This window comes from Bosea sp. 685 (genome assembly GCF_031884435.1).
In the GTDB taxonomy this organism is placed as follows: Bacteria; Pseudomonadota; Alphaproteobacteria; order Rhizobiales; family Beijerinckiaceae; genus Allobosea.
Map to the genome: position 1 here is coordinate 5,365,125 of NZ_CP134779.1, position 112,066 is coordinate 5,477,190.

Genomic DNA, 112,066 nt, shown 5'->3' on the forward strand with positions numbered 1-112,066 from the left:
CCTGACGCTCGACATGCTGGCCGAACGCTCGGGCGTCAGCCGCGCGATGATCTCGCGGGTGGAGCGGGGCGAATCGAGCCCGACGGCCGCGCTGCTGGACCGGGTCTGCGCCGGCCTGGGAATTGTTCTCTCGGTCCTGTTTCGCGACGAGGGCCATGCCGGCCCGCTCGCGCGGCGCGCCGATCAGCCGGTCTGGACCGATCCGGCCAGCGGCTATGTCCGGCGCAACGTCTCTCCCGCAGGAACCGGCTCGGGGATCGAGATCGTCGATGTCGAGATGCCGGCGGGCGGGCGCGTCCTGCTCGACGCACCGCGCAGCGCCCATCGGCTCGACCAGCAGGTCTGGGTTCTGGCCGGCGAGATGGTGGTCACGCTTGGTGGTATCGAGCACCGGCTGGCGGCGGGAGATTGCCTGCAGATGCTGCTCGACGGGCCGATCGCCTACCACAATCCCGGCAGCGTGCCCGCCCGCTATGCCGTCGTGCTGACCACCTCCGGCTGAACGCCGCCCAAAGGATGAAGCTGATGCCGGTTGATGCCATCGTGATCGAAACGCTCACCCCGGAGGCCGCCGGCAACGCCATCCCGGCGCTGGCCGAGATCCTGCGCGACAGCGTCGCGAACGGGGCCTCTGTCGGCTTCATGGCGTGGAATACGCCGGAGGATTACCGCAGCTTCTGGACCGGGGTCATCGACGAGGTCGGCGCTGGCCGCACGGTGCTGCTGATCGCAAGGTTGGCCGGGGAGATCGTCGGCACGGCGCAGCTTCAGCTGATCGGCAAGCCCAACCAGCCGCACCGCGCCGAGATCGCCAAGGTGCTGGTGCATTCCTGCGCACGGCGTCAGGGCCTCGGCGAGACGCTGATGCGCGCGGCCGAAGATGCAGCGCGCAATGCCGGGCGCACGCTTCTGGTGCTCGACACCGACGAGGCCGGCGCGGCCCGGCGGCTCTATGGCCGGCTTGGCTGGAGCGAACTCGGCACGATTCCCCGCTTCGCCCTGATGCCGGACGGCCGCCATTGCGGCTCGACGTTTTTCTACAAGACGATAGGCTGAGCCTCTCAGGCTTAGTGGTTGTTAGGGATTCTGGGGCTCAGCCTGGCGGAAATAGGGCTCGACCTCGCCCTTGAGCTTCACCGTCATCGGATTGCCGAAGCGGTCCTTGGCATTGCCGGCGGTAAGGCGCACCCAACCCTCGCTGACGCAATACTCCTCGACATTGGTCTTATCGACGCCCTTGAAGCGCACGCCGATGTCGCGGGCAAGCAGCTCCTCATTGTAGTGGGGGCTGTTGGGGTTCGAGGAGAGACGGTCGGGGAGTGTGTCGGTCATCTGATAAAGCCTTGACGTGCAGATTTCGGGCGGCAGGAAGGCCGCGTTGGCGGCAGAGGTAGCGCGAACCGGCGGCGATGCCAAATCAAGCGGGTCAGCCACCGCCGGCCTGCTCGATAAGCGCCGCCACTGCGCGCTGGCCCCTCTGGCGAGCATGGGCGAGCGGCGACACGCCATCCTCGTCTGCGAGGCCAGGATTGGCGCCGGCATCGAGCACGAGCTTTGCCACCTGCTGATGGCGCGTGCCGCCATCGCCGAGGATCACGATTTCCAGCAGGCAGGTCCAGCCGAGATCATTGACGTGATCGAGGTCGATGCCGCTCGTCAGCAGCAGCTTCACGGCCTCGACATGGCCGCGCTCGCAGGCGGGAATCAGGGCGTTGCCACCATAGCGGTTGCGGATCGTCAGATCGGGCTTGCGCGGCAGCATCGCCGTAATGATCTCGGCACGTCCCAACGCCCCGGCCAGGAGCCAGGGCGTGTCGCGATTGGCGGCCTGCGTATTCGGGCTCGCACCCGCATCAAGCAGGGCGCGGGCGGCCCCGACATGATTGCCCGCCACCGCGAGCAGCAGGGCGCTGCGCCCCTGCGCATCCCGCGCATCGAGCGGAGCGCCTGCCGTCACCAGACGGGACACCTCGTCGGCACGCCCCGCAGCCGCAGCCTCGATCAGCGCAGGTCCTGTGGCAGGGGCAGATCTTGCGGGAGGGGCGGGACTGATCATCAGCGACACACCCAAAAGGGCCCCCAGCCAGGCGGCCGCCCCCTCACCGGCCGCCGTCGAGCAGCCGCCCGACCACCTTGGCGGTGTAATCCACCATCGGCACGATGCGGGCATAGTTCAGCCGTGTCGGGCCGATGATTCCGACGACGCCGACAATGCGCTGCTCGGCGTCGCGGAAGGGCGCTGCCACCATCGAGGAGCCCGACATCGAGAACAGCTTGTTCTCGGAGCCGATGAAGATGCGCACGCCGTCACCGGCCTCGGCCCGGGAGAGCAGATCGATGACATCGGTCTGCGTCTCGAGATCGCCGAAGAGCAGGCGGATGCGCTCAAGATCCTCCTGCGCCTTCAGATCCTCCAGCAGATTGGCCTGGCCGCGCACGATCAGATGGCGATCGCTCGAGGGACCCGACGAGGTCGCGATGCCGCTCTCGACGAGCTTGGCGGTCAGCGCATCGAGCTCGCTTTCCATCTCCGCGCGGTGCTCGGCGATCTCGCGGCGCAGATCGCCTAGCGTCTTGCCCATGATGCGGGCGTTGAGGAAATTCCCAGCCTCCGTCAGCGCCGAGGCCGGCAGGCCCGGCGGCAAGGCGAGCAGCCGGTTCTCGACCGTGCCGTCATCGGCCACCAGCACGACGAGCGCACGAGCGGGATCGAGCCGGACGAATTCGATGTGCTTGAGGCGGGCATTGGCCTTGGTGGTGACGACGACGCCGGCGCCGCGCGAGAGTCCCGAGAGCAGGGCCGAGGCCTCGGTCAGCGTCGCATCCAGCGTGCGGTTGGTGGCGGCGGCCTTCATCTGCGCTTCGATGCGGGTGCGCTCGTCGGAGGTGAGATTGCCGACCTCCATCATCGCATCGACGAAGAAGCGCAGGCCTCTTTCCGTAGGCAGGCGCCCCGCGGAGGTATGCGGCGCATAGATCAACCCGGCCAGTTCGAGATCGGTCATGACGTTGCGCACGGTCGCGGGCGACAGCGTCATCGGCAGCAGGCGGGCGATGTTGCGCGAGCCGACCGGCTCCCCGGTGGTGAGGTAGCCGTCGATGATCTGACGGAAAATCTCGCGCGAGCGCTGATCGGTCTCGATCAGGCCGCCGGGGGATTCAGGGCGCGGCGTATGGGCGCTCATTTCAGTGGAAAAATGGCTGTGACATGAGCTTATTGTCGGCTCGGACCTGCGAGGGATCAAGCGGAAACGGTAAACGAAGAGCGCGGGGAACCCTTCTCCCGAATGGATTTCTCTGCGAAAGGGCCCTGGCGTTGAGGTTTGATTGCTGATTCACTTCGCTCGGGTGCGGCGGGGTGATCGGCATGTCGGATCAGATGTCTTTGGCTGAGGCGTTTTTGGACCCACGCCTGGGTGCGAACGCGAAGCTTGCGAAGATCGATGGGCTGATCGCGTGGGATCGGCTGGCGCCCTTGGCCGGCAAGCTGCGCCAGGCTGAGACGGGCAGGCCGCCTTACGCGCCGCTTGCGATGCTCAAGGCGCTCTATCTGCAGGCGCTTTACGATTTGTCGGATCCCGGCCTGGAGGAGGCGCTGCTGGACCGGCTGTCGTTTCGACGTTTCTGCGGGTTTGCGCTCGATGGCGGCACGCCCGACGAGACGACCTTGTGCCGCTTTCGGCTGGCGGCAGCGCAGGCGGGCGTGCTCGAGGCCTGCTTTGCCGAGATCGGCGCGCAGCTCTCGGCCAAGGGTCTGATCCTGAAGAAGGGCACATTGCTCGACGCCACAATCGTTCAGGCGACGCATGCTGCCCCGTCACGCGAAGCCGGGCTGGGCAAGGGCCACCCCCGTGAACCCGGCGCCGACTGGGGCAAGAAGAACGGCAAGGCCCATTTCGGCTACAAGCTGCATGTCGGCGTCGACGAGGGCTCGGGCCTGATCCGCACGGCGCTCGTGACCTCGGCGCGGATACAGGACGTCGAGATGGCCCCAGGGCTCGTCAGCGGCGACGAGGCCGCCGTCTATGCCGATCGCGGCTATGAGAGCAAGGCCCAGCGCGCCGCCCTGAAGGCCTTGGGCATCAAGGACCGGATCATGCATCGCCGGCACAAGCACATCGCTGTCCTGCCGCGCTGGCTGCAGCGCCGCAACGCCCTGATCGCGCGCCGCCGCGCTCCCGTCGAAGCTGTCTTCAGCGCCATGAAGCGCCTCTATGGCAAAGCCCGGACGCGATGCCACTCGTTCGTCGCCAACACCGCAGACCTGATTGCCTTCGCAACCGTCTACAATCTCCGGCGCGCCACCATCATCGCAGGCGGCTGAACCAGGTCGACTGCGAGCTCTCCAAGCCAACCGCTGAAGACCGCCCGTCACAGGCGAACAATCCGCCGTCAAAATATCAGTCCTCAGCCGCGTTTCGCAGAGGAATCCGAATGGGAGAAGGGCAGGGATGAGGGCCCGCCGCTGATTGCCAGGGCGCAGCGGGGCCGTTGCGTCGTCTGGTTGACCCGCACACCCTCATCCGACCCTCCGAGCCACCTTCTCCGGCCCATCTCGGGCTTGCCCGAGATGGGCAACCAAAGTGTCAAAGTCGGCAACAGCCGATTTTGATGCGGGAGAAGGAAGGGACGTCGCGAAACCCGGCTCCCAACCTTGCCGCCCCCGGCTCAACCGCTTACAAGCCGCCAACTTCGAACAATCAGGATGCTCCCATGCGACCCTCCAAACGCGCGGCCGATGAAATGCGCAAGGTCACGCTCGAACGCGGTGTGGTGCGCTATGCCGAGGGCTCCTGCATGGTGAGCTTCGGCGAGACCCGGGTGCTCTGCGCCGCGACGGTGGAAGAAAAGGGCCCGCCCTGGCTGCGCGGCACCGGCAAGGGCTGGGTCACCGCCGAATATGCGATGCTGCCGCGCGCGACGCATGAGCGCAATCGCCGTGAGGTCACCTCCGGCAAGCCCTCCGGCCGCACACAGGAAATCCAGCGGCTGGTCGGGCGCTCGCTTCGCGCCGTGGTCGACCTGACCGCGATCGGCGAGCGCCAGATCGTGGTCGATTGCGACGTGCTCCAGGCTGATGGCGGCACCCGCACGGCCTCGATCACCGGGGCATGGGTCGCGCTGCATGACGCGCTGAAATGGATGGAGGGTCGCTCCATGCTGAAGGGCTCCAACCCGCTCAAGGACCATGTCGCGGCGATTTCCTGCGGCATCGTCGCCGGCAATCCGGTGCTCGACCTCGACTATATCGAGGATTCCGGCGCGCAGACCGATGCGAATTTCGTCATCACCGGCGGCGGTGGCCTTGTCGAAGTGCAGGGAACGGCCGAAGGCGCGCCGTTCTCGGAGGAGGAGCTCCTGGCCCTGCTCAAGCTCGCCAAGGGCGGCGTGAGCAAGCTTGTCGCGCTGCAGAAGGCGGCGGTGGCCTGACGGGACCCTCGACGCTTATGCTCGGAACCACAACGTCATCCCGGACGCAGCCCTCGGGTCCGATCTTCGATCGGCCCAAGGATAAACTTCGCGGTGATCCGGGATCCACCGTAGAGCCGAATCCGCTGCAAGGGTTGGGCCTCCGATGGATCCCGGGTCGAGCCCGGGATGACGAGGCGTTTTCGAGCCAGCAAAGGCAAGAACAGTGACAGCTCACCGCCTCCTCACCGGCAAGGTCGTGATCGCGACCCATAACCAGGGTAAATTGCGCGAGATGCGCGATTTGCTCGGGCCCTATGGCATCGAACTGGTCTCGGCCGGCGAACTCGGCCTGCCCGAGCCGGACGAGGACGGCTACATGTTCGCAGAGAACGCGGCGATCAAGGCCGTCGCCGCGACCAAGGCGTCGGGCCTGCCGGCGCTCTCCGACGATTCCGGCATTTGCATCGACGCGCTCGACGGCGCGCCCGGACTGTTCTCGGCCAATTGGGCCGGCCCGGGCAAAGACTTCGCCCCGGCGCTCGCCCGCGTGCAGGCCGAACTCGCCAAGCGCGGTGCGACCACGCCCGACAAGCGCCGGGCGCATTTCGTCTCGGCGCTGGTGATCGCCTGGCCCGACGGGCACCAGGAACTGTTCGAAGGCCGCGTTTTCGGCGAGATCGTCGATGCGCCGCGCGGGCTCGGCGGCTTCGGCTATGACCCAATTTTCCGGCCGGACGGCCACGCCAAGACCTTCGGCGAGATGACCACGGGCGAGAAGCACGGCATTCCCGAGGATGGTTCGGCCGGGCTCTCGCATCGCGCGCGCGCCTTCCATGAACTCGCCATCGCCTGCCTGAGGAAGTCCTCATGACCGACGCGGCCGCCCTCAGCGAGCGGCCAGGCGCGATCCTGCATCCCACAGCGGATGCCGGTTTCGCGGTCTATGTGCATTGGCCGTTCTGCCTGGCCAAATGCCCCTATTGCGACTTCAACTCCCATGTCAGGCATGCGCCGCCCGACCAGGCGCGCTATGTCGCGGCTTTCCGGCGCGAAATCGCCCATCGTGCAGAGCTCACGCCCGGCCGCACCGTCTCCTCGATCTTCTTTGGCGGCGGCACGCCGTCGCTGATGGAGGGCCGCACGGTCGGTGCGATCCTCGATGCGATCGGCGAGCATTGGGCCGTCGATCCCCATTGCGAGGTCTCGCTGGAGGCCAACCCGACCAGCGTCGAGGCCGGACGCTTCCAGGATTTCCGCGCAGCCGGCGTCAACCGCGTTTCGCTCGGCGTGCAGGCGCTGAACGACGCCGACCTCAAGGCGCTCGGCCGGATGCATTCGACGCAGGAAGCGTTGGATGCTGTCGCGATCGCGCGCAAATATTTCGAGCGCTACTCCTTCGACCTGATCTATGCCCGTTCGGTCGGGCAGACTCCGGCCTTGTGGCGCGCCGAGCTCGAACTCGCAATCAGCCATGCAGCTGAACATCTCTCGCTCTACCAGCTCACCATCGAGCCCGACACGGCGTTCGAACGGCTGTTCAAGGCCGGCAAGCTCGCAATCCCCGATCATGAGGCGGGAGCAGCGCTCTACGAGACCACGCAGGAGATCACGGCCAAGCACGGCATGCCGGTCTATGAGATCTCGAACCACGCCAAGCCCGGCGCCGAATGCCGGCACAATCTGGTCTATTGGCGCTATGGCGAATATGCCGGCATCGGGCCCGGCGCGCATGGCCGGCTGGTGACGGCGCAGGGCCGCATGGCGCATTCGACCGAAAAGAGCCCGGAAGCCTGGCTGACCCGCGTCGAGGCGGAAGGGCATGCGCTGGTCGAGGACGAGCTGCTGAACGCCGAGGCCCAGGGCGACGAGTACCTGCTGATGGGGCTGAGGCTGGTCGAGGGCATCGACCCGGCCGTGTTCAAGGCCCTGTCCGGGCGGAGCTTGCGCGAACCCCGCGTCACGAGCCTGATCCTGGATGGGCTGCTGACCCGAAAGCCCGGCGGCAAGCTCGCGGCGACGCCCGACGGCGCATTGCTTCTCAATGCGCTGGTGGCTGACTTGGCGGCGTGAATTCGTAAAGCGTCCCTTTACGCAAGTCGCCCGTTCGCACTATAATCCAGGCGATGCGAATTAGGAACGTCAAGCACAAGGGACTGCGGCGCCTCGTCGAGAACGATGATGCCTCGGGACTTCAGTCGCAAGCCGTCGATAAACTCCGCAAGATGATCTCGTTCCTGCAGGACATGGAGCATCAGGACGAATTGCGGTCCGTTCCGACCTGGAAGGCGCATCTGCTAACAGGCGATCGGAAGGGCGTCTGGAGCCTGTTCGTCACGAAGAATTGGCGCATGACCTTCCGGATCGAGCAGACGGACATCGAGATCATCGATCTCGACTATGAGGATTACCATTGATGGATAACGAAATCGCACCTGCGCCAGGCTACCGCCTGAAGAACCCCGGGCATCCCGGCGGCTTCCTGAAGACCGAGATCATCGAACCGGCCGGCTTGTCGGTCACTGCCGCCGCCGCTGTGCTCGGCGTGACGCGTCCAGCGCTATCTGCATTGATCAACGCCCGCGCCGCCTTGTCCCCCGACATGGCGTTGCGGTTCGAAAAAGCCTTCGGCCTCTCGATGGATACATTGATGCGCATGCAAAACAGCTACGACATCGCGCAAGCCCGCAAACGGGCTGACATGATCGACGTCAAGCCGTTCGTGCCTGCGCCGAAGGCGGCCTGACGGCAGGATCGCAGGACTGAATTACTGCGTCCTCGGTCCGAGGTCGCGCGGGGCGGCGTTGACCGTGACGATCTGGCCGTTGCGCAGCTCCAGCACCGCCAGCCCGCGCTCGTTCTGGCCGTCGGGGCGGAAGCGGAAGACGCCGTCGGCGCCCGCAAAGCCCGAGGCATTGGTCAGCACGGCTTCCGAGAAGCGCTGCGAACCCTGCGTACGGGCAAGCGCGGCGGCCAGTGAGACCGCGTCATAGGCCAGGGTCGCGGTGCGGGTCGGGGCGCTGTTGAAGCGCTGCTGGTAGCGCCCGGCGAAGGCGTTGAAGCCGGCCGTGTCGGGCGAGGCGAACCAGCCACCCTGGATCGCCGCAACGCGCGCAACGGCGCCGTCGTTCCAGACGCCAGTGCCAAGCGGCTTGACCTTGGTCGGGTCGAACCCGCCCTGCTGCAAGGCGAGGCCGAGTGCCGGCATGGTGTCGGCCGCAGCCGGCACGAACAGTGCGTCGGCCTGCGGCAGCGACGGAGCGAGCCTGCCGACCGCGGCGCGCATGCTGTTGGCGTCGGCGCTGAAGCGCTCGATCGCGACAGCGCGCGCCCCGCGATTGGCGACGGCCTGCTGGAAGGCCGCCTCGACGACTTTGCCGTAAGCGGTGTCCGGCACCAGCGCGGCGAAGGATTTCTTACCCTGCGCCGAGGCGTAGGCGATGACCCGGTTGACGTCGTTCTCAGGCGGGAAGGACAGCAGGTAGACTCCGCGCGTCGCGACGTTGCTGTCGCTGGAGAAGGCCATGACCGGGCGGTTGGCGGAGCGCGCAACCTGCGCCGCAGCCTGAACGGAGGGCGCGAAGAGCGGTCCGATGATCAGCTCCGCGCCCTCGCGCAGAGCCTCCTGGGTTCCCGCCTGCGCCCCCTCCGGCGTGCCTCGATCATCCTTGACCAGCAATGTCAGGTCGGCACCGGGGAATTCGGCGAGCGCCATCTCGGCCGCGTTGCGCAGCGAATTGCCGACCACGGCGCCCTGCCCTTCCGCCGTCAGCGGCAGGATGAGGCCGACCTTGACCTTGCCATTGCCGATCGTCTGGCCGGAGCTCGCCGGCTGGCCCTGGGCCGCCCCCGGAGAGCCCGTGTCGAAGCCCGGCATGCCCGAGGTGCCGCCGCTGCAGGCGGCGAGCGCAAGCGCGGCGAAGACCGCCAGCGCCGGAGTGCGCAGAGACAAGATCGGAGCGAGGTGCCAGGGGCGCAACACGGGGCGATCTCCAGTCATGAGCCGAACTCTGGACCTAAAACTTATGAACCGGTGCGGCGAGAAGCCGCCCGGTGGTGCAGTCCCCCGACCGTGGGGCTTTCCTGCCAGTCCGCCATGGTATTTTCAAGTTGTTAACTCTGAGTTGCACCTCCCCGATCAGCCATTCCACGGGCTGCGGCCGTGGCGAAAGCCGAGCGCTTGTGGCAGCGTGCAACTCATGTCGACCCAACCCTCCACGCCCCGCTCTCCCAGCTACACCGCCTTCGGGCTCAAGGCCGAGGCCGAGCCGCTCGCGCCCGGGCTGCACATCGTCGCGACGCCGATCGGCAATCTGCGCGACATCTCCTTCCGCGCCCTGGCGACATTGGCGGCGGCCGATGCGGTGCTCGCCGAGGACACCCGGACCTCGAAGACGCTGCTGGCGCATTACGGCATCTCGACGCCGTTATTGCCCTATCACGAGCACAACGCCGCGCTGATGCGCCCAAAGGTGCTGGCGAAGCTGCGCGAGGGCGGCCGGCTCGCCTTGATCTCGGACGCCGGCACGCCGCTGGTCTCCGACCCCGGCTACAAGCTCGTCGCCGATGTCGTGGCCGAAGGCCTACCGGTGACCGGCATCCCCGGCCCCTCCGCCGTCTTGGCGGCGCTGGTGCTGGCGGGGCTGCCGACCGACCGCTTCTTCTTCGAGGGCTTCCTGCCGCCCAAGGCCGCGGCGCGGCGCGGGCGCCTGACCGAGCTCGCCGCGATTCCCGGCACGCTGGTCTTCTTCGAATCGCCGCGCCGTCTCGCCGAGATGCTGGGCGACGCCGCCGCCGTGCTCGGCGCGCGGCCCGCCGCCGTGGCGCGCGAACTGACCAAATATTACGAGAATGTCCGGCGCGGCCCGCTCGCCGAACTCGCCAGCCATTATAACAGCGAGGAGGAGGCGCGCGGCGAGATCGTCGTCATCATCGGCCCGCCCGGGGCCGAGGAGTTGGCGCCGGCCGGTGACGTCATCGATGAGAGGTTGCGCGCCGCGCTGGCCGATGTCTCGCTGAAGGAGGCGGTGGCGCAGGTCGCGGCGCAGACCGGCCAGCCGCGCCGCAAGATCTACGCCCGCGCGCTCGAGCTGACCCGCGAGGAGCCTTGAGGGACGCTGTCCGCAGCTCTCGCCGCAGCGCTCGCGCAAAACGCTCTGGCGCGACCGGCAGACGCTCGGAGTGGCTGGCGATCATCTGGCTCTCCGTGAAGGGCTACCGGCTGCTGGCGCGGCGCTTCGGCGGCAAGGGCGGCGAGATCGACCTCATCGTCAAGCGCGGCCGCACCATCGCCTTCGTCGAGGTCAAGGCGCGCGGCGCGCTGGAGGATGCGCTTTCTGCCATCACGCCGCAGAAGCGCCGGCTCGTCGAGGCGCGAATCCGGCAATGGCTTGCGCGCAATCCCTGGGCGATGGAGCATCATTTGCGGGCCGACGCGGTCTTTCTCGCGCCCCGGCGCTGGCCGCGCCATGTACTGGGCGTGTTCGAGCTTGTCTTGTAACGCAAGGCATCCCACTTGCCGATGCGGTGCGTGCCGGTCGATAAGGGCGCGCTACACAATCGGAGCGCTCTTCCATGACCCTGAACGTCGCCATCCAGATGGACCCGATCGAGCGCGTCCGAATCGCCGGCGATACCGGCTTCGCGCTGATGCTGGAGGCGCAGGCGCGCGGGCATACGCTCTACACCTACACGCCGGATAAACTTTCGCTGCGCGACGGCAAGGTCACGGCCCGGATCAGGCCGGTCACGGTGCGCGATGTCGAGGGCGACCATTTCACGGCCGGAGCCGAGGAGCGCATCGATCTCTCGACGCTCGACGTCGTGCTGCTGCGCCAGGATCCGCCCTTCGACATGGCCTATGTCACGACGACCCATCTGCTCGAGCGCATCCACCCCAAGACGCTGGTGGTCAACAACCCGACCGAGGTGCGCAACGCACCCGAAAAGATCCTGGTCACGCATTTTCCCGAACTGATGCCGCAGACGCTGATCACCCGCGACAAGGCCGAGATCGAGGCGTTCCGCGACGAATTCGGCGAGATCGTGATGAAGCCGCTTTACGGCCATGGCGGCGCGACCGTGTTCAAGACCGGCAAGGACGACCCGAATTTCGGTTCGCTCTACGACCTTTTCGCCGGCATCTTCCGCGAGCCCTGGGTCGTGCAGCGCTTCATGAAGGAGGTCTCGGAGGGCGATAAGCGCATCATCCTGATCGACGGCAAGGCGGCGGGCGCGGTCAACCGGGTGCCGGCGACCGGCGATCTGCGCGCCAATATGGTGCGCGGCGGCGCGGCCAGGCCGACCGATCTGTCGAAGCGCGAACTCGAGATCTGCGAGGCCATCGGCCCGACGCTGCGCGAGCGCGGCCTGCTGCTCGTCGGCATCGACGTGATCGGCGGCAACCTGACCGAGATCAATGTGACGGCGCCGACCGGCGTGCGCGCGATCAAGAAGCTCGGCGGGCCGGATCTGGCGGCGCAGCTGTGGGACGTGATCGAGGCCAAACGGTAAAACCAGCGACCTGCGCGGATGGCATTCAACCGCATCCCTCAGGCTTGCATCAAAGCCTCGGTGAGTTCGGCGAGCGGAGCGGTTTCCGGCCAACTCGGCACATTATCGGGTATCGATATCCAGCGCTGTTTCCGTTTCACCCAGATATGAGCCACGACATCCAGCGCATCGCTCTCGTCGAGCGTGCCCGCCCGTATAATCGCGAGACCCGGCCGGGCACTGTTGGTGTTGTAGATTCGGGTATGGCAGGTTCCGCAGACGCGCTGGCGTGAGACGCGGCCGCTCGGCGAGGTCAGTTCGTAGAGGCCGACGGGTCCAGCCAGGCTCAGCAGATCTTCCGCCACAACGACCTGCTGGCTGAACGCGCTGCCGGTCCATGTCTGGCAGTCACGGCAATGGCAGGCATAGCTGGACGGCAGACGCTCGACGGCGAGGCGATAGCGAACCGCACCGCAGCGGCATCCTCCGTTCAAGCCGCCCGCCATCCGCTTGCTCCTGTCCTCCCGCTGGCCCCAACGCTACCGCGTTGCGCCATTCAGCGGATTCCCCGCATCCCAGCCATAGCGCATCGTCTCGAAGCGCATCGTCAGCGCGTCGACGAGCAGGAGCTTGCCGACCAGCGATTCGCCGAAACCGGTGACGGCGCGCACCACCTCCAGCGCCATCAGCGAGCCCATCACGCCCGCGAGCGCTCCGAGCACGCCGGCCTCGGCACAGGGCGCGACCGTGCCGGGCGGCGGTTCCTGCGGGAAGAGGCAGCGATAGGTCGGGTTGGGCTTGCCGTCAGGGCGGGCCTCATGCGCCCGGATTGTCGTCAGCGAACCGTCGAAACGGCCAAGCGCCGCGGTGACCAGCGGTCGCCGCTCATGGAAGCAGGCGTCCGAGACGGCATAGCGCGTGGCGAAATTGTCCGAGCCTTCGGCGACGATGTCGTAGAAGGCGATCAGCGCGCGGGCATTGTGCGGATCGATGCGAACGACGTGCTCCTCGACCACGACGTTCGGATTGAGCCCGCGGATGAATTCGGCCGCGATGACGGCCTTGTGCTCGCCGATATCGGCGGTGCTGAAAATGGTCTGGCGCTGCAGATTGGAGAGCGAGACGATGTCGTCGTCGACGATGCCGATCTTGCCGATGCCCGCCGCCGCCAGATATTGTAGCAACGGCGCACCCAGCCCGCCCGCACCGATGACCAGGACCCGGGCATTCTTCAGCCGATTCTGGCCCGGCCCGCCGATCTCCGGCAGCACCAGATGGCGGGCATAGCGCTCGATCTCAGCATCGTTCAGGCTCATCCCCTAGGGTTAAGCCGATCCCGCCGCTCCTGCAATCGCCGCGAAGGACGGCCGCAGGATGATGGCGCGGTCTCGGCTTGGCCGCGTCGCCAAGCCATGCCATCGTGAGCCCAGACAGGGCGGAAAAACCGCCCCAACGATCGAACAGGGGAATGATCCATGCGGTTGAAATCTCTCGCGCTCGCGCTTGCCGGCGTCGCCCTTTCGGCCGTGGCCGCGATGGCTCAGCAAGCGATCAAGCCGGCGGTCGTCTATGACAAGGGCGGCAAGTTCGACAAATCCTTCAACGAGGCCGCCTATATCGGCGCGGAGAAGTTCAAGGCCGAGACCGGCGTCGAGTTCCGCGATTTCGAGCCGACCAACGAGGCCCAGATCGAGCAGGCGCTGCGCCGCTTCGCCCGCGACGGCAATTCGCCGATCATCGCAGTCGGTTTCTCGCAGGCGACGGCGCTGCAGAAGGTCGCCGCCGAGTTCCCGGACCTGAAATTCACCATCATCGACATGGTCGTCGAACTGCCGAACGTTCAGTCGGTCGTGTTCAAAGAGCATGAGGGCTCCTATCTCGTCGGGCTCCTCGCCGGTATGGCTTCGAAGACCAACAAGGTCGGCTTCGTCGGCGGCATGGATATTCCGCTGATCCGCAAATTCGCCTGCGGCTATGTCCAGGGCGTCAAGGCGGCCAAGAAGGACGCCGAGATCTTCCAGAACATGACCGGCTCGACGCCCTCGGCCTGGAACGACCCGGTCAAGGGCGGCGAACTCGCCAAGTCGCAGATCGACCGCGGCGCCGACGTGATCTACCACGCGGCGGGCGGCACCGGCATCGGCGTGCTGCGCGCCGCCGCCGACGCCGGCAAGCTCGGCATCGGCGTCGATTCCAACCAGAACGGCCTGCAGCCCGGCAAGGTGCTGACCTCGATGCTGAAGCGTGTCGATGTGGCGGCCTATGCCTCCTTCAAAGCGGCGCGCGACGGCACCTGGAAGCCCGGCATCTCGGTTTTGGGGCTGAAGGAGGACGGCGTCAGCTGGGCGCTCGACGACGCCAACAAGGCGCTGATCACGCCCGAGATGAAGGCTGCGGCCGACAAGGCCAAGGCCGACATCATCAGCGGGGCCGTGAAGGTGCACGACTACATGTCGGATTCGAAGTGCACGATGTGATCTTCGCGACAGCGAAGGTCATCCCGGACGCGACGCGGGAATCGCGGCGCGATCCGGGATCGCGTGCGGACATACATATCCCATGAACATCACCATCCTCGGCTCGGGCGACGCCTTCGGCTCCGGCGGGCGCTTCAACAGCTGCCTGCATGTCGAGGCCGGTGGGGAGCGCATGCTGCTCGATTGCGGCGCCTCGAGCCTGGTCGCGCTGAACAAGGCCGGTATCGAACGCAACGGCATTTCGACGCTGCTGTTCACGCATTTCCATGGCGACCATTTCGGCGGCCTGCCTGCCTTCCTGCTCGACGCGCAATTCGTCTCGCGCCGCAAGGAGCCATTGGTGATCGCGGGGCCGCTCGGCATCGAGCACCGGGCGTTGCATGCGCTCGACGCCGATTTCCCGGGCGCTGCGACCAATGCCTGGCGCTTCCCGATCCGCTATGTCGAGGTCACGCCCGATAGCCCCGCGACGCTCGCCGGGATCGACGTCACCGCCTTCCCGATGCTGCATGACGAGCGCGCCGGACCCTGCCAGGGCTACCGATTGGCCCATGGCGGCAAGGTCTTCGCCTTTTCCGGTGACACGGCCTGGACCGAGGCGCTGGTCCCGCTCGCGTCCGGGGCCGATGTGCTGCTGGTCGAGTGCTACACATGGGACGCTAGGCTCGCCAACCATCTCGACTACGAAACCCTCGCCTCGCACCGGGCAGAGCTCGAGACGGCACGAATCGTGCTGACGCATATGGGCGTCTCGATGCTCGCGCATCGCGAGCCCTTGCCCGAGGAGCGGGCGCATGACGGCATGGTGATCGCGCTGTGACGGAGCCCCCGCCTTCTGCCGTGAAACCGGCTGCCGCCATCGAGCTGATCGGCATCTCGAAGCGCTTCGGCGCGGTCCAGGCCAATAAGGACGTGTCGCTCAAGGTCGCGGCCGGCTCGATCCACGGCATTGTCGGCGAGAACGGGGCCGGCAAATCGACCTTGATGTCGATCCTCTACGGTTTCTACGAGGCCGATTCCGGCGAGATCAGGGCTTCGGGCGCAGCGCGCAAGATCCGCTCCCCGGGCGAGGCCATCGCGGCCGGCATCGGCATGGTCCACCAGCATTTCATGCTGGTCGAGACGCTCTCCGTCGTCGAGAACATCGTGCTCGGAGCCGAGGGCGGCGCCTGGCTGAAAGGCGGGCTCGCCAAGGCGCGGACCGAGCTCGCGCGGCTCTCGCAGGAATATGGCCTCGTCATCGACCCCGACGCCATCGTCGGCGATCTCTCCGTCGGCCTGCAGCAACGCGTCGAGATCCTGAAGGCGCTCTATCGCGGCGCCGATATCCTGATCCTCGACGAACCCACCGCCGTGCTGACGCCGCCGGAGGCCGACCAGCTCTTCTGCCTGCTCAGGGCGCTGAAGCACCAGGGCAAGACCGTAATCCTGATCACGCACAAGCTGCGCGAGATCATGGACGTGACCGACAGGGTCTCGGTGATGCGGCGCGGCGAGATGGTCGCGCATGTTGCAACGGCCGAGACTTCGCCGGCCGCCCTGGCCGAGGCGATGGTCGGCCGGCGCGTGCTGCTGCGGGTCGAGAAAGCGCCGCGTCAGCCTGGCCCGGCCGTGCTAGAGATCGCCGGGCTGTCCTATCTCGACGAGCGCGGCTGCGAGACGCTCAAGGACGCAAGCCTGACGCTGCATGCCGGCGAGATCGTCGGCATCGCCGGTGTCGCCGGCAACGGCCAGAGCGAATTGCTCGAGCTGCTGGCCGGGCTGATCCAGCCCTCGCGTGGCGTGATCCGGTTGAACGGGCAGATCCTCAACGCGACCGAGCGCAACCCCGCCCGCCTGCGCAAGCTCGGACTGATGCATATTCCCGAGGACCGGCAGAAGGCCGGGCTCGTCACCGCCTTCTCGGCCGCCGAGAACGCGATCCTCGGCTATCATGACGAACCCGCTTTCGGACCCGGCCCCTTCCTGTCGCCCGCAGCAATCGAGGCCCATGCGCGCGCGGCCTTTGCGGCCTATGACGTGCGCCCACCCGACCCAGCCTTGAAGACGGCGAAATTCTCCGGCGGCAACCAGCAGAAGATCGTACTCGCCCGCGAGATCGAGCACGCGCCAAAAGTGCTGCTCGTCGGCCAGCCGACGCGCGGCGTCGATATCGGCGCGATCGAGTTCATCCACCGCCGGCTGATCGCGCTGCGCGATGCCGGCGTCGCAATCCTGCTGGTCTCGGTGGAGCTGGAGGAGGTGATGGCGCTGTCCGACCGGATCCTCGCCATGTGCGGTGGGCGGATCACCGGCGAGCGGGCGGCGGAGACAGCCGACGAGCGCGATCTCGGGCTGCTGATGGCCGGCGTGAGCGAGGCAGCATGAGCGCCACCCCCATCGACCTCCCGCGCTGGGCCGACGCAGGCCTGGTTCCGCTCGTATCCGTAGCGGCAGCCCTCGTCGTTGCAGGCCTCGTCGTCATCGGCATCGGCGAGAGCCCGCTGGAGGCGACGACATTGCTGCTGCGCGGCGCGCTGGGCAGCGCCGAGGGCATCAGCTTCACGCTCTACTACACCACGAACTTCATCTTCACCGGGCTTGCCGTCGCGGTCGCCTTCCATGCCGGGCTGTTCAATATCGGCGGCGAGGGACAGGCGACGATCGCCGGTATTTTCGTCGCGCTCGCCTGCCTCTGGCTTGCGCCCCTGCCCGGCATCCTGCTCGTGCCGCTGGCGATCCTCGCGGCGGCGGCGGGCGGCGCGCTCTATGGCTTCATTCCCGGCTGGCTCCAGGCAACGCGCGGCAGCCATGTCGTCATCACCACGATCATGTTCAATTTCATCGCCGCGACGCTCAGCGTCTACCTGCTGGTCGAGGTCATCGGAAAGCCCGGCTCGATGCAAGCCGAGACACCGGAGTTCGCCCGCCACGCGATTCTGACGCCGATGCATGAATTGCTCGCGCCGCTCGGCCTCAAGCTGCCGGCGACGCCGCTGAACAGTGCCTTCCTGCTGGCACTGGCTGCGCTCGTCGCGGTCTGGGCGCTGATCTATCGCTCGCGGCTGGGTTACGCGATCCGCACGGTCGGGGCTAATCCGCGCGCGGCCGCCTATGCCGGCATTTCGCCGGCGCGGATCATCATGGTCGCGATGGCGATCTCGGGTGCGCTCGCCGGCGGCCTTGCCGTCAACGAGGTCATGGGCGTGCAGCACCGACTGCTGCTCGATTTCACCGCCGGCTATGGCTTTGTCGGCATCGCGGTCGCGCTGATGGGGCGCGGCCATCCGGTCGGCGTCGGGCTCGCGGCGCTGCTGTTCGGCGTGCTCTATCAAGGCGGAGCGGAGCTTTCCTTCGACAAGCCGAGCATCACCCGCGACATGGTCGTGGTCATCGGCGGCGTCATCATCCTGTTCGCCGGAGCGCTGGACGGACTGTTCCGGCGGCTGGTGGCAGGCCTGCTGCGGCTGGGGCGTCCGGCATGACAATCATCTCGCAGGGAAACACGCCGTCGTCCCGGACGCAGCGAAGCGGAGATCCGGGACCCATGCCTGAACCTTTCCGGCACGTGTTCCGGCATGGGTCCCGGGTCTCCCTGCGGTCGCCCGGGACGACAGGCGTGTTTCCCAAGCAATACGGCGGTGGCTGACCATGGAATGGGTCCAGACCATCGCCGTCGTGCTCGACTCGGCTGTGCGGCTGTCGGTTCCGCTGCTTTGCGCCGCATTGGCGGGGCTGTGGTCGGAGCGGGCCGGCATCGTCGATATCGGGCTCGAGGGCAAGATGCTGATCGCCGCCTTCGCCTCGGCTGCCGCCGCCTTCGCGACAGGCTCGGCCTGGGCGGGACTTGGCGCCGGCATCCTCGCCTCTGTCATGCTCGCGCTGGTGCATGGTTTCGCCGCGATCACCTGGCGCGGCAACCAGATCGTCTCCGGCGTCGCCATCAACATGCTGGCGGCAGGGCTGACCGTGATCCTCGGCAATGCCTGGTATGGCCAGGGCGGACGCACCCCCTCGCTCGAAGGGCCGGCGCGCTTCCCCGACCTGACGCTGCCGCTCGGCGCCTGGGCGCGCGAACATGTGCCGGTCGTGGGGACCCTCTATGACGAGGTCGTCTCCGGCCATGCCGCGCCGGTTTACCTCGCCTTTGGCTGCCTGCTTCTGACCGCCCTTGTGCTGAAGCGGACGCGGTTCGGCTTGCGGTTGCGGGCCGTCGGCGAAAATCCGGCGGCAGTCGACACCGCCGGCATCTCGGTCGCGGGGCTGCGCTATGGCGCGGTGATCATCTGCGGAGCGCTCTGCGGGTTGGGCGGCACCTATCTCGCCGTCTCGCAATCGGCGGGCTTCCTGCCGCATATGACCGCTGGCAAGGGTTTCATCGCGCTCGCCGCCGTGATCTTCGCCAATTGGCGCCCCTGGCCGGCGCTCGGCGCCTGCCTGCTCTTCGGCCTGCTCGACGCGGTTGCGATCAGGCTGCAAGGCGTCATATTGCCCGGCATCGGCCAGGTGCCGGTGCAGGCGATCCAGGCCCTGCCCTATCTGATGACGGTGATCCTGCTCGCCGGCTTCATCGGCAAATCGACGCCGCCAAAGGCCTCGGGCCTGCCCTATGTCAAGGAACGCTGAGCCGAGATGACCGACGAGCCCGATTTCGACGCCCTTTTCGCGGTGGCCCAACCTGTCCAGGCCCGGGCCTATGCGCCCTATTCGCGCTTCAAGGTCGGCGCGGCGCTCCTGGCCGATGACGGCACGGTCTATTTTGGCTGCAATGTCGAGAACGCGTCCTATCCGGTCGGCGTCTGCGCCGAGGCCGGCGCGATCTCGGCGATGATCGCCGGCGGCGGGCGCGCCATCCGCGCTTTGCTCGTGCTCGGCGACGGAGATGCGCTGGTCACGCCCTGCGGCGGCTGCCGCCAGCGCATCCGCGAATTCGCCGCGCCCGAGGCCCAAATCGCGATCGCCGGCCCAAACGGCGTTCGCGCCCGCTTTTCGCTGGCCGAGCTGTTGCCAGCCTCCTTCGGACCAGACAATTTGCGCTAGTCGAACGAATTTGACATTTGCGCCCGCCCGATATCGGCCGCGAGGCAAATGTCAAATTCATAAGTTCCACTAGAAAATCAAAGAGGTTCTAGTGGTTTTGATGATTCCGACATTTGCTCCGAGCCCGATATAGAATGGGGAGCAAATGTCGGAATCAAACCACTAGTGATTTGCGCAATCGACGAGTGTTCGTCCGCATGAGTGAATCCGAGGGCCGGGGGGCGGACGAATGGCTGTTGATGCAATCTTCGACGAGGCGGCGGGAACGCTGATCGACCGTGGGGTCGATGGTCCCATCGACTGCGCGCTCGTGCTCGGAACCGGGCTCGGCCGCATCGCCGACGACATGACCGACATGGTCACGATCCCGTTCTCGGCGATCCCCGGCTTTCCCCTGGGAGAGGTCTCGGGGCACGCCCGGCAGCTCTGCTACGGCACGCTCTTCGGCAAGAAGGTACTGATCTTCCAGGGCCGGGCGCATTATTACGAGACCGGAGACCCGGCAGCGATGCGCGTGCCGCTCGGCATGCTGAGCGCCTTCGGCTCGCCGCCCCTGATCCTCACCAATGCGGCAGGCTCACTGAAGCCCGATCTCCGGCCCGGCGGGCTCGCACTGATCACCGACCACATCAACCTCAACGGCCCCAATCCGCTGGTCGGGGATGTCGGCGATGGCCGCTTCGTGCCGATGGTCGATGCCTATGATCCGCATCTGCGCATGCGATTGAAGAAGGCCGCCGCGAGCTCCGGCGCCAATCTCGGCGAAGGCGTCTATATGTGGTTCACCGGTCCCAGCTTCGAGACACCCGCCGAGATCAGGATGGCGAAGACGCTCGGTGCCGACCTTGTCGGCATGTCGACCGTGCCCGAGGTGATCCTCGCCCGGCGCTTCGGCATCCGCGTCGCCGCCATCTCGGTCATCACCAATATGGGGGCAGGCCTGCTCGGCGGCGCGCCGCAACATGGCGAGACACGAGACGTCGCGACCGCCGCCTCAACCGGGTTGCGGCGCCTCTTCCGCAGCTTCCTGTCGGAGCTCTGACCCGATGTCCGAGGCATCCGTTGCGGCGCGCGCGCTCGCCCTGCTCGATCTGACGGACCTCACTGAGGATGCCAGCGAAGCCGGCCTGAGCAGCCTGTGCACACGCGCCGTCGCTGCGCCCAGCCCGGTCGCGGCCATATGCATCTGGCCGCGCTTCGTCCGCCAGGCGCGCGCCTTACTGGGCGACGGGCCCGTGCGCATCGCAACCGTGGTGAATTTCCCCGAAGGCGGGACGGCCATCGCGCCGGTCCTGCGCGAGACCGAACAAGCGCTCACTGAGGGCGCCGACGAGATCGATCTCGTCCTGCCCTGGCAGGCCTTCCTCGCCGGCTATCTCGAGAGCCCGCGCGCCATGGTCAGGCTGGTGAAATTGCGCTGCGGCGACAAGCGGCTCAAGGTCATCCTGGAGACCGGGGAATACCCCGATCTCGCCCAGGTCCAGGCCGCCGCCGAGCTCGCCATCGCGGAAGGGGCCGACTTCATCAAGACCTCGACCGGCAAGACGGTGCATTCGGCCAGCATTCCCGCCGCGCGGACGATGCTCCAGGTCATCGGGGCGACCAAGCGCCCCGTGGGGTTGAAACCCTCCGGCGGCATCAGGAGTTTGTCCGATGCGGCGAGCTATCTCGCGCTTGCCGACGCGATCATGGGGCCGGACTGGGCGACGCCGGAAACCTTTCGTTTCGGCGCGAGCGGGTTGCATCAGGTGCTCGTCGACGTGATCGCGGGCGGCGCGGCGGGGCAAGCGAACGGACCCTATTGAGATGAAGCTGACCCAGGAGATCATCGCCGCAAAGCGCGACGGCGCTGAATTGCCGGATGCCGACATCCGGCAATTCGTCGCGGGCATCACCGACGGCTCGGTCAGCGAGGGCCAGGCCGCCGCCTTTGCGATGGCGATCTTCTTCCGCGACATGAACGCGAAGGAGCGCGTCGCGCTGACGCTGGCCATGCGTGATTCCGGCACTGTGCTGAACTGGGACGACCTGCCCGGCCCAGCCCTCGACAAGCATTCGACCGGCGGCGTCGGCGACACTGTGAGCCTGCCATTGGCGGCGGCGGTCGCGGCCTGCGGCGGCTTCGTGCCGATGATCTCGGGGCGCGGGCTCGGCCATACCGGCGGCACGCTCGACAAGCTCGACGCCGTACCGGGCTATGTCACGCAGCCCGACATCGCGCTGTTCCGCAAGGTGGTGCGCGAACAGGGCTGCGCCATCATCGGCCAGACCGCCGACCTCGCCCCCGCCGACAAGCGGCTCTACGCCATTCGCGACGTGACGGCGACGGTCGAGACCATTCCGCTTTTGACCTCCTCGATCCTGTCGAAGAAGCTCGCGGCCGGGCTGCATGGCCTCGCCATGGATGTGAAGTTCGGCTCGGGCGCCTTCCTGACCGATTACGGTCAGGCGCGTGCACTCGCCGACGCGCTGGTTGGCGTCGCCAATGGCGCGGGCCTGCCGACGACGGCCTTGATGACCGACATGGACGAGCCCCTGGCGAGCGCAGCCGGCAACGCGCTCGAAGTGGCTTACGCCCTCGACCATCTGACGGGCAGGCGACGCGAGCCGCGCTTCCATGAGGCGACGGTGGCGCTGGCGGCCGAGATGCTGCTGCTGGGCCGGCTCGCGGGCGATCTCAATGAGGCCCGCGCCAAGATCGAGGCCGCTTTCGTCTCGGGCGCGGCGGCAGAGCGCTTCGCGCAGATGGTCGCGGCGCTGGGCGGGCCGAGCGACCTGCTGGAACGGCCGGAGAAATATCTCGCGCCGGCACCTGTCGTGAAGCCGGTCTTTCCGGTTGCGCCGGGCACGGTCCAGGCCATCGACACGCGCGGCGTCGGCTTCACCATCGTCGCGCTTGGCGGTGGGCGCAGCCGCGCCGAAGACCGCATCGACCACAGCGTCGGCATCGTCGATCTCGCGGGCATCGGCGACAGCGCGGGACCGGAACGTCCTCTCGGCATCGTTCATGCACGTAGCGAAGCCGGCTTCGCTGCGGCCCAGGCCCGCTTGCGGCAGGCCTATCGCATCGGCGAGGGTAAGGCCGGCCACGGCCCGCTCGTCACGGAACGCATCACGGAGAATTCGCACGCATGAGTCTACTTTTGGCGATGACCGGTTGGCATGTCGAGGATTGGCGCGCCCGCTTCCAGGCGCTGCTGCCCGACATCCCCGTGGTGATCCTCGGCGAGCCCTTCGATCGGCGCGCGGTGCATTACGTCGCAAGCTGGAAGCACCCTGAAGGGAGCCTTGCCGGACTGCCCAACCTCGCCGCGATCTTCTCGCTCGGCGCCGGCGTCGATTTCCTCTTCGCCGACCAGCGCCTGCCGGAGGCGCCGATCGCGCGTGTCGTCGACCCCGACCTGACGACGCGGATGAGCGAATACATCGTGCTGCACTGCCTGATGATCCTGCGTCAGCAGCGCCGCTATGACCGCCAGCAGCCCGTCAAGAGCTGGGAGGACGACCGCTATCAGCCGGCGGCGCGCTCGGTGCGCGTCGGCATCATGGGGCTCGGCGAGCTCGGGCTCGATGCGGCGCGCAAGCTCCAGGTCATGGGTTTCGACGTGGCGGGCTGGAGCCGCAGCCCCAAGAGCGTCGAGGGCCTCACCACCTTCGCCGGCGAGGACGGCATGGCCGCGTTCCTGGCGCGTACCGACATCCTCGTCAGCCTGCTGCCGCTGACGCCGGAGACGAAGGGCACGATCAACGCCACCCTGCTCGCCGGTCTCGCAAGGGATGGCCGGCTCGGCGGACCGTTCCTGATCAATGCCGGGCGCGGCGGCTTGCAGGTCGAGGCCGATATCATGGCCGCGTTGGAGGCCGGCACGCTCAAGGGCGCGACGCTCGATGTGTTCGAGACCGAGCCGCTGCCGGCGGACTCCCCGCTCTGGAGCCATCCGGCGGTCACGGTGACGCCGCACAACGCCGCGATGTCCGAGCCCGAGGCGGTGGCAAATCTGATCGCGGCACAGATCCGGCGCCTGGAAGCAGGCCAGCCGCTGGAGTATGTCGTCGATCCGAAGCGGGGATATTGATCCCCGGTCATTCCGGGGCGCTGCGGAGCAGCGAACCCGGAACCCACGACTGGGTGAGCATGATCGGCTGAGGTTATCGGAGGTCGCGTCCAGTCGTGGGTTCCGGGTTCACGCCTGCGGCGCACCCCGGAATGACAAAGGCGGGCCGTCATCGCTCCGTCATCCCGCCGTCGCGGCGCTGAAACGCGACCCCGCCAAGTCCTCTGGGTCATTCCCCCAGCCCGGAGCGTTCCATGCGCCTGTCCCTCGTCGCAGCCTTGCTGCTGTCATCGACCATCCTCGCCGGCGCCCAGGATGCGCAGAAGGAATTCCCCGCCAAGCTCGCCGGCCATGCCCTGCTGCCGGCCAACACGATCATCGCCGCCCCAGCCGATGCGCCGGCCGACCTCAAGGTCTCCGGCAAGTTCGTCACGCCCGGCAAGCGCGTCGAGGCCGTCGGCACGGTGATGGGCACCTCGGGCGGGCGCCCGACCGGCCTGTCGACGCCATTTGCCGGCCAGCCAGTGCAGGGCTTCTCCGGCATCCGCTCGCTGGGCAATGGCGAGTTCCTGGTGCTGACCGATAACGGCTTCGGCGCCAAGGCGAACTCGCCGGACGCGATGCTGTTCTTCCACCGCCTCAAGGCCGATTTCGCCAGCGGCAAGATCGAACGGACCGCGACCACCTTCCTGCACGACCCCGACAAGAAGATCCCCTTCCGCATCGTCCATGAGGGCACGGAGAAGCGCTATCTGACGGGCGCGGATTTCGATCCGGAATCGATCCAGCCGATCGGCGGCAAATTCTGGATCGGCGAGGAGTTCGGCCCCTATCTCATCCGCGTCGACGCTGACGGCAAGGTCGAGGCCGTGTTCGAGACGCTCGTCGACGGCAAGCCCGCCCGCTCGCCCGACCACTACGCCGTGACCACGCCCAACGCGCCCAACCTCCCGGTCGAGTTCAATGTCCGCCGCTCCAAGGGTTTCGAGGGCATGGCGCAGTCGCCCGATGGCCGCTTCCTCTATCCGCTGCTGGAAGGCCCGCTCTGGAACGCCGAGACCAAGGGCAATGAGGAGGTCGACGGCAAGGAGGTGCTGCGCATCCTCGAATTCGACGTGGCTGCCGAGAAATGGACCGGCCGCTCCTGGTTCTTCCCGCTGGAGCAGAAGGGCCTCGCCATCGGCGACTTCAACATGATCGACGGAACGACAGCTCTCATTATCGAAAGAGATAACGGCGAAGGCACCGCCGACAAAGCCTGCGCCGCTGGCCAGAAGGGCCCCGACTGCTTCCACGACGTCGCCAAGTTCAAGCGCATCGTGAAGATCGAAATGACCGACGCCAATGTCGGCAAGCCGGTGCGCAAGGTCGGCTTCATCGACCTCTTGAAGATCGCCGACCCGGACAAGAAGGCCCGCCAAGGCGCCATCGACGGCGTGCTGCCCTTCCCCTTCTTCACCATCGAGAACGTCGATGTGGTCGACCGCGCCAACGGCATCATCGTCGTCGGCAACGACAACAACCTGCCCTTCTCCTCCTCGCGCGATCCGAAGAAGGCCGACGACAACGAACTGGTGCTGCTCTCGGTGAAGGAACTGCTCGACGCGAAGTGAGCCGCGCGCACGCCCTCCAAGTCGCGGACAGGTCAATCCGCGACTTGGAGATCTCCGCTCAAGTCATGGCCGGCCTTTGGCCGGCCATGTGCGTTTGTGAAACCTGCCCTTGAATGGCTGTTTTCACAGGACTATATTAGCGGGCACCAAGCACTCCATGTGCGAGGGCAGTGGTTTGGATGATCGACACTCATGGAGGTGATCATGTTGACCGCGAATACGGACGGCAGACGGCCGCAGGACTTGTGCAACCTCATCCTGGCCGCGTGCCTGTTCATCTCTCCCTGGATTTTCGGCTTCGTGGGCGAGGCTATGCCCACCCGAAACGCCTGGATCGTCGCCGTGGCGCTCGCCCTGGTGGCCTTCGCGGCGCTTTCGGTCTTCGCCGAGTGGGAGGAATGGGTGAACCTGGCGCTCGGCGTCTGGCTGATGGCGGCCCCCTGGATGCTCGGCTTTACCGGCAACTTCAACGCGTTCTGGACCCATATGATCCTGGGCGCCTTGACGGCGGCGGTATCGGCCTGGGCGGTCTGGGATTATCGGCACGAGCCGCACGCCACGGCCTGACCGGGCCGTGACATGACACTATGGCCCGCCGCCGCGAGGCGACGGGCTTTTTCGTGCCCGCGACGATCAGGCCACGCGCTTATCCGCGGAATCGCAGAGATCGACGAGCAGGCAGCGGACGCATTCGGGCCTGAGCGCCTTGCAGGTGTAGCGGCCATGCAGGATCAGCCAGTGATGCGCATGCCTGCCGAACTCCCGCGGCACGGCCTTCTCCAACCCCAGCTCGACCTGCAGCACGTTCTTGCCCGGCGCGATGCGCAAGCGATTGGCGACGCGGAAGACATGGGTGTCGACTGCGTGGGTGATCTCGCCGAAGGCCATGTTGAGCACGACATTGGCCGTCTTGCGGCCGACGCCGGGCAGCGTCTCCAGCGCCTCGCGGTTGGCCGGCACCTCGCTGCCGAATTCGGCGATCAGCTTTTCGCAGAGCGCGATCACGTTCTTCGCCTTGGTGCGGAACAGGCCGATCGTCTTGACCAGCTCGCGCACTTGGCTTTCGCCGAGCGCCAGCATCTTTTCCGGGGTATCGGCGAGCTCGAAGAGCTTGCGCGTCGCCTTGTTGACGCCGGCGTCGGTCGCCTGCGCCGAGAGCACCACGGCGACCAGAAGAGTGAAGGCGTTGACGTGTTCGAGCTCACCTTTGGGCTCGGGCTCGGCGGCGCGGAAACGCTCGAAAATCTCGCGGATGCCCGCCGCGCTGCGGGCGCGCGGCTTCGTGATCCCGGGGGCGGCGGGCGCGCGGCGTTTGGACCTGTTCTCTTGCATCATCGCGGCGTTATAGTTGGGCCATGAAACCCGGCAAGTCCGATTCAGCCGCGACCGGCGACGCCTCGGCCATGGCGGCCGAGCGCCCCGTCTTCGACGCAACGATCACGCCGCATCGCTCGCTGGGGCAAAACGGCTTCCGCATCGTGATGACGCTGGTCTGCCTCTCCAGCGTCGTCTCCTCGATCCCCTTCGTCGTGCTCGGCGCCTGGCCGGTGGCGGGCTTCTTCGGCCTCGATGTCGCGGCCTTGTTCATCGCCTTCCACGTCAATTTCCGGCATGCGCGCGCCTTCGAGCGGGTCATCGTGACGCCGCTCGAAGTCTTGCTGCGCAAGGTCTCGCATCATGGCCGCGAGGCGGTCTGGCGCTTCAACCCGGCCTGGACCAAGCTCGAGCGAGAGAATGACGAGGATTATGGCTTGCTGCGGCTGAGCCTGGTCTCGCGCGGGCAGCGCGTCGCGGTGGCGGGAGCACTCTCGCCGCATGAGCGCGAGGGCTTTGCCGATGCGCTCGGCGCGGCGCTGGCCAGCGCAAGGCGCGGCCCGGATTTCGGAGCGGCCTGACAGGCCCGCGTCAGGCCTGTCAAATGTCAGCTTTTCGGGTGTGACGCTTTCGGGTTGTGAGCCTTGGCCGCCATCGTCATTCCGCTGATTTCGGCTGCGATCATCGTCGGATTGATCACGACTTTGCTCGCCAGGAAACCGGGAGCGCGGATGCCGAACGCCGACGAGGATGCGCCAGGGCAGAGCGGCGATGAGCGGGTGCGCGGTTACGGGCTCGTGCTGCGCGACCAGCTCGACCGGACACCGTTCGGGCCGGAACTGCCGCGCATAGTCTGGCGCAAGCTCATGACATGCCCAACCGGAGAAGGGCTGGTGCGCGAGTTCCACCGCGATTTCTGCGGGCAGGGCCTGATCCGCACTCAAGACGGCGTCAAGCTCTGCGATATCTTCGACGGCGGCCATAATACCGGCGATGCGATCACGTCCTGGCCAAGCGAGGAGGCGTTCGTTGGCTTCTTCGCCGCGCAGTCGGATTACAGTTGCAGCGGCTGGGACGGGGCCTCGGCCGTCTTCGCGACGCAGGACGAATGGTATCGCAACAACCAGCGCCTGACGCGGGAGGGGTTGCAGGTTTTCGTCGCCGAGCTAAAGCCGCGCTGAACGGCTCGCGCCAATTTTTCACGAAAGCAATGCTCTTGATTCCAGGAGCCTGGTCTAGCCCTCCATCGCCCTTGCCGCCTGTTCCACCCTTGCCGCCTGTTCCAAATTCGCCCGCGCGATCGCGCGGTGGAACGGCGCGATTACCGCCAGGTACGTCCGCCCCAGCAGGTTATGGCAATGCACCACCGTCACCACGACTAGCTCCCGGCCGCCCGCTGCGCCCGTGCGCAGCAGGATCGCGGCTCGGAAGTCGAGATGCCGATCGTCCTCGCCCACCACCAACTCCCCCGCGCTCTTCGACAGCAGCGGAAAGAAGCCGATCACCGGCCCCCGCGCCGCCGCGGCGGCACCGATCGCGCGAGACGATTTGACACCGACCGTCGCCATCATCACATCGCGCACCCGCGTCAGCGCGCGAATCCACCCCGCCGGCCGCTCGAACCCAGCGCGCGCCAGCACTTCGAGATCGTCGTTCGCCCCCGCTGGCAGTTGAATCGCGAACGCATCGAGCAGGTCCGCGCCCACATAAAGCGGCGCCAGCACACTGTCGGGCGGTACGGGCACCGCATGGGCTTTGGCTATACCGCCCGCTTTTCCCAAAGTGTTGTCAGCCGCAAGGGGTGAAGGCAAACAAATTGCCCGATCCACCGCGTCTTCCCGTATGGGCGTCCCGGTTGACTCGATACAAGGTACCATCTTGCGCGTCCTTCTGCTATCATTTCCTTAGCAAGAAATCGCCTTGTCCGCTACGGAAAATATAGCATGACGTTCCCCAAACCCGGCCGGCCCGTACGCGGGTCGCAAACCGGGCGCCCAGTTATGGCGCTTCTCGATCTGCTGGGGCGGCGCATGAGTTTGCGCGTTTTGTGGGAGCTTGCTCATGCCGGACAACCTCTCACATTTCGGGAATTGCAAGCGGTCGCGGAAACAAATCCAAGCCTCCTAAACACACGCCTCAAGGAAATGCGGGCCGCTGCCATCGTAGTCCATCACACTGGCGGCTATGGCTTGAGCGAAGAAGGGAAGGCGTTGGTCCGCCTCATCATGCCGCTTGACGAGTGGGCCACTGCGTGGGGGGCAAGACTCGGGGCCGAAAATGATGCGCCGGCGGCGCTACACGCGATACAAGACACTCTGGAAAGGGACCGGCCAAGATCAAAGGAAAGTTAGTGATCGGCTGATTGCCAGCCGGTCTTAACATTGCCGATCCCGCCGCCTCAGCCGTCGGCCAGGTCTGTGTCGCCAGCGATGAGCTGCTGGAAGATCGGCGCCAGAATCGTCACCAGCTCCGCCGGGTCAGCCTCGGCCAGGGCCGAGAGCCCGACCATCTGCCGCATGACCTGAAATCCGGCGACCAGGGAGAGCACCAGGGCCGCGCGCTGAGGCGCCAGCGCGCCGCGAAGGGCCGCCCTCAGCACCTTCTGGTGGCCATTCTCGATCTACTCGCGGCGGATTTCCGCAGCGCGCTGGCTTGAAGCCGAATGCAGCATGATCAGGAAACCCTCGAGCGGGGTATCGCCCGATTTGGTGATGTCGACCAGGATCGAGGCGATGGTCTCGGCAACCTGATGCGAGCGAACCGCATGCGGACGATGCCGTCCGAATGCGGCGTGATCGAGGAACTCTGAACCAGCTCCGTCAGGGCTTGGCGTCCGGGAACTTGGCGTCCGGGAACTTGGCGTCCGGGAACTTGGCGTCCGGGAACTTGGCGTCGAGGAATTTGGCGTCGAGGAACGCCCGCACCAATTTGGTGGTTGCAGCCGGGTTCTCCTCCATGATCCAGTGCCCGGAATCGGGGACGATTGCGCCTTGAACATTGCTCGCCGCGAACTTCATCACCTCGGCCATGGTCAGCCCGAAGGACTTCTCGCCGCCTAGCGCCAACACAGGCATGGTCAGCTTGCCCGCTGCCACGAAAGCCTTGTTGTCGATCGCGTCCTGATCGAAGGCGGCAAACTGCGCGAAGCCCGCATGCATCGCGCCCGGCTTGGCGTAAAGCGCGGCATAGTGCCGGCGCGAGGCTTCGGTGAAGCGGCTCGGCGTGGCGGAGAACTCGTTCCAGAACCGGTCGAGATAGATGCGCTCGCGGCCGGCGACGAGCCGCTCCATATCGGGCCCACCGAAGCGGAAATGCCAGAGCAGCGGGTTCTTGAGGATCTCTTCCCAGGGACCGACTCCCGGCAAGGGCGCGTCGATCAAGACGAACTTCGTCACGCGGTCGCGGTGCAGGGCGGCGAAGGCATAGCCCACCATATTGCCGATGTCGTGCGTGACCAGGTCTGTCTTCTCGATCTTGAGCGCGTCGAGGACACCGGCAACATCGCCGCCCTGTGTCTTCTTGTCGAAACCGCCCTTGGGCTTTGAGGAGAGGCCCATGCCACGCAGGTCGGGAACGATGACGGTGTGGTCGCGGACGAGATCGGCCGCCAAGGGCGCCCACATATCGCCGGTCTCGCCATAGCCGTGCAACAGGACCACCGCCGGACCCTTGCCACCGATGCGGACATGAATGGTCGTGCCGTTGCTCGCGATCTCCTGGATGCGGAAAGCCGCGGGGAAGGGAGCGACCTGCGCCAATGCGGGCGTTGCCAGCAGAACGATGCCGATCGTGGCGGCCAGAATGCGAAACATGTCGGTTCCTTCCAGTGGCTGCGCGAGCAGACGCTCAAAACGGCTCGCCAGAACAATGCCCCTGCCGCATCGACAGGTATAGACGCAGAATTAGCGAAGCCAGCCTTTCGGAATGATGACAAGCGACGCAGTCGCGGCATGGTTCAGCGTCCGGCGTCCCCCATTTGCCCAATTGCCTCTCCGTCTCCCTCCTGTGAGACGCCATGGCCGATTTCGGAGCCGATATCCGCGATGATCGTGCCGCCGATCCAACCCTCCCGGGGCAGAGACCGCAATGCCGCGAGCGCGACATCCTGCGCCGCGAAAGCCAAGTCGTGGCGGCCGCTGCGGAAATAGGCCATGGCCTGAAAGGTGGCGTTGAGGCAGCGATTGACGTCATTGGAACTGTCGGCCTGCGCCAGCATGGCGAGCGCCTCCTCATAGCGCCCCAGCCGCACGAGAGCCGCGCCGCGCGAGCCTTTGAGCGTAGCAAGGTCAGGCCGAAGTGCCATCGCATCGCTCGTCCAGCGATCGAGCTGCCTCTCATGGCGCGAGCCCGGCTGGGCGATCACATTGGTAACGATCGTATCGAGGATCAGGAGCCGTTCGCTGCGGGCCCCGGTGCGCGGCAGCTCGCGGTCCAGCGCCTCGACCGCCTCATCGGTGAGCGGGCGCGGCGCCACAGCCAAAATGGAATCGTGGAGATGGTACGCGATGCGGTCAGACCGGCCGGACGGGCACCATGTCGGCTCCGTCTTATCCTGATATTGCCTGAGCACGCCGAGATAGGTCTCGCGGTACAGCCTGTTCGCGTCACGCTCGGTCCATAGCGTCCGCCACAAGGACAGCATGTCGTTGGGAATGCGCTCGCCATAGAGATGGACGACGTGCGGGACGAGATTCCGCAACAGCATGACGGCTTGATAGATCAGTGCCAGCAGCACAACGGCGCTTGCGATCGGCGAGCCGCGCAAGGCTGCATAGAGCGCGATCAAGGCAAGGAACCACGCCAGATCCATAGCCGGGCCAGCAGCATAGAACGACGCCATCGCCGACCTTCTATAGAACAGCGGCGGAAAAATCCTGACATAGCCACCAAGCGGAACAAGTCCGATGCGGATCTCCGCGCCGCGCAGGCGGGAGCGGAAGATCTCCGGGCCGGTTCCGAGACGAATCTCGGCAATCTGCATCCCCATCAGGCGGCCGATCATGGCGTGGGCGCTCTCATGCAATGCGAGGCTGATCCAGGCGCTGACCGGCAAAGCGACCACGAACAGAAATAGAAGGGGCAACGATCAATATCCTTTCGCAAGACCTGCGATCGCCGGGCCAGACGGAAACCCGGATACGAAGCAATAGCGCGGGACAGGGAGGCTCCTCCACCCCACCTTGCCAGCTTTCGGGTGGAGTCCATCCCCTTGCACGCTTAGTTTCGCATCATGACATTCGATGCGAGGTTGATCCCATGACCGCTCATATCCAGAAGCTCGGTGCGATGACCCCGACACGCTTCACCAACGCCGTGCTGGCGCGCGCCACCGAGGCCATGCCGGCCGAAGCCGATTTCCCCTCGACCGCGCCGGGTTCCGATTACGACACGGTGCGCCGGATCCTGGCCTTCATCACCGAGACATGGCGCGAGCAGCCGACGATCGAGGCGATCGCCGAGGCCGCCGGCGCGACCCCGACCGATGTCCACCATCTCTTCCGGCGCTGGTGCGGGCTCACCCCCAAGGCCTTCCTGCAGGCGATCACGCTCGACCATGCCAAGGGCCTGCTCGGCGCCTCCGCCAGCATCCTCGACACCGCTTACGAGGTCGGGCTGTCGGGGCCGGGGCGGCTGCACGATCTCTTCGTCACTCATGAGGCGATGTCGCCGGGCGAATGGAAGGCCGGCGGCGGCGGCCTGCGATTGTCCTACGGTTTCCATGCCTCACCCTTCGGCGAGGCCCTGATCGTCGCGACCAATCGCGGCTTGGCGGGGCTCGGCTGGGTCTCGACGTCAGTCGATGGCGGCAAGGTCGTCGGCGGACGGGCCGAGGCGCTGGCCGACATGATGCGGCGCTGGCCCCATGCCGACTACCACTACGATCCCATGGCGACGAAACCCTATGCGGGGCGTATTTTCGATCCCGCCGCATGGTCGGCCGAGACGCCGCTGCGCGTCGTGCTGATCGGCACGGATTTCGAGGTCCGGGTCTGGGAGACCTTGCTCAGGATCCCGGTCGGCTGCGCCACCACCTATGGCGATGTCGCAAGCCATATCGGCAAGCCGAGTGCCGCGCGCGCCGTCGGCATGGCGGTCGGCAAGAACCCGATCTCCTTCGTCGTGCCCTGTCATCGCGTGATCGGGAAGTCGGGCGCGCTGACGGGCTATCACTGGGGCCTGACGCGCAAGCGCGCCATCCTGGGCTGGGAAGCCGGGCAGACGGCGGGCGTCGCGGGCTAAGCCGCTACGGCTTCACATACATATCCCAGCAGGGCGCGAGCGCCACGAGCTTGCGCCCCTCCAGCGCCGCAGCGAAATGCGTCGCGATCGCCAGGCGCGCCGGCGTCGGCGGGCATTTCGGCGCCAGGATCGCGTCCGTCGCCCGCAAGGCCTCCAGTGCCTCAGGCGTCACGGCGGGGTTGGTGCGGGTGGGATCGATGCCGATCGGCACATGCCGCGGGGCGGCGCGGCCGAGCAGGTGATTGACCGGGTCGACGAAATCGAGCGTGAAGATGCCCTCGAGCCGGCGGCTATTGCTGGCCTCCCAGGCGCGAATGGCCGAGACGGCCTGCTGGACCTCCATCAGCCAGGTCGCCTGGTAGTCGATCTCCGAAAAGAGAATCGAGCTGGGCAGCACGCCCCGAAGTGTCAGGTCGCGATACGTCTGCTGATGCGCCGCATAATGCTCCAGCATGTCGGTGCCGCGCTCGAGATATTCGGGCTTCAGGCTGACGCGGCCGAGCGGCCCGAGATCGGGCACGGCAAGCTCGACATAAGCAGGCGCCCCCAGCAGCGCGCGGGCGGCGCGCTCGACGACGATCACCAGGCTGGGCAGCGTGACCGCGAGCGCCAGGACCAGCACGATCGGCCTGAGCGCATCGCCCCGGCGCGCCCGCCATTGCATCAGCACCAGCAGCAGCACCGGCCAGAGCCCGATGAATTCGAGCGAGCCGGTATTCTGCGTCTCGAAAAAGGCCAGCGCCGCGAAGACGGCCATGAACCAGCCGAGCGGCGAGGCGACGACCGCGCATGCCCCGGCGAGGCTCAGCCGCGTCCCGTCGCGCCAGGCCGCGACGAAAAGCGCACAGATCAGCGCCAGGCCGGGCCCGACGACATTGAACTTCACCGAGGCAACGGTGAGAAAACGCGGCAGCAAGGTGCCGGTGTTGAGCGAAACCAGGATCAGGATGTCGTGCAGATAGGCCCGCACGACCCCCGTCGCGAGATCAAGCAGGCCGAGCGCGACAAGGACAGCCGCAGCGGCGAGCAGAGCCTCGCGCAGGCGCAGGCGGCCGGCGATGAGCGCGTAGCCGACGAGTAGCGCGCCAGCGACCGCGCCGGTGATCTTGACCAGGAACAGCGTCAGCATCAGCACCGCGACGAGGCCGGTCAGGAGCCCGCGATTCCTGACGAAAAGCAGTATCGCCACCAGCAGATAGAGCAGCAGCGCGATATGGCGGTTGTAATGGCCGAAGCCGTCGAAGCCCGGCGCGGGATAGAGGCTGTGCAGATTGATCGGCAGCAGCGCAAAGATCAGGAAGGGCAGGACCAGCGCCAGCGCCTGGTTCCGCGAGCCCCGCTGAACATCGATGACGAGGGCGGCAAGCACAGGCAGCGCGACCGGCAGCAGCGCCCAGTTGACCAGCAGCATCGGCTGCGCCTGGGGAAACAGGGCAGCAAGCCCGGCCGCGAGATAATAACCGAGCGGGCCGACCGGCGCGAAGAAGTCGTTGCTCGGCACCTGCCCCAGGCGGATGCGATGGATCGCGTCGAGATAGACGTCGGTGTCCCAGTAATTTGGGCCAAGCGGCAGGCGCAGAGGCAAGGCGAGACCGCACAGAACAAGCAGGAGGAAGACTGCAAGCCAGAAGACCGGCGCGCCGAGCAGACGCGGCAGGGCCTTCTGTCTGTCTTCCGCCGTCACAACGCCCGATGTCATCGCCCTCTCCCGCTGCAAAGCTGCGGAAAACTGCCAGAGAAACCTTACCCGAAGGCTTCCTTCCATCGAAGCGAGACGAAATACCGCGCCCTTTAATCGCCCTGCGCGATCTCTCCGAAGCGCGCCGGGAGCTCGAAACCCCAGCCGAGCGGGTCGTCGGCCTCGATGGTGAAGACCCCCTCGCCGGCGAAATGGCCGGAGCCGCCGACCGCGACCGTCACGGCGCCGGGCGCCGGATAATCAGCATGGCCGAGGACGCGGCCGGAGAACGTGCCGCCGGTGATGCTGCGGAAAAGCCGGGTCCGGCCGGGGCCGATCAAGCCCTTGGCATGATCCAGCGCCATCCTCGCGGTAACGCCCGAGCCCGTCGGCGAGCGGTCGATCTGGCGCTCGGCGAAGACGCAGAGATTGAAGCTCGTCTCGCCCGGCCCCGCCTCGTCGGTCACGATCGTGCCGTAGAGAAAGCCGAGATCGGGCTCGGTCGGGTGCGTGATCGCCGGCCCGGCGCGGACCGCGTCGGTGAGCGCGCCGGCCGCCTCGACGATCCGCGCGACCGGCGTCTTGAGCAGGTCGAGCCCCAGCCGAGACGCCGGCAGGATGCAGTAGAAGGCGCCGCCATAGGCAATGTCGGTGGTGATCGGCCCCAGGCCCGGCACATCGACGACGCGGTCGCGAACCTGGACGAAGGCCGGTACGCTCTCGAAGGTCACGGTGCCGACCTTGCCGCCCCGGACCTCGCAGGCGAGCCTGACCAGCCCGCAAGGCGCCTCGATGGCGAAGCGTGTTACCGGCTCCACAGCCGGCACCAGCCCGTGCTCGATCGCATAGCGGCCGAGCGCGATGGTCGCGTGGCCGCACATGGTCGAATAGCCTTCATTATGCGTGAACAGCACGCCGAAGGCGGCGTCGGAATGCGACGCCTTGACGGGAATGACGCCATACATGCCGGCATGGCCGCGCGGCTCCAGCATCATCGCACGCCTGAGATGGTCATGTTGCTCGCGGGCTTGCCTGCGCTTGTCGAGAATGGTGGCGCCCGTCAGCTCGGGATAGCCGCCAATGACGATGCGGACCGGCTCGCCGCAGGTGTGGTAGTCGAGATAGCTCAGGCGCATCGGGGCGAATTTCCTTCGATCGATCTCACGCTATGTTGAAGCGCATCGATTTGGCATAAAAACGCGCCGTCATCCCGGACAAGCCGCGAAGCGGCGCCGATCCGGGATCCATGCCTGAACCTCATCAGGAACGGTTCCGGCATGGATCCCGGGTCTCCCTGCGGTCGCCCGGGATGACGGCACGTTTCGTTGAAAACACAATTTGGCCTATGTCGCCTCGCGGCGCGGCGGATCGCAACCGGGTCTCGTGCAGCTATCGGCGGCGACATCGCAGGCGAAAGCCAGCGCGGCCTCGAGATCGCCACGTGTCGCCGATGCAAGCTTTTGCCCGAGCAGACCGCGCCTTGCCAAGACGGCCAGGACACCGCCGATGAAGGTGTCGCCGGCTCCGACCGTATCGACCACGTCAACGGACGGCGCGGGGCTCTCGATCAGGCCATCGGCACTGTGGCAGGACGCGCCCTGGCCGCCGCGCGTCACCAGCACGCATGCCGCACCAAGCCCGTGCCAATGCGCCACGACCTTCTCGGCCGGCCAGTCCGGATGCAGCCAGGCGAGGTCGTCCAGACTGACCTTGACGATGTCTGCAAGCGCGATGCGCTGCTCGATCAACGCCGTCGCGACCGCACGCTCGGGCAGCACCGAGGCGCGGATGTTGACGTCGTAGCTGATGCTCGCGCCCTGCGCCTTCGCGCTCTCGATCAGCGCCAGCGTCGCCGCGCCGGACGGGCCGATGGTCGCGCCGAAGGAGGTGGCGTGGAGGTGGATGACGCCAGGGGGACAGGAGCGTGGCGTCCCGTCCGGCTCGGCATGAGCTGTGCCGTCGAGATAAAGCCCGAATTCAGGAACGCCTCCGGGCCCGAGCGGAGCGACGACCGCGATGGCGCTGGGAGAAGCGCTGTCATGAACCAGGCTGGCACCGATACCTTCGGAGGCAAGGGCCGTGCGAAAGCGCCGGCCAAGCGCATCGCTCGAGAGCGCGCCTGCATAAGCGACGCTCGCGCCGAAGCGGGCGAGCGCCAGCGCGGCGTTGAAGCCGGAGCCGCCGAGCACCGCCTCGTAATGCCGCCCTTCGCCGTCGCGCGGGATGAAATCGCCGATCGCCTCGCCGGTGACGAGGATCACTCCTTGCGTCACAGCAGTCCGCGCTTGGCCAGGCTGCGCATCAGATGCGAGGCGCCGAAGGTCCAGGGTTCGCACTCATCGGTACGGCGCATACGGTTGACCAACGCGCCAAGCTCGGGCGCGGCGATGGTGACGATGTCGCCGTATTTATGGGTGAAGCCGCCGCCGACCGTGTCGCGATCCTTGATCGGCGCGAACATGGTGCCGAGATAGAGCGCAGCCCCATCCGGGTACTGGTGGTGCGGCCCGAGCATCTGCCTGGCGAGGTCGGCCGGATCGCGGCTGATCTTGGCAATCGAGGACGAGCCTTCCAGCGTGAAGCCGTCCTCACCCTTGACCGTCAGCGAGACAGTGGTCTTGCGGACGTGATCGAGCGAGAAACCGGCGTCGAAGAGGCGGATGAAAGGGCCGACCGCCGCTGCCGCATTGTTGTCCTTGGCCTTGCCGAGCAGCAGCGCCGAGCGGCCCTCGACATCGCGCAGATTGACGTCGTTGCCGAGCGTCGCGCCGATGATCGCGCCGGTCGAGGCGACGATCAGCACGATCTCCGGCTCGGGGTTGTTCCAGGTCGAGGCGGGGTGGAGGCCTGCGTCAAAGCCGGTGCCGACCGAGGACATCGGCGGCGCCTTGGTGAAGATCTCGGCGTCCGGCCCGATGCCGACCTCGAGATACTGGCTCCAGGCGCCCTGCTTGATCAACACCTCCTTGAGATGCATCGCTTCGGGCGAGCCGGGCTTGAGCTTGGAGAGATCGTCGCCGATGAGCTTGCCGATCTCCTCGCGGATAGCCACCGCAGCGGCCGGGTTGCCGCGCGCCTTCTCCTCGATCACGCGCTCCAGCATCGAGACCGCGAAGGTGACGCCCGCGGCCTTCACGGCCTGAAGGTCGAGCGGCGAGAGCAGCCAGGGCTTTGACGGGTTGCGCCCATCGATCGGCGTGTTCGCCAGGATCTCGGCAAGCGAGCCGATCGCCTCCCCCTTCGCCGCCTTCAGCGCAGCGGCCGGATCGGGTGCCTCGCAGAGATCGCGCATGGTCGGGAAGGCGCGCGTGACATCGATGAGATGGCCCTCCCGCAGGACAACGACGGCCGGCCCGGCGACATCCGGCAACCAGGCGCGACCGACGAGCGCGGCGGTTGCGGCATCCGCCGGCAGCGTATTCTCAGGGGTCAAGGCGAGCGTCATCGTGATGTTCCATCGGCACGGCAGAGCGGGGTGCGGAGAACAGCCGCTTCCAGCCCTTTGCGCAAGCCCCGCCCGGCGCATGGGCCCTCATCCCAGGGATGCCGCGCCAGCAGGATTTCGAGCGGTCAAGGCTGGGGAAACCGTCGAGCGGCCCCTTGGCGACCGTCATCCTTTTGTCGTTGAAACGTCACCTGCGCTTCATGCTAGCTTGCGCACCAACGACAAGAGCCGCCATGCCGCGCGCAAGGGTGGATAAGGGAGACGACATCAATGACAGTGAAATCGACGATCCTGATCTCGGCCGCCGCTTTCGTGCTCGCGGGCGCAGCTCTGCCCTGGCGCAGACCGAGATCCAGTGGTGGCATGCGCTGACGGGCGCCAATAACGACGTGGTGGTGAAGCTCGCCGAGGATTTCAACGCCTCGCAGAAGGACTACAAGGTCGTTCCCGCCTATAAGGGCTCCTACCCCGACACGCTGAATGCCGGCATCGCCGCCTTCCGCGCCGGCACCGCGCCGCATATCCTGCAGGTCTTCGAAGTCGGCACCGGCACGATGATGTCCGCGAAGGGCGCGATCAAGCCCGTCTTCGAATTGATGAAGGAAGCCGGCGAAACATTCGATCCGAAGGCCTATCTGCCCGCGATCACCGGCTATTACTCGACGGCCAAGGGCGACATGCTCTCGATGCCGTTCAACTCGTCCTCGATGGTGATGTGGTACAACAAGGACGCCTTCAAGAAGGCGGGCCTGAACCCCGACGCGCCGCCCAAGACCTGGCCCGAGGTGTTCGAGGCCGGCAAGAAACTGAAGGCGGCCGGCTGGGATAAATGCGGCTTTACCAATGCCTGGGCGACCTGGGCCAACATCGAGCAGTTCGGCGCCTGGCACAACATCCCGATCGCCACCAAGGCCAATGGACTCGACGGCTTCGACTCCGTGCTGACCTTCAACAGCCCGCTCTTCGTCAAGCACCTGACCAACCTGGTCGAGCTGCAGAAGGACAAGACCTACGATTATTCCGGCCGCACCAATAACGGTGAGGGCCGCTTCACCTCGGGCGAATGCCCGATCATGCTGACCTCCTCGGGCTTCTTCGGCAACGTCAAGGCGAACGCCAAGTTCGACTGGGCCAATGCGCCAATGCCGTATTACCCCGAAGCCACGGGCGCGCCGCAGAACTCGATCATCGGCGGCGCTTCGCTGTGGGTGATGGGCGGCAAGAAGGCTGACGAATACAAGGGCGTCGCCAAGTTCTTCACCTTCCTGTCGGATGTCGATCGCCAGGTGAAGCTGCACACCGAGTCCGGCTATCTGCCGATCACCAAGGCCGCCTATGAGAAGGTCAAGGCGTCCGGCTTCTACAAGGACAAGCCCTATCTCGAGACGCCGATCCTGGAGCTGACCAACAAGGAGCCGACCGAGAATTCGCGCGGCCTGCGCTTCGGCAGCCTGGTCCAGATCCGCGACATCTGGTCGGAGGAGATCGAAGCGGCGCTGAACGGGCAGAAGACGCCGAAGGCGGCGCTGGACGCAGCCGTCGAGCGCGGCAACCAGATGCTGCGCCAGTTCGAGCGCACCGCGGCGCGTTGAGTCGTGTTCTAACAACCTCGCCGTCATCCTGGGCGACCGCAGGTCGTCCCGGGATCCATCGTAAAGCTCAGTGCACTACGATGGATCCCGGCGCTCCGCTTCGCTACGGCCAGGATGACGGCGCGGATATACGATCAGTTTGATCTCGTTTCTGACGACATTCTCGAGACAGCGACGCAATGCAGAAGAACGCCTATTTCAGCGGCCTGACGATCCCGGTCCTGCTGCTCACGCCGCAGCTGGTGATTACCGTGCTGTTCTTCTACTGGCCGGCGAGCCAGGCGGTCTGGCAGAGCTTCCTGCTGCAGGACGCCTTCGGCACCTCGACCGAATTCGTCTGGTTCGAGAACTATCGCGATCTGTTCGCCGATCCCGGCTACTACAAGGCGCTGATCAACACCGCGATCTTCTCCTCCTTCGTCTGCGTGCTCTCGCTGTCGATCGCGCTGCTCTTCGCCGTGATGGCCGATCGGCAGATCAGGGGCGCCGAGATCTACAAGACATTGCTGATCTGGCCCTATGCGGTCGCGCCGGCGGTTGCCGGCGTGCTCTGGATCTTCATGTTCGATCCCTCGCTGGGCATGCTGGCGCGCGGCCTCAACAGTCTCGGCATAGCCTGGAACCCGCGCCTCAACGGCAATGACGCGATGACGCTGGTGATCCTGGCCGCGACCTGGAAGCAGATCAGCTATAATTTCCTGTTCTTCCTCGCCGGCCTGCAATCGATCCCCAAAAGCGTGATCGAGGCGGCGGTGATCGACGGGGCCAAGCCGATGCGCCGCTTCTGGACGATCATCTTCCCGCTGCTCTCGCCGACGACCTTCTTCCTGCTCACGGTCAACATCGTCTATGTCTTCTTCGACACCTTCGGCATCATCGACACGATCTCCGGCGGCGGGCCTTCCGGGGCGACGGAGACGCTGGTCTACAAGGTCTATTCCGACGGCAAGGGTGGCTCGAATCTGGGCGGCTCGGCGGCGCAATCGGTCGTCCTGCTGATCATGGTGATCGGCATGACGGCGATCCAGTTCCGCTTCATCGAGCGCAAGGTCAGCTATTGATGCGCCGGCGCCTCGCATGGCTTGTGTCCGTCGGGCTTATGTCGGCATCGGCAACCCTGATCGCGGCTGCTCATGCGCAGGCTCTTCAAACCGCGCCTGCGGCTCCAGCCCGCATGATCGACGCCTGGCCCGGCATCGTCCTCTTCTGCATGCCCTCGCGCGAGGCATGGGGCGCGACAGCATGCGGCCTCGCCTCCCGCGAAGCCGAACGGCAAGCGACCGCCGCCGCGATCAAGCTCATCGCCGTCAGCGCAGCGGAAGCCGGTCTTTCGCAGGGGCCCAACAGCGCAGCGCCCTCCTTCGTCTGGCCGCAGGCGCTGCGGCTCTTCCTGCAGTTTCACCCCGTCGGAGACGGTTCGAAACGATGGCGGCTGTCGACGAAGGCCTATGAACTCACGCCGCCTGCGCCGGGACAGGCCGGTCAGGCGCCGAAATGGCATTATGTCTACGACCATTTCTCGGTGCTGGATGAGGGCAAGGAGATCGGTGCGACGCAGGAGGCCGCGCCCCCGCTGCTCGAACGGTTCTTTGCCACCATGACGAAACAACGGAGCTGAGCGCGTGATCGGCTTCATCGAAAGAGGCGAAACCATCGCGAACGCCTGCGTCGAAGCCTTGGCGCAATGGCTTCGCAAGACAGAGGTATGGGCCTGATGGTCGAAGACCGCCGCCTGGGCGATGCGATCGCCTATATCATCCTGACGATCGGGGTTCTGATCGTCGCCTTCCCGGTCTGGCTGACCTTCGTCGCCTCGACCTGGGACGCCTCGACCATCATCAACGGCAAGCTGCCGCTCTGGCCGGGGCCGTATTTCCTGGAGAACTACCACCGCATCCTGTTCGTCGGCACCTCGGGCACGACGCGCGAGCCGGTCGCGGGGATGATGCTGAACTCCTTCATCATGGCGATGGCGATCGCGCTGGGAAAGATCTTCATCTCGGTGCTCTCGGCCTATGCCATCGTCTATTACCGCTTCCCATTCCGGATGGCGGCGTTCTGGATCATCTTCATCACGCTGATGCTGCCGGTCGAGGTGCGCATTTTTCCGACCTTCAAGGTCGTCTCCGACCTCAACATGCTCGACAGCTATCAGGGCCTTGCCATACCGCTGATCGCCTCGGCCACCGGCACGCTGCTGTTCCGCCAGTTCTTCATGACGATCCCCGACGAATTGCTCGAAGCCTCCCGGATCGACAATGCCGGGCCATTCCGCTTCTTCAAGGACACGGTGATCCCGCTCTCGATGACGACGATCGCGGCCTTGTTCGTGATCCAGTTCATCTATGGCTGGAATCAGTATCTCTGGCCGCTCCTGGTGACGACGAAGGACTCGATGCAAACCATCGTCATCGGCATCAAGAAAATGATCGTCACCTCCGACGCGCTCACCGAATGGCAGCTCGCCATGGCCACCGCCATGCTGGCGATGCTGCCGCCGGTGCTCGTCGTCATCCTGATGCAGAGGCTCTTCGTGAAGGGCCTGGTCGAAACCGAGAAGTAGCCCAAGAATGGCCCAGGTCACCCTTACCAACGTCAAAAAAGTCTATTTCGGCGGCGTTGAAGCCGTGAAGGGGGTGTCGTTCGACATCCCCGATGGCGGCTTCTGCGTGCTCGTCGGCCCCTCCGGCTGCGGCAAGTCGACATTGCTGCGCATGGTCGCGGGGCTGGAGACGATCTCGTCCGGCGAGGTCACCATCGGTAATCGCGTCGTCAACCAGATCGGCCCGGCCGAGCGCGACATCGCCATGGTGTTCCAGAACTACGCGCTCTATCCGCATATGAGCGTCTACGACAACATGGCCTATGGCCTGCGCAATCTCGGCACGCCCAAGGACGAGATCGACGCCCGCGTGAAGGAGGCCGCGCGCATCCTTGCGATCGAGGCGCTGCTCGAGCGGCGTCCCAAGCAGCTCTCGGGCGGCCAGCGCCAGCGCGTCGCCATGGGCCGCGCCATCGTGCGCAAACCGCAGGTCTTCCTGTTCGACGAGCCGCTCTCGAACCTCGACGCCAAACTGCGCGTGCAGATGCGCGTCGAGATCAAGAAGCTGCAGCGCGCGCTCGGCGTCACCGCGATCTACGTCACCCATGACCAGGTCGAGGCGATGACGCTCTCGGACAAGCTCGTGGTGATGAATGGCGGCCAGGTCGAGCAGATCGGCCTGCCAGCCGAGGTCTACAAGAAGCCGGCGACCAAATTCGTCGCGACCTTCATCGGCTCGCCACCGATGAACATCCTGCCTGGAACGATCGACGGCCCCGGCATCGTCGCGCTGGGCGAAGCGATCCTGGAGGCGCGCGACCTGCGCGAGGATCTGGCGGCCGGTTCGCCCGTCGAGGTCGGCCTGCGGCCCGAGGATGTCGAGATCTCCTCGGAAGGCGAAGCCGGCTCATTGGCCTTCGATGTCGAGTTCATCGAGGAGCTGGGGGCGACGCAGCTCTTCCACGGCAAGCTCGCCGGCTTGCCCTTCGTGATGCAGGCGGCAACCGATGCGGTCAGCGCCCAGGCCGGCCGGCTCTGGATCACGGTCAACCCAGACCGGGTGCATGTCTTCGACGTGCAGACGGGTGGCAGGCTGGGGCGGGTGTAACGCACTCGCCGGCATTCTCGGGCGAAGCGCAGCGGAAACGCCCACGGGGATTTGGCGTGGGTTCTTCCCTTCCCCCCTGGCGGGGGAAGGTGGCTCGGCGAAGCCGAGACGGATGAGGGGGCGCCGTGAGCTTTCCGAGCGGCCGAACACAACGGCCAACCTGACAGGGCACGGCGCCCCCTCATCCGCCCCTGCCGGGGCACCTTCTCCCGCGAGGGGAGAAGGGAAGAGGGGAGGTTCCCTCAGCTCAGCGGCGCGTATTTCACCGCGCAGCCATAGGATTTGGTGGCCGCCTCGCTGACCGGCTTGCCGGCCTTCAGCTCGGCCACGGCCTGCCGGACATAGCTCTTGGCGCCGGTGAGGCTCGCCGGGCTCGATGAGGGCTTGTCGTCGATCGCGCCCATATAGGCGAGCGTGCCCTTGGGATCGACGATGTACATATGCGGCGTTGTCGTCGCTCCATAAGCGCGCGCCACCTTGCTGTTGGGGTCGAGCAGCACGGCGGCCGGCGCTGCATCGCGCTTCGTCGTCAAGTCCTTGGCCGCGGTGCCGTCGACATAACCCTGCTCGCCGACCGGCGAGGACACGACCGAAAGCCAGACGATGCCCTCCCTGGCCATATCCTTCTGCAACGTCTGCATGGTGGCGCTGTTGTAGTGCTTCCGGACATAGGGGCAGTCGGCGTTGGTCCATTCCAGGATCACGGTCTTGCCGGCGAATTCCGAGAGATTGCGCGTCTTGCCGTCAGCGTCGACGGCCTGGAAGGCAGGTGCGGGCTGGCCGATCTTCGCGGTACCCTGCGCCAGGACGGAGCCTGCGCTCAGCGAAAGGCTGGCGAGAGCGAGGCCGGCGATGAAACTCTGTCGGGTCAGGCTGGCTTTCATTGGGGTGTCTCCGTCTGCGGGGGTTGGGAACTCTCAGCGGGAGGCGGTCTTTATCTCCTTGCCGGCGGCACGGCGGGCGGCCGTGACCAGCATATCGGGCGTCAGCAGTTGCGGCAGGATCTCGGGCTGCGCATCCTTCTTGCCGGGATAGAACAGATAGAGCGGCACACCGGCGCGGCCCTGCTCGGCCAAGGCCTGGGCGATCGCGGAATTGCGGTTGGTCCAGTCGGCCTTGAGGGAGGCGACCTTCAATTCGGCGAAGGCGTCCTTGACCTCCTGCCGCGAGAGCGCGACGCGCTCATTCGCCAGGCAGGTGATGCACCAGGCTGCGGTGAAATTGACGAAGACCGGCTTGCCCTCGGCCTGCAGGCCTGCGACGCGCTCCGGCGTCCAGGCCTGGATATCGCCGGCGCGCGCCTCGCTGGTGGCGCTGGGCACGGCGCTCTGCAGCACGAACCAGCCGGCACCAAGCGCGACCAGCGCGGCAAGCCCCGTGGCGGCCAGGCGCACCGCGCCCGCGCCGCGCGTGACGCCGACGAGCCAGACGATGAAGCCCGCAGCCAGCACCGCGATCAATGCCGCCAGGACGCCACCGGGGCCGGCCTGCACCGCGGCGACCCAGACCAGCCAGATCGCGGTCGCGAACATCGGGAAGGCAAAGGCCTGCTTCAGGATCACCATCCAGCGGCCGGGCCTGGGCAGCAGGCGCAATAGGCCGGGCGCGAAGGAGAGCGCCAGGACCGGCAAAGCGAAGCCGAGCGCCAGCGCCAGGAAGACGGCGAGGCCCATGACAGGCGGCTGCGTCACCGCATAGCCCACCGCGGCGCCCATGAAGGGGGCCGTGCAGGGTGTCGCGACCACCACCGCGAGCGCGCCGGTCATGAAAGCGCCCAGGCGCCCTCCCCGGCTGGCGAGGTCCTGGCCCACGCCTCCAGCGGAGGTTCCGACCTCGAAGGCTCCCAGCAGGTTGAAGCCGATCAGCGTCATGATGACGGCAAGCCCGATGACCAGAGGCGGCGATTGCAATTGGAACCCCCAGCCGACGCTGGAGCCGAGCGCCGCGAAGCCGATGACGATGCCGGCCAGGATCATGAAGGTCACGACCACGCCGCTGAGGAAGAGCACGCCCTGCTCGCGAACCTCGTCGCGATGCGCCCGCGCCAATTGCGCGAAGCCGAGCGCCTTGATGAACAGCACCGGCAGCACGCAAGGCATCAGGTTGAGGATCAAACCGCCCGCGAAGGCGAAGACGAGCGCCGCCCACAGCGTCAGGTCGGCGCCCTCGACCGGAACCGGTAGCCGCACCACGGCCGGACGCGGCGCAGCGCTTGCCCCCGCCGCGGCGGTCAGCAAAGCGGGCTCGGCTTCTGCCGTGACCGCAAGCGCACGCGGCAGGCCGCCTTCCCTAAAGGTGACGACGCCGGAGAGTTCCGCGTTCTCGAGCTTGAACGCGCTGGAGCGGACAAGCTGCAGGCTCACGCCGTTGGCTGCCGGCGTGGCGGGTTGCGGCGCGGCGTGCTCGATCAGCGTGTCGGAGAGTGGGAAGAAGCGGATATCGCTTGCCTCAGCTCCCAGGCCCGGCAGCGAGAGCGCGAGCCTGTCGCCATCGCTCGTCAGCTTCGCCTTGAAACTGGCGGGCTGCGGCAAGGCAGCGACGGTCGCATCGATGCGCGACTGGGCGTTCTCATCGACGATCGCCGCGGCCCCGACCGGCAGGTCGAGCGTAAAGGCGCCCTCTTCGGGAATGCAGATCTTCTCGCAGACAAGCCAGGTCGCATTGGCTTTCAACGTCACCCGCTCGCCGGGCTTGGCGCTCTCGGGCACGGTGATCTCGACCGGCAGCAGCAGCGTGCCCTCGAAGCCGAAATTGACCAGCGGCTCGACCGGGAGCGCCTTGGGCGCGGGCCAGCGGATATCGCCCGCCGTCATGCCAGCCGGCAGTGCCCAGTCGATGCGCGTCGCCTCGCCGGAATCACCGGGGTTTTGCCAATAGGTGTGCCAGCCCCTGGCGATCTTCTGGACGAGCGCGACCTGGAAGCGCTCACCCGGCTGGACGGCATCGCGGCTCGACAACAGCGTCGCCGTGACGCGCGGCGAGCTGACCGCAGCCGATTCCGCCGCGCTGGCGAGCCCCGGCGCGATCAGCGCAAGCGCCAGCACGGCGTTGCGCAGGAAGCCTTTTCGAAAGGTCTGAGCCATGGGCTAGGTCGTCATCCTGTCCGATTTCCGCTCCAGATGCCCGACTTTGCCTGATAGAGCCAATGACAAGCCGGTGATGCCGAGAAGAGGCTGTCATTCTCAGGCAAGGACGGAAAGAACGCACCGCGCCATGATGTCGCCGCGTGTGCTGCTTTAGCTGCGCGCCTGAAACTCCGGAATGTCGAAAGCTTGATCATGGCCACATTACCTGCCGCCATCGCCCCCTCGCATGTCGCCGTGGTCACGGGTGCGGCCTCGGGCATCGGCTTCGCCGCCGCCCGCGCCTTCGCGGGGCTGGGCATGAAGGTCGCCATCGCCGACCGTGACGCGGAAGGGCTCAAGGCGGCCGGGCAGGTGCTGGCGACGCTCGTCGGCGAGGAGAACGTGCTCGCCGTGCCCACCGATGTGGCGCGGCGCGAAGCGGTTCAGGCCCTGCATGAGCAAGTGACGGCCCGCTTCGGCGCCGTCCATGTGCTGATGAACAATGCCGGCATCCAGCCGGGCAGCACGATGTTCGGATCGACCGAAACCTGGGAGCGGATCCTCGCCGTCAATCTCGGCGGCGTCGTCAACGGCACGCAGATCTTCGCGCCCGACATGATCGCCGGCGGCGCGCCGGGCCTGATCATCAACACCGGCTCGAAGCAGGGCATCACCACGCCCCCCGGCGACCCGGCCTACAACGTCTCGAAAGCCGGGGTGAAGGCCTTCACCGAAGCCTTGCAGCATGAATTGCGCGGGACGGCGGGCTGCAAAGTCGCTGCCCATCTCCTCATCCCCGGCTTCGTCTACACGCCGCTCACAGCCAAAGGGCGCCTCGAGCAGCCGGCCGGGGCCTGGACGCCGGAGCAGACGGTCGACTTCATGCTGGAGCGACTGGGCGCGGGCGATTTCTACATTCTCTGCCCCGACAACGAGACGCCGCGCGCGCTCGACGAGAAGCGCATGGCCTGGGCGATTGGCGACATCATCGAGAACCGTCCGCCGCTCTCGCGCTGGCACCCCGGCTTCGCCGAGGCGTTCAAGGCGCATCTCGAAGGGGAGTGAGCCCTCAGATCGCTGCGCCGTCCGCCACCGTATCCGCGCCCAGACCCAAGCGCACCGCGCGCACGATCTCGGCTTCGGCCGCCTCGCCGCGCTTGCGGGGGCGGGGCGCATCGATCCTGTGCTCGGCGATGATCTGGCCTGGCGCGCCGGAGAGGATGACGACGCGGTCGGCGAGATAAGCCGCCTCGTCGATGTCGTGGGTGACGAAGAGCACGGTTTTGCCGGTGCGCTGCCAGACGCGGATCAGTTCGTCCTGCAGGCTTTCGCGGGTCAATGCGTCGAGCGCCGAGAACGGCTCGTCCATCAGCAGGATCTCAGGCTCGACCGCGAGCGCGCGGGCCAGCGAGACGCGCTGGCGCTGGCCGCCGGAGAGCTGGTGCGGCCAGCGGTTCGCCAGCGAACTCAAGCCCACGAGATCGAGCATCTCCTGCGCCTTGGCCTGCCGCTCGTGACGCGAAACCTGCCCCTCCAACCCGAAGCCGACATTCGAGGCGACCTTGCGCCAGGGCAGCAGGCGCGAATCCTGAAAGACGAGCGCGACCGGCCGGCGGGTGCTGTCGGCAGCATTGATCACGACCTCGCCGCCGCTGGGCTTGGCGAGGCCTGCGATAACGCGCAGCAGCGTCGACTTGCCGACACCGGACGGGCCGACGATCGCCAGGAACTCGCCGCGCGCGACCGAGAGATCGAGCTTGCGCAGCACCTCCGTCGCCTCGCCATCGCGGGTGAAGGTCAGCGAGAGGGCCTTGATGTCGATCACGCTTTCCATCGCAGCACCCATTTCTGGAAGGCGACGAAAAGGGTGTCGAGGAAGCCATAGAGCCCCGCCATGGTCAGCATGTAGATCACCACGATATCGGTCGCGAGCAGGCTGGAGGCCTGCATCATGCGCTGGCCGACGCCGGCAACGCCAAAAATCTCGGCCGCGACGACCGCCATCCAGGCCTGGCCCAGCGCCGTGCGCACGCCGATCAGAATGCCGGGCATGGCGGCCGGCAGCAGGATCTTGGTCAGGCGCTGCCAGCTCGTGCGGAAGCCGAAGGCGTCGGCGACCTCGATCAGATCGCGATCGACGCCGCGGATAGCGCCCTGGGCGGCGAAGAAGACGATCCAGAACACGCCGATCGCGATGATGAACACCGCGGCCGATGGGTTCACGCCGAACCAGATGATGGCAAAGGGCACCCAGGCGAGGCCGGGGATCGGCCGCAGCAGGCGCACCACCCAGGCCGTGGCTTCTTCAGCGATGCGCGACATGCCGACGAGCACGCCAAGCGCCGCGCCAAGCACCGAGCCGGTGATCAGGCCGGTGAAATAGTGGCCGAGCGAACCCAGGATCGCGGCAAGCCAGGCGCCCGAGGTGACCTCGCGCCAAAACGCCTTCGGCAAAGCGCTCGGGCCCGGCAGGAAGGCCGGGTTCACGAGGCCGAAGAAGGGGATCGCCTCCCAGAACAACAGGAAGGCGACGAGGCCCGCGAGGGCTAGGGCCGGAGCCCGAAGGGATTGCAAGGATTTCAGCCGCCCGTCTTGATCGCGCGCTCGTAATACTGCGTCTCGAACAGGCCGTCGAACGGCAATTCCTTATCAAGCGAACCGAGCTTGACCTGATAGGCCTGCATGACGCGCGATGGCTCGATGATCTTGCGCGGATCGATCTCGAAGGTGCTCGCCGGCGAGGTCAGCGCCTTGCGGATCAATTCGGGATCGACAATGCCCTTGCCGAGCGCGGCTCCGACGTGCGGCGCGGCCTTGTCGGGGTTCTTGGCGATCAGGTCGGCGGCGCGCACGAGGCTGTTGACCAGCTTCTGCACGACCTCCGGGTTCTTGGTGACGAAAGCGCCCGAGACCGCCACCACCGTGCCGGGCTGGCCGGGGAAGAGCTCCTGCCCGCCCGCGATCAGCTTGATGCCGGGGTTGCGGGTCTGGATGATGGTCAGTGCCGGCTCGCGCACGATCGCGCCCTCGACAGCCGCCGCCAGCACCGCCTGCTGGGTCGCGTCGATGCCCATCGGCACGACCTCGACATCGGCCTTGTCGGCCTTGGCGACCTCCCAGAGCCAGTATTGCAGCGTGGTGTTGGGCACGGAACCAGCCGGCTGGGTGGCGAGCCGCGCCGGTTTGCCGGTCGCGGCCTTGTAGGCCTTGAAGGCGGCTGCCGCCGTGGTGCCCGGCGTGAAGAACTTCGTCAGAGAGGGTGCGGCGACGAAGACGTTCTCGGCCACCGCTGTGGCGGCCACGACGCGGACATCGACGCCGCGCGAGCGTGCCACCGCCAGCGGCGCGATGCCGGCGACGTAGAAATCGATCGTGCCCGAGGCGAAGGCCTGGATCATGTTCGGGCCGGATTCAAACACCGTGAAGCTCGGATTGAGGCCAGCCTCCTTGAGCCAGCCCTCGCCATTGGCGACGAAGACCGGAGCCGTGCCGATGACCGGGATATAGCCGATGCGCGCGGTGACAGCGTCCTGGGCGCGCGCCACGGACAGCGGCGACGCAGCGAGCAGCGCGGAACCGGCGAGCAGGAACTGGCGGCGATCCATCGATCAAATCCTTCGTGAAAACGGTGCCGGAAATGCACCCATTGACAGATTGAGAAAAGGATTTTCTATCTGAAAACAAGTTGCGAGCCTTAAAAAGATAATTATTCTCCATTTGCAGCGAACAGCAGATATAACCTTCTCCTCACGGACGGAATACGAGAATGGATGCGATAGACCGGAAAATCCTCACCGTCCTGCAGGGCGACGCCAACATCTCGATCGCGGAACTCGCCGACCGCGTCGGGCTGTCGCAGACGCCGTGTTGGAAGCGCATCCAGCGTCTGGAGCAGTCAGGCGTGATCGTGAAGCGCGTTGCGCTGGTCGCGCCCGAGAAGATCGGGCTCGGCCTCACCGTCTTCGTCCAGATCGAGACCGCCGACCATTCCGGGCCGTGGCTGGAGAAGTTCGCGCAGATGGTCGCGTCGATGCCTGAGGTGATGGAGTTCTACCGCATGGCCGGCGATGTCGACTACATGCTGCGCGTCGTCGTCGCCGACATGGCGGCCTATGACGGCTTCTACAAGAAGCTGATCGAAACGATCCCGCTCAAGAATGTGACCTCGCGCTTCGCCATGGAGCGGATCAAGTCGACGACGGCCTATCGCGTGCCGGACCTGCCTAAGGCTTGAAGTCGGGCGTTGGCGTCATGCTCGGGCTTGCCCCGAGCATCTCTCGGGAGTGATGCGCACCGAGCCTCATCCTGCATGAGATTCTCGGGTCAAGCCCGAGAATGACGGGTGGAGAGGCCCCAATGTGACGGACGCCCCTAAGCCTCCTACGATCGCCCGCCATCCACGGACAGCACCTGGCCGGTGATCCAGCCGGCCTGCTCGCTCAGGAAGAACAGCGTCGCCGCCGCGATGTCAGCGGGCGTGCCGAGGCGGCGGGTGTGGATTCCCTCGACCAGGCGCTTCTGGCCTTCCGCGCCATAGCTCTCCCATTGCCGCTCGGTCGCGGGGTTGGAGCGCACGAAGCCCGGCGCGACGGAGTTCACCGTGACGCCATGAGGGCCGAACTCCCAGGCGAGCTGCTTGGTCAGCCCGACCAGCGCATGCTTGGCGCTGGCATAGGCCTGGATGCCGGTGAGGCTTGGCCGCAGGCCCGCGCCGGACGAAATCGTGACTATGCGGCCATAGCCGGATTGCCGCATCACCGGGGCGGCGGCCTGGGCGAGAAAGAAGGCAGCGTCGACATTGGCTGAGAAGATCACGCGCCAATCGGCCTCGGAGATCGCCTCGATCGGCCGGCCGACCTGCCCGCGCACGCCCCCTGCTGCATGGACCATGAGATCGAGCTTGCCGCTTGTCGCGACGATCTCGGCGATGAGCGCGCTCGCAGCCTCGGGCGTACCGAGATCGACCGCATGCGGCGTCGCGCCGATCGCCTTGGCCGTCTCGGCGACGCCCGCGGCGTCGATATCGGCAAGATGCACGGTCGCGCCGGACTCGGCCAGCGCCGTGGCGATGGCCCGGCCAATGCCCTGGGCTGCGCCAGTGACGAGGGCTACGCGGTTGTCGAAGCGGATTTGCATTGGTCGAGCAGGACTTTCAGCGTGGCGAAGGAGAGCGGGCGCTTGCCGTCCTCGATCTCATGGATGAGCGAAACCAGCGTGATCAGCGCCGGGGTAGCGACACCCGCTTCGCTGCCCAGCGTCGCGATGATGCCGATCTGCGGATCGACCTCGGTCTTGCGCTTGCGCACGGCCAGATCGCGCCAGATGCCGGAATGGGTTTTCGCCGTCTTGGAGGTGTAGTCGGCGAGCCAGGCAATCGTCTCGATTTGGGGGCCTTCAGGATGGCCGGGCGCAAAGACCATCGGATCGAACGCGCCGAAGCCAAGCGAGCGTACGCCGCGCGCAGCGGCGACCGCGCCGACCTCGCGACCGAGCGCGAGCCAGACCGGCAGGCGCTCGGGATCGGCGAAATTCGCCGACATCGACTCATCCGTCAGCGCCGTGCCGAACAACATCGCGCCATAGGCGAGCTTGCCCCAGAGCGAACCCCAGATGTTGTCGGTCTCGACCGAATCCTGGTCGAAGAGCTTCAGCAACGCATGCATCTCGCGCAGGCGCGGCGTCATCGCCCCGTCAAGCTCGCCGACGACGACCGCGCCGCGATTGCCGTACAAAATCTCGCCCGGCCCGTGCCAGTCCGCGCCGAAATTGACGAAGCAGCCCATGGTACGCGCCTCGCCGACCTGGCCTGCGATCGTCAACTCGTTGAGGCCGTTCTGGGCCGAGAGCACGAATCCGTCCGCCGCGAGATGCGGCTTCAGCGCCGCGACCGCAGCTTCGGTCGCGCCGGCCTTCACCGCCAGCACGATGCGCTTATAGGTGCCGGTCAGTTCAGCCGGCGTCACGGCCGGAACGATCTGGCGGAACGCCTCGATCGGCCCGGTGATCGCAAGGCCGGTCGTGCGGCAGGCCTCGACATGTTCAGGCACGATGTCGACGAGGAGGACAGGGATGCCGGCGCGAGCCCAATAGGCGCCCAGCGTGCCGCCGATCGCGCCTGCGCCCCAGATCAGGATGGGTTCGGCTGTGCTCATGCCTGCCCCGCGATCTCGACATCACCATGGGTCGCGACATGGACGAGCCCGTCGGGCGTGACCCAGCCGCGATACATGCCTTCGGAATTATAGGGCGCGACGATGGCGCCATCGGCATCGATGGCGACGAGGCCAGCGCCGATCTTGTGCGCCGTCAACTCGGCCAGGACCGTGTCGGTCGCCTGTTTCAGGCTCAGCCCCTTATAGGCGATCAACGACGCGATCTCGTGGCCGACGCAATAGCGGATGAAATACTCGCCCTTGCCGGTGCCGGAGACGGCGCAGCGGCCGTCGCGGGCATAGGTGCCGGCCCCGATGATGGGTGAATCGCCGATGCGCCCGACCGGCTTGTTGGTGTAGCCGCCGGTCGAGGTCGCGGCGGCGAGATGGCCTTGCACATCGCGCGCGACCGCGCCGACCGTGCCGTGCTTTTCCGCCTCGCTCGCTTCCGAGGCCGTGCCGACCAGTTCCCGGATCTTCATCGAGGAGAGGTTCTTGCGGCGGCGCTCGGTCGAGAAATGCTCGTTCTCGACCATGTCGAGGCCTTCATGCTCGGCGAAGGCGTCCCCGGCCGCGCCCGCCAGCAGCAGCGGATCACCGCGCCGCATCAGGGCCTTGGCGGCGCTGACCGGGTTCTTGATGCGCTTGACGCCGCAGAGCGCGCCGGCCGCCAGCGTCGCTCCATCCATGATCGAAACGTCGAGCTCATGCTCGCCATCGGCATTGAAGGCCGCACCATGGCCGGCGTTGAAATGGGGCGAATCCTCCATCACACGCACGGCCGCCTCGACAGCGTCCACCGCCGTGCCGCCCTTGGCGAGGATCGCCCAGCCGGCGCGCAGCGAGGCTGCCAGATCGGCCCGGGCCTGCGCCCATTCGGCGTCGGTCATCTCGGCCTTGGGCAGCGTGCCGCAGCCGCCATGAATGGCGAGAGCGATGGTGGTCATGTGATGGAACCTCGGAGCGGGGCAGTCGGCAATAGGCAGTCGGCAGTCGGTTTTAGGCGGGCAGTCTGGTCCGACTGCCCGCCCAATTCCGACTGCCGATCCCTCACTTCTTGGCAGGCTTGATGTCCATCGCCAGCGTGTCCTCGTCGATGCGCGTTGCGAGCGTCACCTTGTCCTTCTGCATCGCCCAGGCCGAGCCGACCGCAACGATCGGCAGGCGCGGCCGGTCCGTGGCGACCAGGGCATTGGCCTCCTGCAGGAAGGCCGAGCGCTTGGCCTCGTCCATCTCGATGGCGGCGTCCTCGATCAGCTTATCCATGACCGGGTTGGAGTAGCCGGTGACGTTGAAGGCGCCGAGCCTCTTGGCCGGATCGTTGGTGTGGGCGACCGAGGAGAGCGTATAGTTCGCCTCGCCGGTCAGCGTGCCCCAGCCGGACATGCTCGTCACATAGTCGCCACGTGTCCGCGCCGGGAAGAAGACCGCGCTGGGCTGGGCGTTGGCGGTGACTTCGAGGCCGACGCGCGCCAGCATCTGCGCGATCGAGGTGCCGACCTGGCGGTCACCCGGCAGGCGATCGCTGGTGAAGGCGAAAGCGAATTTGAAGCCGTTGGGATAACCGGCCTCAGTGAGCAGCGCCTTGGCCTTGGCGAGATCGGGCTTGCGCGGCGGCAGGCTCTTGTTGAAGCCGAAGATCTCCGGCGTCATGAGCTGGTTCGCCGGGGCGCCAAGGCCTTCCATCGCGATCTCGACGAGCGCCGGCCGATCGATGGCGAGGTCGACCGCCTCGCGCACCTTGGGGTCGGCGAAGGGATTTTTCGGCAGCGCCGAACCATCCTTGGCGGTGACGCCGGGCGGATTGTCCTTCATCGACATCTCCATGTTGAAGACATAGATCGAGTCGATCGAGGTCACCGTCAGCTTGGCGTCGCGCTTGAGGGTCGGCACGTCGGAGGCCGGCACGCGGACGATGAGGTCGACCTGGCCCGCCTTGAGCTGGGCGACGCGAGCCGCGTCATTGGGCAATTCCTTGCGGATGACCCTGGCCCAGGGCTGCTTCTCGCCCCAGAAGCCGTCGAAGCGCTCGAGCACGAGCTGATCCTTGGGCGTCCAGGAGACGAATTTGTAAGGTCCGGTGCCGATCGCCGCCTTGCCGCTGTTGAAGGCTTCATTGGCAGTGTCCTTGGTGAGGCCGGCCGCCGCCTTGTGCGAGACGATGAAGAGGCGGACGAAGTCGTTCGGCAGGGTCGGCGCCGGCCCGTCCGTGGTGAGCTGGATCGTCAGCGGATCGACGATCTTGATCTGCTGGACGCGGCGGACATAGGGCGTCGTCGGGTTGGGGCCGGAGACGATCGCGACGCGCTCGATCGAGAATTTGACATCCTCGGCGGTGAAGTCCGAACCGTCATGGAATTTCACGCCCGGACGGAGCTTGAACTCCCAGACGTCGGCGGCGATCGCCTTCCAGCTCAAGGCAAGGCGCGGCTCGATCTGCAGCTTGTCGCCGGACCAGGTCAGCGTGTCGAAGACATGCTTGAGCGCTTCCGCATGAGTGCCGGTCGCGGTGAAGGCCGGGTCGATCGATTCCGGGCCGGCGCGCACGCCGATCGTGAGGTTCTGGGCGAGGGCTGCGGTCGAAACCGACATACCAAGCATGGCCGCAAGCGCGAGCGAGCGAAGGGGAAGGGAGAGTGTCATGATGGAGGTCCTCTGAGATCTGTCATGCCTTTTTCGAGCGGCGGCATGATCGGTTGATTCCACGCGATGGTTTTTCTCTAGTGAGCCCGGCAGGCAGCAGCGACGTCCACGCTGCATCGGTTCTTTGGAAAGACGGTTTAGATGCCTCCGGGCTATGTCTGGTTCTCGAGATCATTGGGCCAGGTCGGCGAGGCGATGACGAGCTTGTCCATCAATTCGCAGAGCTGGCGCTGCTCGGCTTCGGTGAGCCCTTCCAGCATGGTGGTCTGCTGTTGCACCATCAGCGGCATCGTCTCCTCGAAGATGGCGCGCCCAGCGGTGGTCAGGCGCAGCACATAGCTGCGCAGGTCGTCGCGGTCGGTCTCGCGCTTGAGCAGGCGGCGGGTCAACAGCTTCTGGATGGCGCGCGAAAGCGTGTTCTTGGGCAGGCCGGAGGAGGCCACGATGTTCTTGGCGGCCACGCCATCCCTCAGGCCGACGGCGTAGAGCACGACGAATTCCGGCCGCACCAGGCCATAGCGCGTCTCGATCCAGCGATAGACGGGGTCGTTGAAGCGGAAGGCGATGAAGTTCAGCCGGAAGGACAGCCAGCAGGGGTTGTCCCAGAGCTTGGTGATGGTGAGCGGATCGAGATCACGCAGCGCGGCCTCGCGCTCATGGTCGAGACGCGACAGGGCGGTCGGGGCGCGGCGCATGATCAGCTCCCTGATTTAGTTCCAAATGGAACTTGACGCTCCTGAAAGCGGGAGTCAAGGATGGCCCAGCCATCGGGGTTTGCCACTTAATTTCTGCAAGGAACGGGCCGTGCATATCGCACAGATGAACTGGATGCAGGTCGAGGCGCAAGCCAAGCGGGACGACCGCTGCGTCCTGCCGCTCGGCAGCGTCGAGCAGCACGCCTATCTGAGCCTGGCGACCGACGCGATCCTCTCCGAGAAAGTGGCTCAGGATGCGGCGGAGCCGCTCGATATCCCGGTCTTTCCCGTGCTCGCCTACGGCATGACGCCGGGCTTTGCCGCCTATCCCGGCACCGTCTCGCTGCGGTTGAGCACGTATATTGCAGTGGTGGAGGACATGCTCGAAGGATTCTACCGCTCCGGCTTCCGCCGCATCGTGCTGGTCAACGGCCATGGCGGCAATTCGCCGGCCATGACCTTCTGCACGGAGTGGATGGGCGTGAGGACCGATGCCAGCGTCAAGATGCACAATTGGTGGGCTGGGCCGCGTTTTCAGGCAGCGGTGAAGGCGATCGATACGGCAGCTTCGCACGCCTCCTGGATGGAGAACTTCCCCTGGACGCGGCTGGAAGGCGTGGCGCTGCCCGATGCCGCGAAACCGCCCTTCAATGCGGCGCTTTATCAGGCCGCCAATCCGGCCCGGAAGCGCGAGATCCTGGGCGACGGCAATTTCCACGGCCGCTACCAACGCTCCGACGAGGAGATGCTGAGCCTCTGGCAGATCGGCGTCGAGGAGACCCGCGCGGCGATGGTCGAGGACTGGCCGTGAGGCGACGCCACGGCGCCCGCCCATGCTAGGCCATATCATCGAGCGCGTGCTGCAGGCGCTCGCCGTCATGCTGGTCATGTCGGCGCTGGTCTTCATCGGCGTCTACGCCATCGGCAACCCGATCGACGTCCTGATCAGCCCCGATGTCAGCCAGGACATCAGGCTCGAGACCATCGCCCGCTACGGGCTCGACCGACCGCTCTGGGAGCAGTACTTCACCTTCCTCGGGCGCATCCTGCACGGCGATTTCGGCCGCTCCTTCGTCTTCGGCATGCCGGTGCTCGACCTGATCCTGTCGCGCCTGCCGGCGACGCTGGAACTGACGCTGATGGCCGTCTGCGGCGCCGCGCTGATCGGCATTCCCGCTGGCATCTATGCCGGCTATCGCCCCGACGGCCTGCCCTCCAAGATCATCATGGCGGTCTCGATCCTGGGTTTCTCGGTGCCGACCTTCTGGATCGGCCTCGTGCTGATCATCGCCTTCGCGGTCGAGCTGCAATGGCTGCCGGCGGGCGGGCGCGGCGACACGGTCTCGCTCTTCGGCGTCGAATGGAGCTTTCTGACGCTGAACGGACTCAGCCATCTCTTGCTGCCGGCGCTGAACCTCGCCTTCTTCAAGCTCGCCTTGATGACGCGGCTGGCACGCGCGGGAACCCGCGAGGCGATGCTGTCGGACACCGTGAAATTCGCCCGCGCGGCCGGCCTGTCGGAGTGGACCGTGCTGCGCCGGCATGTGCTGCGATTGATCGCGATCCCGCTGGTGACGGTGTTCGGGCTCGAATTCGCCTCGACGCTGGCCTTCGCCGTCGTCACCGAGACGATTTTCTCCTGGCCCGGGATTGGCAAGCTGATCATCGACTCGATCACCTCGCTCGACCGGCCGGTGATGGTCGCCTATCTGATGCTCGTCGCCTTCGTCTTCATCACCATCAATTTCCTGGTCGATCTGGCTTATGTCGGGCTCGATCCGCGCCTGCGAAAAGCGGGATCGCGATGAAGGACGCCTCCCCCACCGCGCGCTTCTGGGCCGAGTTTCGCGAGAGCCGGGTCGCGGTCGTCGCGCTCGCCGTCGTCGTGCTGATCATCGGCGTCGCCATTCTGGCGCCGTTGGTGGCGCCACAGGACCCCTATGATCTCGCCAATCTGGTGCTGATGGATGCGCGTCGTCCGCCCGGCTTCGTCGGGTCGGCCGGCTACACCCATATTCTCGGCACCGACGCGCAGGGGCGCGACCTGTTTTCGGCCATTCTCTACGGATTGCGCATCTCGCTGCAGATGGGGCTGGTCGCAGGCTCGCTCGCCTTCATCGTCGGGGTCTCGCTCGGAATCAGCGCTGCCTATATCGGCGGACGCTGGGAGGCCTTCATCATGCGGGTCGTCGACCTGCAGCTTGCCTTCCCCGCGATCCTGCTGGCGCTGGTCCTTTCCGCCATGCTCGGCCAGGGCAAGCTCCAGCTGATCGCCGCGCTTGCGGCCGCGCAATACGCCTATTTCGCCCGCACCGCCCATGGTGCGGCGGCGGCCGAGCGCGGCAAGGACTATGTCGAGGCCGTGCTCTCGACGCCTTTGCGCGGCTGGCAGGTCGTCCTGCGCCACATCTTCCCGAACTGCCTGCCGCCTTTGATCGTGGTCGCGACAGTGCAGGTGGCGAGCGCGATCGCGCTGGAGGCGACCCTCTCCTTCCTCGGAGTCGGACTGCCGGTGACGGAGCCTTCGCTGGGCATGCTGATCTCGAACGGCTTCCAGTACATGCTGTCTGGCCGCTACTGGATCTCGATCTATCCCGGCATCGCGCTGATCGTGCTGATCGTCGCGATCAACCTCGTCGGCGACCGGATCCGCGACCAGGTCAATCCGAGGCTGAAGCGATGATGCCGAGGCTGAAGCGATGATGCGCTGGCGCAGACCTCTCCCGTCATGGTCGGGCTTGTCCCGACGATCCATGCCTTCCTTCGGCGAGGGTGGTGTTCAAGACGTGGATGCTCGGGACAAGCCCGACCATGACGGCATGGGCCAGCACTCGTGACAGACACTCCGCTCCTCGAGGTCTCCAACCTCGTCACGCATTTCCATAGCCGCACCGGCATCGTGAAAGCGGTGGACGGCGTCTCCTTTTCGCTGAAGCGCGGCGAAGTGATGGGGCTCGTCGGTGAGTCCGGCTCGGGCAAGAGCATCACCGGCTTCTCGATCATCGGCCTGATCGACCCGCCCGGGCGGGTCGAGGGCGGTTCGATCAAGCTGGATGGGCGCGAGCTTGTCGGCCTGCCGTCCTCCGAGCTTCGCGGCATTCGCGGGAAAAGCATCTCGATGGTCTTCCAGGACCCGATGATGACGCTGAACCCGATGCTGACCATCGGTACCCAGATCCGGCTGGCGCTGGAGGCTCATGAAAACGTCTCTGCTGGGGAAGGCCGCAAGCGCGCCATCGCGGCGCTGCACCAGGTGCGCATTCCCGACCCGCAGACCAAGGTCGATTTCTATCCGCACCAGTTCTCCGGCGGCATGCGCCAGCGCGTCGCCATCGCCATCGCGCTGCTGCACCGGCCCAAGCTGATCATCGCCGACGAGCCGACGACCGCACTCGACGTCTCGATCCAGGCCGAGATCCTCGTCGAGATGAAGGAGCTGGTGGCGGAACTCGGCACCTCGATGATCTGGATCAGCCATGATCTTGCGACCATCGCTTCCATCGCCGACCATGTCTGCGTGATGCGCTCGGGCAAGATCGTCGAGGCCGGCCCGGTGCTCGACGTGCTGACGCGCCCAAAGCATCCCTATACGCAGTCATTGCTCGATGCGCTGCCATCGCGGGCGAAGCCTGGCGCCTTGCTGGCTCGTGGCGCCGGCACCGATGCCGCGCCCCCTCCGCGCCTCGCCAGAATGGCCGAATCCGGACGGCGGAAAGCCGGTGTGCCTTATTTCGTCATCGACGCGGTCGGCAAGCGCTTCCAGCAGAAAGCCGGCATGCTGCGCCTGCTGGCGCAGAAGGCGGGCCTCGCGCGGCCCGCGCCCAGTGTGCAGGCGGTCGATTCGGTCAGCCTCACGCTGACGCGTGGCGAAGCGCTCGGCCTTGTCGGCGAATCCGGCAGCGGCAAGTCGACGCTCGGGCGGATGGCGGCAGGCATCTACGCCCCCGATGCCGGCCATGTCCTGCTCGACGGCGAGCCGGTGATGAGCGGCGGCGACCGGCCGCACAAGATCACCACCCGTATCCAGACGATTTTCCAGGACCCCTTCGCCTCGCTGAACCAGCGCATGCGTATCGGCGACAGCATCAGCGAGGGGCCGATTGCCCATGGCCTCGTCAGCCGCGCGGAGGCCGGCCACTATGTCAGGCAGTGGCTCGCGGCGGTCGGTCTCGACCCAGCTTTCGCCAGCCGCTACCCGCACCAGTTCTCCGGCGGCCAACGCCAGCGCGTCGCGATTGCCCGCGCGCTCGCGATGCAGCCCGACGTTGTCGTGTGCGACGAGCCGGTCGCCTCGCTCGATGTCTCGATCCAGGCGCAGATCATCAATTTGCTGATCCGCCTGCGCAGCGAACTCGACCTCACGCTGATCTTCATCTCTCACGACCTTTCGGTGGTGCGCCATCTCTGCGACCGTGTCGCGATCATGCATCGCGGCAGAATCGTCGAGAGCGGCACCGCCAGCGAAGTCTACGACCACCCGCAAGACCCCTATACTCAAAGGCTGCTGGCCGCAGTGCCCGTGCTGCCCGGCGCCCCGCCCGCCTGAAGGAGCCTGCCATGACCGATCTGCCCCTCGAACCCTGGCAATGGCCTGAAGAGACCTGGCGCGCCAAGGTCGACCGCGTCCGCGCCGGACGCAATCTGAAGCCGAGGACCTGGCCCAACGGCGCGCGCTGCGCCGTGGCGCTGTCCTTCGACGTCGATCATGAGACCAACGAGCTGCGCGACGGCGGCAAGTCGGTCGGGCGGCTCTCCTGGGGCCAGTACGGCAATCGCGTCGGCATGCCGCGCATCCTGAGCCTGCTGGCGAAGGAGAACATCCAGGCGAGCTTCTTCGTGCCGGCGGTGACCGCGCTGCTTTACCCGGACGAACAGCGCCGCGTCATCGCGGAGGGCCATGAGATCGGCCTTCACGGCTGGATCCACGAGGTCAACACCGCCGTGCCACCGGCCGATGAGCGCGAGTTGCATCTGCGCTCGGCCGACACATTAGAAAAGATCACGGGCGTCAGGCCGGTCGGGATGCGCACGCCGTCCTGGGACTTTTCGGAAGTGACGCTGGCGATCGAGCGCGAACTCGGCCTGCTCTACGATTCATCGCTCTTCGCCGATGACGACCCCTACGAACTGATCGACAAGGGCGAGGCGACCGGCATGGTCGAGTTGCCGGTCGAATGGATTCGCGACGACGCGGTCTATTTCAACATGAACCGCTTCCAGGCGTTGCGGCCCTATACGGCGCCGGAGACCGTGTTCGACATCTTCCGCCGCGAATTCGACGGCGCCTATGAGGATGGCGGGTTGTTCCTGCTCACCATGCACCCGCATATCATCACCTATCGCTCGCGCATCTGGATCCTCGAGAAGCTGATCGCGCACGCCAAGGCGAAAGGCGATGTCTGGTTCGCCAGCCATGCCGAGATCGCGCGCTATGTGAAGGCGCAGGCCGGGCTCTGAGCCGCACCATCCCGCCCGCCAATGCCGGGCGGGACGGAACTCTGCCCGATTTCGGCCGTTTTCGCTTCATCGGGGGTTCAGCGCGCAAAAGCGTTGATGCCCGTCGCTGAAACGGAAACGGATTTCATGACGCGCACCAAGAACTGGCTCCTGATCGGAACCATGCTGCCTGCGATCACCTTGTCGCAGGGCGGCTTCGCTGCTCCCTCCGCTCAGAATGTCCTGCTGCTGGCGCAAGCGCCCGCCCCCGCTCCCAGCGAGGAAGAACCCGGCCGGCCGGGCCGGCCCCGGCCGCCAGGACAACAGCCGGGCGCCGAGCGCCCGCCCGCGGCCCGTCCCGCGCCCGGCGCGCCGCCGGCGATACAGCACCCCGCTCCTCCAGCAGCCCCGAATGCCGCGCCGGCGGCTCCGGCTGCGCCCCGTCCCGCTCCCGCTCCGGTCCCGCCGGCCGCCGCGCCGGAACCCCGGCCCCAGCCCCGGGCCGAGCCGCCTGCGGCACGGCCCGTTCCACCCGCACCCGCTCCGCGCGCCGAGCCGCCCCGCGAGCCATCGATGCCGCGCCCCGTCCCGCCGATCATGGCTCCCGCCCCGGGCGAACCCGGCCGCCAGCCGGCAGCGCGGCCCGAGCCCCTGCCCGGCCAGCCACCGGCCGCCCGTCCGACGCCTGCCCCTGTCGCGCCGGCAGCTCCGACCGCGCCGCGTCCGGCCCCTGTTCCGCCGGCCGCAGCGCCCTCCGCACCAGGCTTGCCCGCAGCCCCAACCGCACCGCGCCCTGCGCCGCCGCCAGGGCAGTTCCGCGCTCCTCCCGCCGCAGCCCCGGGCCAGGCGCCGGTGACCCAGCCGACACCCGTACCTCCACCTGCGGCGGCTCCGGCGGCCCCCACCCCAGGCGGACGCGGCCCGGGCGCTCCTCCGCCATCCTCCCCCCAGCCGCAGCCCGGACAGACCGTGGCGCCTCCACCCGCGGCCGCTCCAGCGGCACCGGCTCCAGGCGGGCGCGGTCCGGGAACTCCCCTGCCGCCACCTGCCGCCCAGCCTGCGCCGGCGCAGCCCCAGCCCGGACAGACGTTGCCCGGACAGACTCCTGCGCCTCCGCCAGCTGCAGCCCCGGCGGCTCCCGCACCAGGCGGGCGCGGCCCGGGAGCTTCCCCGCCGCCTTCCGCCCAGCCGCAGCCCGGACAGACCCAGCCCGGACAGACTCTTGCACCTCCGCCAGCAGGCCAGCCGCCCACTGGCGGTCCCGGCCAACCGCCCGCGCCTGACCGGCAAGGCCGGCGTGGCGGCATCGGGCTTGGCGGCGCCGCCGCGATCGGCCTTGGCGCCGGTGTGATCGGCGGCATCATGGCGACGCAAGGAGCGGAGCGCTTCGACGATGTCCGCAGCCGACGCGAGGAACGGCGCGACGGCGACGTCACGATCATCCGCGAACCCGGCCGCACGATCATTCGCGACGACGACCGCGTGATCATCCGCCGCGACGAGACGCAGGCCTTCCGCGATCTCGGTTTTCAGGGTCGAACCGAGCGCCTGGGCGACGAGAACCGCAACGTCTTCGAGCGGCCCGACGGCACGCGCATCGTCACCATCACCGACCAGGATGGCCGCCTGATCCGCCGCACGCGGCTCGACCGCAACGGTGAGGAGTACGTGATCATCGACAACACCCGCCGCGATCGGCCCAATGACCGCTTCTCGGACGAGATCGTCGTGCTGCCGCCGCCACCGCTGCCGATGCCGCGCGAGCGCTATATCGTCGATGCCGAGCGAGCCGATGAGCGTTTGATCTACGAGACGATCATGGCCCCGCCTATCGCCGCGATCCCGCGCCGCTACACGCTCGACGAGGTGCGCTATTCGCCCGATCTGCGGGCGCGGATGCGCAGCGTCGACATCGATACGGTGACCTTCGAAACAGGCTCCTGGGCCATCGCGCCGGACCAGGCGCAGCGGCTCGCCACCATCGCCCAGTCGATCCGGCAGGGGCTGCAGGGCTCGCCCAACGAGGTCTTCCTGGTCGAGGGGCATACCGACGCCGTCGGCTCCGACATCGACAACCTGTCCTTGTCGGACCGCCGCGCTCAATCGGTCGCGGAAATCCTGACCCGCGACTTCGGCGTGCCCGCCGAGAACCTGACGACCCAGGGCTATGGCGAGCAATATCTCAAGGTCGCGACGCAGGAGCCCTCGCGCGAGAACCGGCGCGTGACGCTGCGACGGATCACGCCGCTGCTGGCCGGGCGCTGAAGACTATGCCGGCGCGGCGGCTCGCTGCCGCACCGGTTCGCTTTCGCCGCATCGCTTTCATGAAGCGGCAAGGTCTCTGGTCTAGATCACGTTGCATCCGGACGACTTCGTCCGCATGCAACGTGATCTATTCCTAGAGTTGAGAGCATTGCTCTTGCGAAAAACCGGTACCCACTTTTTCGCGCAAGGCTCTAGCCCTAGCTGAGAGGAGACCGGTCATGAGCGATTCATCGATTGCCATCGCGCAAAGCCTCGCCGCGAGCCAGGCGGCCGCCACGCGCCAGACGATCCAGACCGAAATCGTCAAGCAACAGGCCGATGCCGAACAGGCCGTGGCCGACCTGCTGCAACAGGGCGCGGCGCAGGCGAAGGCCGCCCTCCCGGCCGGACAGGGCCAAACCGTCGACATCACCGCCTGAACCGGCGCCATGCCCGCCCTGCGGGGTGCTCCCGGTGTTTTGCCGGTTGCGCACCGGCGCTATCACGCCTAACTTCCCAGCCGTTCCGAGGGGTGCTCGCAAGAGCTGAGATGGCCGTCCAGGCCGAACCCATCGAACCTGATCCGGGTCATACCGGCGGAGGGACTGGAACGCGGCGCGAGACGACCCGCATCCGCATCACAGCGCTAGACCGCTTCGACGCCGGATCTCCTGAACCTTGGACCAAGGAGGAGATCCCCCATGAATGCCCACACCAAGCCCGCCAAGAACAGCATCAAGACCGCGCCCAAGTTTGGTGCACCGACCGGCGTCACCACCGGCCCGATCATCGGTTCGCGCAAGATCTATGTGCCGACGCCGGAGGACGCGTCGATCCGGGTGCCGTTCCGCGAAGTCGTGCTGACGACCGACGCAGAGCCACCGGTGCGCATCTACGACCCGTCGGGGCCCTTCACCGAGACCGATGCCAGGATCGACCTGAACCAGGGCCTGCCGCAGCCACGCCGCGCCTGGCTTGACGCGCGCGATTTCGACGCCATTGCCGGCCGCGAGGTCACCGCCGCCGACAATGGCAACATCTCGCCCGAGAACCTGGTGCCGGCCTGCCCGGCTGAGCGATCGGTGCTGACGGCCAAGCCCGGCCAGATGGCGACGCAGTTCGAGTTCGCCCGCGCCGGGATCATCACTCCCGAGATGATCTATGTCGCGCATCGCGAAAACCTTGGCCGCGCCGCCATGCTCGAAGGCGCCCGTGAGCGCCATGCCGATGGCGAGAGCTTTGGCGCCAGCGTGCCGGAATTCGTCACGGCGGAATTCGTGCGCAGCGAGATCGCGCGCGGCCGCGCCATTATTCCCGCCAACATCAACCACCCGGAACTCGAGCCGATGGCGATCGGCCGCAACTTCCTGGTCAAGATCAACGCCAATATCGGCAATTCCGCCGTCACCTCCGGCGCCGCCGAAGAGGTCGAGAAGCTGGTCTGGGCGATCCGCTGGGGCGCCGACACGGTCATGGACCTGTCGACCGGGCGCAACATCCACAACATCCGCTCCTGGATCCTGCGCAACTCGCCTGTCCCGATCGGCACCGTACCGATCTACCAGGCGCTGGAGAAGGTCGGCGGCGACCCGGTCAAGCTCGACTGGGAGGTGTTCAAGGACACGCTGATCGAGCAAGCCGAGCAGGGCGTCGACTACTTCACCATCCATGCCGGCGTCAGGCTGCCCTATGTGCCGCTGACAGCGTCCAGGGTGACCGGCATCGTCTCGCGCGGCGGTTCGATCATGGCACGCTGGTGCCTGGCGCATCATAAGGAAAGCTTCCTCTACGAGCGTTTCGACGAGATCTGCGAGATCATGCGCCGCTATGACGTCTCGTTCTCACTCGGCGACGGCTTGCGTCCGGGCTCGATCGCTGACGCCAATGACCGTGCCCAGTTCGCCGAGCTTGAGACGCTGGGCGAGCTCACCAAGGTCGCCTGGGACAAGGGCTGCCAGGTGATGATCGAGGGCCCCGGCCATGTGCCGATGCACAAGATCAAGGAGAATATGGACAAGCAATTGCGCGAATGCGGCGAGGCGCCCTTCTACACGCTTGGACCGCTGACCACCGACATCGCGCCGGGCTACGACCACATCACCTCAGGGATCGGGGCTGCGATGATCGGCTGGTTCGGCTGCGCCATGCTCTGCTATGTCACGCCCAAGGAGCATCTCGGCCTGCCCAACCGCGACGACGTCAAGACCGGCGTCATCACCTACCGGATCGCGGCCCATGCCGCCGATCTCGCCAAGGGTCATCCGGCGGCCAAGCTCCGCGACGATGCGGTCAGCCGCGCACGCTTCGACTTCCGCTGGGAAGACCAGTTCAACCTGGCACTCGACCCCGACACCGCCCGCGCCTATCACGACGAAACCTTGCCGAAGGACGTGCACAAGGTTGCGCACTTCTGTTCGATGTGCGGGCCAAAGTTCTGCTCGATGAAAATCACGCAGGATCTGCGCGCCGAGGTCCTCGCCATGGGCGAGAACGAGCGCATCGCACTTGACCAGGCGGCGGCGCAGATCGAAACGGAAAGGCATGCGGGCATGGCCGCGAAATCCCAGGAATTTCTCTCGAAGGGCGGCAATCTCTACCTGCCGGCAGCGGAATGAGCATGACCACGGACGTCACCCATCTTGATGCCGCCCGCGTCGCCGCCGTGCTGGCGCGCGTGACGGCGCAGCGGCCGCGCGTGCAATGCCTGACCAATACGGTGGCGCAGAACATCACGGCCAACATGCTGCTCGCCTTCGGGGCGATTCCCTCGATGGCGATCCATGTCGACGAGGTCGCGGCGATGGCCGATGGCGCGGGCGCGATCCTGATCAATATCGGCACGATCAACGCCGAGAGCGAGCTCGCCATTCCCAAGCTGCTCGAGGTGGCGCGCGACAAGGCCAAGCCGCTGGTCTTCGACCCCGTCTTCGTCGAGCTCTCGCCCCTGCGCCAGCATGTGGCGCGCGAGGTGCTGCGCTTGCGCAACATCGTGGTGCGCGGCAACGCGACCGAGATGGCGGCGCTCGAAGACACGCTCCGAGCCGCGCACGAGCACAATCTGACGCTGGTCACGACCGGCAAGATCGACCGCATCGAAGGTCCGTCCGGCGCGTTCTCGGTCGCGCATGGCCACCCCCTGATGACGAAGGTCACCGGCGTCGGCTGTGCGGCCGGCGCCCTGATCGCGGCAGCTTGCGCGGTCGAGAGCAACCCGGCCCTGGCGGCGGCGGCGGCGTTGACCGCCTACGGCATCGCCGGCGAGATCGCCGCCGAACGCAGCAATGGCCCAGGCAGCTTCGCTGTCGAACTGATCGACGCGCTGGCGGGCATCGATGAAGCCACGCTGCGGGCTCGGATGGGAGAAGCGGGTTGAGCGTCGATATCCTGCTCTACGGTCTGGTCGATCCGCAGATCGCCAGGGGCCGCTCGCTTGCCGACCTCGCCCGGGCAGCGGCCAAAGGCGGCGCGACGCTGATCCAGTACCGCGCCAAGCACGCCTCGACGCGCGAGATGGTGCGCGAGGCCCGAGCGATCCATGCTGCGCTCGCCGGCACCGGCGTGCCGCTGCTGATCAACGACCGCATCGATGTCGCTTTGGCGGCCGGCGCGGAGGGCGTGCATCTGGGCGCCGACGACATGGAGCTTGCCGACGCCCGCCGCCTGCTCGGCGAGACCGCGATCATCGGCGCGACGCTGGGAGAAGCCTCGGAATTGCCTTACCTCGCCTCCGCGCGCATCGACTATGCCTGCATCGGCCCGGTCTTCGCCACGCAGCACAAGGACGATGCCGACATCCCGCTCGGCCTCGACGGCTACACCGCGCTGCGGCGGCAGGCAGCCGAGGCGCTGGGCCCGCTCCCGGTCGGAGCGATCGCCGGCATCAATGCGGCCAACGCCTCCTCGGTGATGGCCGCCGGCGCGGACGGGGTCGCCGTAATCGGTGCGATGTTCGGGACTGACGATGTCGAGGGCGCGACGCGGGCATTGCGGGCGGCGGTCGAGAGGTGACGCTGACCGAACCCGCGCGACATCCCGGATCTCTGCTTCGCTGCGCCCGGAATGACAGCGCGTTTGTTTCCCGCCGGACTTCTCCCGATAGCGCAGACGAAATCAACTACCGGCTCCCGCAGCTTTGCTGAGCCGTCCGAATGCGACGCGATCTATGCGGCCGAGATCTTGCGTGGTCGCCCGCCTTTTTGACCATTTTGTCGTGCCGCCGCCGTTTTCGGTTCCGAGCGCATGCGCCCGCCCGAAGCGCCTAGTTGCGCCGCCATCCATTTTCGAGAGCCAAACACGCCCTGCAGCAAGGCCGGCAGGTAGACATCGACATCAAGCTGCGGCCAGAACAGGCCAAGCCCAGCCGGGCTGATCTCGATCTCAGCCAGATGATCAGCCGAGGCCTCTGCAAGACCCTCGATCCTTCGCACCGGTATCGCAAGCTGGATATCGGTGTTCAGCTTCAAGACGATTCGCGAGCTCCGCCGATCGTAGCGGGCCGAGACGACATGGCCGGCTTCGCGCAGCGCCCGCATGCGGCTTTCCGCCTGTTTGAAATCACTCTCAGACATCACCATGATGCTTGCTCCATTCGGTGCAAAGTTCCGCCAGCGCGGCGGCAATCCGATACGCGATCCGGCCGAGATCCGTTCGCTTGAAACCATAACTCTCGCGCAGTTCCGGCGGACCGTCGGGACAGTGCAGGAAGAAAACAGCCTCACCATCCGCGCCCCTGACATGAACATGCGAAGGGCGGTGATCGTTTGGATAGATCACGACGCGAAGGCCATCGAAGCGCAGGACAGTCGGCATGTCCTACTCTATCAAAACCCAAGCGCTTGGGAAATAGCTGATCGATGTCCGACAGAACGGACCATCAGCGCCCGAGTTACTGCGTCTGCGTGAGCGGCAACGGGGCCGGCTTTGGACGCGGCTTGGGCTTAGCGGCCGGCTTCGGCTCGCTGGTGATGCCGAGACGCGCCCGGATCGATGCCGCCCGCGCCTCGGTGACGCGCGCGCCGCAGAAGCCGAGCGAGCCCTCGCGCTGGAAGTCGCGGCAGGTCAGTTCGCGCTCGGCCGAGAAGCTCGCCTGCTCGCGCGCGATGGCGCGCTGGTCGACCGCATCGCCCTTGGCGCCCAGCACCCGATAGCCCTCGCGCACCGCCCTCTCAGCCGTGCCGCGCGCGGATTCGATCTCCTTGGCGCGAGAGACGAGCGTGCGCGAATCCGGCCCCCACAGGCCGCGCGGATCGATCCGACAGGCAGCGGCCTCGACGACGCAGGGCTGCGCCGGCTCGACCACGAGGAAAGCACCGTCGAGCACGTCGAAGACGATCGGGCAGATCGAGGCCTCGAGCTTGTAGCGCGGTACGCCGGCGGGTCTTCCCAGCGATGTCAGCGGCACCGGCGCATCGCCGAACGAGATCGCGCAAGGCTCGACCAGATTGCTGGCCTGGAAGCCCTCCGCGTTGAGCTTCAGCCCGTAGCCGGCCGCGGTCTTCTCGAAGACCGCCTCGCCGAAGCCGCCATTGCGCCTGAGCGTCCGGCCGATAATCGCCTCCTCGCCCGCGACCTTGATCGCCGGCATCACATGGGCGCGCGGTGTCACTGGCCCGCCGCCGGAGGCAGGCGGCGCGGCCTGATGGGCGCCGGCCTGGTTCAGCGGCTGGGCGCCGGGCAATTGCAGCGGCTGGGCGCAAGCGAGCGTCGTCCCGCCGGCAAGGGCGAGCAGGGCAAGGCTCGTGGCAAGGCGCAGATGTCGGTTCACGTCACAACCCTGGCGAAGACTCGACCGAGCGAAGACTCGACCGAGCGAAGACTCGACCGAGCGAAGACTCGACCGAGCGAAGGCTTGGCAAGTCCAATGAAAGCTCGGCAAGCCCGAAAAAAGCTTGGGCATTCCGCCTTGAATGACGGGGGCCGCGCCGGCACGCAAGGACACAAGCGCAACACCGGCTGGGAATGATCCCGTCGCGACCGAGCCCGGCCATAGCGACGGCGCCAGATTCTTAATCGGCTCTCGTGTCTTGCAAGGGCGGGAACACCCTCACTATATACGCCGCCAAGAGGCGGTTTCATCACCGCTCGACGTGGAATGCCGGTTTCGCTCGCCGCAGCAGGCGGGGGCGGCCCGGTCCATGGGCCGGAAGGCGGCGCTCAGGCGTCGCGGGCCGGCGATCTGCTCAATTTAAAAGGGATCCCCTCCATGGGTAAAGTTATTGGTATCGACCTCGGCACGACAAACTCCTGCGTCGCGGTCATGGAAGGCTCTACACCCAAGGTCATCGAGAATTCGGAAGGTGCCCGCACCACGCCGTCGATCGTGGCCATCACCGATGACGGCGAACGCCTCGTCGGCCAGCCGGCCAAGCGCCAGGCTGTCACCAACCCCGAGCGCACCTTCTTCGCGATCAAGCGCCTGATCGGTCGGACCTTCGACGATCCGATGACGCAGAAGGACATGCATCTCGTCCCCTACAAGATCAAGAAAGCGGCTGCCGGCGACGCCTGGGTCGAGGCCGACGGCACTGACTATTCGCCCTCGCAGATCTCGGCCTTCACGCTGACCAAGATGAAGGAGACCGCGGAGGCTTATCTCGGCCAGCCGGTCACCCAGGCCGTCATCACGGTCCCGGCCTATTTCAACGACGCCCAGCGCCAGGCGACGAAGGATGCCGGCCGCATCGCCGGCCTCGAAGTGCTGCGCATCATCAATGAGCCGACCGCGGCAGCGCTGGCCTATGGCCTCGACAAGAAGTCGGCCGGCACGATCGCGGTCTATGACCTCGGCGGCGGCACCTTCGACGTCTCGATCCTCGAGATCGGCGACGGCGTCTTCGAGGTGAAGTCGACCAATGGCGACACCTTCCTCGGCGGCGAGGATTTCGACATGCGCCTCGTCGAATATCTCGCCGATGAGTTCAAGCGTGAGCAGGGCATCGACCTGAAGAAGGACAAGCTCGCGCTGCAGCGCCTGAAGGAAGCCGCCGAGAAGGCCAAGATCGAGCTCTCGACCACGGCCCAGACCGAAATCAACCTGCCCTATATCACGGCTGACGCTTCCGGGCCGAAGCATCTCGCCATCAAGCTCTCGCGCGCCAAGTTCGAGAGCCTGGTCGACGATCTGGTCCAGCGCACCATCGAGCCCTGCAAGAAGGCGCTCAAGGATGCCGGTCTTTCGGCGGGCCAGATCGACGAGGTCGTTCTCGTCGGCGGCATGACCCGCATGCCGAAGGTCCAGGAAGTGGTGAAGCAGTTCTTCGGCAAGGAGCCGCATAAGGGCGTCAACCCGGACGAGGTCGTGGCCATCGGCGCCGCGATCCAGGCCGGTGTGCTGCAGGGTGACGTCAAGGACGTGCTCCTGCTCGACGTGACCCCGCTTTCGCTCGGCATCGAGACGCTGGGCGGCGTGTTCACGCGCCTGATCGACCGCAACACCACGATCCCGACCAAGAAGAGCCAGGTCTTCTCCACTGCCGAGGACAATCAGCAGGCGGTGACGATCCGGGTCTTCCAGGGCGAGCGCGAGATGGCGGCCGACAACAAGATGCTCGGCCAGTTCGACCTGATGGGCATTCCCCCGTCTCCGCGCGGCATGCCGCAGATCGAGGTGACCTTCGACATCGACGCCAACGGCATCGTCTCGGTGACGGCGAAGGACAAGGCCACCAACAAGGAGCAGCAGATCCGCATCCAGGCGTCTGGCGGCCTGTCGGAGGCCGACATCCAGAAGATGGTCAAGGATGCCGAGGCCAATGCCGGCGAGGACAAGAAGCGCCGCGAGCTGGTCGAGGCCAAGAACCAGGGCGAGAGCCTGGTGCACTCGACCGAGAAGTCGCTGAAGGACTATGGCGACAAGGTCACGGCCGCCGACAAGACGGCGATCGAGACCGCGCTCGACGCGCTGAAGGCGGCCCTGGCGGAAGACAACGCCGAGACCATCTCGGCGCGCACCACGGATGTGATGCAGGCTTCGATGAAGCTGGGCGAGGCCATGTATGCGGCGAGCCAGACAGAGGGCGCCGCGGCGGCCGATGGCGGCGACGAGCATGCGGCTGAAGCCAAGAAGGACGACGTCATCGACGCCGACTTCAAGGACGTCAGCGACGACAAGGGCGACAAGAAGAAGAGCGCCTGATTGCACGACCTAGGCAGAGGGGCGAATGCCCCTCTGCCTCAAGATTATTCGTGTTGGATAGCCCGCCGACTAGAGATAGCCATCGTCATGGTCCGCCCACAACATGATCACGGACACTCCCGCAAAGCCTAGACATCAGGGATTTCAACCGATTTATTTTATTGCTGTTGGCGCCCTTATTATGGGAATTCCAACACTGGTCTGGGTTTTAATCAGCGTTGTGGAATATAATAACCGGCAGACCGCGACCGTTGTCTCTGAAATCTCAGGATGCAACATCAACTATCGGACTTTCTTGAGCCGCCGAAAAGGAATCTACTTTGTCGATTGCGCAACGGTAGAAGAACAAGCCAAGGCAAACGACATCAGTATCTACACGGTCACAAGGCAGAAGCAGATAACTCTCGAATACGAACTCGCGGGGCATAAGCAGATTGCCTCGGCGATCGTCCCGGCATCTGAATTTGATCCGCCGCTGATTGGGACAAGCGTTTCAATCGCCAGAATGGGAAGCCCCAAGCAATCAATTCGCTTGATTGACGAGGGAAGAACATGGTTCTCCGCTCTCATGCAAATCGTCGGTTGGCTCTCGCTCCTCACTTTGATGTTCGCGGTTGCCCTCCGACGCTCTCCAAAACAAGACGGAGCGCGTTAACCCGTGTCCAAGCGCGACTATTACGAAATCCTCGGCGTCTCCAAGACCGCTAGCGATGCGGAGCTGAAGAGTTCCTTCCGCAAGCAGGCGATGCAGTGCCATCCTGATCGTCATCCCGGCGACAAGGGAGCTGAGGCCAAGTTCAAGGAACTGAACGAGGCCTATCAGGTCCTGTCCGACGAGCAGAAGCGCGCGGCCTATGACCGCTTCGGCCACCAGGCTTTCGAGAATGGCGGCGGGGGCGGCGGCAATCCCGATTTCTCCGACTTCATGTCGGACATCTTCGACTCCTTCTTCGGCGATGCCAGGGGCGGCGGACGCGGCGGCGCGCGCGCAGCCAATGGCCGCGAGCGCGGCGCCGATCTGCGCTACAATCTCGAGATCGGCCTGGAGGACGCCTTTGCAGGCAAGAACGCCTCGATCCGCGTGCCGACCTCGATCGCCTGCGAGGCCTGCTCCGGCTCCGGCGCCAAGCCGGGCTCCAAATCGCGGCAATGCCCGACCTGCGGCGGCCATGGCCGGGTGCGCGCCAATCAGGGCTTCTTCTCGGTCGAGCGCACCTGCCCGACCTGCAATGGCCGCGGCGAGATCATCGACGACCCCTGCAAGATCTGCCAGGGCGCGGGCCGGGTCACGCGCGAGCGCACGCTTGCCGTCAACATCCCGGCCGGCGTCGAGGACGGCACGCGCATCCGGCTTGCCGGAGAGGGCGAGGCCGGCCTGCGCGGCGGACCGGCGGGCGATCTCTACATCTTCCTTTCGATCAGGCCGCACGCGATCTTCCAGCGCGACGGCGCCGATCTGTTCTGCCGCGTGCCGCTCGGCCTGACTTCGGCTGCGCTCGGCGGCGAGATCGAGGTGCCGACGCTGACAGGCGAGCAGGCCAGGGTGAAGATCCCCGAGGGCACGCAGACCGGCAAGCAGTTCCGCCTCAAGGGCAAGGGCATGAGCGTGTTGCGCTCGCGCGAGGTCGGCGATCTCTACATCCAGGTGTTGATCGAGACGCCGCAGAAGCTCACCGCCCGCCAGCGCGAATTGCTGCTGGAATTCGAGCGCGAGAGCTCGCATTCGACCCACCCCGAAGCCGCCGGCTTCTTCGGCCGCGTGAAGGACTTTCTGGGCGGGCTCGGCGGCGCGGCTTGACCCCGACGTCATTGCGAGCGCAGCGAAGCAATCCGGTCTCGTAGAGCGCGGCGGCCCCTGGATTGCTTCGCGGAGCCTGTACTCGGGCTTGCCGAAGGCAAGACCCGGGTGCTCGCAATGACGGGCAGCGGTAAAGCACACACAAAAACGGGCCGCCTTCCGGCAGCCCGTTCTTCGATCGAAGCCTGACCGCAATCAGACCTTGTCGATCACCTTCTTGACGGCGTCCTTGCCCTTGCCGAGCGCCTGCTGAGCCTCGCCCTTGCGCTCCTGAGCCATGCCCTCGGCCTCCAGGCCGGGCTTGTTCAGCGCCTTGCCGGCTGCCTGCTTGACGTTACCGGCGGCCTCATTGGCCAGGCCCTTGATCTTATCGGCAGTGCTGCCCATCGTCTCGATCCTTCTCTCTAATTCGCGCCGTCCTTGCGGCTTGAGACGAGGAAACCAGCGGGCGTAAGGAAGGTTCCCGGGAATTTTCGAGAGCTCAAGATGTGCCCGGCGGCGCGCTGGAGGCGCTTTGCGTCGCCATTGCGCGCAAAGCTTCACCGGTCGCAGCGTCGGCCGGGAAGAAGGTCTCCAGCGCCAGCTCCGACAGCGTGATGTCCACCGGCGTGCCGAAAACCGTCGTCGTTGAGATCAGGGACAAGACCGTCTCGCCCAGCTGCAGTCGCAGCGGCACCACGATGGCTGGCTCGGCTTCGAGCTCCTGCGCGTGGCCCTTGCGAGCAGGCTGGACGGGCGCCGGATAGGTCAGAAATTCGGCCAGGAGATCGGCCAGCACCGGATCGGCCGTCGCCCGGATCTGCTGGCGCAGGCGCGCGAGCAGATGCATCCGCCACTCCCCCAGATTCACGATGAGCGGGGCAAGTCCGGCCGGATGCAGCGAGAGCCGCAGCACATTGACGGGCGGCCGCAGCAGATCGGCATCCGCGATCAGGCCAAGCAGCGGCGCAATCGCAGCGTTGGCGGCGAGCAGCGTCCAGTGGCGGTCCACCGCCAGCGCCGGATAGGGCTCGTGGCCCTTGAGCACGAGGTCGATCGCGGCCTTCGCCGCCTGCAGGCCGGGATCTTCCAGGGCGCGCTCCAGATAGACCGGCGCATAGCCCGCCGCCAGCAGCAGCGCATTGCGCTCGCGCAGCGGCACGCCGAGATGCTCGCAGAGCAGCAGGACCATGTCGCGACTCGGTTGCGAGCGGCCGCTTTCGAGGAAGCTGAGATGCTTCTGCGAGATCTCGGCCTCGAGCGCGAGATCGAGCTGGCTGAGCCGGCGCAACTGTCGCCAATCGCGGATGAGCGAGCCGACCATGGGCTGATGATGCTTGTTCATGGCGCAAAACCTATCCGAGAGCGGCTCGTTTTCAATTACCTCGCGCTTAATCGACCCGCCGACACGATCCCGTCAGCATGGCCTCCATCGACCACGGCCCGGGCGGCTCAAGACCGCCCCGGCCACAACCAAGGAGACCAGAGCGATGTCCATGATCCAATCCTCGCGCTTCCTGCGCAACGCCCTTGCCGCAGACGCCGCCGCCTGCGCCGCCACCGGCCTGCTGCTTGCCATGGCGGCCGGTCCGCTCTCTGGCTTGCTGGGCTTCCCCACAAGCTTCCTGCGCGGAGCCGGCCTCGTGCTGCTGCCCTGTGCGGCGCTGCTCGCCTGGTTCTGCGCTCGCGAAACCCTGCCGCGCCTGGCCGTCCATGCCGTGATCGGCGTCAACATCCTCTGGGTCGCCGACAGCATCGCGATCCTGGTCGCGGGCTGGTTCCAGCCAAGCGGGCTCGGCATCGCCTTCGTGCTGGCGCAGGCCGCGGCCGTCGCTGTGATCACGGAGCTCGAGGTGATCGGCCTGAAGCGCTCGGCGGCCATCCCGACAGGCAGGCTCGCGGCGTAATCGGCACGGCCTTGCCCCAATACGAAAAAGCCCCGGATGCACGCATCCGGGGCAGGTGCCTGACCGCGATCGGGGCCAGGTGGGGAGGAAGGGTTACCAGCCGGCGAGCACCGCGCCCTTGAAGCGCTCGGCGACGAAGGCCTTGATCTCGGGGCTGTGATAGGCGTCGACCAGGGTCTTGACCCAGGGCTTGTCCTTGTCGGCGGCGCGGACCGCGATGAGATTGACGTAAGGGCCCTTCGGGTCCTCGCGCAGGATCGCCGAGGTCGGCTCGATCTTGGCGTCGACGGCGTAGTTGGTGTTGATCGCGGCGGCGGCCACGTCAGCCAGCGAACGCGGGGTCTGCGCCGCCTCGATCTCGATGACCTTCAGCTTCTTCGGGTTCGAGACGATGTCGGCCGGGCCCGGCTTGAAGCCGACGCCGTCCTTCAGCTTGATGATGCCCTTGTCCTGCAGCAGCAGGAGCGAGCGGCCGCCATTGGTCGGGTCGTTCTGGATGGCGATGGTGGCGCCGTCCGGCACCTCGCCCCAGCTCTTGTATTTGGCCGAATAGATGCCGAGCGGGAAGTTCACGGTCAGGCCGACGCTGACGATCTTGTAGCCGCGATCCTTCACCTGGTTGTCGAGATAGGGCTGGTTCTGGAAGGAGTTGGCCTCCAGCTCGCCGGCGTCGAGCGCCTGGTTCGGCACGACATAGTCGGAGAACTCGATGATCTTGAGGTCGATGCCCTGCTTGGCGACGAGCGGCTTCAGCTTCTCCAGAATCTCGGCATGGGGACCGGGCGAGGCGCCGATGCGCACGAGCTGGGTCTGCTGGGCGAGCGCCGGAACAGTCAGCGTCAGGGCAAGAGCGGCAGAGGCTGCCAGCGTAGCGCGACGGGTGATGATGGACATGGGATGGGTTCCTTTGGTTGTGCGTGTTTGGTTGTGTTTGGGATTGCGGATCGAAAATCTCAGCCCTCATCCTGAGGAGCCGCGCAGCGGCGTCTCGAAGGATGCTTCAGGAGGCTCCGGAGATAGCTGGAGCATCCTTCGAGACGCGGCCTGAAGGCCGCTCCTTAGGATAAGGGCTGGTTAGGGTTCAGGCGTGGCGCAGACGCTTGTTGAGGCGGCGAGCAAGCCTGTCCCCGATGCTCTGGACAGTCTGGACCAGGACGATCAGGACGGCGACGACGGCGGCCATGACATCGGGCATGAAGCGCTGGTAGCCGTAGCGGATGCCGAGATCGCCGAGCCCGCCGCCGCCGACCGCGCCGACCATGGCGGAGAAGCCGAGCAGGCTGACGATGGCGAGCGTGAGCCCGAGCACGATAGCGGGCAGCGACTCGGGCACCAAGACCTTGCGCACGATCTGAACCGGCGTCGCGCCCATCGAACGGGCGGCCTCGACGAGCCCCTGATCGACCTCGCGGATCGCGCCCTCGATCAACCGCGCGATGAAGGGGGTGGAGGCGACCGTCAATGGCACGATCGCGGCCGCAGTGCCGATCGAGGTTCCCGCCAGCAAGCGCGTGAACGGAATGATCGCAACGACGAGGATGATGAAGGGCGTCGAGCGCGTGGCGTTGACGAGCGCGCCGAGCACCGCGTTGGCGAAGGGCGCGGCAAACAGCTCGCCGCGCTTGCTCGTCGCCAGGAAGACGCCGAGCGGCAATCCCAGCAAGGTGCCGATCCCAGCCGCGACCGCGACCATGGTCAGCGTGTCGGCCGTGGCCTGGAGGATGAGCCGGATGATGTCAGGCGACATGGCCGATGACCTCCACCTTGAGTTCGAGGCTTTTCAGCGCGCCGAGCACGGCACCGAGTTCAGGCTCGCGCCCCGGCACCGAGACCAGCAGGCTGCCGAAGGGCCTGCCGGCGATGGCGTCGATGCGCCCGGCCAGGATGTTGACGTCGACGCCGATGATCGAGCTCAACCGGCTGATCACCGGGGCGGTCGCGTTCTCGCCGGTGAAGGTGATGCGCAGCACCGCGGCGTCGCCCGATCGCGGCTCGGTGCGAAGACGGCCGGCGAGATGAGCCGGTAGATCGACGCCGGTCACCGCCTCGACGAAACGCGCCGTGGTCGGGTGCTTGGGCTGCGTCAGCACGGAGAAGGTGTCGCCCTCCTCGACGATGCGGCCGCCCTCGATCACCGCGACGCGGTCGCAGATTTCCTTGATCACGGGAATCTCGTGAGTGATCAGCAGGATGGTGACGCCGAGCTCGCGGTTGACCTGCTTGAGCAGCGCCAGGATCGATTGCGTCGTCTCAGGATCGAGCGCCGAGGTCGCCTCGTCGCAGAGCAGCACCTTCGGCTCGGTCGCGAGCGCACGGGCGATGCCGACGCGCTGCTTCTGGCCGCCGGAGAGCTCGGCTGGATAGCGCTCGCGCTTGTCGGCAAGGCCGACGAGATCGAGCAGGCGCTCGACCTGGGCCGTGATCTCCGCCTTGGGCGTGCCGGCGATCTCCAGCGGCAGCGCGACATTGTCGAACACCGTGCGCGAGGAGAGCAGGTTGAAATGCTGGAAGATCATGCCGGTCGTGCGGCGGCGCGCCCGCCAGCCAGCCTCGCTCAGGCCGGTAACGTCCTCGCCTTCGATCAGGATGCGGCCGGAGCTGGCGCGCTCCAGCCCGTTGACCAGCCGGATCAAGGTCGACTTGCCGGCGCCGGAGCGGCCGATGACGCCGACGATCGCGCCCTTGGGCACATCGAGATCGACGCCCGCAAGCGCTTCGACCTCGCTTTGGCCGCGACGGCCGGCGAAAACCTTGCCGACCCGCTCGAAGCGGATGATCGGCTCAGGCAATGGCGGGATACCAATCCCGACGCGAAAGGCGTCGGGCTTCAAAGGGGCGTTCATCATGGCCTCAGAAATGGGTGTGGCAGGACCAGTGGGCAATGCCGAGCTGTTCGTGCGTCACATCATGAATGGATTGGCGCAGGGCCTCATCAGCCGCGGGATCGCAACCTGTCTGCGCAGGCACCGCCCTGGCGAACCAGGACGACAGCCAGCGCCAGAGAAAGGCGAGCGGCCCCATCGCGGCCTCGTCAGGCTGCCAGCCGCGTCGCGCTGTGGCGGCGCGGAGCGGCGAGTTGACGGGCGGCGAGTTCGGCCGCACCCGGCGTGGCGAAGCGATGGCCTTCGAGCGCATGGAAGGCGGCGGACGCGGCGATGAAGGTGAAATAGCGCTCATCGGGACGGCGGTTGACCAGACCCGCCTGGGTCTCGCCGACCTCGATGACATAAGCCTGAGAGGCCCGGATTTGCGGGGCCTGGACTTGAGAGCCCTGACTCTGCTGGCCGTGACTGGATTGCGTGTGTGACATGGTTCTGCCTCCGCCGCTCTTGCGGCGTTCGATGGACATCTGACGGATGGAAGAGAGCCGGTGAGCCGGCCTTCAGCGCAGGATCAGCGTCGACAACAGCCCATATCGCGGGCGAGGCGGGGTTCGTCAGGTCGAACGGTCGGCATGGCCATGGTCTTCTCCTCATAACCGGAGCCCACGACCTCGTCGTGGCGCTTTAGCGTTTGGTGACGCGGCGCAAGCTGCTCGCTCAAATCCCCGCGGCCATCGAACCAAGCCCGATGACGAGCCATAATTTGGCCGGAGATATCCTCTTTGTCAACCCAATCGTTCTTTTAAAGAAACGAGGCGGGAGAAACGAATTTTCCCGTATGCGGCGTCTTAGCGAAAAATCCTTCGCCGGGACGCCATGCCAGGGGCTGCGACAGCGCGCGGCTTGACGGGTGCGAGGATGCGGGTGCATTTGCCCGATATGCCGGCTCTCGCCCCCCTGCTAGCGCGACTGCGCCGCTCCGCGCTCGGAGCCTGGCTCGCCGTCGCCTATGCGCTGGCGGTGCTGGCTACGGGACTGGCGCCTTCCGCCGCGCTTGCCCATCCCGACCTCGACGGCGCGCGGCTCTGCTCCGGACTAAGCGCTCCCGGGCCTGACGCGCCGGAGCCTGGCGGCGAGCTGACGCATTGCAAGGGCTGCCCGGTCAATCCGGTGATCGCCGGCTCGGCGCCAACCCTACACGGCATGATCGTCAGGTTGGCCGTTCAGGCGCCTGCCGTTCAAACCACCATCCCAGCGCCGCCGCGCATGGCCGCGTTCGGCCTGCCGCAATCGCGCGCGCCGCCGGCGGCGGCCCTCCTCCGTCTCTGACGGCTCCTATCCCGCTTTCATTCCAGGCAGGCGCTAAAAGTCGAGAGCATTGCTCTTGCGAAAAACCGGTACCCACTTTTTCGCACAATGCTCTAGGCCGCCCTGCCGTTTCGCATCCCCTGCCCGCCCGGGCATGGTCGATGCAGCCATTCAGGATTTTTCGATGAACAAAATCATGCACATGCTCGCGGCCGTCGCGCTGACACTGAGCAGCGCCGCCGCCTTCGCCCATGAATACCAGGCCGGCCCGCTCAAGATCGGCTATCCCTGGTCGCGCGCCACGCCCGCAGGCGCGAAGGTCGGCGGCGGCTATCTCTCGATCGAGAATACGGGATCGACGCCCGATCGGCTGGTCTCGATCTCCGTGCCCTTCGCGGACAGCGTCGAAATGCACGAGATGGCTGTTGTCGACGGCATCATGACCATGCGGCCGCTCGAAAACGGGCTTGCGATCGCGCCCGGCGCCAAGGTCGAGTTCAAGCCCGGCGGCTACCACATCATGTTCATGGATCTGAAGCAGCCGCTGAAGCAGAACGAGATGCTCAAGGGCGTGCTGACCTTCGAGAAGGCCGGCACGGTCGAGGTCGCGTTCAAGGTCGAGGCCATGGGCGCCAAGGCCGCCGACCCCAGCGCCCATACGCATTGAGGCAAAACCGAACCGTCATGGTCGGGCTTGTCCCGACCATCCACGTCTTCACTGATCGAGGTCCGTGTTCAAGACGTGGACGCTCGCCACAAGGGCGAGCATGACGGCTGGAACTTCACACCTTGGCGCGCGGATCGGTCTTGGCGACGCGCGCCAGCAGGTAGTCGACCTCGGTCTTCGCCTTGGCCGAGATCGACGAGCCCGGCTTGCGCTGGGCGTCGCTGGCGAGGATGCCGCGCTTCATCATGGTGTATTTGCGCACGGCGAGGCCGACGCCGAGCTGCTGCTCATAGCGCAGCAGCGGCAGATGCGCGTCGAAGATGTCGTGGGCGGCGTCACGTTGGCCGGCCTTCTGCAGCTTGACCACATCGATCAGCAATTCCGGGAAAGCGTATCCGGTCATCGCGCCGTCGGCGCCGCGCTCCATCTCGAAATCGAGGAACATGCCGCCATTGCCGGTCAGGATCGAGATCGGCCGCAGCGAGCCCTCTGCCTGGAACTTGCGCAGGGTCGAGATCTTCTCCAGCCCCGGCCAGTCCTCATGCTTCAGCATCACGCAGGAGGGGTGGTCCATGACGATCTTGCGGATCACTGCCGGCGTCATGATCACCGAGAGCGTCAGCGGGTAGTCCTGGATGACGAAGGGGATGTCGGTGCCGATCGCCTCGATGGCCTGGGCATAATAGCCGGTGATCTGGTCGTCGGTGCGCAGGGATGGCGGCGGCGCGATCATCACGCCGGCCGCGCCGAGCTCCATCGACTGGCGCGCCAGCGAGCGCATGGCGGCGAATCCCGGCGCGGAGACGCCGACGATGACCGGCTTGCCCGGCATCTTGGCCACGGCGATCTTGACGATGCGGACCGATTCCTCCGGCTCGAGCTTGGGCGCCTCGCCCATGATGCCGAGCACCGTCGTGCCGTCCGAGCCGATTCGATCGTAGAATTCGAACAGGCGCTCGGTCGAGGTCCAGTCGATCGTACCGTCGGGATTGAACGGCGTCGGCGCGATCGGGAAGACGCCGCTGGCGTCGGGGGTCAGGCTCATGATTTTGGCTTTCGTCCAATTGGCTCTGGGGAACTAACGCTGATGACACACTCCCCGTCATCCCGGACGTAGCGAAGCGGAGATCCGGGATCCATCATAGGAAACTGAACTATACGATGGATCCCGGATCGGCGCTGCTAACGCAGCTTGTCCGGGATGACGCTGAGGTTCGTGAGGCTAGACGATCCTAGTGCGCACGCTGCCGACGCCGGCGATCTCGCCTTCCAGCACGTCGCCCTTGACCACCGCCGCGACGCCCTCGGGCGTGCCGGTGAAGATCAGGTCGCCGGGCGCGAGCACGACGAGGCCCGAGAGATAGGCGATCGTCTCAGGCACGCTCCAGATCATCTTGGCGAGGTCCGAGCTCTGGCGAGGCACGCCATTGACGACGAGCTCGATCTTGCCGGCGCTGGGATGGCCGACATGGCTCGCGGGAGCGATCTCGCCGATCGGCCCGGAAAGGTCGAAGCCCTTGCTCATGTCCCAGGGCTTACCGGTCTTCTTGGCGGCGGCCTGCAGGTCGCGCCGTGTCATGTCGAGCCCGGCGGCATAGCCATAGACATGGTTCAGCGCCTCTGCCTCGGGGATGTCATGCCCGCCGGTGCCGATCGCCACGACCAGCTCCATCTCGTGGTGCAGGTCCTTGGTCTTGGTCGGATAGGGCATGTCGGCGCCGTTGATCAGCAGCGCGTCGGCCGGCTTGGTGAAGAAGAACGGCTCCTCCCGATCGGGATCGCCGCCCATCTCGCGGGTATGTTCGGCATAGTTCCTGCCGACGCAGAAGACCCGGCGCACGGGGAAGAGCCCGCCGCCGGCGACCGGCACCGCGGTGACGGCAGGCGGATCGATCACGTAATTCGTCATGGCTCGGGGCTCCTTCGGATATTTCCGCTGCCGTTCATGCGGGAGCGGGGCCTGCGGGGCAAGGGCCTCGACTCTCGGGACGGGGCTGCATCTGCGACATCGCAAAGACCGGCGCAAGGGCGTTTTGCGGCGCATCATTGCAACCATAGCGGATTGCCCCCTACAGTAAGGCCGGGCCGGCATGAGCCGACCTGAACTGAGACTGAAGGAACAGCACGTGAGCACGGGTACCGTGAAATGGTTCAACGAAACCAAGGGCTACGGATTCATCACGCCTGATCAGGGCGGCAGCGATGTTTTCGTGCATATCAGCGCGGTCGAGCGCTCTGGCATGCGCGGCCTGAACGAAGGTCAGAAGATCAGCTACGATCTCGAGGCCGATCGCAAGACCGGCAAGTCCTCGGCGGTCAATCTCAAGACTGCGTGAGACAACCCCTAGACGGGAGGCCGATCGGCGGCGTCGCTTCCCGAGCCAATGCGAATCTCTATCTATCTACCAGGACTGAAGACGATTCCCGGCATGCCCGTCGCCAAGAGGCGGCGGTCGAAGGGCAAAGGCCAGCCCCAATGGCCCAATTTTCCGCTGCGGCTTGTTGTTAGTTGTTAGCTGCGACCTGGCGCCGGCCGAAACAGCCGGCCTTTCTCGGCCACCAGCACGATCCCCAGCGCGACCAATCCGCACAGCGAGAAGCCCAGCGTCAGCGGCACCACCGTGCCGTCGAAATGCTGGCCGATATAAAAGCCGATCAGCGCGCCACCGGCCGTGGTGACGAAGCCCTGCACCGAGGAGGCCGTGCCCGCGACATGGCCGAGCGGGTCCATGGCGAGCGCGCCGAAATTCGGCGCGAGCAGGCCGAAACAGAACATCGCTCCGGCCTGGAAGATGGTGAAGGACCAGAGCGTTTCATGGCCCGCCAGCGCGACCAGCGCATGCGTGCCGGTGAAGGCGATATAGCCCAGCAGCGCGGCATGCGAGACCCGGCGCATGCCGAGCCGCACGACGATGCGTGAATTCACCAGCGAGGCCACCGCCATGAAGCCCGCGATCAGCGCGAAGATGATGGTGAAGAGCTGCGGCGCCGCGAAGACGTCGACGAAGACCTGCTGGGCCGAGTTGATGAAGCCAAACAGCCCGCCGATGACGAAGGCCATGGCCGACATGTAGCCGACAGCGACGCGCGTCGTCAGCGTGGTGCGGAAGGCGGCGACGACGCTGTGGAGCTCGATCGGCTTGCGATCCTCCTCATGCAGCGTCTCGGGCAATCTGAACGCAGCCCAGAGCATCACCGAGGCGGCGAAAATCGTCAGCACGCCAAAGATCCAGCGCCAGGGCGCGACCCAGAGGATGGCCTGGCCGATCGAAGGCGCGAGAATCGGCACCGCCAGGAAGACGATCATGGCGAGCGACATCACCCGAGCCATGTCACGGCCGGAATAGCAGTCGCGCACGATCGAGACCGCAAGCACGCGCGTCGCCGCCGCGCCGATGCCCTGAACGACGCGCGCCCACATCATCGCCTCGAAGGAGCCGGCGAAGGCCGCCGCGATGCTTGCCAGCACATAGAGCCCGAGCCCGAAGAGCAGCACGGGCCTGCGGCCGAAACGGTCCGACAGCGTGCCGTAGACGATCTGCGCGACGCCGAAGCCGAGCAGATAGGCGGTGACGATCCATTGCCGGTGGTTTGCCTCCATGATGCCGAGCGTCTCGGCCATTTCGGGCAAAGCCGGCAGCATCGAATCGATCGCGAGCGCGTTCACTGCCATCAGGGCGGCGGTCAGCGTCACGAAGGAACGGAAGCTCATGCCGTGGCGCGGCAGGGCGGGATCTGCGATTGCGGTCATGTCAGCCTGTGCGGGGCATTCCGCGCGACGGCGGATTTGGAAAAGCTCAATTGCCCCTTAAGGGCCAAGTTTTATGCCCTCCGCCAATGCGGGACAACCCGGCTTTGCTACAGCGCGTCATGCACCGAGCGGGAAGCGCGCTGAAGCCATTGAACGATCCCGCTGGATCGTTCAATGGCTTCAGCTGCTTTGTCCTAACGCGTTTTCTTCACGCGAACCGGTGCCCACTTCGCTCGAAAACGCTTGTGTCCTAACGCGTTTTCTTCACGCGAACCGGTGTCCACTTCGCTCGAAAACGCTTTTGTCTCAACGCGTTTTCTTCACGTGAACCAGTGCCCGCTTCGCTCGAAAACGCTTCAGGCCTGCTTGCGCTGCTCGGCGATCAGGGCATCGTCGATCGCGTCGGCCCGCAGCGCCGCCGGACGACCGGAGATGCGCTTGCCATAGGCCTCGAAGGCCGGGCGCTTCTCGATCGAGCCGAATTGCAAACCCCAGAGGATCTGCGAGCCGAGATAGACATCGGCCGCGCTGAAACGCTCGCCCAGCAGGTATTCGCCCGCCGTCACGGCCTGCTCCAGCGTGTCCATGACGTCGGCGAAGCTGCCATAGCCGATCATCCGGGCCTTGTCGGCGGGCACCTCGAAACCGAGCGCCTTGTTGCTCACCGCCGCCTCCGTCGGCCCCGCGCCGAAGAACAGCCAACGGTAATAGGGTCCGCGCAGCTTGCTGCCCGGCTCGGGCGCGAGGCCGGCCTGCGGGAAGGCGTCGGCGAGATAGGCGCAGATCGCGGCGCATTCGGTGACGACCATGTCGCCATGCTGCAGCGCCGGCACCTTGCCCATCGGGTTGACCGCCTTATACGCCCCCTTCATCGGCGGGCCGAAACCCAGGATCTCGGCGCGATAGGGCACCCCCACCTCCTCCAGCATCCAGCGCGCGATCCGGCCGCGCGACATCGGGTTGGTATAGAGCACAAGCTCGTCCGACATGGTGTTCTCCTTGGTCTTGCTGTTCTTGGTCTTGTCTTTCCCGCGACCATAGCCCGATGAGATGGCGCGACAATGTCAGCAGCGATTTGGTCAGCAGCGATTTGGTCAGCAGCGATTTGCTGCAGCATCAGGCCGAATACCGGTTCCCGCTTTTCGGGCCGATGCACTTTGATCCTGCATGGGCTTGTCCCGAAAACCGGTACCCACTTTTTCGCGCAATGCTCTATCCTCGCCCGCGAACACGGCGCGGAGCCCCATGGATTTGTCGACAGCGCAGCGCGCAACGGTCACGGATGGCCGGATGATCATCGCCGGCGTACCCGGCCACTTCGTGCAGGCCCCGGCGCGCCGGCTGACTGTGGAGGCGAGCGGGCTTACCGCGCTTTCGGGCTATGCGCTGCGCGACGGCGCGCTGGCCAATGACGGCCGGATCGCCGCGCAGGCAAGGCTGCCCGAGGACGGCCTCGGCCGGGCCGGCCTCAGCGAGGAAGCCGGCGAGATGCCGCTGGCGATTCGCCCCTTGCCCGAGGGCGGCACTGCGGCGCGCATGCTGCTCGTGCTGGCGTATGGCCAGGAGGAGCCGGGCTATCACGCCACGCTCTGGCTGCCCGAAGAGATCTTTTCAGCTCTGAAGCAGGACGTCGAGGCTGGCCGCGCCGGGCGGCTTTCCCTCGTCGCCACCACGAGCCTCTGGCTCGACGAGGCGGAGCGCGACACGCCTGCCGAGCGCCGCGTCGCCTGGCGGCTCGGGCCGGACCCCGACGATGAGGGCAGCGCCCCGGCGCGCGGCCTGGTCGAGCGCATCGCCTGGAGCGCGGCCGCCGCCCCGCTTGCGCCAGCTGAGGACGAGCCGGAGGAGACGGTCACCGAGGCGCTGAGGCGCCTGAACTGGAGCCTGAAACAGATCGCGCTGGTGCTGGTCTTCCTGATGATCGTGGCCGCGTTGAAGTAGCGCTTTGATGTCGCATCGGCCCGAAAGCCGTTTCCCGCTTTTCGGGCCGATGCACTACGCTGATACTGGCCAGAGCCGGATACTGGCCAGAGCCGGATTTCTCAGCGGATCGGCGGGGCGTATTGCAGCCCGCCATTGGTCCAGAGCGCGTTCTGCCCGCGCGCGATCTTCAGTGGCGACGACTTGCCGAGATGGCGCTCGAAGACCTCGCCGTAATTGCCGGCGGTCTTGATCACCTTATAGGCCCAGTCATTGCCGAGGCCGAGCGCCTGGCCAAAGGAGCCCTCGACGCCGAGCAGGCGGCGGATGTCGGGATTGGTCGATTTGCGCATCTCGTCGACATTGGCCTGCGTCACCTCGAGCTCCTCGGCCGTGACCAGCGCGTACTGGACCCAGCTGACGATATCGAACCACTGGTCGTCGCCATGGCGCACGGCATAGGCGAGCGGCTCCTTCGAGATCGTCTCCGGCAGCACGACATGCTCGGACGGGTCCTTGAAGCGCAGCCGCTCGGCATAGAGGCCGGACTGGTCGGTGGTGAAGACGTCGCAGCGGCCGCTCTCATAAGCCTCGGTCGCCTCGTTGTTGGTGGCGAAGGTCACCGGCTCGAACTTCAGATTGTTCTTGCGGAAATAATCGGCGGTGTTGAGCTCGGTCGTGGTGCCCTGCTGGATGCAGATCGAGGCGCCGCTGAGCTCGCGGGCCGATTTGATGTTCAGGGCCTTCTTCACCATGAAGCCCTGGCCGTCATAATAGAACACCGCCCGGAAATTCAGGCCGAGGATGGTGTCGCGGCTCATCGTCCAGGTCGTCGTCGCCGCGATCAGGTCGCTCTCGCCCGATTGCAGCGCGGTGAAGCGGTCCTTGGACGAGAGCGAGACGAACTTGACCTTGCTGGCGTCGTCGAAGATCGCGGCGGCGAGCCCGCTGCAGAAATCGATATTGACGCCCTTCCAGGTGCCGCCCGCATCGGCGAGACCGAAGCCTGCGAGCCCGGTGCCGATGCCGCAATTCAGGACGCCGCGCGCCTTGATCGCCTTCAGGGTCTGGGCCTGCGCCTGCCCGCCATATGACAGGCCGATCGCCAGCAGGAACCCGACCAGAACTCTCCCGTAACGTGCCATTTCTTGTCCCCTTATGAGCTCGTCTTATGAGCTTGCGGCTTGGATGCCGGGCTCAAGGAAGCGCCTGCCCGGAGCGGGGGTCAATCACTGATGCTATGATAATTGCCGGGACCGTATTCATCGGGAAAATATGATCTCGCCTCACACAACCTCCGGCACATTAAGGCCGCGACGCTCGCTACCCTTCTCCCGCATCAAAGTCGGCTGTTGCCGACTTTGATGCGGGAGAAGGGAAAGGCGTGCTCCGCCATTTCCGAGATGCCCGGATCAAGCCCGACCATGACGGCAGAGCGATGCTGAAGCACAGAAAAAAGCGCCCCGCGAGCAATCGCGGGACGCTTTCTGGATATGTGCCGGCGAGCCGCTAGACCAACTTCCGATCCAATCGGATCGTTAAATTGCTCTAGCTCTTGGCTTTAACGCGTTTTCTTCACGCGAACCGGTATCCACTTCGCTCGAAAATGCTCTAGCGGGGCTCGCCCCGGGCTCAGCTCTTGCTGGGCATCATCTTCATGGCGTTGTCCATGTGGGTGGTGCAGCCCTTCATGTCCTTCTTGGCCATCATCTCCTTGGCCATGGTCATTTCCTTCGTGGCCGCGGTCTTCTTGGTCGCGTCCGTCAGCTTGGACGCGTCGGTATCCAGCTTGGTCAACTCGGCCTGGGTGCAGGTCACCGGCGCCGCAGGTGTCGCGGGCATCGTGGTCTGCGCCTGAACCGGCGACAGAGCGAGCGCGAAGCCGAGAGCCGCAAGCGTAAGGGTGGTTTTGAACATGATTTTTCTCCCTGATGAACCGAATGGCTCATATCGGAAAGAACAATTCGGCGAGAATTTCGTTCCATTAATTCTAAGATCCAGAGGAAAACGTTCTCATTCGAAAGCTGAATTCCACACCGGAACATGGAGATAGCGTTTTTATCTGGATTTCGACTTATTGCTTTCTTTCTTCATCGCACGATGTCGATCTTGAAATATTGTCGAAAACGCGCCGCCCTTTCCTTGGTGATCGCGACGCAACCTCTCGCGCGCCGGCGCGTTTCCCTCATCTCTTGGGGAGGCCATCATGTTCGAAATTCTCGCCGCGCCGGACCATGTCGCCGCTTATCGCCTGACGGGCACGCTGACGGAGGCCGATCTCGACGGCGTCGTCGGCGATCTCGAGCGCAGGCTGTCCCGCCACGAAAAGCTCGGCCTCCTGGCCGATCTGACCGGCTTCGAGGACATGACCTTCCGGGCCGGGCTCAAGGACGCGCGCTATGGGCTTAGCATGCTGCGACGATTGAAGCGCTTTCCGCGCGAGGCGGTGGTCACCGACAAGGGCTGGATCGAGAGCTTCGCGGCGATCGCCAACCCGATCATCCCGCATGTCGAGGTGAAATGCTTCAAGCCAGCGGAGTTCGACGCGGCGCTGGCCTGGGCCAGCGAGATCGAGGGCGGGCCGGAGGCGTAGCGCCCGCTCCCCGGAAACGGCTATCATCGCGCAGCGGGCGGGGAACGCATGGCCAGGATTTGCGTCTACGGTGCCGGTGCGATCGGCTGCTATCTCGGCGGGCGGCTGCTGGCGGCCGGGGCCGATCTCGGCTTCGTCGGCCGTACGCGCAGCGCCGGCGAACTGGCCGAGCATGGGCTGACGCTGACGGATCTCCGCGAAGGGCGCTGGCGCGTTCCGCCAGCAGGCATCAGCGTGGCAACCGGGCCGGAGGGCGCCGCCTCGGCCGATCTCGTGCTGGTCACGGTGAAATCGACGGCGACGGGCACGGTCGCGGCGGAGCTCGCCCAGGTGTTGCGGCCGGGCGCGGTGGTGGTGAGCTTCCAGAACGGGCTCGGCCATGCCGAGACGCTGCGCGCCGCCCTGCCCGGCCGGACCGTTCTCGCCGGCATGGTGCCGTTCAACGTGGTCTCGCCCGGTCCGGGCGCCTTCCACCAGGCTTCAGCGGGCGAGCTCGCCATCGCCGAGAATGCGGCGCTGGCGCCTTTCCTGCCGGCCTTCGCCACTGCGGGCCTGCCGCTGGAGCAGCACCGCGACATGCTGCCGGTGCAATGGGCCAAGCTGCTCCTCAACCTCAACAATGCCGTCAACGCACTGGCGGATCGGCCGCTGCGCGAAGAGCTCTCACTGCGGGCCTATCGGCGCTGCCTGGCGCTGGCCCAGGCGGAGGCGCTGGCGCTCCTCGACGAAACCGGCCTGCGCCCGGCCCGTTTGACGCCGCTGCCGGCGCACTGGATCCCGCGCCTGCTCGACACGCCCGACTGGCTCTTCGCCCGACTGGCCGCCCGCATGCTCGCCATCGACCCGACGGCGCGCTCCTCGATGTCGGACGATCTCGCCGCCGGGCGGCCGAGCGAGATCGACTGGATCAATGGCGAGATCGTCCGCCTCGCCGCGCGCCATGGTCGCAAGGCCCCGGTGAACGCATGCCTGGTGGCGCTGATCCATGCGGCGGAAGCGAGCGCCGAGCGCCCGACCTGGTCCGGCCCGGCCCTGCTGGCCGAGCTGGAGGCGGCGCTCGCCCGGGCAAGCGAGGTCGAGAGCGGCCTGGCGGCGTGAGGCTCGCTCCCCTTCTCCTCTCGCGGGAGAAGGTGGCAGCGCGAAGCGCTGACGGATGAGGGGGCGCTGTGCCTTCTCCGACTAGCCAATACGCGCCAGCGACTAAGCTCACAGCACCCCCCATCCGGCGCTTTGCGCAACCTTCTCCCGAGAGAAGGAAAGACGCGCCACAAAGATGAACGGCACCGAACCTTTTCGTTCAGCATCCGTTTCAACTTGAGCTGCTCTATTGCGGCATTAAGAAAAACCAGGAGGAATTCATGCGTCATTTTCTGATCGCCGCGGCCATTGTGCTGGGGGCGGCCGCGACACCAGCGGCAGCAAGCGAGAGCTTCACCGGCGCGAGCGCGCTCGACAAGGTCGAGATCACCTATGCCAGGCACAACCGCGACCACCGCATGTGGGAAATCCGGCGGCGCCAGGATATGCAGGCCCAGCGCGGCCTTCGCGGCGACGGTCGCGGCTATGGCCGCCATCGTGGCGGCCCGCCACCCTGGGCCCCGGCCCATGGCCGCCGCGACCGCTGGTAAGCCCCGGCTTCGATAGAGGGCTCGGCCGCAAGGCCGGGCCTTTTTGTTTTGGAGGAGCCGCGACGCCGTCTTCCTTCTCCCGGATGGGAGAAGGTGCCCCGGCAGGGGCGGATGAGGGTGTGCCCTCTCAATAGAAGGCGCTGCGGCGCAGTCACACTCCAATAATCAGCGGCAGGCCCTCATCCCTGCCCTTCTCCCATCCGGGAGAAGGGTTCCCCGCGCCACTCATGCTCGCGTTTGTGGCGGGCACGACGGCAAGCGCGCGGAAAGACTCCCGACCCTACCGCCTTCCCCGCCTCTTCGCATTTCCCTCTCCCGCCCCCAGCGGCCGCGAATCCGGCCTTGGCCCCATCTCGTCGAGCGTCGGCTTCTTCGGTCGCGCCACCGGCTTGGCTTCTCCCCCGCCCCAATTATGCGGGCCCATATCGGCATCGGTCGGCTTGCGCGCCCGGGTCGGCAGGTTGGCGTTGGCGCCATAGGAGCGTTCGCCCTTGTATTTGCCGGCTGAGGCTTCGACGTCGCCCTGGCGGGCGAGCGGGTCGTCGGAGATGGCGAGCTCGGTCGCTTGGAGGCGCTTGATCTCGTCGCGCAGGCGCGCGGCGGTCTCGAATTCGAGGTCGGCAGCGGCTTCGCGCATGCGCTTTTCGAGATCGGCCAGGGCTGCCTTGAAGTTGTGGCCGACGAGCGGCGTGCCCATGCCGGCATCGACCGTGACATGGTCGCGCTCATAGACCGAGCCCAGAATGTCGCCGATGGCGCGCTTGATCGATTGCGGCGTGATGCCGTGTTCGAGGTTGTAGGCCTCCTGCTTCTCGCGGCGGCGCGAGGTCTCGGCCATCGCCCGCTCCATCGAGCCGGTGATGTGGTCAGCATAGAGGATGACGCGGCCGTCGACATTGCGGGCGGCGCGGCCGATGGTCTGGATCAATGAGGTCTCGGAGCGCAGAAAACCCTCCTTGTCGGCGTCCAAAATGGCGACGAAGCCGCATTCGGGAATGTCGAGGCCCTCGCGCAGCAGGTTGATGCCAACGAGAACATCAAACGCTCCAAGGCGGAGATCGCGCAGAATCTCGATGCGCTCGATCGTGTCGATATCGGAATGCATGTAGCGGACACGCACGCCGTTCTCGTGGAGGTATTCGGTCAGATCCTCGGCCATGCGCTTGGTCAGCACGGTGACCAAGGTACGGTAGCCCTTGGCCGAGACCTCCTTGATCTCGTCGAGCAGGTCGGCGACCTGGTGTTTCGCGGGGCGGATTTCGACCGGCGGATCGATCAGGCCCGTGGGGCGGATGACCTGCTCGGTGAAGACGCCGCCGGTGCGGTCCATCTCCCAGCTGCCGGGCGTCGCCGAGACGTGCACCGATTGCGGGCGCATCGCGTCCCATTCCTCGAAGCGCAGCGGCCGGTTGTCCATGCAGGAGGGCAGGCGGAAGCCGTATTCGGCCAGCGTCGCCTTGCGCCGAAAGTCTCCGCGATACATGCCGCCGATCTGCGGCACGGTGACGTGGCTTTCGTCGGTGAAGACCAGCGCATTGTCGGGCAGGTATTCGAACAGGGTCGGCGGCGGCTCGCCCGGCTTGCGGCCGGTGAGATAGCGCGAATAGTTCTCGATGCCGTTGCAGGAGCCGGTGGCCTCGATCATCTCGATGTCGAAGGTGCAGCGCTGGTCGAGCCGCTGCGCCTCGAGATAGCGGCCCATCTTGTTGAGCTCGTCGAGGCGGCCGCGCAGCTCCTGCTTGATCGACTTCACGGCCTGGGTCAGCGTCGGGCGCGGCGTGGTGTAGTGCGAATTGCCGTAGACCTTGACGAATTCGAGGTCGGCGGTCTTCTGGCCGGTCAGCGGGTCGAACTCCGAGATCTGCTCGACCTCGTCGCCGAACAGGCCGATGCGCCAGGCGCGGTCCTCATAGTGGGCCGGGAAGAGTTCGATGACGTCGCCGCGCACGCGGAAGGAGCCGCGGGCGAAATCGCCGAGCGTGCGCTTGTATTGCAGGGCGACGAGATCCGCGATGAGCTGGCGCTGCTCGATCTTCTCGCCCAGCTTGATGCCGAAGGTCATCGCCGTATAGGTCTCGACCGAGCCGATGCCGTAGATGCAGGACACCGAGGCGACGATGATGACGTCGTCGCGCTCCAACAGCGAGCGCGTCGCCGAATGGCGCATGCGGTCGATCTGCTCGTTGATCGAGCTTTCCTTCTCGATGAAGGTGTCCGAGCGCGGCACATAGGCCTCAGGCTGGTAGTAATCGTAATAGGAGACGAAATACTCGACCGCGTTGTCGGGGAAGAAGCTCTTGAACTCGCCATAGAGCTGCGCGGCCAGCGTCTTGTTCGGCGCCAGGATCAGGGCGGGACGCTGCGTCAATTCGATCACCTTCGCCATGGTGAAGGTCTTGCCCGAGCCGGTGACGCCGAGCAGGACCTGGTCGCGCTCCTGCTTGCCGATGCCGTCCAGCAGATCGGCGATCGCGGTCGGCTGGTCGCCGGCGGGCTCGAAATCGGACTGCATGCGGAACGGAATGCCGCCCTCCGACTTGTCCGGGCGCGGCGGGCGATGCGGCGTCCAGGCCTTGCCGGGGTCGATAAAGGGGCTGCCGGTCTCGAGCAGCGTCTGCAGCGATTGCGCCGTCAGGCTCGCGGCGGTCTCGCCCTCGACACCGTCAAAGGCGGAATCGGCCTTCTTGCCGATCTTGCGCTTGGGCGCATTGTCGCCGGGGCGGGACTCCGGCTCGTAACCGGCCTGCGGCTGATCGCTGAAGCCGGAGGCGCCGCCGGGCACGGTGTTGCCGCGGTTGATCGCCGGGTTGAGCAGGTCGGCGAGATAACCCTCCAGCGGCTTCAACTCGGGCTTGGTCGCCTTGGAATTGGGCGTGCGCGCGCTGGCGGGCTTTTTCGCGGGCTTCGTCTTGGCGTCGGAGGCGGAGGTCTCGGGCGCGGAAGTCTTGGGCGCGGAAGTCTTGGGCGCGGAAGTCTTGGGAGCAGAGGTCTTGGGAGCGGAGGTCTTGGGAGCGGAGGTCTTGGACATGACCGCAATATGGGACGGAAGCCGCCCAAGCGCGAGAGGGCAAGGCGCATGGCGGGCCGCATAGCTGACAGGAGATGGCAGGAGGAGATGGCTGCGCGGCGCGCCTTGCGCGCAGAACCAGTCCCGCATAGAGGCTCAGCCTTGCACAGAAGGCATTGACTCCCCGAAACGCGCTGCAACAATGCGGCTATAGTACGACCAGTGAGAACCGTTCATGTCGGGACAACACTTCGACACCGGACGAGATGCGCTCGATTTCATCGATGTGCTGACGCGCCTCAACGACCCCCAGACGATCATCACCTCGCTGCGCGACAAGCTCGCCAGCTTCGGCTTCCACGCCTTCCTGATCACCGGCCTGCCGGAGACCGGCGACAGGATCGCGCCGCTGGTGCTGCTGAATGGCTGGCCCGATGGCTGGTTCGAGCTCTATGTCCGGCAGAACTATGCCGATGACGACCCGATCGCAGCGCATTGCAAGACCACGGCTAACCCTTTCGTCTGGGCCGAGGTCTACCGCCAGGAGGTCGCCAGCGCGCGCCAGCAGGAGATCATGCGGCGAGCCAGCGACTTCAAGATGGTCCATGGCTTCTGCGTGCCGATCCACAATGAGGACGGTTTCAAGGCCGTCGTCACCATGGCCGGCGACAAGCCCGACCTGTCGCGACAGTCCCGCTCCGCCATCCACCTGATGTCGCTCTACGCCCATGCCAAGGCCGAGGCCGCCATACGCGGCAATCGGGGCCATTGCCTCACCGTGCGGGAGCGCGAGGTCCTGACCTGGATGGCTGTCGGCAAATCGACCGAAGGCGTCGCCGCGGCGCTCAATATCCGGGCGGGAACCGTCGAAGCGCATTACCAGAACGCCGCCCGCAAGCTCGGCGCCCGGGGCCGCACGCGCACGGTGGTCGAGGCGCATCTGCGCGGCGAGATCAGACTTTAGTCTATAGATCTGCGAAAACTTCGGCACTCCCGGAAAACCGGGATTCCGCCCCGCGCGGATCGGTAGAAGATTCTTCCTCACGCTGCTGGGGAAGAGCACATGATTCACGTCGTCGACGCCTCCAATCGCCGGCTCTATGCCGATCAGATCGAAGAACATTTCCGCATCCGACATCGCGTCTATGTCGAGGAGCGGCGCTGGATGGAGCTGGAGCGGCCCGACGGCCGGGAGATCGACCAGTTCGACACGGAGGACGCGGTCTATCTGCTGGCGCTGAAGGAGGGCAAGGTGATCGGGGGCTCCCGGCTCGTGCCGACGCTCTGCCCGCATCTGATGAGCGACGTCTTTCCGTTCCTCGCCAATATCCGCGGCCTGCAGCGCGGCCCCGACATCGTCGAATGGACGCGGATCTTCGTGGTTCCCGAGCATCGCGGCCACGAATCCGCCGTGCTGCACACCGTCCTCGGCGGCATGCTCGAATACTGCCTGGAGCAGAACTTCAGCGCGATCACCGTCGTGATGGAAACCTGGTGGATGCCGCGCTTCCTGGAGCTCGGCTGGGAGGTCAAACCGCTCGGCCTGCCGACGATGATCGACGGCATGTCCTGCATCGGCACGATGATCAGCGTGACGGAGGAGGCCTGGCGCAGCACGCTCGCCTTCAAGCGGATCGCCGCCCCGACCCTGGTCGACCGACGGCATGGGCCGCGCATCATCGAGGAAAGGCGAACCAACCATGTATGACGAGCACGCCTATTCGGCCTTGTCCTCCGAGGAACGGCAAGACCTCGGAAACGCGCTGGCGACCCTAATGACGCTGATGGAACGGCACCCGCGCTACACCCCCTGCTGGACGTCGCGGCGCATTTCGACCTTCCCGACGATCTCTGGCTGATGACGCAGGTCCTGAGCCTGAACGAAGCCTGCCGGTCGGCGCTGGTGCAGCTCTTCCTGCTGACCAACGGAGCGCTCCAGGCCAAGCCGCTGGGCCACGACGCCGTCATGCTGGTGAGCCAGGATCTCGACGCCGTCTATGAGCGGACCCGTGACCACGAGCGCGGGCTGCCGTCACCTCACGACGCGTGACGAGAAGGCAAACCTAGGGGAGGACGTGGGAGGAGTGCTCTCGCTTGTCCCGTGTCTCCCGGAACCACGCCGTCATCCCGGAGCTGCGCGGCTCCGCCGCTTGTCCAGGATGACGTGGAGATTCTGGAGTGGGATTTCTGGCTCGACTTACGCCCGCGCCAACCACGCCTCCATCCCCGCCGCCGCCGCGACGCCGGTGGCGAAGCAGGCTTGCAGCAGGTAGCCCCCGGTCGGGGCTTCCCAGTCCAGCATCTCGCCGGCGACGAAGACGCCGGGCAGCGCCTTCAGCATGAAATCGGGAGCGACCGCGCCAGCTTCGATGCCGCCGGCGCTCGAAATCGCGCGCGTGATCGGGGCGAGGCCGGTGAGCATGAGGGGAGCGGCCTTGATCAGCGCCGCCAAGGCCGCTGCGTCCTCAGGCAAGCGCGGGCTCGCCTCGCGCAGGAGCGCGATCGCGACCGGCGACAGGCCCGCCGCCTTGCGCAGATGGTTGCTCAGCGTCTCGCCCTTGCGGCGCTTCGCCAGACGCTCGATGAGGCGCGCCGTCTCCATGTCGGGCCGCAGATCGAGCGTCACCGCCGCCTTGCCCTCGCGCAGGATCGCCTCGCGCAGCAGGCCCGACAGCGCGTAGATCGCGCCGCCCTCGATGCCGTCGGCATCGATCATCGCCTCGCCGGTGGCCTGACGCTCACCGAAGCGGATGACGATGCGCTTCAACGGCGCGCCAGCGAAACGCTCACGCATCATCGCCGACCAGGCGACGGTGAAGCCGCCATTGGCCGGCAGCAGCGGCGCGACGGCGACGCCACGAGCCGCGAGCAGCGGCGCCCAACCGCCATCGGAACCGAGACGCGGCCAGCTCGCGCCGCCGAGGGCCAGCAAGGTCGCGCCGGGCCGGATCGTTTCGACCCCGCCGTCGCGGGTCTGGAAGGCAAGCGCGCCGTCGGCGCTCCAGCCGGTCCAGTGCATCCCCGATGCGAGTTTCACGCCCTGCCCTTCCAGCCGGCGCAGCCAGGCGCGCAGCAGGGGCGAGGCCTTCATCGCCTTGGGAAAGACGCGCCCGCTCGTGCCGGTGAAGCTGTCGGCGCCGAGACCGTCGGCCCAATCGCGCAAAGCCTGGGGCGGGAAGGCGCGGATCGCCGGTTCGAGCCAGGCCTGCGCATCGCGATAGCGCGTCAGGAGCTGATCCAGCGGTTCGGAATGGGTCAGGTTCAGCCCGCCGCGACCGGCGAGCAGGAATTTGCGCGCCGGCGAGGGCATGCGGTCATAGATCGTAACGGCGTGGCCGGCGGCGGACAGCCGCTCGGCGGCGATCAGGCCAGAGGGGCCTGCGCCGATGATCGCGATGTCGGATGTCGGCATGAACTCAAACTCCTGCGGCCCAGCTCCGGTTTCGGCTGCCGGAGGGCGGCGAGCGGGATCAGGCCTGCGATGTCAGCTCCTTGTGCACGAGGTGCACCCAATAGGTCGAGCCCAGAGCGAGAATATCGTCGTTGAAATCATAGAGCGGAGTGTGGAGCAGATTGCCCTTGCCCTCCGCCGCGGTGCCGTTGCCGATGCGGATGAAGGCGCCCGGCCGCTGCTCCAGCATGAAGGCGAAATCGTCGGCGCCGGTGTTGAGCGGGATATGCGTGTCCATCTTCTCCGCGCCGACGAGGTCGCTGGCTACCGTCGCCGCAAGCGCCGTCTCGTCAACGCTGTTGATCAGGGGCGGATAGCGGCGCTTGTAGAGGTATTCGGCGCTGCAGCCCTGGATGGCCGCCACGCCCTCGGCCAGCACGCCCAGGCGCTGCTCCAGAATGTCGCGCACCGCGGCCGAGAAGCAGCGCGCCGTGCCGGTGACGACGACCTCGGCGGGGATGACATTGGGCGAGCTGAAAGCACCGGCATTGATGTGGCCTACGCTCAACACCGCCGGTTCGACGGCGGGAACATTGCGGGCGACGATCGCCTGGACGCCGAGGATGAAATTGGCCAGCGCGATCGTCGGGTCGGTCGCGGTATGAGTGCCGGAGCCGCCATGGCCGCCGGTTCCGCGAAAGGTCACGACCCAGGTGTCGCTGGCGGCAAGCATCGGCCCTTGCCTGATGCCGAACTCCCCGGCGCGGCGGCCCGGCTGGTTGTGCATGCCGTAGACGGCATCGACCGGAAAGCGCTCGAACAGCCCCTGCTCGAGCATGACGCGGGCACCGCCCAAGCCCTCCTCCGCCGGCTGGAAGACGAAATGAACCGTGCCGCCGAAATCCCGGTGTTCCGCCAGATAGCGCGCGGCGCCGAGCAGCATGGCGATATGCCCGTCATGCCCGCAGGCGTGCATCTTGCCGGGAATGGTCGAGCGATGCGCGATCTCGCTCTTCTCCTCGATGCGCAGCGCGTCCAGCTCGGAGCGAAGCGCGATGGCGCGCTGCCCGCCGCGCTCGCCCTTCAGCGAGCCGACAACGCCGGTCCCGGCCAGCCCCTCATGGGTCTCGATGCCCCAGCCGCGCAGCGTCCGCGCCACCAGGGCCGCCGTCCTGACCTCCTCGAAGGCAATCTCGGGATGGGCGTGGATGTCACGCCGAATGGCGATGAGCTCGGCTTCGAAAGCCTTGATGGCGGGAAAAACGGGGCTGGAGATCACGGTCTCGAATCCTGGCGGGCGCATGAGCGGCCAAGACTAAAGAGGAACGTTACCTGCAACAATCGACGGGGCCGCAGCGCCCCGACCCGATATTGGAATGACGCGCGCTCTTAGCCTCGCGCGAAGGTCTCGTCGAAAGCGTAGCCAGCGCCGCGCACCGTGCGCAGCGGATCCTTGGCATCGCCGGGCGTGATCGCCTTGCGCAGGCGGCCGACATGAACGTCGACCGTGCGCTCGTCGATATAGACGTCGCGCCCCCAGACGGCGTCGAGGAGCTGTGCGCGGGAATAGACCCGGCCCGGCGCCTGCATCAGGAATTCGAGCAGGCGGAATTCGGTCGGGCCGAGATGCAATTCCGCGCCGGAGCGGCGGACCCGGCGCGTCGTGCGATCGAGCTCGAGATCGCCGGCCGCGAGCAGCCCCGCGACATGGCCAGGCTTGGCCCGGCGCAGGAGCGCCTGGATGCGCGCGATCAGTTCAGGCAGCGAGAATGGCTTGACCACATAGTCGTCGGCGCCGGTGGCGAGACCGCGCACGCGTTCGGTCTCCTCGCCGCGCGCTGTGAGCATGATGATCGGCACGCGCTCCGTGTCCCTGCGCGTGCGCAGGCGGCGGCAGAGCTCGATGCCCGACAGGCCCGGCAGCATCCAGTCGAGCAGGACGAGGTCGGGCGTGTGGTCACGCAGATGCAGTTCGGCATCGTCGCCGCGCGCGACGCTGTCGACCTCGAAGCCCTCGGCTTCGAGATTGTAGCGCAGGAGCAGCGTGAGCGGCTCCTCGTCCTCGACGATCAGGATGCGTGCGGGCATGGCGCGGTTCCGTTCCTGGCATTCAGCCGACACACACCGTCATGCTCGCCCTTGTGGCGAGCATCCACGTCTTGAACACAGGTCTCGACCGGTGAAGACGTGGATGGTCGGGATGATCCTCGGGACCAGCCCGAGGACGACCATGACGGGAAAGGTGCCGGTGCGTTCATTCCATCAGCTCCCCGTCACCGCCTCGACATTGATGTCGGTGGTGTCGAGCTTCGGGCGATTGAGATCGAGCGACTCGCCGGTGACGAGATAGTGGATCGTCTCGGCGATGTTGGTGGTGTGATCTCCGATGCGCTCGACGTTCTTGGCGCAGAACAGGAGATGCGTGCAGAAGGTGATGTTGCGCGGATCTTCCATCATATAGGTCAGCAATTCGCGGAAGAGCGAGGTGTAGAGCGCGTCGATCTCGTCGTCGCGGCGCCAGACCTCCATGGCCTTCTGCTCGTTGCTCGCGGCATAGGCATCGAGCACGTCCTTGAGCTGGGCCTGGACCAGCCGGCTCATGTGCTCGAGCCCGACCACGGCGCGATGCGGTGGCTGGAACTGGCCGGAGATCGCGACCGCGCGCTTGGCGATGTTCTTGGCGAGATCGCCGACGCGCTCGATGTCGGCGGCGATGCGGATCGCCGAGATCAATTCACGCAGATCATTCGCCAGCGGCTGGCGCCGCGCGATGGTCAGGACCGCACGCTCCTCGACATCGCGCTGGAGGTTGTCGAGGCGCTGGTCGGCGCTGATCACCTTCTGGGCGAGCGTGGTGTCGCGGCGCACCAGCGCCACGGTGGAATCGCCGAGCATGCGCTCGGACATGCCGCCCATTTCGGCGAGGCTGCGGCGCAGCCCCTCAAGTTCGGCGTCGTAGGAGCGGACGATATGTTCGGTCATCGCGGCGGATCCTCTGGAAGCGGGAGCGGAACTGGACAGTCAGCCGAAGCGGCCGGTGACGTAGTCCTGCGTCTGCTTCTTGTGCGGGTTCATGAAGATGGTGTTGGTCGGCGCGAACTCGATCACCTCGCCGAGATACATGAAGGCGGTGTACTGCGAGATACGCGCCGCCTGCTGCATGTTGTGGGTGACGATGACGATGGTAAAATCGGTCTTGAGCTGCTCCAGCAGATCCTCGATCTTGCCGGTCGAGATCGGATCGAGCGCCGAGGTCGGCTCGTCGAACAGGATCACCTCCGGCTTCTGCGCGATGGTGCGCGCGATGCACAGGCGCTGCTGCTGGCCGCCCGACAGGCCCATGCCCGAAGCCTTGAGCTTGTCCTTGACCTCGTCCCAGAGCGCTGCGCGGCGCAGCGCGCCCTCGACGCGGTCGTCGAGTTCCGACTTCGGCGGCTTCTCATAGAGCCGGATGCCGAAGGCGACATTGTCGTAGATCGACATCGGGAAGGGCGTCGGCTTCTGGAAGACCATGCCGATGCGCGAGCGCAGCTCGTTCACATCGACATCGTTGGAGATGACGTTGCGGCCGTCGAGGATGACCTCGCCGGTGGCGCGCTGTTCGGGATAAAGCGAATAGATGCGGTTGAAGATGCGCAGCAGGGTCGACTTGCCGCAGCCCGAGGGGCCGATCAGCGCCGTGACATGGCGGTCGCGGAAATCGAGATTGACGCTCTTCAGCGCCTTGTGCTCGCCGTAGTAGAAATCGAGGTTCTTGACCGCGATCCTGACCGGGGCTTCGGCATCGAGCGTTTGCGGGCTCAGTTCCAGCGTCGAAAGCATCGACTTCTTCCTTCAGATCGAACGCGACGAGGGTTCAGGATAGCCGTTCACTTGCTGCCGCGCACGATACGGCGCGCGATCAGCGAGAGCAGCAGGATCGAGACGGTGATGATCAGCGAACCGGCCCAGGCGAGCTGCTGCCAGTTCTCGTAAGGGGCCGAGGCGAACTGGTAGATCGTCACCGGCAGGTTCGAGACGCCGCCAGAGAGCGTCGGCGAGAACCAGAAATTATTGTTCAGCGCGGTGAAGATCAGCGGCGCGGTCTCGCCGGCGATGCGGGCGAGCGCCAGCAGGATGCCGGTGACCATGCCCGATTTCGCCGCCCGCCAGGTGACGCTGGTGATGACGACGGAGGGCGGGGCGCCAAGCGCCGCACCAGCCTCGCGCAATGGCCCCGGAACCAGCCGCAGCATGTCCTCGGTGGTGCGCACGATGACCGGGATCGCGATGATGCCGAGCGCGACGCCGCCGGCCCAGCCGGAATAGCCGCGGAAGGGCTCGACCAGGATGACGTAGACGAACAGGCCGATCAGGATCGAGGGCGCCGAGAGCAGGATGTCGTTGATGAAGCGGATCAGATTGGCAAGCTGCGAGCCCTTGCCGTATTCGGCGAGATAGGTGCCGGCGAGCACGCCGATCGGCGTCGCCACCGCGATGCCGAGGAAGGTCAGCACGATCGAGCCGACGATGGCGTTGGCAAGGCCACCGCCCTCGGAACCGGGCCCGGGCGTGACCTGGGTGAAGGTCGCGAGCGAAAGCCCGCCGACGCCCTTCACGATCAGCATGCCGAGAATCCAGAACAGCACGAAGATGGCGAGGAAGGTGAAGCCGGTGGCGATCAGCTTCATCGCCTTGTCGGCGGTGCGGCGCGAGGGGCGCACGCGGCCCCATTCGGCCTGGGGCAATTGGCGCACGGTGGAGGGTGTCGTCATGCTCATGATCGGCGGCCTTATTCAGTAGCTCTTGCTTATCAGTAGCTCTTGACGCGCGAGACGAGGATGCGCGCGATGACGAGGACGACGAAGGTGACGAAGAACAGGATGCAGCCGAGCGCGATCAGCGCGTTGAGCTGCAAGCCGAGCGCCTCGTTGAACTCGTTGGCGATGCGCGAGGCGATGGTCGAGCCCGGATCCAGGATCGAGGCGGAGAGCCGGTTGGCGTTGCCGACGACGAAGGTCACCGCCATGGTCTCGCCGAGCGCGCGGCCGAGGCCGAGCATGACCGCGCCGATGATCGAGACGCCGGCCTGGGGCACCAGGACATGGCGCACGACTTCCCAGGTGGTCGCCCCAATTCCATAAGCGCTCTCACGCAGCACGGAGGGGATCTGCTCCAGCATGTCGCGCGTGATCGAGGCGATGAAGGGGATGATCATGAAAGCGAGGATGATACCCGCGGTGAAGATGCCGAGCCCCGATGGCGAGCGCGAATACAGCACCGTGCCGACGAGTGGCAGGCCTTCGACGATGTTGGAGAGCGGCACCTGAACATAGGCGGCGAAGAGCGGCACGAAGACGAACAGGCCCCACATGCCATAGATGATCGAGGGCACAGCGGCGAGCAGCTCGATGGCGGTCGCGACCGGCTGTTTGAACCAGGGCGGGGCGAGCTGCGTCAGATAGACCGCAATGCCCAGCGACAGCGGCACACCGATGACCAGCGCGATCAGCGCGGTCGAGAGCGTCCCGACGATGGCCGGCCAGGCGCCGTACTGGTCGTTCTGGGTATCCCAGACGCTGGAGGTGATGAAGCCGAAGCCGAATTCACGGAAGGCCGGCCAGCCGCCGATAACCATCGACAACATGATGCCGGCGAGCAGCACCAGCACAAACAGCGCGGCCAGGAAGCTGGCATTGCGGAAGACGAGGTCGAACGTGCCCTTGGGGGTCTTGCGCAGCGGCGCAGCAGGCATCGTCTGGGTCACGGCGGTCATCCGCGGGGCTCCGGTAGCGTGGGTTGTCCGTCATTCCTGGGCGGAGCGAAGCGCAGATCCGAAAGCTCGGAGCTGCGCCTCCTGAATGAGATGGCCGGGTCAAGCCCGGCCATGACGGCGGGCGATCAGAAGATCGGCTTGCCGGAGTTGTCGACGACGCCCTTCCAGGCAGCGCGGACCATGTCCTTGACCTTGCCCGGCAGCGGCACGTAGTCGATGCCGGTCGCGAGCTCGTCGCCGCTCTTATAGGCCCAGTCGAAGAACTTCAGCGCGGCCTGCGCCTCTTCCGGCTTCTCGGGCTTGGCGTGGATGAGGATGAAGGTCGCCGAGGTGATCGGCCAGGCCTGCGCGCCCTTCTGGTTGTTCAGCGAGATGCCGAAACCGGGAGCCTCGTTCCAGTTGGCATTCGCGGCGGCGGCCTGGAAGGCCTTGTCGTCGGGGGCCGGGTAGTTGCCGTCGGCGTTCTGGACCAGCGCGAAGGAGAGCTTGTTCTGCTTGGCATAGGCGTATTCGACATAGCCGATCGAGTTCGCGACCTGCTTGACCGAAGCCGAGACGCCCTCATTGCCCTTGCCGCCGATGCCGACCGGCCACTGGACCGACTGGTTGGCGCCGATCTTGGTCTTCCAGTCGGGCGAGACGCGCGACAGATAATCGGTCCAGACGAAGGTCGTGCCCGAGCCGTCCGAGCGATAGACCGGGTTGATGCTGGCGTCGGGCAGGGTCACGCCGGCATTGAGCGCGGCGATCTTGGGGTCGTTCCACTTCTTGATGTCGCCGAGATAGATCTCGGCGATGAGCTGCCCGGTGAGCTTCAGCTTGCCGGCCTCGATGCCGGCCACGTTGATCGCAGGAACGACGCCGCCCATCACGGTCGGGAACTGGATCAGGCCTTCCTTGGTCAGCTCCTCGCCCTTCAGCGGGGCGTCGGTGGCGCCGAAGGCGACAGTCTTGGCCTTGATCTGGCGAATGCCGCCGCCGGAACCGATCGACTGGTAGTTGAGACCGATATTGGTCTCCTTCTTATAGGCTTCAGCCCATTTGGCGTAGATCGGGAAGGGGAAAGTCGCGCCGGCGCCGGTGATGTCGGCAGCCTGGACGGCGCCGGACAGACCGATCGAGGCGGCCGCGAGAATGAGAATTTTGCGCATTGAGATGTCCTCTCTGGATCGCATGTTCAGCGGCCCCGTCAGAACACCTTCTGTGTGACAGACAGATGACATCCTGTCATCAAAGCTGTCACAAACGCTCTCGGAGCGCGCGGAGATCGGCACCGCGAGCGGCAAGATCGCAGCTGTACGCGCCAAGTCCGGCACCTGATATGCGTCGCGCTCGACGTTGCAATCGATTGCTTGCTGGGCGCAGATCTTTCGGAAACGCCGACAGCTGACAACGCCCGCAATCGCCCGCGGATGGCGGTGTCCGATATCCCACCCATCCGGGTTTCCCGAGCCGGCTCTGCGCATCTGGATCGGGTTCGTCCCGACCACAGAGGCGTCAGTGTCACCTGAGTTCGCGCGCTCCGAAGGCGGCAGCAGCCGAGCGATTGGGCAGTTGCAGCGTGCGCAGCAGCGCCGCGACATGGATCTTGACCGTGCCTTCGCCGAGGCCGAGCAGCCGAGCGATCTCCTTATTGGAGCGTCCGGCGACCAGGGCCTGGAGCACCTCGCGTTGGCGCTGCGTGAGGCGCGCCAGGCACTCCTGCGCCTTGTCGGCCGACACCGGCGCCACGGACATCTCGGCGGAGCCCGCCCGGGCCAGGATCGGCGGCACATAGATTTGTCCCGAAAGCACCGTCTCCAGCGCCTTGACCAGCTCGGCCGGCCCCAGCGCCTTGGGGATATAGCCATGCACGCCGGCCCCCAGCGCGCCCAGGATGTCCTGCCGCGAGGAGGAGCCGGAGACCACCGCCAAAGTGACGTGCTCGGCGCATTCGCGCACGGCGGCCAGGCTTGCGGCCTGCTTCATGCCGGGCATCGAGAGATCGAACAAGGCGAGCGAGATCTCGGGCCGCGTACCGAGCAGGTCCAGCGCGTCATCGAGCGAGGCCGCCTCCAGAACCGTGGTGAAGCCGAGCTGTCGGGTCAGCAGCGCGCCGAGCGCAATGCGGAAAAAGGCATCGTCATCGGCGATGAGAGCGCAGGAGGGAGAGGTGACCATGGCTGCGGCAGCTCGAAACTGGTTACGGCACCATAGCCGCTTCCGGCAGGAAGCGCCTTGGACCTTCATGTTGGGTTAACGCTAACGGCAGAAGCACGGAAGCGCGCCAGCCACGAAAAACCGTGTTTGGCCGACCGTGACAGGCAGCAGCGCCCCGCCCCCCGCAAAAGGACTAGGCCATTCGGCCGAGGTGAAGGCGGCGATGTTTCCAGGCGTTGCTCATGCTTGCCGCCCGGTTAAGCACTTCACGCCCATTCGAGGCAAATGCCCGCCCCGGCCGCACGCCTGGGTTGCCGTGACGGCATCTCCGCTCCGGACACGATTCTCCAGCTGAGCGGCCACGCAGCCCGAACGGTCTAGGCCGGCAGGCGCCCCGCTGCAGGGCCCGCTGGAAAGCCTTTGTTTACAGCGCCAACCGGAGTTTCGAACCCGGCCGGAGCCTCCCCGACAGAGGGTCAAGAAGCCGGCATGGAACGGGTTGGGTGGTGTCGATGTTGCGTCTTGAACTTTTACCGAGCGGGATCGCATTGCTGGCCGCAGGGCTAGTGACCATCGCCCCGGCACAGGCCGCGGACTGGTACACCGGGGCCGCAACGCCCAAGCCGGCCGACGACTGGATCGTCAGCCTCGACGCCTCGACCACCGTGACCTCCACCAACTCGGTCTTCGCCAATGTCGGCGGCACGGTCGCCATCGATGGGTCGCTGCGCCAGAGCGGCGCGCGCATCAAGGTTGATGCGATGGCCGGCACCTATGAGTACAAAGCCGCGAGCGGAGCCAAGATCCAGGCCGACCAGATCGAGGGCTCGGCCATGCTCGGCTATGAGTGGATCTGGCGGGAGGCGAAACTCGCTGGCTATATCGGGCTGTCCCTCCGCAATACCGGGCTCTCCGCGAACGACCCCGACAATCAGGTGGTCGGGACGAGCTACGGGCTGAAAACGGCGGTCGACTTCTACGCCCGCCCGACCGAGAAAACGATGGTCTCGGCCTATGGCTCGATCACCACCAACGACAAGGCCTATTTCACTCGCTTCCGGGCCGGATACCGCATCGGCGAAGGCGTCTATCTCGGCCCCGAAATCGCCTTCCTAGGCAATGATTTCTATAACCAGTGGCGCGCCGGCATCCACCTGACTGGGCTCGCGCTCGGCCCGGTGCAGACCTCGATCTCGGGCGGCTATCTGTATGACCGGGATCAGAAGGGCGGCGCCTACGGCACCATCGACGTCAGGGCGCAGTTCTGATGAGCGACGCCGCGCTCCACCTCCCCGCCTCCACCGCCTCACGCCGCGAACGCCTGGCCTCCGGCCTGCGCTGGGCGAGCTGGCTCGCCTGCGGGCTGTGCATGTTCGCGCTGGTGACCCAGCCGGTCAGCGTCTCCGCCCAAGCCGCGCTCAGCCTCGTCGTCGTCGCCGGGCTGATCATCATCGGGCAGCTGCCGCGCGCCGCCTGGTCGCGCTATCTCTTCCTGACGCTCGGCAGCGCCGTGCTGCTGCGCTATCTCTACTGGCGCGTGACCGCGACGCTGCCGCCGCTCGCCGATCCCGTCGGCTTCGGCTTTGGCGTCGTATTGCTGGGGGCGGAACTGTTCTGCGCCTTCGTGCTGGCGATCAGCCTGATCATCAACGCCGACCCCTTGCGCCGCAAAGCCCTGCCGCGCGAGGACGATGCGACGCTGCCGAGCGTCGATGTCTTCATCCCCTCCTACAATGAGGATGAGGCGATCCTCGCCATGACGGTCGCTGCCGCCAAGGCGATGGACTATCCGGCGGAGAAGCTGACCGTCTGGCTGCTCGACGATGGCGGCACCGACCAGAAATGCGACGATGGCGACGAGGCCAAGGCCGCCGCCGCACGGCGCCGCCGCGTCTCGCTCCAGACGCTCTGCCGCGAGCTCGGCGCCGTCTATCTGACGCGGACGAAGAACGAGCATGCCAAGGCGGGCAACCTCAACAACGGGCTGGCCCATTCCAAGGCCGAGATCGTGGTCGTGTTCGACGCCGATCACGCGCCGTTCCGGCAGTTCCTGCGCGAGACGGTCGGGCATTTCGCCCGCGACCCGAAGCTCTTCCTGGTGCAGACGCCGCATGTCTTCCTGAACCCGGACCCGATCGAGAAGAACCTGCGCACCTTCCAGCGCATGCCGTCGGAGAACGAGATGTTCTACGGCGTCACCCAGCGTGGGCTCGACAAATGGAACGGCTCGTTCTTCTGCGGCTCGGCGGCGCTGCTCAGGCGCGCCGCGCTGAAGACCACCGGTGGCTTCTCCGGCATCACGATCACCGAGGATTGCGAGACCGCCTTCGAGCTGCACGCCCAGGGTTGGACCTCGCTTTATGTCGACAAGCCGCTGATCGCGGGGTTGCAGCCGGAAACCTTCGCCTCCTTCATCGGCCAGCGCTCGCGCTGGTGCCAGGGCATGTTCCAGATCCTGATGCTGAAGAACCCGGCCCTGCGCAAAGGCCTGAAGCCGATCCAGCGCATCGCCTACCTCTCCAGCATGACCTTCTGGTTCTTCCCGGTGCCACGGCTGATCTTCATGATCGCGCCGCTGCTGCACATCTTCTTCGACGTGAAGATCTTCGTCTCAAGCGTCGACGAGACGATCGCCTACACGCTCTCCTACGTCGCCGTGAACATGGTGATGCAGAGCTATCTCTACGGCCATGTCCGCTGGCCCTGGATGTCGGAGCTCTATGAATACGTGCAGGGCGTCTTCCTGGCGCGCGCCATCGTTTCGGTCGTGGCCTCGCCGCGCAAGCCGACCTTCAACGTCACCGCCAAGGGGCTCTCGCTCGAGAACGACCATCTCTCCGAACTGGCCTGGCCGTTCTTCGCGATCTTCGCGCTGCTGGCGCTCGGCGTCGGCACGGCGGTGTTCCGCTATCTGTTCGAGCCCGGCGTCACCGCTCTGATGCTGGTCGTAGGCCTGTGGACCGGCTTCAACCTGCTGATCGCCGGCGTCGCGCTCGGCGCCGTCGCGGAGCGCAGGCAAGCCGACCGGCATCCCCGCCTCGCCATAGCGCGGCACGGCAGGTTGATCGTCGCAGGACAGGCGATCCCGGTCTCGATCGAGAACGTCTCGGCCGGCGGCTGCGCGATCGCGATCGCGGCGCTGCCGAAGGGCGTGAACCTGGAGGCGCGCGAGACCATGGGTCTGCTCGCGATCGAACCGCTCGCCGGCAATCCGGAGCGCGCGCCGGTCGCAGTGCGCCTGAGCCGCGTGACGCAAATCGGAGAGGCAGCAGATTGCGGACTTGCCTTCGCCAGCCTCACGACGCGTGACTATCCGGCGGTCGCCGAGTTGATGTATGGCGACGCCGGCGCGATCCAGCGCTTCCTGGAAGGTCGCCGCAAGCCGATCGGCCTCGTTCGCGGCAGCGCCAGATTCGCCCTCTGGGGCGTGACCGAACCGTTCCGCGCGGTCGCCTATGCCTTCCGCAAGCGCCCCGTCGCCACGGAGGCGCCTGCCCAGGCCGAGAGCGCCGGGCCGCAGCCGGTGCCCGCCTTCGACCCCGCCAGCTTCGCCGGCGCGATCCAGGCGCTGGCCGCGCCGCTGCACCTGCCCGAAGCGGCTCCGGCGCGGCTCGATCAGGCGAGCTGGTTTGCCAGCATCACGGCCCTCTCCACGCCAGCCGGGCCCGAAAGGTCCGCGACGGCCCCGCTGCTCGCCGGAGCAGCCTGACACCATGAGGCACGGACCCGCCTTCGCCGCCTGCCTTGCCGGCGTCGCACTCCTCGCTACGGTCGCCGTCCGCGCGCAGAGCTTCGTCGGCGTTGGCCCGGTGCGCAGCTTCGTGCTGCCGACCGAGCCCCGCGGCGAGTCCGCGCCCGTGCCGGCCAGCGTCTCCGGCGTGCCCACCCCCGCTCCGCGCAGCGAGATCCTCGCGACCGACGCCCTGCGCCGGCTGCCGGCGACACTGCGCGGCTTCCGCTTCAACGGCGAATGGGCGCAAGCGGAATGGCCGGTCTACCTAACCAAAGCGCAGGCGCGCCAGCCGGCCAGGTTCCAGCTCGCCTTCCTCTCGGCGATCTCGGTGATGCCCGAGGGCTCGCGGTTGAGTTTGGCGATCAACGACAAGATCGTGGCGCAAACCGAACTCGCCCCGCCGGATTCGGTCGCCACCCGCATCTTCGAGATTCCCGCGGGGCTGCTGAACGCCGGCTTCAACGCCGTTAAGATCACGGTCGAACAGCGCCACCGCGTCGACTGCTCGCCGGCTGCGACCTATGAGCTCTGGACGGCGCTCGACCCCGCGCGCAGCGGACTGCTCTTCACCGGCGGTTCCTCACGCCTCGGGCCAGAGACCCCGGCGGACATCGCCGCAATTGCCCCACGCGGCGACGGGGCCACACCGATCCGCCTGCTGCTCGCCGGCAAGCTGACACCGGAGAGCGCCGGCCGGGCCATCAGGGCGGCGCAGATCGCGACGCTGGCCGGACGCATGCAACATCCGGCCATCGAATTCGTCACGACCGGCCGCGCCGACCCCGGCCTTGAACTCGCGATCGGGACCGCCGAAGAGCTGAGCGGCCAGGCCAATCTCGCCGATCTCGGCCCGGTTACCGGCCCGCGCTACGGCTTCCTGCCGGCCCGGCCCGAGCGCGCCGCCACCTTCGTCATCACCGGCACGAGCCCCGCCGATCTCGACGAGGCGCTGCGGCGCTGGGACAGCGAGCGGAGCTCGACTGCGGCATTGACGGGATCATCGGCCGGCCTGCGCGCGCTCTCCACCCTGCCCGGCTTCGTCGCCAGCGGCGCCTCCGAGCGCATCGTCTTCAGCCAGACCGGTTTCGCCAGCACGGAGTTCTCCGGTCGGCTGATGCGGCTCAGGCTCGACGTGGCGCTGCCCGGCGATTTCCTGCCGGCCGATTACGACCGCATGACGCTGAGCCTGGCCGGCTCGCATGGCCGCGACCTGTCCCGCGACGCCCATGTGCTGGTCGAGGTCAACGGCCGCAATGCGGCGACGCAGATGCTGGCGCCGGGTGCGGCCGGCTCGCTCGAACGCAACCAGATCTTCCTGCCGCTCAGCCTGATGCAGCCCGGCCAGAACCGTATCGAAGTGCTGGCCCAGGTGCCGAAACCCGCCGACGAGACCTGCGTCTCGCCCAGCGCCAGCGAGACCCGGCTGCAATTGCTCGACCGCAGTGAACTGGTGTTGCCGCGCCAGGCGCGGATCGGCCGCTCGCCGGAACTGTCTCTGCTTGCGGCCGGCGGCTACCCCTTCAGCCGCGAGGGCGCACGCCCGATCCTGTTCGTGCCGGCCCCCGACCGCCCCAGCATGGCCGCCGCCGCGACGCTCGCCGCCCGCCTTGCCGTCGCCGCGGGAAAGCCGATCGATTTCACCTTCACGATGACGCCGCCCACCAGCGATGCCGGCGAGGTGCTGCTCGTCGCAGCCGCTCCGCTGCTCGATCCGGCCTGGATACGTGGCGCCGGGCTCGATCCGGAACGGATCAGGACATCGTGGCAACCGACACAGACCGAGCGGCGCGCACTCCCCTCCGAGGCCGAGGCGCTGGCCCGGCGCTGCGCGCTGCCGCCGGCGCGGCTCGCCACGCCCGTCGGCAGCGAGCCGAAGCCTGAGGCCGCGAACGGCTTCACTGTGCTCGGCCTGCGCGCGAGCCTGCCGGCGCTGCCCTTCTGGCAGCCGGCCGAGCCTCCCGGAGCCGGCTCCGAGGCCGAAATCGTGACCGGCCGTACCGCGCTGCTGGTCGGCCAGGACTTCGCCTCGGAGAAGGACTTCTCCTCGAGCAAGGCCGGCCATCTCTGGACCCTGATCACAGCCGCCGATGCCGACACGCTCCTGGCCGGTGTGGAGTGTCTGACGCATCCCGAAATCTGGAGCGGGCTCAGCGGCCGGATCAGCGCGCTTGCGAGCGACGAGACGCTGCGTTTCGTGCCCGCCGGCGAGCGCCAGCGCTTCGTGGCGACGCAGGGCTACGACCTCGCCAATGCCCGGCTCGTCGCCGCCGGCTGGCTCTCGCTCAACCCGCTCGCCTATGTCGGGATCGCGCTGGCGCTGGTTCTATGCCTTGCCGCCTCGACGCTCCTCCTCGTCCTCAACACCGGCAGGAGGCAGGAATGACCGCCATCTGGCGCGCTCTGGCCCTCGCGGCCGGGATGCTGATCCTGATCGCTGCGCCCTTTGCCCGCGGCCACGCGGCCGAAAGCACGCGCGACACCATCGCCCTGCACAACATGCTGCCGAACAAGGAAGCCTGGCGCGCCTATAAGAGCCGCTTCGTCAGCGAAAGCGGCCGTATCGTCGATACCGCCAACGGCCAGATCAGCCATAGCGAGGGCCAGGGCTACGGCATGCTGCTGGCGGTCGCGGCCGATGACCGCACCGGCTTCGAGGCGATCTGGGGCTGGACGCGCGCCAATCTGTTCGTGCGCGGCGACGAACTCGCCGCCTGGCGCTGGGAGCCGGACAAGCGCCCCGCCGTCGCCGACATGAACAATGCGACCGATGGCGACCTCCTGATCGCCTGGGCGCTGACCGAAGCGGCGGAAGCCTGGGGCGACCTCTCCTACCGCATCGCCGCCCGGCGCATCGCCGTCGAGATCGGTAGCAAGCTGATCCTGCTCAAGAGCAGCCATGGCGCATTGCTGCTGCCCGGCATGGCCGGCTTCTCAGCCGAGGATCGCGCCGACGGGCCGGTGCTGAACCTGTCCTATTACGTCTTCCCCGCCTTCGCCCGGCTGCCGCTGGTTGCCCCGGAATTCGACTGGGGCGGCCTCTCCCGCGCAGGGCTCAGGCTGATCGAGAAGGCCCGTTTCGGCCCGGCCAAGCTGCCGAGCGACTGGATTTCCCTGAAGAGCGGCGAGCCGCTGCCCGCCGATGGCTTCCCCGCGCAGTTCTCCTACAACGCCATCCGCATCCCGCTCTATCTCGCCTGGGCCGGCTTCGACCAGCCGCGCCATCACGAGGGCTTCCTTGCCGCCTGGGACAGGCGCGAGGGGCGCGGCCTGCCGCTGATCGACCTGGCGCGGGGTCAGGCCACACTCTGGCTCGATGAGCGCGGATATGGCGCGCTGCCGGCGCTCAGCGCCTGCGCCAGCAAGGGCACTGCACTGCCCCGCGCTTTGCGCACGCCGCAGGCGGGCGAGAACTACTACCCGGCGACCCTGGCCCTGCTCGCGCTCACCGCCGCCCGGATGAGGTATCCGTCATGCCTGCAGGACTGACCCCCATGTTCAGGCTGAGCCTGGCCGCCCTGCTCGCCCTGACGCTGTCGGCGGCGGCGCAGGAGCACAACGTCGACGAGACTGCCTTGCGCTTCTATGCGGCGCAGGGACAGGTCAAGCGTGCCGAGGCCGAAGGCAGGCGGCTCGCCGCCCTGCATCCCGGCTGGACCCTGCCGGAGGACATCTGGACAGCGCGGCCGGGCCAGGCCGACGAGAAGCCGCTCTGGGCCCTGTTCTCGGCCGACGACATCGAGGGGCTGAAGCGCACCATCGCAGAGCGCAAGCGCACCGAGCCCGGCTGGCAGCCCTCCGACGATCTCGCCCGGAAACTACGTCACAAGGAGCTGCGCAAAGCCGTTCTGGCCAAAGCCGGCAGTGCGCAATGGCTCAGCGTCTCCGAGCTCGCCGGTGATTTCGGCAAAGGCAGCGACGTCGACGATGTCGAGCTTGCCTGGGCGGTGGCGGAAGGTCTCGCCCGCAGCGACCGCCAGCCCGAGGCCTTTGCGCTCTACGGCGCGATCCTGACCCGCCGCAGCAACCCGAGAGAGCGCAGCGCCACGATCCAGAAGGCGATCGGCCTCTTGCCGATGGTCGATGTCGAACTCCTGCTGGCGATGGGCAAGACCGATGCCGCGGGCGCACCGGAATTCACCGCATTGGCGCTCGACATCACGCGCGGGCGGATTGGCGCGGTGCTGCATGACGAGCGCAAGAGCGCGCTCGACCCTGCCGAGCTTGCCGCCTTCGAGGCGCAGGCGCGGGCTTCCGAGAACGCCAACGAGGCGGCGCTGGTGGCCTGGCTCGCCCTCAAGCAGAACCGCCCAAGCGA

At 66.4% G+C, this 112,066-nt stretch carries 116 protein-coding genes and 1 riboswitch (2 of these 117 only partly in view); of the genes, 65 read left to right on the forward strand and 51 right to left on the reverse strand.

Translation table 11 applies throughout. The features are described 5' to 3' along the window. A protein-coding gene (locus RMR04_RS26275) for a helix-turn-helix domain-containing protein (protein ID WP_410492158.1) crosses the window boundary here: on the forward strand, positions 1-502 show its 3' portion. The gene continues 74 nt to the left of window position 1, outside the view; only the last 502 of its 576 coding nucleotides appear in the window; its start codon lies off the left edge, out of view; its stop codon occupies positions 500-502. Positions 503-525: 23 nt separating this feature from the next. Then, positions 526-1,056, forward strand: coding sequence for a GNAT family N-acetyltransferase (locus tag RMR04_RS26280; protein ID WP_311911453.1), 531 nt, complete (start codon positions 526-528; stop codon positions 1,054-1,056). Between the two features lie 21 nt (positions 1,057-1,077). On the opposite strand, the gene RMR04_RS26285 is transcribed toward RMR04_RS26280, so the two are convergent. The 3 genes from RMR04_RS26285 to hrcA form a co-directional block, all read right to left on the reverse strand. Next, positions 1,078-1,332, reverse strand: a complete 255-nt coding sequence (locus RMR04_RS26285) for a DUF3297 family protein (RefSeq protein WP_311911454.1) — start codon at positions 1,330-1,332, stop codon at positions 1,078-1,080. Between the two features lie 94 nt (positions 1,333-1,426). Continuing rightward, entirely contained in the window at positions 1,427-2,056 is a 630-nt protein-coding gene (locus tag RMR04_RS26290) for an ankyrin repeat domain-containing protein (RefSeq protein ID WP_311911455.1), read from the reverse strand. A 43-nt stretch (positions 2,057-2,099) separates the two neighbouring features. Beyond that, positions 2,100-3,185, reverse strand: coding sequence for a heat-inducible transcriptional repressor HrcA (gene hrcA, locus RMR04_RS26295; RefSeq protein WP_311911456.1), 1,086 nt, complete (start codon positions 3,183-3,185; stop codon positions 2,100-2,102). Positions 3,186-3,400: 215 nt separating this feature from the next. Between hrcA and RMR04_RS26300 the strand changes: the two genes are divergently transcribed. The 6 genes from RMR04_RS26300 to RMR04_RS26325 all read left to right on the forward strand — a co-directional run bounded on the left by RMR04_RS26300 (position 3,401) and on the right by RMR04_RS26325 (position 8,155). Then, a complete protein-coding gene (locus RMR04_RS26300; RefSeq protein WP_311909523.1) occupies positions 3,401-4,324 on the forward strand; it encodes an IS5 family transposase in 924 nt (307 codons plus the stop codon). 389 nt (positions 4,325-4,713) lie between these two features. Then, positions 4,714-5,430, forward strand: coding sequence for a ribonuclease PH (gene rph / locus RMR04_RS26305; protein WP_311911457.1), 717 nt, complete (start codon positions 4,714-4,716; stop codon positions 5,428-5,430). A gap of 205 nt (positions 5,431-5,635) precedes the next feature. Next, complete coding sequence (gene rdgB / locus RMR04_RS26310; protein WP_311911458.1) at positions 5,636-6,283, forward strand: RdgB/HAM1 family non-canonical purine NTP pyrophosphatase; 648 nt, start codon at positions 5,636-5,638, stop codon at positions 6,281-6,283. Beyond that, complete coding sequence (gene hemW / locus RMR04_RS26315) at positions 6,280-7,482, forward strand: radical SAM family heme chaperone HemW (protein ID WP_311911459.1); 1,203 nt, start codon at positions 6,280-6,282, stop codon at positions 7,480-7,482. The genes rdgB and hemW overlap by 4 nt, the downstream gene beginning before the upstream one ends. Before the next feature lie 53 nt (positions 7,483-7,535). Continuing rightward, on the forward strand, positions 7,536-7,826 hold the full coding sequence (locus RMR04_RS26320) for a type II toxin-antitoxin system RelE/ParE family toxin (protein ID WP_311911461.1): 291 nt from the start codon (positions 7,536-7,538) through the stop codon (positions 7,824-7,826). Continuing rightward, positions 7,826-8,155: a HigA family addiction module antitoxin gene (locus tag RMR04_RS26325; protein WP_311911463.1), complete on the forward strand. Its 330-nt coding sequence runs from the start codon at positions 7,826-7,828 to the stop codon at positions 8,153-8,155. Before RMR04_RS26320 ends, RMR04_RS26325 begins: the two co-directional genes overlap by 1 nt. Positions 8,156-8,176: 21 nt before the next feature. On the opposite strand, the gene RMR04_RS26330 is transcribed toward RMR04_RS26325, so the two are convergent. Next, entirely contained in the window at positions 8,177-9,391 is a 1,215-nt protein-coding gene (locus RMR04_RS26330) for a penicillin-binding protein activator (RefSeq protein ID WP_311911464.1), read from the reverse strand. Between the two features lie 217 nt (positions 9,392-9,608). On the opposite strand from RMR04_RS26330, the gene rsmI reads away from it, so the two are divergent. The 3 genes from rsmI to gshB all read left to right on the forward strand — a co-directional run bounded on the left by rsmI (position 9,609) and on the right by gshB (position 11,922). Next, positions 9,609-10,520: a 16S rRNA (cytidine(1402)-2'-O)-methyltransferase gene (rsmI, locus tag RMR04_RS26335; RefSeq protein WP_311911465.1), complete on the forward strand. Its 912-nt coding sequence runs from the start codon at positions 9,609-9,611 to the stop codon at positions 10,518-10,520. After that, entirely contained in the window at positions 10,517-10,909 is a 393-nt protein-coding gene (locus RMR04_RS26340; RefSeq protein ID WP_311911466.1) for a YraN family protein, read from the forward strand. Before rsmI ends, RMR04_RS26340 begins: the two co-directional genes overlap by 4 nt. Positions 10,910-10,983: 74 nt before the next feature. Next, entirely contained in the window at positions 10,984-11,922 is a 939-nt protein-coding gene (gene gshB / locus RMR04_RS26345) for a glutathione synthase (protein WP_311911467.1), read from the forward strand. Positions 11,923-11,960: 38 nt separating this feature from the next. Here the strand turns inward: gshB and RMR04_RS26350 are convergent, their stop codons facing one another. Both RMR04_RS26350 and RMR04_RS26355 read right to left on the reverse strand, forming a co-directional pair. Beyond that, positions 11,961-12,407, reverse strand: coding sequence for a GFA family protein (locus RMR04_RS26350; protein ID WP_311911468.1), 447 nt, complete (start codon positions 12,405-12,407; stop codon positions 11,961-11,963). A gap of 33 nt (positions 12,408-12,440) precedes the next feature. After that, complete coding sequence (locus RMR04_RS26355) at positions 12,441-13,217, reverse strand: HesA/MoeB/ThiF family protein (protein ID WP_311911469.1); 777 nt, start codon at positions 13,215-13,217, stop codon at positions 12,441-12,443. A gap of 165 nt (positions 13,218-13,382) precedes the next feature. Here RMR04_RS26355 and RMR04_RS26360 point away from each other — a divergent pair, with 165 nt between their 5' ends. The 12 genes from RMR04_RS26360 (at position 13,383) to RMR04_RS26415 (ending at position 25,632) form a co-directional block, all read left to right on the forward strand. Continuing rightward, positions 13,383-14,378 (forward strand): BMP family lipoprotein, encoded by a 996-nt coding sequence (locus tag RMR04_RS26360; protein ID WP_410492293.1) that lies wholly within the window; start codon positions 13,383-13,385, stop codon positions 14,376-14,378. 82 nt (positions 14,379-14,460) lie between these two features. Continuing rightward, positions 14,461-15,198: an MBL fold metallo-hydrolase gene (locus tag RMR04_RS26365; protein ID WP_311911470.1), complete on the forward strand. Its 738-nt coding sequence runs from the start codon at positions 14,461-14,463 to the stop codon at positions 15,196-15,198. A gap of 20 nt (positions 15,199-15,218) precedes the next feature. Further along, positions 15,219-16,745 carry an ABC transporter ATP-binding protein gene (locus tag RMR04_RS26370; protein ID WP_311911471.1) on the forward strand — a complete coding sequence of 509 codons (1,527 nt, stop codon included), beginning with the start codon at positions 15,219-15,221 and terminating at the stop codon, positions 16,743-16,745. After that, positions 16,742-17,842: an ABC transporter permease gene (locus tag RMR04_RS26375; RefSeq protein ID WP_311911472.1), complete on the forward strand. Its 1,101-nt coding sequence runs from the start codon at positions 16,742-16,744 to the stop codon at positions 17,840-17,842. The genes RMR04_RS26370 and RMR04_RS26375 overlap by 4 nt, the downstream gene beginning before the upstream one ends. Positions 17,843-18,008: 166 nt before the next feature. After that, positions 18,009-18,983 (forward strand): ABC transporter permease, encoded by a 975-nt coding sequence (locus RMR04_RS26380; protein ID WP_311911473.1) that lies wholly within the window; start codon positions 18,009-18,011, stop codon positions 18,981-18,983. A 6-nt stretch (positions 18,984-18,989) separates the two neighbouring features. Then, complete coding sequence (locus RMR04_RS26385) at positions 18,990-19,397, forward strand: cytidine deaminase (RefSeq protein ID WP_311911474.1); 408 nt, start codon at positions 18,990-18,992, stop codon at positions 19,395-19,397. Between the two features lie 229 nt (positions 19,398-19,626). Continuing rightward, complete coding sequence (locus tag RMR04_RS26390; protein ID WP_311911475.1) at positions 19,627-20,439, forward strand: purine-nucleoside phosphorylase; 813 nt, start codon at positions 19,627-19,629, stop codon at positions 20,437-20,439. Positions 20,440-20,443: 4 nt separating this feature from the next. Further along, positions 20,444-21,202, forward strand: a complete 759-nt coding sequence (gene deoC / locus RMR04_RS26395; RefSeq protein ID WP_311911476.1) for a deoxyribose-phosphate aldolase — start codon at positions 20,444-20,446, stop codon at positions 21,200-21,202. A 1-nt stretch (position 21,203) separates the two neighbouring features. Then, positions 21,204-22,532 carry a thymidine phosphorylase gene (gene deoA / locus RMR04_RS26400; RefSeq protein ID WP_311911478.1) on the forward strand — a complete coding sequence of 443 codons (1,329 nt, stop codon included), beginning with the start codon at positions 21,204-21,206 and terminating at the stop codon, positions 22,530-22,532. Continuing rightward, complete coding sequence (locus RMR04_RS26405; RefSeq protein WP_311911479.1) at positions 22,529-23,473, forward strand: 2-hydroxyacid dehydrogenase; 945 nt, start codon at positions 22,529-22,531, stop codon at positions 23,471-23,473. The genes deoA and RMR04_RS26405 overlap by 4 nt, the downstream gene beginning before the upstream one ends. A 233-nt stretch (positions 23,474-23,706) precedes the next feature. Beyond that, entirely contained in the window at positions 23,707-25,065 is a 1,359-nt protein-coding gene (locus RMR04_RS26410; RefSeq protein ID WP_311911481.1) for an esterase-like activity of phytase family protein, read from the forward strand. A 192-nt stretch (positions 25,066-25,257) separates the two neighbouring features. Beyond that, the gene (locus RMR04_RS26415; protein ID WP_311911482.1) at positions 25,258-25,632 is read left to right on the forward strand and encodes an SPW repeat protein; all 375 of its coding nucleotides are present in this window, start codon (positions 25,258-25,260) and stop codon (positions 25,630-25,632) included. A 66-nt stretch (positions 25,633-25,698) separates the two neighbouring features. On the opposite strand, the gene nth is transcribed toward RMR04_RS26415, so the two are convergent. Next, positions 25,699-26,400 (reverse strand): endonuclease III, encoded by a 702-nt coding sequence (nth, locus tag RMR04_RS26420; protein ID WP_311911483.1) that lies wholly within the window; start codon positions 26,398-26,400, stop codon positions 25,699-25,701. Between the two features lie 20 nt (positions 26,401-26,420). Here nth and RMR04_RS26425 point away from each other — a divergent pair, with 20 nt between their 5' ends. Beyond that, complete coding sequence (locus RMR04_RS26425; protein WP_311911484.1) at positions 26,421-26,960, forward strand: DUF2244 domain-containing protein; 540 nt, start codon at positions 26,421-26,423, stop codon at positions 26,958-26,960. A 63-nt stretch (positions 26,961-27,023) separates the two neighbouring features. Continuing rightward, positions 27,024-27,560: a hypothetical protein gene (locus RMR04_RS26430; RefSeq protein WP_311911485.1), complete on the forward strand. Its 537-nt coding sequence runs from the start codon at positions 27,024-27,026 to the stop codon at positions 27,558-27,560. A gap of 54 nt (positions 27,561-27,614) precedes the next feature. On the opposite strand, the gene RMR04_RS26435 is transcribed toward RMR04_RS26430, so the two are convergent. Continuing rightward, positions 27,615-28,142 carry a DUF2867 domain-containing protein gene (locus RMR04_RS26435; protein WP_311915958.1) on the reverse strand — a complete coding sequence of 176 codons (528 nt, stop codon included), beginning with the start codon at positions 28,140-28,142 and terminating at the stop codon, positions 27,615-27,617. Positions 28,143-28,777: 635 nt separating this feature from the next. Beyond that, positions 28,778-28,978 (reverse strand): TetR/AcrR family transcriptional regulator, encoded by a 201-nt coding sequence (locus RMR04_RS26445; protein ID WP_311911487.1) that lies wholly within the window; start codon positions 28,976-28,978, stop codon positions 28,778-28,780. Between the two features lie 63 nt (positions 28,979-29,041). Between RMR04_RS26445 and RMR04_RS26450 the strand changes: the two genes are divergently transcribed. Continuing rightward, the gene (locus RMR04_RS26450) at positions 29,042-29,188 is read left to right on the forward strand and encodes a hypothetical protein (RefSeq protein ID WP_311911488.1); all 147 of its coding nucleotides are present in this window, start codon (positions 29,042-29,044) and stop codon (positions 29,186-29,188) included. A 10-nt stretch (positions 29,189-29,198) separates the two neighbouring features. Here the strand turns inward: RMR04_RS26450 and RMR04_RS26455 are convergent, their stop codons facing one another. Beyond that, complete coding sequence (locus tag RMR04_RS26455) at positions 29,199-30,191, reverse strand: alpha/beta fold hydrolase (protein ID WP_311911489.1); 993 nt, start codon at positions 30,189-30,191, stop codon at positions 29,199-29,201. Positions 30,192-30,334: 143 nt separating this feature from the next. Next, entirely contained in the window at positions 30,335-31,462 is a 1,128-nt protein-coding gene (locus RMR04_RS26460; RefSeq protein ID WP_311911490.1) for a site-2 protease family protein, read from the reverse strand. Between the two features lie 254 nt (positions 31,463-31,716). Here RMR04_RS26460 and RMR04_RS26465 point away from each other — a divergent pair, with 254 nt between their 5' ends. Beyond that, a complete protein-coding gene (locus RMR04_RS26465) occupies positions 31,717-32,619 on the forward strand; it encodes a methylated-DNA--[protein]-cysteine S-methyltransferase (protein ID WP_311915960.1) in 903 nt (300 codons plus the stop codon). A 4-nt stretch (positions 32,620-32,623) separates the two neighbouring features. Here the strand turns inward: RMR04_RS26465 and RMR04_RS26470 are convergent, their stop codons facing one another. The 4 genes from RMR04_RS26470 to RMR04_RS26485 all read right to left on the reverse strand — a co-directional run bounded on the left by RMR04_RS26470 (position 32,624) and on the right by RMR04_RS26485 (position 37,742). Continuing rightward, the gene (locus RMR04_RS26470; RefSeq protein WP_311911491.1) at positions 32,624-34,318 is read right to left on the reverse strand and encodes a hypothetical protein; all 1,695 of its coding nucleotides are present in this window, start codon (positions 34,316-34,318) and stop codon (positions 32,624-32,626) included. A 92-nt stretch (positions 34,319-34,410) separates the two neighbouring features. Next, complete coding sequence (locus RMR04_RS26475; protein ID WP_311911492.1) at positions 34,411-35,433, reverse strand: proline racemase family protein; 1,023 nt, start codon at positions 35,431-35,433, stop codon at positions 34,411-34,413. Positions 35,434-35,640: 207 nt separating this feature from the next. Continuing rightward, positions 35,641-36,570, reverse strand: coding sequence for a carbohydrate kinase family protein (locus RMR04_RS26480; RefSeq protein WP_311911493.1), 930 nt, complete (start codon positions 36,568-36,570; stop codon positions 35,641-35,643). After that, positions 36,567-37,742: a fumarylacetoacetate hydrolase family protein gene (locus tag RMR04_RS26485; protein ID WP_311911494.1), complete on the reverse strand. Its 1,176-nt coding sequence runs from the start codon at positions 37,740-37,742 to the stop codon at positions 36,567-36,569. Before RMR04_RS26485 ends, RMR04_RS26480 begins: the two co-directional genes overlap by 4 nt. Before the next feature lie 233 nt (positions 37,743-37,975). On the opposite strand from RMR04_RS26485, the gene ugpB reads away from it, so the two are divergent. From ugpB to RMR04_RS26510, 5 genes are all read left to right on the forward strand, one after another. Beyond that, complete coding sequence (gene ugpB / locus RMR04_RS26490; protein ID WP_311911496.1) at positions 37,976-39,334, forward strand: sn-glycerol-3-phosphate ABC transporter substrate-binding protein UgpB; 1,359 nt, start codon at positions 37,976-37,978, stop codon at positions 39,332-39,334. Between the two features lie 179 nt (positions 39,335-39,513). After that, positions 39,514-40,395: a sn-glycerol-3-phosphate ABC transporter permease UgpA gene (gene ugpA / locus RMR04_RS26495; protein ID WP_092170872.1), complete on the forward strand. Its 882-nt coding sequence runs from the start codon at positions 39,514-39,516 to the stop codon at positions 40,393-40,395. Between the two features lie 113 nt (positions 40,396-40,508). Continuing rightward, positions 40,509-40,952 carry a hypothetical protein gene (locus RMR04_RS26500; protein ID WP_311911500.1) on the forward strand — a complete coding sequence of 148 codons (444 nt, stop codon included), beginning with the start codon at positions 40,509-40,511 and terminating at the stop codon, positions 40,950-40,952. 96 nt (positions 40,953-41,048) lie between these two features. Beyond that, complete coding sequence (gene ugpE / locus RMR04_RS26505) at positions 41,049-41,897, forward strand: sn-glycerol-3-phosphate ABC transporter permease UgpE (RefSeq protein ID WP_311911502.1); 849 nt, start codon at positions 41,049-41,051, stop codon at positions 41,895-41,897. Positions 41,898-41,904: 7 nt separating this feature from the next. Next, complete coding sequence (locus RMR04_RS26510) at positions 41,905-42,984, forward strand: sn-glycerol-3-phosphate import ATP-binding protein UgpC (RefSeq protein ID WP_311911504.1); 1,080 nt, start codon at positions 41,905-41,907, stop codon at positions 42,982-42,984. Between the two features lie 242 nt (positions 42,985-43,226). Here RMR04_RS26510 and RMR04_RS26515 read toward each other — a convergent pair whose 3' ends face one another. Both RMR04_RS26515 and RMR04_RS26520 read right to left on the reverse strand, forming a co-directional pair. Further along, on the reverse strand, positions 43,227-43,868 hold the full coding sequence (locus tag RMR04_RS26515) for a thioredoxin family protein (RefSeq protein WP_311911505.1): 642 nt from the start codon (positions 43,866-43,868) through the stop codon (positions 43,227-43,229). Positions 43,869-43,901: 33 nt separating this feature from the next. Further along, positions 43,902-46,067, reverse strand: a complete 2,166-nt coding sequence (locus RMR04_RS26520; RefSeq protein WP_311911506.1) for a protein-disulfide reductase DsbD family protein — start codon at positions 46,065-46,067, stop codon at positions 43,902-43,904. Positions 46,068-46,262: 195 nt separating this feature from the next. On the opposite strand from RMR04_RS26520, the gene RMR04_RS26525 reads away from it, so the two are divergent. Beyond that, a complete protein-coding gene (locus RMR04_RS26525) occupies positions 46,263-47,114 on the forward strand; it encodes an SDR family NAD(P)-dependent oxidoreductase (protein ID WP_311911508.1) in 852 nt (283 codons plus the stop codon). A 4-nt stretch (positions 47,115-47,118) separates the two neighbouring features. Here RMR04_RS26525 and RMR04_RS26530 read toward each other — a convergent pair whose 3' ends face one another. The 3 genes from RMR04_RS26530 to RMR04_RS26540 are packed head-to-tail and all read right to left on the reverse strand — an operon-like array spanning position 47,119 to position 49,654. After that, a complete protein-coding gene (locus tag RMR04_RS26530; protein ID WP_311911509.1) occupies positions 47,119-47,883 on the reverse strand; it encodes an ABC transporter ATP-binding protein in 765 nt (254 codons plus the stop codon). Next, positions 47,871-48,623, reverse strand: coding sequence for an ABC transporter permease (locus tag RMR04_RS26535; RefSeq protein WP_311911510.1), 753 nt, complete (start codon positions 48,621-48,623; stop codon positions 47,871-47,873). Before RMR04_RS26535 ends, RMR04_RS26530 begins: the two co-directional genes overlap by 13 nt. Before the next feature lie 5 nt (positions 48,624-48,628). Further along, positions 48,629-49,654, reverse strand: coding sequence for an ABC transporter substrate-binding protein (locus RMR04_RS26540; protein ID WP_311911511.1), 1,026 nt, complete (start codon positions 49,652-49,654; stop codon positions 48,629-48,631). A gap of 161 nt (positions 49,655-49,815) precedes the next feature. Here RMR04_RS26540 and RMR04_RS26545 point away from each other — a divergent pair, with 161 nt between their 5' ends. Next, entirely contained in the window at positions 49,816-50,283 is a 468-nt protein-coding gene (locus RMR04_RS26545) for an Lrp/AsnC family transcriptional regulator (protein WP_092170895.1), read from the forward strand. 146 nt (positions 50,284-50,429) lie between these two features. Here the strand turns inward: RMR04_RS26545 and RMR04_RS26550 are convergent, their stop codons facing one another. The 5 genes from RMR04_RS26550 to RMR04_RS26570 form a co-directional block, all read right to left on the reverse strand. Next, the gene (locus RMR04_RS26550; RefSeq protein WP_311911514.1) at positions 50,430-51,185 is read right to left on the reverse strand and encodes an SDR family NAD(P)-dependent oxidoreductase; all 756 of its coding nucleotides are present in this window, start codon (positions 51,183-51,185) and stop codon (positions 50,430-50,432) included. Then, positions 51,158-52,201: a ketopantoate reductase family protein gene (locus RMR04_RS26555; protein ID WP_311911516.1), complete on the reverse strand. Its 1,044-nt coding sequence runs from the start codon at positions 52,199-52,201 to the stop codon at positions 51,158-51,160. The genes RMR04_RS26550 and RMR04_RS26555 overlap by 28 nt, the downstream gene beginning before the upstream one ends. Continuing rightward, on the reverse strand, positions 52,198-53,148 hold the full coding sequence (locus RMR04_RS26560) for an isoaspartyl peptidase/L-asparaginase family protein (protein ID WP_311911518.1): 951 nt from the start codon (positions 53,146-53,148) through the stop codon (positions 52,198-52,200). The genes RMR04_RS26555 and RMR04_RS26560 overlap by 4 nt, the downstream gene beginning before the upstream one ends. A gap of 103 nt (positions 53,149-53,251) precedes the next feature. Continuing rightward, positions 53,252-54,844: an ABC transporter substrate-binding protein gene (locus tag RMR04_RS26565; protein ID WP_311911520.1), complete on the reverse strand. Its 1,593-nt coding sequence runs from the start codon at positions 54,842-54,844 to the stop codon at positions 53,252-53,254. A gap of 152 nt (positions 54,845-54,996) precedes the next feature. Continuing rightward, positions 54,997-55,539, reverse strand: coding sequence for a MarR family winged helix-turn-helix transcriptional regulator (locus RMR04_RS26570; protein WP_311911522.1), 543 nt, complete (start codon positions 55,537-55,539; stop codon positions 54,997-54,999). A 109-nt stretch (positions 55,540-55,648) separates the two neighbouring features. On the opposite strand from RMR04_RS26570, the gene RMR04_RS26575 reads away from it, so the two are divergent. The 11 genes from RMR04_RS26575 (at position 55,649) to thiE (ending at position 67,227) form a co-directional block, all read left to right on the forward strand. Continuing rightward, positions 55,649-56,350 carry a creatininase family protein gene (locus RMR04_RS26575; RefSeq protein WP_311911523.1) on the forward strand — a complete coding sequence of 234 codons (702 nt, stop codon included), beginning with the start codon at positions 55,649-55,651 and terminating at the stop codon, positions 56,348-56,350. Positions 56,351-56,372: 22 nt separating this feature from the next. After that, positions 56,373-57,347, forward strand: coding sequence for an ABC transporter permease (locus RMR04_RS26580; RefSeq protein WP_311911525.1), 975 nt, complete (start codon positions 56,373-56,375; stop codon positions 57,345-57,347). Next, positions 57,344-58,222: an ABC transporter permease gene (locus RMR04_RS26585; protein ID WP_311911527.1), complete on the forward strand. Its 879-nt coding sequence runs from the start codon at positions 57,344-57,346 to the stop codon at positions 58,220-58,222. Before RMR04_RS26580 ends, RMR04_RS26585 begins: the two co-directional genes overlap by 4 nt. A gap of 150 nt (positions 58,223-58,372) precedes the next feature. Beyond that, a complete protein-coding gene (locus RMR04_RS26590) occupies positions 58,373-60,085 on the forward strand; it encodes a dipeptide ABC transporter ATP-binding protein (protein WP_311911529.1) in 1,713 nt (570 codons plus the stop codon). Between the two features lie 11 nt (positions 60,086-60,096). After that, positions 60,097-60,996: a polysaccharide deacetylase family protein gene (locus RMR04_RS26595; RefSeq protein WP_311911531.1), complete on the forward strand. Its 900-nt coding sequence runs from the start codon at positions 60,097-60,099 to the stop codon at positions 60,994-60,996. A 1,201-nt stretch (positions 60,997-62,197) separates the two neighbouring features. Beyond that, on the forward strand, positions 62,198-62,326 hold the full coding sequence (locus RMR04_RS26600) for a hypothetical protein (protein WP_311911533.1): 129 nt from the start codon (positions 62,198-62,200) through the stop codon (positions 62,324-62,326). 11 nt (positions 62,327-62,337) lie between these two features. Further along, complete coding sequence (locus RMR04_RS26605) at positions 62,338-63,240, forward strand: OmpA family protein (RefSeq protein WP_311911535.1); 903 nt, start codon at positions 62,338-62,340, stop codon at positions 63,238-63,240. 218 nt (positions 63,241-63,458) lie between these two features. After that, on the forward strand, positions 63,459-63,659 hold the full coding sequence (locus RMR04_RS26610; RefSeq protein ID WP_311911537.1) for a hypothetical protein: 201 nt from the start codon (positions 63,459-63,461) through the stop codon (positions 63,657-63,659). Positions 63,660-63,737: 78 nt separating this feature from the next. Further along, positions 63,738-63,842: riboswitch (TPP riboswitch) on the forward strand. Between the two features lie 78 nt (positions 63,843-63,920). Continuing rightward, complete coding sequence (gene thiC, locus RMR04_RS26615; RefSeq protein ID WP_311911538.1) at positions 63,921-65,834, forward strand: phosphomethylpyrimidine synthase ThiC; 1,914 nt, start codon at positions 63,921-63,923, stop codon at positions 65,832-65,834. Between the two features lie 2 nt (positions 65,835-65,836). Continuing rightward, entirely contained in the window at positions 65,837-66,592 is a 756-nt protein-coding gene (locus RMR04_RS26620; RefSeq protein WP_311911539.1) for a hydroxyethylthiazole kinase, read from the forward strand. Then, on the forward strand, positions 66,589-67,227 hold the full coding sequence (gene thiE / locus RMR04_RS26625) for a thiamine phosphate synthase (RefSeq protein ID WP_311911540.1): 639 nt from the start codon (positions 66,589-66,591) through the stop codon (positions 67,225-67,227). The genes RMR04_RS26620 and thiE overlap by 4 nt, the downstream gene beginning before the upstream one ends. 152 nt (positions 67,228-67,379) lie before the next feature. On the opposite strand, the gene RMR04_RS26630 is transcribed toward thiE, so the two are convergent. From RMR04_RS26630 to RMR04_RS26640, 3 genes are all read right to left on the reverse strand, one after another. After that, entirely contained in the window at positions 67,380-67,682 is a 303-nt protein-coding gene (locus tag RMR04_RS26630; protein ID WP_311911541.1) for a DUF2442 domain-containing protein, read from the reverse strand. Between the two features lie 97 nt (positions 67,683-67,779). Then, a complete protein-coding gene (locus RMR04_RS26635) occupies positions 67,780-68,028 on the reverse strand; it encodes a DUF4160 domain-containing protein (RefSeq protein ID WP_311911542.1) in 249 nt (82 codons plus the stop codon). 76 nt (positions 68,029-68,104) lie between these two features. Further along, positions 68,105-68,983: a hypothetical protein gene (locus RMR04_RS26640; protein ID WP_311911543.1), complete on the reverse strand. Its 879-nt coding sequence runs from the start codon at positions 68,981-68,983 to the stop codon at positions 68,105-68,107. A gap of 438 nt (positions 68,984-69,421) precedes the next feature. Here RMR04_RS26640 and dnaK point away from each other — a divergent pair, with 438 nt between their 5' ends. The 3 genes from dnaK (at position 69,422) to dnaJ (ending at position 73,151) form a co-directional block, all read left to right on the forward strand. Beyond that, positions 69,422-71,353 (forward strand): molecular chaperone DnaK, encoded by a 1,932-nt coding sequence (gene dnaK / locus RMR04_RS26645; protein ID WP_311911544.1) that lies wholly within the window; start codon positions 69,422-69,424, stop codon positions 71,351-71,353. Positions 71,354-71,456: 103 nt separating this feature from the next. Beyond that, entirely contained in the window at positions 71,457-72,008 is a 552-nt protein-coding gene (locus RMR04_RS26650; RefSeq protein ID WP_311911545.1) for a hypothetical protein, read from the forward strand. Between the two features lie 3 nt (positions 72,009-72,011). Continuing rightward, entirely contained in the window at positions 72,012-73,151 is a 1,140-nt protein-coding gene (dnaJ, locus tag RMR04_RS26655; protein WP_311911546.1) for a molecular chaperone DnaJ, read from the forward strand. A 195-nt stretch (positions 73,152-73,346) separates the two neighbouring features. Here the strand turns inward: dnaJ and RMR04_RS26660 are convergent, their stop codons facing one another. Both RMR04_RS26660 and RMR04_RS26665 read right to left on the reverse strand, forming a co-directional pair. Continuing rightward, complete coding sequence (locus RMR04_RS26660) at positions 73,347-73,538, reverse strand: CsbD family protein (RefSeq protein WP_311911547.1); 192 nt, start codon at positions 73,536-73,538, stop codon at positions 73,347-73,349. A 94-nt stretch (positions 73,539-73,632) separates the two neighbouring features. Continuing rightward, complete coding sequence (locus RMR04_RS26665) at positions 73,633-74,475, reverse strand: MmyB family transcriptional regulator (RefSeq protein WP_311911548.1); 843 nt, start codon at positions 74,473-74,475, stop codon at positions 73,633-73,635. A gap of 145 nt (positions 74,476-74,620) precedes the next feature. On the opposite strand from RMR04_RS26665, the gene RMR04_RS26670 reads away from it, so the two are divergent. Next, on the forward strand, positions 74,621-75,037 hold the full coding sequence (locus tag RMR04_RS26670; protein ID WP_311911549.1) for a hypothetical protein: 417 nt from the start codon (positions 74,621-74,623) through the stop codon (positions 75,035-75,037). 93 nt (positions 75,038-75,130) lie between these two features. Here the strand turns inward: RMR04_RS26670 and RMR04_RS26675 are convergent, their stop codons facing one another. The 5 genes from RMR04_RS26675 to RMR04_RS26695 all read right to left on the reverse strand — a co-directional run bounded on the left by RMR04_RS26675 (position 75,131) and on the right by RMR04_RS26695 (position 78,347). After that, positions 75,131-75,931, reverse strand: a complete 801-nt coding sequence (locus RMR04_RS26675; RefSeq protein WP_311911550.1) for a MetQ/NlpA family ABC transporter substrate-binding protein — start codon at positions 75,929-75,931, stop codon at positions 75,131-75,133. A gap of 187 nt (positions 75,932-76,118) precedes the next feature. Beyond that, positions 76,119-76,784 (reverse strand): methionine ABC transporter permease, encoded by a 666-nt coding sequence (locus tag RMR04_RS26680; protein WP_311911551.1) that lies wholly within the window; start codon positions 76,782-76,784, stop codon positions 76,119-76,121. Beyond that, entirely contained in the window at positions 76,774-77,880 is a 1,107-nt protein-coding gene (locus RMR04_RS26685) for a methionine ABC transporter ATP-binding protein (protein WP_311911552.1), read from the reverse strand. Before RMR04_RS26685 ends, RMR04_RS26680 begins: the two co-directional genes overlap by 11 nt. A gap of 7 nt (positions 77,881-77,887) precedes the next feature. Beyond that, complete coding sequence (locus RMR04_RS26690; RefSeq protein WP_311911553.1) at positions 77,888-78,058, reverse strand: hypothetical protein; 171 nt, start codon at positions 78,056-78,058, stop codon at positions 77,888-77,890. Between the two features lie 10 nt (positions 78,059-78,068). Further along, entirely contained in the window at positions 78,069-78,347 is a 279-nt protein-coding gene (locus tag RMR04_RS26695) for a hypothetical protein (protein WP_311911554.1), read from the reverse strand. Positions 78,348-78,783: 436 nt separating this feature from the next. Between RMR04_RS26695 and RMR04_RS26700 the strand changes: the two genes are divergently transcribed. Further along, entirely contained in the window at positions 78,784-79,188 is a 405-nt protein-coding gene (locus tag RMR04_RS26700) for a hypothetical protein (RefSeq protein ID WP_311911555.1), read from the forward strand. 163 nt (positions 79,189-79,351) lie between these two features. Next, the gene (locus RMR04_RS26705) at positions 79,352-79,834 is read left to right on the forward strand and encodes a copper chaperone PCu(A)C (RefSeq protein ID WP_311911556.1); all 483 of its coding nucleotides are present in this window, start codon (positions 79,352-79,354) and stop codon (positions 79,832-79,834) included. Between the two features lie 115 nt (positions 79,835-79,949). On the opposite strand, the gene RMR04_RS26710 is transcribed toward RMR04_RS26705, so the two are convergent. Both RMR04_RS26710 and RMR04_RS26715 read right to left on the reverse strand, forming a co-directional pair. Further along, on the reverse strand, positions 79,950-80,879 hold the full coding sequence (locus RMR04_RS26710) for a dihydrodipicolinate synthase family protein (protein WP_311911557.1): 930 nt from the start codon (positions 80,877-80,879) through the stop codon (positions 79,950-79,952). Between the two features lie 177 nt (positions 80,880-81,056). Further along, positions 81,057-81,743, reverse strand: a complete 687-nt coding sequence (locus RMR04_RS26715; RefSeq protein WP_311911558.1) for a fumarylacetoacetate hydrolase family protein — start codon at positions 81,741-81,743, stop codon at positions 81,057-81,059. A 217-nt stretch (positions 81,744-81,960) separates the two neighbouring features. On the opposite strand from RMR04_RS26715, the gene RMR04_RS26720 reads away from it, so the two are divergent. Continuing rightward, positions 81,961-82,170 (forward strand): cold-shock protein, encoded by a 210-nt coding sequence (locus RMR04_RS26720; protein ID WP_054210450.1) that lies wholly within the window; start codon positions 81,961-81,963, stop codon positions 82,168-82,170. A 176-nt stretch (positions 82,171-82,346) separates the two neighbouring features. Here the strand turns inward: RMR04_RS26720 and RMR04_RS26725 are convergent, their stop codons facing one another. Together RMR04_RS26725 and RMR04_RS26730 are read right to left on the reverse strand one after the other, a co-directional pair. Next, positions 82,347-83,585, reverse strand: a complete 1,239-nt coding sequence (locus RMR04_RS26725; RefSeq protein ID WP_311911559.1) for a multidrug effflux MFS transporter — start codon at positions 83,583-83,585, stop codon at positions 82,347-82,349. A gap of 356 nt (positions 83,586-83,941) precedes the next feature. After that, complete coding sequence (locus tag RMR04_RS26730) at positions 83,942-84,574, reverse strand: glutathione S-transferase family protein (RefSeq protein WP_311911560.1); 633 nt, start codon at positions 84,572-84,574, stop codon at positions 83,942-83,944. A gap of 256 nt (positions 84,575-84,830) precedes the next feature. On the opposite strand from RMR04_RS26730, the gene RMR04_RS26735 reads away from it, so the two are divergent. Then, positions 84,831-85,526, forward strand: coding sequence for a hypothetical protein (locus tag RMR04_RS26735; RefSeq protein WP_311911561.1), 696 nt, complete (start codon positions 84,831-84,833; stop codon positions 85,524-85,526). A 101-nt stretch (positions 85,527-85,627) separates the two neighbouring features. On the opposite strand, the gene RMR04_RS26740 is transcribed toward RMR04_RS26735, so the two are convergent. Then, positions 85,628-86,650 (reverse strand): amino acid ABC transporter substrate-binding protein, encoded by a 1,023-nt coding sequence (locus RMR04_RS26740; RefSeq protein ID WP_311911562.1) that lies wholly within the window; start codon positions 86,648-86,650, stop codon positions 85,628-85,630. Positions 86,651-87,137: 487 nt separating this feature from the next. Then, positions 87,138-87,422, reverse strand: a complete 285-nt coding sequence (locus tag RMR04_RS26745; RefSeq protein WP_311911563.1) for a hypothetical protein — start codon at positions 87,420-87,422, stop codon at positions 87,138-87,140. 289 nt (positions 87,423-87,711) lie between these two features. On the opposite strand from RMR04_RS26745, the gene RMR04_RS26750 reads away from it, so the two are divergent. The 3 genes from RMR04_RS26750 (at position 87,712) to RMR04_RS26760 (ending at position 89,726) form a co-directional block, all read left to right on the forward strand. Continuing rightward, positions 87,712-88,098, forward strand: a complete 387-nt coding sequence (locus tag RMR04_RS26750; RefSeq protein WP_311911564.1) for a SpoIIAA family protein — start codon at positions 87,712-87,714, stop codon at positions 88,096-88,098. 48 nt (positions 88,099-88,146) lie between these two features. Then, on the forward strand, positions 88,147-89,196 hold the full coding sequence (locus RMR04_RS26755) for a 2-dehydropantoate 2-reductase (protein ID WP_311911565.1): 1,050 nt from the start codon (positions 88,147-88,149) through the stop codon (positions 89,194-89,196). Positions 89,197-89,456: 260 nt separating this feature from the next. Further along, entirely contained in the window at positions 89,457-89,726 is a 270-nt protein-coding gene (locus RMR04_RS26760; RefSeq protein ID WP_311911566.1) for a hypothetical protein, read from the forward strand. A 280-nt stretch (positions 89,727-90,006) separates the two neighbouring features. On the opposite strand, the gene uvrB is transcribed toward RMR04_RS26760, so the two are convergent. Beyond that, on the reverse strand, positions 90,007-92,754 hold the full coding sequence (uvrB, locus tag RMR04_RS26765; RefSeq protein ID WP_311911567.1) for an excinuclease ABC subunit UvrB: 2,748 nt from the start codon (positions 92,752-92,754) through the stop codon (positions 90,007-90,009). Positions 92,755-92,968: 214 nt separating this feature from the next. Between uvrB and RMR04_RS26770 the strand changes: the two genes are divergently transcribed. The 4 genes from RMR04_RS26770 to RMR04_RS26785 all read left to right on the forward strand — a co-directional run bounded on the left by RMR04_RS26770 (position 92,969) and on the right by RMR04_RS26785 (position 94,783). Beyond that, positions 92,969-93,697, forward strand: a complete 729-nt coding sequence (locus RMR04_RS26770; RefSeq protein WP_311911568.1) for a helix-turn-helix transcriptional regulator — start codon at positions 92,969-92,971, stop codon at positions 93,695-93,697. A 99-nt stretch (positions 93,698-93,796) separates the two neighbouring features. Beyond that, positions 93,797-94,441 (forward strand): acyl-homoserine-lactone synthase, encoded by a 645-nt coding sequence (locus RMR04_RS26775; RefSeq protein WP_311911569.1) that lies wholly within the window; start codon positions 93,797-93,799, stop codon positions 94,439-94,441. Beyond that, positions 94,434-94,592: a hypothetical protein gene (locus RMR04_RS26780; RefSeq protein WP_311911570.1), complete on the forward strand. Its 159-nt coding sequence runs from the start codon at positions 94,434-94,436 to the stop codon at positions 94,590-94,592. Before RMR04_RS26775 ends, RMR04_RS26780 begins: the two co-directional genes overlap by 8 nt. After that, positions 94,592-94,783 (forward strand): hypothetical protein, encoded by a 192-nt coding sequence (locus tag RMR04_RS26785; RefSeq protein WP_311911571.1) that lies wholly within the window; start codon positions 94,592-94,594, stop codon positions 94,781-94,783. Before RMR04_RS26780 ends, RMR04_RS26785 begins: the two co-directional genes overlap by 1 nt. Positions 94,784-94,930: 147 nt before the next feature. Here RMR04_RS26785 and RMR04_RS26790 read toward each other — a convergent pair whose 3' ends face one another. The 9 genes from RMR04_RS26790 to RMR04_RS26830 form a co-directional block, all read right to left on the reverse strand. Further along, positions 94,931-96,145 carry a TIGR03862 family flavoprotein gene (locus tag RMR04_RS26790; protein ID WP_311911572.1) on the reverse strand — a complete coding sequence of 405 codons (1,215 nt, stop codon included), beginning with the start codon at positions 96,143-96,145 and terminating at the stop codon, positions 94,931-94,933. 58 nt (positions 96,146-96,203) lie between these two features. Beyond that, positions 96,204-97,403, reverse strand: coding sequence for a M20 aminoacylase family protein (locus tag RMR04_RS26795; protein ID WP_311911573.1), 1,200 nt, complete (start codon positions 97,401-97,403; stop codon positions 96,204-96,206). Positions 97,404-97,513: 110 nt separating this feature from the next. Beyond that, positions 97,514-98,212, reverse strand: coding sequence for a phosphate regulon transcriptional regulator PhoB (gene phoB / locus RMR04_RS26800; protein WP_069689660.1), 699 nt, complete (start codon positions 98,210-98,212; stop codon positions 97,514-97,516). Between the two features lie 174 nt (positions 98,213-98,386). Then, positions 98,387-99,106: a phosphate signaling complex protein PhoU gene (gene phoU / locus RMR04_RS26805; protein WP_311911574.1), complete on the reverse strand. Its 720-nt coding sequence runs from the start codon at positions 99,104-99,106 to the stop codon at positions 98,387-98,389. A gap of 39 nt (positions 99,107-99,145) precedes the next feature. Further along, on the reverse strand, positions 99,146-99,946 hold the full coding sequence (pstB, locus tag RMR04_RS26810; RefSeq protein WP_311911575.1) for a phosphate ABC transporter ATP-binding protein PstB: 801 nt from the start codon (positions 99,944-99,946) through the stop codon (positions 99,146-99,148). A gap of 47 nt (positions 99,947-99,993) precedes the next feature. After that, a complete protein-coding gene (gene pstA, locus RMR04_RS26815) occupies positions 99,994-100,884 on the reverse strand; it encodes a phosphate ABC transporter permease PstA (RefSeq protein WP_410492159.1) in 891 nt (296 codons plus the stop codon). A 32-nt stretch (positions 100,885-100,916) separates the two neighbouring features. Beyond that, on the reverse strand, positions 100,917-101,879 hold the full coding sequence (pstC, locus tag RMR04_RS26820) for a phosphate ABC transporter permease subunit PstC (RefSeq protein ID WP_311911577.1): 963 nt from the start codon (positions 101,877-101,879) through the stop codon (positions 100,917-100,919). 125 nt (positions 101,880-102,004) lie between these two features. Continuing rightward, positions 102,005-103,030 carry a phosphate ABC transporter substrate-binding protein PstS gene (pstS, locus tag RMR04_RS26825; RefSeq protein WP_311911578.1) on the reverse strand — a complete coding sequence of 342 codons (1,026 nt, stop codon included), beginning with the start codon at positions 103,028-103,030 and terminating at the stop codon, positions 102,005-102,007. Positions 103,031-103,382: 352 nt separating this feature from the next. Continuing rightward, positions 103,383-104,039, reverse strand: a complete 657-nt coding sequence (locus tag RMR04_RS26830) for a response regulator (RefSeq protein ID WP_311911579.1) — start codon at positions 104,037-104,039, stop codon at positions 103,383-103,385. A 491-nt stretch (positions 104,040-104,530) separates the two neighbouring features. Between RMR04_RS26830 and bcsS the strand changes: the two genes are divergently transcribed. The 5 genes from bcsS to RMR04_RS26855 form a co-directional block, all read left to right on the forward strand. Beyond that, positions 104,531-105,286 (forward strand): cellulose biosynthesis protein BcsS, encoded by a 756-nt coding sequence (gene bcsS / locus RMR04_RS26835; protein WP_311911580.1) that lies wholly within the window; start codon positions 104,531-104,533, stop codon positions 105,284-105,286. 101 nt (positions 105,287-105,387) lie between these two features. After that, positions 105,388-107,727, forward strand: coding sequence for a UDP-forming cellulose synthase catalytic subunit (gene bcsA / locus RMR04_RS26840; protein ID WP_311915961.1), 2,340 nt, complete (start codon positions 105,388-105,390; stop codon positions 107,725-107,727). 4 nt (positions 107,728-107,731) lie between these two features. Then, on the forward strand, positions 107,732-110,134 hold the full coding sequence (locus RMR04_RS26845; RefSeq protein ID WP_311911581.1) for a cellulose biosynthesis cyclic di-GMP-binding regulatory protein BcsB: 2,403 nt from the start codon (positions 107,732-107,734) through the stop codon (positions 110,132-110,134). Further along, on the forward strand, positions 110,131-111,237 hold the full coding sequence (locus RMR04_RS26850; protein WP_311911582.1) for a family 8 glycosyl hydrolase: 1,107 nt from the start codon (positions 110,131-110,133) through the stop codon (positions 111,235-111,237). The genes RMR04_RS26845 and RMR04_RS26850 overlap by 4 nt, the downstream gene beginning before the upstream one ends. Positions 111,238-111,242: 5 nt before the next feature. Beyond that, positions 111,243-112,066, forward strand: the 5' portion of a protein-coding gene (locus RMR04_RS26855; RefSeq protein WP_311911583.1) for a hypothetical protein. The gene runs 973 nt beyond the window's last position; 824 of the gene's 1,797 nt are visible here — the first part of the coding sequence; its start codon is at positions 111,243-111,245; its stop codon lies beyond the right edge, outside the window.

Coding starts and splice junctions, on each gene's coding strand:
- RMR04_RS26350 (WP_311911468.1), bottom strand. CDS start 12,407: ATGGCGGGCGGCTTGAACGGAGGATGCCGCTGCGGTGCGGTTCGCTAT.
- RMR04_RS26390 (WP_311911475.1), top strand. CDS start 19,627: ATGGCTGTTGATGCAATCTTCGACGAGGCGGCGGGAACGCTGATCGAC.
- RMR04_RS26680 (WP_311911551.1), bottom strand. CDS start 76,784: ATGTCGCCTGACATCATCCGGCTCATCCTCCAGGCCACGGCCGACACG.
- RMR04_RS26845 (WP_311911581.1), top strand. CDS start 107,732: ATGAGGCACGGACCCGCCTTCGCCGCCTGCCTTGCCGGCGTCGCACTC.
- RMR04_RS26770 (WP_311911568.1), top strand. CDS start 92,969: ATGTCGGGACAACACTTCGACACCGGACGAGATGCGCTCGATTTCATC.
- RMR04_RS26470 (WP_311911491.1), bottom strand. CDS start 34,318: ATGACATCGGGCGTTGTGACGGCGGAAGACAGACAGAAGGCCCTGCCG.
- RMR04_RS26755 (WP_311911565.1), top strand. CDS start 88,147: ATGGCCAGGATTTGCGTCTACGGTGCCGGTGCGATCGGCTGCTATCTC.
- RMR04_RS26695 (WP_311911554.1), bottom strand. CDS start 78,347: ATGTCACACACGCAATCCAGTCACGGCCAGCAGAGTCAGGGCTCTCAA.
- RMR04_RS26525 (WP_311911508.1), top strand. CDS start 46,263: ATGGCCACATTACCTGCCGCCATCGCCCCCTCGCATGTCGCCGTGGTC.
- RMR04_RS26830 (WP_311911579.1), bottom strand. CDS start 104,039: ATGGTCACCTCTCCCTCCTGCGCTCTCATCGCCGATGACGATGCCTTT.
- RMR04_RS26750 (WP_311911564.1), top strand. CDS start 87,712: ATGTTCGAAATTCTCGCCGCGCCGGACCATGTCGCCGCTTATCGCCTG.
- RMR04_RS26610 (WP_311911537.1), top strand. CDS start 63,459: ATGAGCGATTCATCGATTGCCATCGCGCAAAGCCTCGCCGCGAGCCAG.
- RMR04_RS26355 (WP_311911469.1), bottom strand. CDS start 13,217: ATGAGCCTGAACGATGCTGAGATCGAGCGCTATGCCCGCCATCTGGTG.
- pstS (WP_311911578.1), bottom strand. CDS start 103,030: ATGCGCAAAATTCTCATTCTCGCGGCCGCCTCGATCGGTCTGTCCGGC.
- RMR04_RS26540 (WP_311911511.1), bottom strand. CDS start 49,654: ATGGATCGCCGCCAGTTCCTGCTCGCCGGTTCCGCGCTGCTCGCTGCG.
- phoB (WP_069689660.1), bottom strand. CDS start 98,212: ATGCCCGCACGCATCCTGATCGTCGAGGACGAGGAGCCGCTCACGCTG.
- RMR04_RS26665 (WP_311911548.1), bottom strand. CDS start 74,475: ATGAACAAGCATCATCAGCCCATGGTCGGCTCGCTCATCCGCGATTGG.
- RMR04_RS26325 (WP_311911463.1), top strand. CDS start 7,826: ATGGATAACGAAATCGCACCTGCGCCAGGCTACCGCCTGAAGAACCCC.
- RMR04_RS26715 (WP_311911558.1), bottom strand. CDS start 81,743: ATGACGAATTACGTGATCGATCCGCCTGCCGTCACCGCGGTGCCGGTC.
- RMR04_RS26785 (WP_311911571.1), top strand. CDS start 94,592: ATGACGCAGGTCCTGAGCCTGAACGAAGCCTGCCGGTCGGCGCTGGTG.
- RMR04_RS26685 (WP_311911552.1), bottom strand. CDS start 77,880: ATGAACGCCCCTTTGAAGCCCGACGCCTTTCGCGTCGGGATTGGTATC.
- RMR04_RS26760 (WP_311911566.1), top strand. CDS start 89,457: ATGCGTCATTTTCTGATCGCCGCGGCCATTGTGCTGGGGGCGGCCGCG.
- hrcA (WP_311911456.1), bottom strand. CDS start 3,185: ATGAGCGCCCATACGCCGCGCCCTGAATCCCCCGGCGGCCTGATCGAG.
- RMR04_RS26320 (WP_311911461.1), top strand. CDS start 7,536: ATGCGAATTAGGAACGTCAAGCACAAGGGACTGCGGCGCCTCGTCGAG.
- RMR04_RS26675 (WP_311911550.1), bottom strand. CDS start 75,931: ATGTCCATCATCACCCGTCGCGCTACGCTGGCAGCCTCTGCCGCTCTT.
- RMR04_RS26725 (WP_311911559.1), bottom strand. CDS start 83,585: ATGACCGCAATCGCAGATCCCGCCCTGCCGCGCCACGGCATGAGCTTC.
- pstA (WP_410492159.1), bottom strand. CDS start 100,884: ATGAGCATGACGACACCCTCCACCGTGCGCCAATTGCCCCAGGCCGAA.
- RMR04_RS26450 (WP_311911488.1), top strand. CDS start 29,042: ATGCAGCATGATCAGGAAACCCTCGAGCGGGGTATCGCCCGATTTGGT.
- RMR04_RS26550 (WP_311911514.1), bottom strand. CDS start 51,185: ATGCAAATCCGCTTCGACAACCGCGTAGCCCTCGTCACTGGCGCAGCC.
- RMR04_RS26565 (WP_311911520.1), bottom strand. CDS start 54,844: ATGACACTCTCCCTTCCCCTTCGCTCGCTCGCGCTTGCGGCCATGCTT.
- RMR04_RS26650 (WP_311911545.1), top strand. CDS start 71,457: ATGATCACGGACACTCCCGCAAAGCCTAGACATCAGGGATTTCAACCG.
- RMR04_RS26290 (WP_311911455.1), bottom strand. CDS start 2,056: ATGATCAGTCCCGCCCCTCCCGCAAGATCTGCCCCTGCCACAGGACCT.
- RMR04_RS26465 (WP_311915960.1), top strand. CDS start 31,717: ATGCCGGCCGAAGCCGATTTCCCCTCGACCGCGCCGGGTTCCGATTAC.
- RMR04_RS26560 (WP_311911518.1), bottom strand. CDS start 53,148: ATGACCACCATCGCTCTCGCCATTCATGGCGGCTGCGGCACGCTGCCC.
- RMR04_RS26410 (WP_311911481.1), top strand. CDS start 23,707: ATGCGCCTGTCCCTCGTCGCAGCCTTGCTGCTGTCATCGACCATCCTC.
- deoC (WP_311911476.1), top strand. CDS start 20,444: ATGTCCGAGGCATCCGTTGCGGCGCGCGCGCTCGCCCTGCTCGATCTG.
- pstB (WP_311911575.1), bottom strand. CDS start 99,946: ATGCTTTCGACGCTGGAACTGAGCCCGCAAACGCTCGATGCCGAAGCC.
- RMR04_RS26380 (WP_311911473.1), top strand. CDS start 18,009: ATGGAATGGGTCCAGACCATCGCCGTCGTGCTCGACTCGGCTGTGCGG.
- RMR04_RS26405 (WP_311911479.1), top strand. CDS start 22,529: ATGAGTCTACTTTTGGCGATGACCGGTTGGCATGTCGAGGATTGGCGC.
- RMR04_RS26520 (WP_311911506.1), bottom strand. CDS start 46,067: ATGGCTCAGACCTTTCGAAAAGGCTTCCTGCGCAACGCCGTGCTGGCG.
- deoA (WP_311911478.1), top strand. CDS start 21,204: ATGAAGCTGACCCAGGAGATCATCGCCGCAAAGCGCGACGGCGCTGAA.
- RMR04_RS26545 (WP_092170895.1), top strand. CDS start 49,816: ATGGATGCGATAGACCGGAAAATCCTCACCGTCCTGCAGGGCGACGCC.
- RMR04_RS26710 (WP_311911557.1), bottom strand. CDS start 80,879: ATGAGCCTGACCCCCGACGCCAGCGGCGTCTTCCCGATCGCGCCGACG.
- RMR04_RS26735 (WP_311911561.1), top strand. CDS start 84,831: ATGGATTTGTCGACAGCGCAGCGCGCAACGGTCACGGATGGCCGGATG.
- RMR04_RS26790 (WP_311911572.1), bottom strand. CDS start 96,145: ATGCCGACATCCGACATCGCGATCATCGGCGCAGGCCCCTCTGGCCTG.
- bcsS (WP_311911580.1), top strand. CDS start 104,531: ATGTTGCGTCTTGAACTTTTACCGAGCGGGATCGCATTGCTGGCCGCA.
- RMR04_RS26515 (WP_311911505.1), bottom strand. CDS start 43,868: ATGAAAGCCAGCCTGACCCGACAGAGTTTCATCGCCGGCCTCGCTCTC.
- RMR04_RS26670 (WP_311911549.1), top strand. CDS start 74,621: ATGTCCATGATCCAATCCTCGCGCTTCCTGCGCAACGCCCTTGCCGCA.
- RMR04_RS26375 (WP_311911472.1), top strand. CDS start 16,742: ATGAGCGCCACCCCCATCGACCTCCCGCGCTGGGCCGACGCAGGCCTG.
- dnaK (WP_311911544.1), top strand. CDS start 69,422: ATGGGTAAAGTTATTGGTATCGACCTCGGCACGACAAACTCCTGCGTC.
- RMR04_RS26570 (WP_311911522.1), bottom strand. CDS start 55,539: ATGCGCCGCGCCCCGACCGCCCTGTCGCGTCTCGACCATGAGCGCGAG.
- RMR04_RS26705 (WP_311911556.1), top strand. CDS start 79,352: ATGAACAAAATCATGCACATGCTCGCGGCCGTCGCGCTGACACTGAGC.
- RMR04_RS26500 (WP_311911500.1), top strand. CDS start 40,509: ATGATCGACGCCTGGCCCGGCATCGTCCTCTTCTGCATGCCCTCGCGC.
- RMR04_RS26595 (WP_311911531.1), top strand. CDS start 60,097: ATGACCGATCTGCCCCTCGAACCCTGGCAATGGCCTGAAGAGACCTGG.
- hemW (WP_311911459.1), top strand. CDS start 6,280: ATGACCGACGCGGCCGCCCTCAGCGAGCGGCCAGGCGCGATCCTGCAT.
- RMR04_RS26775 (WP_311911569.1), top strand. CDS start 93,797: ATGATTCACGTCGTCGACGCCTCCAATCGCCGGCTCTATGCCGATCAG.
- RMR04_RS26660 (WP_311911547.1), bottom strand. CDS start 73,538: ATGGGCAGCACTGCCGATAAGATCAAGGGCCTGGCCAATGAGGCCGCC.
- rph (WP_311911457.1), top strand. CDS start 4,714: ATGCGACCCTCCAAACGCGCGGCCGATGAAATGCGCAAGGTCACGCTC.
- RMR04_RS26555 (WP_311911516.1), bottom strand. CDS start 52,201: ATGAGCACAGCCGAACCCATCCTGATCTGGGGCGCAGGCGCGATCGGC.
- RMR04_RS26585 (WP_311911527.1), top strand. CDS start 57,344: ATGAAGGACGCCTCCCCCACCGCGCGCTTCTGGGCCGAGTTTCGCGAG.
- RMR04_RS26580 (WP_311911525.1), top strand. CDS start 56,373: ATGCTAGGCCATATCATCGAGCGCGTGCTGCAGGCGCTCGCCGTCATG.
- ugpE (WP_311911502.1), top strand. CDS start 41,049: ATGGTCGAAGACCGCCGCCTGGGCGATGCGATCGCCTATATCATCCTG.
- phoU (WP_311911574.1), bottom strand. CDS start 99,106: ATGACCGAACATATCGTCCGCTCCTACGACGCCGAACTTGAGGGGCTG.
- gshB (WP_311911467.1), top strand. CDS start 10,984: ATGACCCTGAACGTCGCCATCCAGATGGACCCGATCGAGCGCGTCCGA.
- RMR04_RS26620 (WP_311911539.1), top strand. CDS start 65,837: ATGACCACGGACGTCACCCATCTTGATGCCGCCCGCGTCGCCGCCGTG.
- RMR04_RS26850 (WP_311911582.1), top strand. CDS start 110,131: ATGACCGCCATCTGGCGCGCTCTGGCCCTCGCGGCCGGGATGCTGATC.
- pstC (WP_311911577.1), bottom strand. CDS start 101,879: ATGACCGCCGTGACCCAGACGATGCCTGCTGCGCCGCTGCGCAAGACC.
- RMR04_RS26530 (WP_311911509.1), bottom strand. CDS start 47,883: ATGGAAAGCGTGATCGACATCAAGGCCCTCTCGCTGACCTTCACCCGC.
- RMR04_RS26510 (WP_311911504.1), top strand. CDS start 41,905: ATGGCCCAGGTCACCCTTACCAACGTCAAAAAAGTCTATTTCGGCGGC.
- RMR04_RS26365 (WP_311911470.1), top strand. CDS start 14,461: ATGAACATCACCATCCTCGGCTCGGGCGACGCCTTCGGCTCCGGCGGG.
- uvrB (WP_311911567.1), bottom strand. CDS start 92,754: ATGTCCAAGACCTCCGCTCCCAAGACCTCCGCTCCCAAGACCTCTGCT.
- RMR04_RS26415 (WP_311911482.1), top strand. CDS start 25,258: ATGGAGGTGATCATGTTGACCGCGAATACGGACGGCAGACGGCCGCAG.
- RMR04_RS26740 (WP_311911562.1), bottom strand. CDS start 86,650: ATGGCACGTTACGGGAGAGTTCTGGTCGGGTTCCTGCTGGCGATCGGC.
- nth (WP_311911483.1), bottom strand. CDS start 26,400: ATGATGCAAGAGAACAGGTCCAAACGCCGCGCGCCCGCCGCCCCCGGG.
- ugpB (WP_311911496.1), top strand. CDS start 37,976: ATGCCGCGCGCAAGGGTGGATAAGGGAGACGACATCAATGACAGTGAA.
- RMR04_RS26690 (WP_311911553.1), bottom strand. CDS start 78,058: ATGGGGCCGCTCGCCTTTCTCTGGCGCTGGCTGTCGTCCTGGTTCGCC.
- RMR04_RS26425 (WP_311911484.1), top strand. CDS start 26,421: ATGAAACCCGGCAAGTCCGATTCAGCCGCGACCGGCGACGCCTCGGCC.
- RMR04_RS26280 (WP_311911453.1), top strand. CDS start 526: ATGCCGGTTGATGCCATCGTGATCGAAACGCTCACCCCGGAGGCCGCC.
- RMR04_RS26635 (WP_311911542.1), bottom strand. CDS start 68,028: ATGCCGACTGTCCTGCGCTTCGATGGCCTTCGCGTCGTGATCTATCCA.
- RMR04_RS26605 (WP_311911535.1), top strand. CDS start 62,338: ATGGCGACGCAAGGAGCGGAGCGCTTCGACGATGTCCGCAGCCGACGC.
- RMR04_RS26285 (WP_311911454.1), bottom strand. CDS start 1,332: ATGACCGACACACTCCCCGACCGTCTCTCCTCGAACCCCAACAGCCCC.
- RMR04_RS26780 (WP_311911570.1), top strand. CDS start 94,434: ATGTATGACGAGCACGCCTATTCGGCCTTGTCCTCCGAGGAACGGCAA.
- RMR04_RS26745 (WP_311911563.1), bottom strand. CDS start 87,422: ATGTTCAAAACCACCCTTACGCTTGCGGCTCTCGGCTTCGCGCTCGCT.
- RMR04_RS26385 (WP_311911474.1), top strand. CDS start 18,990: ATGACCGACGAGCCCGATTTCGACGCCCTTTTCGCGGTGGCCCAACCT.
- RMR04_RS26475 (WP_311911492.1), bottom strand. CDS start 35,433: ATGCGCCTGAGCTATCTCGACTACCACACCTGCGGCGAGCCGGTCCGC.
- thiC (WP_311911538.1), top strand. CDS start 63,921: ATGAATGCCCACACCAAGCCCGCCAAGAACAGCATCAAGACCGCGCCC.
- rsmI (WP_311911465.1), top strand. CDS start 9,609: ATGTCGACCCAACCCTCCACGCCCCGCTCTCCCAGCTACACCGCCTTC.
- RMR04_RS26455 (WP_311911489.1), bottom strand. CDS start 30,191: ATGTTTCGCATTCTGGCCGCCACGATCGGCATCGTTCTGCTGGCAACG.
- ugpA (WP_092170872.1), top strand. CDS start 39,514: ATGCAGAAGAACGCCTATTTCAGCGGCCTGACGATCCCGGTCCTGCTG.
- RMR04_RS26485 (WP_311911494.1), bottom strand. CDS start 37,742: ATGACGCTCGCCTTGACCCCTGAGAATACGCTGCCGGCGGATGCCGCA.
- RMR04_RS26730 (WP_311911560.1), bottom strand. CDS start 84,574: ATGTCGGACGAGCTTGTGCTCTATACCAACCCGATGTCGCGCGGCCGG.
- bcsA (WP_311915961.1), top strand. CDS start 105,388: ATGTTCGCGCTGGTGACCCAGCCGGTCAGCGTCTCCGCCCAAGCCGCG.